This is a genomic window from Dyella acidiphila (genome assembly GCF_014863405.1).
GTDB classification, from domain to species: Bacteria; Pseudomonadota; Gammaproteobacteria; order Xanthomonadales; family Rhodanobacteraceae; genus Dyella_B; species Dyella_B acidiphila.
This window is the reverse complement of sequence record NZ_JACZZA010000002.1, coordinates 286,907-400,548: the sequence shown is the minus strand read 5'-3', so window position 1 is coordinate 400,548 and position 113,642 is coordinate 286,907. Positions and strand designations below refer to the sequence as shown.

Here is a 113,642-nt window from a genome sequence, read left to right as displayed (position 1 = left end):
TTCGCGTGCAGGAAACGGCGGCGGACCTGCCGGTGCTGCTGGCCGTGCTGTCGTCGCTGCGCGATCGCCCGCTGCCGGAGAAAACCATCGCCTTCGGCGAAGTGGGTCTTTCCGGTGAAATCCGCCCGGTGCCCAACGGCGAAGAGCGCCTGAAAGAGGCGGCACATCATGGTTTTCAGCGTGCGATCGTGCCCAAGGCCAACGCGCCGAAGAAGGGACGCGTGGGCGAAATGGAAGTGATTGGCGTGGAGCGCCTGGCGCAGGCGCTGGATGCGTGCCGCTGAAGCGGCGTCAATCCACCACGCGGTGCAGGATCAGCTCCAGCACGAACTTCGAACCGAAGAACGCCAGCGCCAGCACGCCCATGCCGATCAGGGTGAGATTCACCGCGCTGCGCCCGCGCCAGCCGTGCTTCCAGCGGCCATAGAGCAGGGCGCCGAATACCAGCCATGCCACGATCGACAGCACCGTCTTGTGCACCAGGTGCTGGCCGAACAGGTTGTCGACGAACAGGATTCCGGTCAGTAGGGTCAGCGTCAGCAGCACGAAGCCCGCGCCGATCAGGCGGAACAGCAGCGATTCGGTCAGCGTCAGCGGCGGCAGCGCGCTCAGCCATGCGCCCAGCTGGCGATGGCGCAGGGCGCGATCCTGCACCGCCAGCAGAATCGCCATCGCCGCGGCGATTGACAGCACGCTGAAGGCCAGCAGGGCCACGGTAACGTGCAGCTTGATATGCCAATCCATCGCCATCGGGGCGGTGGCCGGCGCCAGGAAGCTGTCCACCCAAAGCAACATGGCGCTGAGCGGGAACACGATCACGCCCAGCGTGGCTACCGGGCGGGTGAGGTTGACCAGCAGGGTGAGCGCCGACACCACGCAGGCGACCAGCGACAGCGCGGCAAAGAAGTGCAGGTCCAGCGCGCCGCGATGCATCGCCAGCAAGTCGCCGGCATGCGAGAGCACCGCAATGGTGGCGATCGCCAGGGCCGGCTTCGCAAAGGCGCTGGGCGTTGCCGTGCCGCCGCCGAACAGCGGCCGCGCCAGCAGCAGGCTGGCCAGCAGGTAGCAGACGATGGCGAAGATCGAGAGGGCGGAGAGCATGGCGTGCAAGTGTGGCATACGCGTTTGACGGGGTGAACGCGACGAATCGCCCGGGTCTCCGGTTGCTGCGGCCGCCGGCCGCCTGCGGCGATGCCCGGCGGCTGCCCGGAGGTCTGGTATATTTATCGGTCACTCTGTAAATGCAGCCGCCGTCATGTTCGAGTCGCTCAGCCAACGCCTCTCCACCACCGTCAACCGCCTGCGCGGCCGCGGTCGCCTGACCGAGGAAAACATCCGCGAAAGCCTGCGCGAAGTGCGCATCGCCCTGCTCGAGGCCGACGTCGCGCTGCCGGTGGTGCAGGCGCTGGTCGAGCGCGTGAAGGTGCGCGCGGTAGGCCAGGAAGTGCTCAAGAGCCTGTCGCCGGGGCAGGCGCTGGTGAAGGTGGTGAGCGACGAGCTGACCGCGGTGATGGGCACTGCCAACAGCGAGCTCAACCTCGCCCAGCAGCCGCCGGCCGTGGTGCTGATGGCTGGCCTGCAAGGCGCCGGCAAGACCACCACCGTAGCCAAGCTGGCTCGTTTCCTGGTCGAGCGCAAGAAGAAGCGCGTGATGGTAGTGAGCTGCGACGTGTATCGTCCGGCCGCTATCGAGCAGCTGCGTACGCTGGCCGAACAGGTCGGCGTGAATTTCTTCCCGTCGGAGGCAGGCCAGAATCCGGTCGATATCGCCAAGGCGGCGATCTCGGCAGCGCGTAAAGAAGTCATGGACGTGCTGCTGATCGATACCGCCGGCCGCCTGCACGTCGACGAAGCGATGATGGCCGAGATCAAGGCGCTGCACGCCGCGGTCACGCCGATCGAAACGCTGTTCGTGGTCGACTCGATGACCGGCCAGGATGCGGCCAATACCGCCAAGGCCTTCAGCGAGGCGCTGCCGCTGACCGGCGTGGTGCTGACCAAGACCGACGGCGATGCGCGCGGCGGCGCTGCACTCTCGGTGCGCTATGTCACCGGCCGCCCGATCAAGTTCCTCGGCGCGGGCGAAAAGACCGATGCGCTGGAGCCGTTCCATCCCGATCGCGTGGCCCAGCGCATACTCGGCATGGGCGACGTGCTGTCGCTGGTCGAGGAAGTGGAGCGCAAGGTCGACCAGGAAAAAGCGCAGAAGCTCGCCACCAAGGTGATGAAGGGCAAGCGCTTCGATCTGAACGACATGCGCGACCAGCTCGAACAGATGACCAACATGGGTGGCCTGGCCGGCCTGATGGACAAGCTGCCGGGCGTCTCGGGCCTGCCCGACAGCGTGAAATCCAAGGTCGACGACGGCGAAATCAAGCGCATGGTGGCCATCATCAGTTCGATGACCAAGAAAGAGCGCCGCCATCCGGATCTGCTCAACGGCTCGCGCCGCGCCCGCGTGGCGCGCGGCTCGGGTACGCAGCCGGCCGACGTGAACCGCCTGCTCAAGCAGTACATGCAGATGGAAAAGATGATGTCCAAGCTCTCCAAGGGCGGCTCCAAGGGCCTGCTGCGGCAGATGCGCGGCGCCATGAAAGGCATGGGCGGCATGGGTGGCGGCTTCCCGCCGATGCGCTGAATGGCGCCGGTGCGGCAGGGAATCGGCTAACCCCTTCCTTTTTCCTCAAATTTCATTAAAATGTCTCGTTTACCGCGTCCGTCCCAGGGCGCGTTTGCCGGGCCTGCCGGCAACTCTGGAGCTTTTACTATGGTTAAGATTCGTCTTTCGCGCGGCGGCGCCAAGGGCCGTCCGTTCTACCACGTCGTCGTGACCGACTCGCGCAGTGCGCGTGACGGCCGCAACATCGAAAACGTGGGTTTCTACAATCCGGTCGCTTCGGGCAAGGACAAGCGCCTTGAACTGAACGTTGCGCGCGTCCAGGAGTGGGTGTCCAAGGGCGCTCAGCTGAGCGACAAGGTCGCCGCTCTGGTGAAGGAAGCCGGCAAGCAGCAGGCTGCCTGAGCATGACCGCAGCCGGTCGGCGCGTCCTGGTTGGGCGCATCGTCGGGTTGTACGGGGTGCAGGGCTGGCTCAAGGTCGAATCCTGGACCGAGCCCCGCACACAGATCTTCAAGTACCAACCCTGGCAGCTGGCAACGGCGCCGGGCCAGGACCGGGAGATCGAAGGTATCAATGGTCGACCCCAGGGCAAAGGCCTCGTGGCCAAGCTGCCGGGAGTGGACGACCGGGATGTCGCGGCACCGCTGGTGGGACAGGACATTTATGTCGCCCGCGAGCTGCTGCCGTCGCCCGGTAAAGACGAGTACTACTGGGTCGATCTCGAGGGTCTCGAGGTCGTCACCACGGAAGGCGTGGCGTTGGGACGGGTAAGTCACCTGTTCGCAACCGGCGCCAACGATGTGGTGGTGGTAAGGGACGGCGAGCGCGAGCGGCTGGTTCCTTTCGTCCAGGGTGTTTACGTGCGTTCGGTGGATGTATCCGGCGGGCGCATGGTGGTGGACTGGGACCCTGAATTCTGAAGTGAGGGGTCCGATGCGCATCGATGTCGTCACGCTGTTTCCCGACTTCATGCGCCAGTGCGCCGCCGTCGGTGTGGTAGGACGCGCGCAGCAGCGCGAGCTGTTGCAGGTGGAAGCCTGGAACCCGCGCGATTACGCCACCGACAACTACCGTACCGTGGACGGCCGCACCTGCGGCGGCGGCCCCGGCATGGTGATGCTGATCGAGCCTTTGCGTGCAGCCCTCAAGGCGGTGCGTGAGGCGGCACCGGATCCGGTGCATGTGATTTACCTCAGTCCGCAGGGAGCGCGGCTGACGCAGGGCCGGGTGGAAGCGTTGGCAAAACTGCCGCGCATCGCCTTGCTTTGTGGACGTTACGAAGGTGTGGACGAGCGTCTGCTGGCGCACGAGGTCGACGAAGAGCTTTCTATCGGCGATTATGTGCTGTCTGGTGGCGAGCTGGGTGCCGCGGTGATCATCGATGCCGTGGGCCGCCTGCAGGACGGTGCGCTGAACGACGCGCAGTCGGCCGAGCAGGATTCGTTTTCGAACGGGCTGCTCGATTGTCCGCACTATGCAAAACCGGTGCACGATGCACTGGGCGACGTACCGGAAGTGCTGCTTTCCGGCGATCACGCGGCCATACGCCGCTGGCGCCTGAAGCAGTCGCTGGGACGGACCTGGTTGCGACGTCCCGATTTATTGGCGCAGCGCGCGCTGGATAAGGAATCCCGAGCGCTGTTGGACGAATTCCGCCGTGAATATGCGCACATGCAGGCACGGCAAAACGATGCGGTCAATGAAGACCGCAATCATTGAGAAAAGACAGGTGTTGCCATGAACAAGATCATCGAACAGTTCGAAGCCGAGCAGATCACCCGCCAGCTGCCGGAGTTCGGCCCTGGCGACACCGTGGTGGTCAACGTCAAGGTGAAAGAAGGTAACCGCGAGCGCGTACAGGCGTTCGAAGGTGTCGTCATCGCCAAGCGCAGCCGCGGCCTGCATTCGGCCTTCACCGTGCGCAAGATCTCGCACGGCACCGGCGTGGAGCGCGTGTTCCAGGCGCACAGCCCGAGCATCGAGTCGGTGACGGTGAAGCGCAAGGGCAAGGTGCGCGGCGCCAAGCTGTATTACCTGCGTGGCCTGGAAGGCAAGGCCGCCCGCATCAAGGAAGACATCGCCGCTTCCTCGTCGCGCGACTGATTCCAGTCCGACCGCACGAACAAACAAAACCCGCGGAGCGATCCGCGGGTTTTTGTTTTGCGCCGTAGCGTAGGTTGGGTTAGCGCAGCGTAACCCAACGAATCTCCATCGAAGCCAGCCATCGTTGGGTTACGCTGCGCGAACCCAACCTACGTGGGTGTTCAGAGGTTGACCATCAGCTGCTGCGGCTCCTGCAGGAAGTTGCCCTGCACGAAGTCCACGCCGCAGGCGAACAGCATCGAGGTGCTGGCTGCGTCTTCCACCCATTCGGCCACGGTCATGCGCTTCATGTCGTGTGCCTGCTGGCAGATCTCGGTGACCTTCTTCTGGTTCTCCGGATGCTGCGGCAGATCGGCCATGAAACTGCGATCGATTTTCAGGTAATCGGCATCGATGTGATTGAGCAACTGGAACGAGTTCAGGCCCGAGCCGAACTGTTCCAGCGCGAAGAAGCCGCCCAGCTTTTTCCACGCATTGATGAACTCCTGCGCTGGGCGCAGCATCGTCACCACCTTGCTTTCGGTCATTTCCAGCACCAGCCGGCCGTTCTTCAGGTTGGCCTGCTTCAGCGTGCGATCGAGCCATGGCAGCAGCTGAGACTGCTGCTGCAGCGAATCGGGCGTGAGCTTGACGAAGAAGGTGGTGGGAAAGCCCAGCCGGTCGCGCGATTTCAGTGCGGTGATTGCCTGGTTCAGCACCCAGCGGTCGATTTCGGCATTGAGGCCGTTCTTCTCGGCGATGGGCATGAAGAAGCCGGGCAGTACCTCACCCTGCGGACCGTTCATGCGCAGCAGGATTTCCGAGTAATCGCCCTCGGCATCCTGCAGGCTGATGGTCTGCTGGTGGTAAAGCACGAATTCGTTCTGGGTGAGCGCCTGGCGCAACAGGCTCAGCCAGTTGCGCTCGCGTTCGGCATCGGCCTTTTCGCGTGCGGCCGGATCGTGCAGTTCGCTGCGGTTGCCGCCCTGACTCTGCGCGCTGCGCAGGGCCTGGTTGGCCTGGTTGAGCAGCATGTCGGTATTGGCGTTCTTCTCGCCGAGCAGGCTGCCGCCGATGCTGGTGGTGAGAGTGATCGACTGAGTGCCCAGATCGAAAATATCGCGCGACATCACCTGCTGCAGCGAGGCGATCCAGGTGTGGATCGCCTCGTCGCTTTCGGTATGCAGGATCACGCCGATGGTGTGCTCGGCCAGCAGGCCGGCGATATCTTCTTCGCCCAGCTGCGCATTGGCGCGCTTGGCGAAGGCGGCCAGCAGTTCGTCGGCCTTGCCCAGGCCGATGCCGTTGACGATGGTGGCCCAGTTGTCCGGTTCGATCAGCAGCAGGCTCTGGCCCTTGCGGCCCTCGCTGGCGGCTGCCACGGCGTTATCGATGCTTTCCAGCGTGCGTGCGCGGTTGTACAGGCCGGTGACCGGGTCGCGCTGCAGCTGCTCGACCAGGACCGGGTCGACCTGCTGGCGGCGGAACACGATCTGCAGACAGCTTTCGCCTTCGAAGGTGGCGTGGGTGAATTCGGCCGTGGCGAGAAAGGTGCTGCCATCGGCGCGGCGCGCCTGCAGTTCCAGGCGGGAGTCGGCCCGCTCGCCGCGCGAGAGTGCGCGCAGCAGGTTCTTGAAGGCCTCGCCGTCGCTGGGGCTGACCAGATCCAGTACCGGCAGGCCGAGCAGGTCATCGTATTCCTCGTAACCGAAGGTATCGAGGTAGGAGCGGTTGGCGCGCACGTGCATGCCTTCATGCACGTAGGCGATGGGATCGTTGGAGGAATCCAGTAGCGCATCGCAGCGGCGTTCCGACTCGCGCAGCGCCGTTTCCAGTCGGCGTACCTGGCGGCGTGTATGCAGCGAGTCGAACTCGCGCCTCACCACCGTGATCAGCTGCTTGGGCTGGCTGCGCGAGGCGACCCCGGAGACGCCGTCCTGGAACATCTCGGCCACACCCTGGTCGTCGATTTTTACGACGCAGGCGATCAGCGCAATATCGCGCGCGCTGGCTTCGAGCTGTTGCGCGACGCTGCGCAGCGGCAGGGTGCTCACCGTGGGATTGAACAGCACCAGGTCCGGGCCGAGCTCTTCCAGCGCCGCATGAATCTGCTCGGTGGTGGTCGCCCGTGCCGGACGCACCGCGATGCCCGCATTGCGCAACAAGGTAATGATCTGTTCCGCGTCCTCGACCGAATTCTCGATGAAGAGGATCTTGATGACGGAGTCTGTCTTCATGGGCGCGACGTGCTTCCTTGGATAGGGGCTGCCCGCGCAAGGCGTTCGCGGGCTGGCCGGCACTGCATCGAAGTTTTAACGGATTCTGTTCAGCCTCGCCAGCGTTAATTCATGCTTTGGCGAGTAGGTCACAGTGGCCGCTTGGACGGGTCGCCCTGAATTTCACGTACCAGCTTGGGTACGAGATAGCCGGGGAGCCGGCTGCGCATCGCTTCCATCAATGCCAGTGCCTGGTCGTCCGTGACTTCGAAATGCGCAGCGCCCTGCACGCGATCGAGCTGGTGCAGGTAGTAGGGCAGCACGCCGGCGGCGAACATGCGTTCCGACAACGCGGTCAGTGCCTGCGCATCGTCATTGACGCCGCGCAGGAGCACAGCTTGATTGAGCAGCGTGACCCCCGCATGGCGCAGGCTGGCGCAGGCGGCATCCACGCTGCCGTCGAACTCGTTGGCGTGATTGGCGTGCAGCACCAGCACTTTCTGCAGCGGCAGCGCGTGCAGCCATTCGAGCAGGGCGGCGTCGATGCGCTCGGGCAACACCACCGGCAGGCGCGTGTGGATCCGCAGGCGGGTAACGTGCGGCAGCTCGGCCAGGCCGCGGCTTAGCTCCTCGAGCTTGCTGGTGGCCAGCGCCAGCGGATCCCCGCCGGAGAGGATCAGCTCGTTGATCGACTTGTCATCAGAGACATGCTTGAGCGCCTGCTGCCATTGGCCGGCAGCAGCCATCTCCTCGCCATACGGGAAGTGCCGGCGGAAGCAATAGCGACAGTTGATGGCGCAGCTGCCGCTGGCGATCAGCAGCGCCCGGCCGTGGTACTTGTGCAATACCCCTTGCGCCTCGCGTGCGGCCAGGTCGCCCACCGCATCCGTGACGAAGCCGGCGGCCTGCACCAGCTCGGCCAGCTGCGGCAGCACCTGCAGCAGCAGCGGATCGCCCGCATCGCCGGGCCGCATGCGCGACGCGAAGCCGCGCGGCACGCGCAGCGCGAAGCCGGCATCGGCGGCGGGCAGGCGGTCGGCGAGGTGGCCCAGCTGGAGCAGGTCCAGCAGTTCGCGGCCGTCGGTAATGGAATCGCGCCATAGCTGCCGCCAGTCGGGGCTGGCGGTAGGTGTAATGCGGGCGCCGGAGCTTGCGGTTATCATAGAGGGCTGCGTATGGGGCCTGAGGGCCCTGAACCATCCATTTTAGCCGCGGTTGGCGGCAGTTTCCCCTATTGGAGCGAAGTAAATGGCCACGTACGACCTTAATGGCGTCAGGAACGGTCTGAAGATCATCGTCGACGGCGATCCCTACATCATCACCGAGGCGGAGTTCGTCAAGCCGGGCAAGGGCCAGGCCTTTACCCGCATCAAGGTGCGCAACCTGCTCAACGGCCGCACCACCGAAAAGACCCTCAAGTCGAGCGACTCCTACGAGGGCGCCGACGTGGTCGACACCGACATGCAGTACCTCTACAGCGACGGCGAGTTCTGGCACTTCATGCACCAGGAATCGTTCGAGCAGCACCAGGCCGACGCCGCCGCCATGTCCGATGCCTCCAAGTGGCTGAAGGGCGAGGAAGAGTGCGTGGTGACCCTGTGGGACGGCCGCCCGATCGCGGTGCAGGCGCCGAACTTCGTGGAACTGAAGATCGTCGAGACCGATCCGGGCCTGCGCGGCGACACCTCCGGCGGCGGCGGCAAGCCGGCCAAGCTGGAAACCGGCGCGGTGGTGCGCGTGCCGCTGTTCGTGAACCAGGAAGAAGTGATCCGCGTCGACACCCGCTCCGGCGAGTACGTCAGCCGCGTGAAGTGACGCACTGGCGCGCGAACACTGTTCGCGCCCTTGCCGGCTGATCATCCCGGCGCAAGCCGGGATCCCGTTCCAGCACGACCCGCGAAGCACACAACACTCCAACCATGTCGCATGTTTCCGAGCACTCATCCGCAGCCGGTTGCAGTGTCGACAGGCAAGACTCACGGGGCGGGCATCGTAAGATGTGCCGCCCCATCTTGTATCCCCTCCCCAGCAAGGCGCCAACCCGATGAGCCAGTCCGCTCCGCAGACCGTCGATCTTCTTATCGAGGCCCGCTGGGTCGTGCCGGTCGTACCGCATGACACTGTGCTGGAACAGCACGCGGTGGCGGTCGACGGCGATCGCATCGTCGGCATCCTGCCGATTGCCGAAGCACGCGTCGCCTATGCGCCGCGCGCGCGGGTCGAGCTGGGCGAGCACGTGCTGATCCCCGGCCTGATCAACACCCATACGCACAACCCGATGAGCCTGCTGCGCGGGCTGGCCGACGATCTGCCGCTGATGGTGTGGTTGCAGCAGCACATCTGGCCGGTCGAGGCAAAGGTGATCGGCCCGGAATTCGTGCGCGATGGCGTGGAGCTGTCGGTGGCGGAGATGATCCGCGGCGGCACCACCTGCGCCAACGAAAACTATTTCTTTCCGGATGCGATCGGCGCCACTTACCACAAGCTCGGCTTCCGCGCGGTGGTCGGCCTGCCGGTGATCCAGTTTCCCACCGCCTGGGCACGCACGCAGGACGAATATTTCGAGCGCGCCGGCGAAGTGCACGACAGCTTCCGCCACGACCCGCTGGTGCGCACGGCCTTTGCGCCGCATGCGCCGTATACGGTGTCGGACGAATCGTTCGAGCGCATTCGCGTGCTCGCCGATCAGCTGGATATCCCGGTGCATCTGCATCTGCACGAGACGGCGCATGAAGTGGAAGAAGAGCGCCAGAAAAGCGGCCTGCGCCCGTTCCAGCGGCTGCAGAAACTGGGCCTGATCAACGATCGCCTGATCGCCGTGCACATGACCCAGCTCACCGAAGGCGAAATCGCCGCCTGCGCCGAAGCCGGCGTGTCGGTGGTGCATTGCCCGGAATCCAATCTCAAGCTCGCCTCGGGCTTCTGCCCGGCGGAACAGCTGCGCAAGGCAGGCGTGAATGTCGCTGTCGGCACCGACGGCTGCGCTTCCAACAACGATCTGGACATGTTCGGCGAAATGCGCACCGCCGCCTTGCTGGCCAAGGCCGTGGCCAGCGATGCTGCCGCCTTCGATGCCGGCTATGCGCTGCGTACCGCCACCATCAACGCGGCCAGGGCGCTGGGCCTGGAAGCAAGCATCGGCTCGATCGAGGCCGGCAAGCAGGCCGATCTGGCCGCGGTGCGTCTCAGCGACCTGGAAACCCAGCCGCTGTACCACGTGATATCGCAGCTGGTCTACGCCACCGGGCGCCACCAGGTCAGCGACGTGTGGATTGCCGGCAAGCGCAAGCTGGCGGCGCGCGAACTGGTGGATCTGGATATGCCGGGCATCCTGGCGCGCACGCATGCCTGGCGCGAGCGCATCGCTGCGCTGGATGCGGTGTAAGGAGCTGCCATGAATCGCTATCTCGTGATGATGTTCCGGCGGCCGCAGTTTGATCCTGCGGTAGTGCCGCAGCATCAGCAGTTCCTCGAGACATTGCGTGCGCAGGGCCGCAACGAGATGTCCGGACCGTTCGGCGACAAATCCGGCGGGGCCTATCTGCTGCGTGCCGCATCGATGGACGAGGCGCTGCAGATCGCGCATACCGATCCGGCGCATACCAGCGGCGGCTGGGATATCACGCTTTACGAATGGAACGCGCATTAAATTGAATCAGCATGCCGGAGCTTTCACCATGACCCAGGCCGCACCCAACGTCAGTCACGACGAAATCGCCCGCTTCGACAAACTGGCTGCGCGCTGGTGGGATCCGGATGGCGAATCGCGTCCGCTGCACGATCTCAATCCGGTGCGCGCGGAGTATGTCGCCAGGCGGGTGGCGCTGCGCGGCGCGAAGGTGGCCGATGTCGGCTGCGGCGGTGGCCTGCTGAGTGAAGCGCTGGCACGCGCCGGCGCCGATGTCGTCGGTATCGACATGGGCCTGAAGGTGATCGAGATCGCGCGGCTGCATCTGCACGAATCCAATCTCAAGGTTGATTACCGCAAGCAATCCTCCGCCGAGCTGGCTGAAAGTGAGCCGGCGAGTTTCGATGCGGTGTGCTGCATGGAACTGATCGAGCATGTGCCCGATCCCGCGGCGCTGGTGAAGGATCTTGCCGCCATGCTCAAGCCTGGCGCGCACCTGTTCATGTCCACGCTCAACCGTACGCCGGCCGCGTTCGGTGCCGCGATTCTAGGCGCCGAATACCTGATGCGCATGTTGCCGCGCGGCACCCATCATTACGCGCAGTTCCTCAAGCCGGCCGAGCTGGCGCGTCTGCTGCGCCATGAAGGTCTGGAACTGGAAGATGTCAGCGGTCTTGGCTACAACCCGCTCAATCGCAAGGCGTGGATCAGCCGCGTCACTGCCGTCAACTATCTGCTCTGCGCACGCAAATCCGCATGAAATCACTACCGAAGGCGCCGCAGGGCGTGTTGTTCGATCTGGACGGAACCTTGCTGGACAGTGCGCCCGACCTGCATGCCGCGCTGGCCGAATACTGTGCCGAAGTCGATGCGCCGGTGCCGCCCTATGCCATGGTGCGGGAAGTGGTATCGCGCGGTTCGCGCGCCATCCTGCGCTGCGCGTTCGAGGAAACCGACGAGCAGTTGCTTGAACGCATGCCGCGTTATCTCGAGCTCTATCACTCGATGATGTGCCGGCATACGCATCCGTTCGAAGGTATCGACGCGTTGCTGGATTCGCTGGAAGCCAACGGCGTGGCCTGGGGCATCGTCACCAACAAGCCCGGCTATCTCACCGACGATCTGGTGCGCCAGATCGGCTGGGGCGAGCGCGTGTGCGCGGTGGTGTCCGGCGATACGCTGCCGGTACGCAAGCCGGACCCGGCGCCCGTGCTGCTGGCCTGCGAACGCGCCGGCCTGGATCCCGCACGCTGCCTGTTCGTGGGCGACGATCGCCGCGATGTGCAGGCCGGCAATGCCGCCGGTCTTTATTCGGTGGCCGTGCACTGGGGCTATCTCGACGGCGGCAATCCGCAGGACTGGGGCGCCGATGCCTTGGTGGAACATCCGCGCGAGCTGGCCGAGCTGCTGCAACTGAAGGTGCCGGTGTGAGCGTTGACGTGGCCCAGCTTGGCGCCCTGCGCAGCTATATCGACAAGTGGCTGTCGGTGCAGCCGCTGCAGCGTACGGCGCTGGTTTTTGTCGATCCGGCCAAGTATCCGGGTCACGTTGCACTGGCGGCGCTGGAGCAGGAACTGCTGTCGGCGGCCTATGGCATCCGCGAGCCGCATGTAGCGGCCGGCAAGCTCAACTGGTGGGCGGAAGAACTCGGCGGCGCCGCCGCCAGCGGCGGCCGTCATCCGTTGACGCGCGTGCTGTTCGACGACGAGCGCGCGCATGCCATGTCGCCCGAACTCTGGTTGGCGCCGGTGCTGGCGGCGATGGCGCAGCTGGAAGAGGGCACCGCCGTGGATTTCGGCGCCCAGCTCAAGGCCGCCTCTGCGCTGCATGGCGCCCTGGCCGCGCTGGAAACGGCCTGGTGGTATGGCGCATCGGTGCCATCGGCACGGGCTGCGCAGGTCGCCACGCTCAGCCATTTGCTGTATGCGCTGCGCCGTTTGCAGGACGATGCCGACCGCGATCGCCTGCCCTTGCCGATGGCGCGGCTGGCACGCTTCAACCTGAGCCGTGGCAACCTGCGCGAACGCAGCGAGGCGCGCGATCGGGCGATCAAGGCGCAATTGGACGATCTGGGCACGGCCTGGACCGAAGCCGGTCGCCTGGAAGGGCCGCTCAGTGTGTTCCGGGCACTGGAATCGGGGCAGGGCGAGCGACTGGCGCGCCAAGCTGCGCGCGCCAGCGAACCGCTGGCCTTGCTGCAGCAGGGCAGCCCCGACCGTGGCTTCCTGCTAACGCTGCGCGCGTGGCAGGCGGCGCGGCGATGGCAGCAGCGGGTGGCCGGCTAAACGTACGGTTTCCGGGTTCGGCTCTGTTGCGTCGCGCCAGGCTGCCCCAAGATAAGAAACTCTTGCGGCGCTTGGCGACAGGATTCCCCCATGCACACCCATGAAAATACCGTCCGCCTGATGCCCGACGTAGCCACCCAGGCACAGCCGCATCTGGCCGGTGCATTGGATTGGGTGGGCATGGATGGCATCGAGGTGCCGGTGCGTTTCGACGCCGGCGACGGCGAGGTGCAGCGTGCCAGTGCGCAGGTCGGCGCCTTTGTGAACCTCACGCGCCCGGATCGCCGCGGCATCCACATGTCGCGCCTGTATCTGCTGGTGGATCAATACCTGAGTTCTCAGACGGTGGATGCAGCCATGCTTGAAGCACTGCTGCGCGCGTTCCTGGAATCGCATCAGGAACTCTCCGATCGCGCGCGTATCAGCATACGCTTCGACCAGTTGGTGCGCCGCGCTGCACTGCGCAGCGACAACAGCGGCTGGCGTGCTTATCCGGTGTCGCTCGAAGCGAACTTATGTGCTGAAGGCTTCTGCCTGGAGCTGGGCACGGAAGTGGTCTACTCGTCGACCTGTCCGGCATCCGCCGCATTGTCGCGCCAATTGATCCAGGAACAATTCGCCAGGGATTTCGACACGGGCGTACCGCTGGATCATGCCGCCGTGCTGGCCTGGCTGGGCAGCGACAAAGGCATCGTTGCCACGCCGCACGCGCAGCGCAGCGTGGCGCGGCTGCTGGTGCGTTTTGTCGAAGGGGCGCCGCTGAATCTGATCGGCCTGCTGGACCGCGTCGAGCAGGCGCTGGGCACGCCGGTGCAGACCGCAGTCAAGCGCGAAGACGAACAGGCGTTTGCGCTCGCCAACGGCGGCAACCTGATGTTTTGCGAAGATGCCGCGCGCCGCATTCAGCGTGCACTTGATTCGGACGCGCGCATTGCCGATTTTCATGTGCGCCTGGAACACCAGGAAAGCCTCCACCCGCACGATGCCGTGGCCTATGCCAGCAAAGGCGTAGCGGGCGGCTACGGCGAGCGCAGCTGAAGCAGCCGCTGGTGCGGTTGCTATTATCCGCGGCTGACCGACAAGGAGTTTCTATGAAGATTCGCCATGGCTTGCTGCTGAGCGCGGCACTATTGCTGGCCGGCTGCAGTTGGATGCCGCACTTCGGCCATAAGGACAAGGCGCCGCAACAGCTGACGCTGATGAAATCGCTGACCGGCGAGGTGGACTACACCCTGACGCATGAGCTTCCGGCAGATGCGTACCTGGATGTCACCCTGGCCGATGTCAGCAAGCAGGATGCGCCGGCGCGGATCATCGCTACCGATCACATTGCGCCGATCGGCGCCTCGCCGGTGACCTTCGTCTTGAGCTACGAGCCGTCTGCGCTGGGCAGCGGCGTGGACTTTGCCGTATCCGCGACCATCAAGCAGGGCGATCGCATCCTGGCCCGCAACGATACCCAGGTGAGCGTGCTGGGGCGCTCAGGCAACGAGGGGCCGGTGCGGGTGGTGATTGCGGAGATTCACTGAGGCGGTTACGGCGATCCGTACACGGGTCCTGCCGTCATTCGTGTTTTTGCAGGAATGACGGCGAGCTTGTGGCTTATCGATCGAACACCAGCCGTTCGCCGCGGACCGCATCGCCCACGCGCGAACCATCCCATACGCGCAGGCCGTTGACGAAGGTCGCCGCAATCGAGCTGCTGAAGGTAACGCCCTCGAACGGCGACCAGCCGCACTTGGACAGCACTTCCTCGCGCCGCATGGTATGCGGCTTGCGCGGATCCACCAGGGTCAGGTCGGCCGCATAGCCTTCGCGCAGAAAACCGCGCTCATACACATTGAACAGCGTGGCCGGTGCGTGGCAGACCGCTTCCACCACGCGTTCCAGCGTCAGCTTGCCTTTGGTCACCCGCTGCAGCGCCGCTTGCAGGGCGCGCTGCACCAGCGGCAGGCCGGAGGGCGCCTTGTCGTAAAGCTGGCCTTTTTCTTCCAGCAGATGCGGCGCATGATCGGTTGCCAGCACGTCGATACGGCTTTCGGCCACGGCCTTGGTGATGGCTTGGCGATCCGCCGTGGTCTTGATCGCCGGATCGCACTTGATCAGGACGCCCAGGCGCTCGTAATCCTCGTCGCTGAAGTGCAGGAAATGCACGCAGGTCTCGGCGGTAATCTTCTTGCCCTGGAGCGACCCCGGCTGGAACAGCGCCAGCTCGTCGGCGGTGGAGATGTGCAGCACGTGCAGGCGCGTGCCGTGCTTCTACGCCAGCGCGATTCGCATTGATACGGCCATGCTTGACCCGCACATCGGCGTGGAAGCGGCGCCCTTCGTTGATCAATTCGGCGTTCTTGATCAGCCAGTTGTCGGACATGGGGCGCCAGTGGTTACACAGACAGGCGCCGGGAGCGGTGCGTGGCCCTGGGCCGGATCAATGTTCGCCGTCCCGAACACGACAGCACGGCAGATGAAAGTGGTCGGGAACCGGATCGTTGCCACCGGCGCACAGCGGCTGGCAGCGTAATATGCGCCAGCCGGCCAGCAGGCTGCCCCGCCAGGGACCGAAGCGGGACACCGCGACCCGTGCATAATCGGAGCAACTGGGGTAAAAGCGACAACGCTGTCCTAACAGAGGGCTGACGTAGCGCTTATAGAGTTTGAGCAGAAAAAGGATTAATCGACTCACGGCATTCACATTGCCGAAACGCCTGCGGCACTTAATACCGCAAGTATTCCAGAAGGACGGTTGCCGGTGCGAGGGTATTGGGCTATAACACCCGGCCGCCACGGCCAAAATGGTGAAGGTAAATGGCGAAAACCACGCGTAGTTCCACCGCCGCCAAGAAAGCTCCAAAAGGCACGGCGGCGGGCAAGGCCAATGAAGCCAAGGCCGGCAAGGCCAAGGTGGTAGCGGGCAAGGTTGCCAAGAGCGCTGCGCCGGTCAAGAAGGCGGCCGCGAAGAAGGCCCCGGTCAAGGCCGCCGCCAAGCAGGCGCCGCCGGCCAAGAAGGCCGTGGCCAAGAGCGCGCCCAAGCCAGTCGCCAAGCCGCAGCCTGCCAAGGCCGCGCCGGTGAAGAAGGCTGCCGCCAAGCCGGAACCCAAGCACGCCCCGGCCAAAGCTGCGCCCGCACCTGCACCTGCCAAGAAAGCCGTGGAACCGAAAGCCGTTGCCAAGCCGGCCGCCAAGCCCGCTCACGCGCCGACGAAATCGGCAGCAGAAGCGAAGCCGTCAGCGGCAGTCACAAAAAATGCAACACAGCCAGCCGTATCATCACAGCCTGCTCGTCCCGCTGTTGCGGGCAAGGTGGCTAGCGCCGTAGGACCGACGGCGCAGCGGGTTGCCAACGCAACCGCCAATCATTCGACTACCAAGAAACAGAAGACCGCGCAGTCCTCAATGAATAACACCGCAACAACTCTCGATAATGGCGTCACCCGTGAAGACGGGCGTTACGCGCTGCCTCTCACCACCCAGATCGATCTGCCGCCTGGCTATCGTCCGGCCTCCGGCGAGGAGTACATGAATCCTCGTCACCTCGCCTACTTCCGCAACAAGCTGCGCGAATGGCGCGAGCAGTTGGTGGAAGAGTCGCGCCAGACCATGGAAAACCTGCGTGACGAAGTGCGTGACGTGGGCGACGAAGCCGAGCGCGCCACCCGCGAGACGGAAAACTCGCTGGAGCTGCGCACGCGCGACCGCTATCGCAAGCTGATTTCCAAGATCGACAAGGCCCTGCGCCGGATCGAGGAAGGTCGTTACGGCTACTGCGAGGAAACCGACGAGGAAATCGGCCTGGAGCGCCTCGACGCGCGCCCGATCGCTACCTTGTCGCTCGATGCGCAGGAACGCCGCGAGCATCTGCAGAAGCAGATGGGCGACTAAGCTTGCCGCGGCTCTTATGCGCAATGACAAAAGCCCCGCCAGCGAGCGGGGCTTTTTGTTGTGTGCAAACCGCGAAGAAAACTCGAATGACCGGTTAAGCCGGCTTTTCCAGTTCCGCCGCCGCATACGCCCTCAGCTTCACCAGCATCGCCGCCAGGCCGTTCGAGCGCGTGGGCGACAGATGCTTGGCCAGGCCGATCTGCTGGATATAGGCGGGCTCGGTGGCAACGATCTCCGCCGCCGGGCGATCCGAGTAGACCCGCAACACCAGCGCAATCAGGCCGGAGACGATGGCCGAATCGCTGGCCGCGTCGAAATGCATCTGCGATGCATCCCCGCTGGGCACCAGCCAGACCATCGACTGGCAACCGTGAACGCGGTGCTCCTCAGTCTTCCATGCTTCGGGAAAGGGCGGCAGCTGTTTGCCGAGGTCGATCAGGTATTGGTAGCGCTCGGTCCAATCGCTGAAGAAGGCAAATTCATCGGCGATCTCCTGCTGGGCCTGGGCAGCGCTGGCACTGGCAATCGTATTCATGCGGTCAATTATCGCGCGATTCGCTGGCTCGCGGCCGAATCAGTGCTTTACCACGCTCCAGCGCGTGCCCTGGGCGCCGTCCTCGATCACCACACCCATCGCGGTCAGCTCGTTGCGAATGGCGTCGGCGCGGGCGAAATCCCGGGCAGCGCGGGCGGCGCGGCGTTCTTCCAGCAGCGCCTCTACGCGTTCGGCGTCCACGCTGGTGCTGCCGGTTTGCTTGAACCAGGCCTCTGGGTCGTCCTGCAGCAGGCCCAGCAGGGCGCCTGCGCCAAGCAGAGCCGCCTTGTTGGCGGCCGAGGGCGTCTGCCGCGCCGCATCGGCCAGCAGGGACAATTCGGCCAGCGCCTCGGGTGTGTTCAGGTCGTCGCTGAGCGCGGCCTCGACGCTTTCAGGCAGCGGCAATGCCCGGCCTGCATCCAGTTCGATATGGCTGAGTTCGCGCAATACGCGGTACCAGCCGTCGAGCGTGCTGATCGATTGCGCGATGGCCGTATCCGACCAGTCCAGCGGCTGGCGGTAATGGCCGCGCAGCAGCAGCAGGCGCAAGGCCTCCGGCGGATGCCGGGTGAGCAGCTGGTGCACATGCAGCACATTGCCCAGCGATTTGGACATCTTGCGGCCGTCGAAGGTGAGCATGCCGTTGTGCAGCCACCAGCGCGCAAACACCTTGCCGCCATGGGCGCAGGTGGATTGGGCGATTTCGTTCTCGTGATGGGGAAACTGCAGGTCCACGCCGCCGGCATGGATGTCGATGGTTTCACCCAGATGCGCCGCGCTCATCGCCGAGCATTCGATATGCCAGCCGGGGCGGCCGCGTCCCCAGGGGCTGTCCCAGCCCGGCAGCTCCGGCGTGGAGGGCTTCCACAGCACGAAGTCGGTGGGGTTCTTCTTGTATGGTGCGACCTCGACCCGGGCGCCGGCGATCAGCTCGTCGGTATCGCGGCCGGACAGCGCGCCGTAGGCGGGGTAGGAGCCCACATCGAACAGCACGTGGCCGTCGGCGGCATAGGCATGGCCGCCGGCGATCAGGGTTTCGATCATGGCGATGATCTGGCCGATATGCGCGGTGGCGAACGGCTCGATATCCGGCGGGGCGATGCCGAGCGTGGCCATGTCCTGGCGATAGGCCTCGGTGAAGCGGTCGGTGATCGCGCCGATCGGCACGCCCTGCTCGAGCGCGGCGGCGTTGATCTTGTCGTCCACGTCGGTAATGTTGCGGGCGTAGACCACCTGCGGGTAATGCCGGCGCAGCAGCCGCACCAGCACGTCGAACACCACCGGGCCACGCGCATTGCCGATATGCACGTAGCTGTAGACCGTCGGCCCGCACAAATACACCGTCACCCGGTTCGGATCGAGCGGCGCGAAGGGCTCGATGCGGCGGCTGAGGCTGTTATAGAGCGAGATCGGCATGGGCTGGAGTCCGCGGTCCGGTGAGTGCTGGCGAAGGGGTCCGGCATCTTAGCAAGGTCTTGCTCGGCGGGACCGCCGCAGGCGCGGTCCCGGATGCGTCAAAACGTTACATTTCTCAACACAAATCAAGGCACTAAGTTGCGCTGTTTCTAAGCGTGGATTCAGCGTGAATTTGCTGCAATTTCGGTATGCGCGACCCGCGCTTCCATCCCGCCTTTGCGGAGGTCATCCATGAATAACAAGATGCTGTTGCTGTCTCTGCTGGTGTTGGCCAGTGTTTCCACCGGCGTAGCGGCACAGACCAGCTACAGCGATTATCCCCCGCCGCCTCCGCCGGGCAGCGCGCCGCAGCAGGCACCGCCGCCGGGTCCGGGCGCCGGTCCCGACAATGCGCACTACGCCTGGGCCGATGTGCTGCGCGTCGATCCGGTCTACGGCGTCACGCGTACGGCCACGCCCACGCAGCAGTGCTACGACCAGCAGGTGGTGCAGCAGACGCCGAGCAACAAGGGCATTGGCACCGTGCTGGGTGCGGTGGTCGGCGGCGTGCTCGGCAGCACCATCGGCCATGGCCGCGGCAACACGGCCGCCACCGTCGGTGGCGCGGTGGTGGGCGGTGCGGTTGGTAACTCGGTGGCCAGCGGCGGCCAGACCTACAGCTCCACCCAGACCGTCTGCCAGCCCGGCACCCAGGTTGCCGAGCAGCGCCAGATCATCGGCTACGACGTCGAGTACCGCTATCACGGCGACGTCTATATGTCGCGCCTGAGCTACGACCCCGGCGAGCGCCTGCGCGTGCGCGTCAACGTATCGCCCGCCGACTGATCCCGGCGTCCGGCCCTACCAAAGCGACCGCTGCCTCCGGGCACGGTCGCTTTTGTTTTGCCTGGCCCCAAAGCCGGCCATTTCCATGGGTTCGCGCGGCCTGTGCGCTTGTGCCGTTTTTTCTGTTGCATGGCAGCGAAAATGCGGTCATGATTGAGGTTCAACCACCCGGAAGCCCCATGTCCTCAGCCGTCTATACCGCTACCGTGCTTACCAGCGCCCGCATGGCCGCTGGCATGACCTCGCGTGCGCGTCGACCGCTGGACCGACATTCGGCCGGGTAGGCTGTCGCCACGTTGCATGTGTAATACGACGACAAAACCCGGCCTTTGCGCCGGGTTTTTTGCTTTTTCGGACTGGAGTCAACGATGTCGCTTCGTCATTTCCTAACCACCCAGGATTACAGCCGCGCCGAGATCGACGCGTTGCTTGAGCAGGCTGCGGCCTTCAAGCGCTCGCCGCACGGCCAGCAGCTTGCCGGCAAGTCGGTGGCGTTGCTGTTCTTCAACCCGTCGATGCGCACGCGCACCAGTTTCGAGCTGGGCGCATTCCATCTCGGCGGCCATGCCATCGTGCTGTCGCCCGGCAAGGATGCGTGGCCGATCGAATTTCGCCCCAACGTGGTGATGGACGGCGAAGCGGAAGAGCACATCGCCGAAGTGGCGCGCGTGCTCAGCCGCTACGTGGACCTGATCGCGGTGCGTGCGTTTCCGAAATTCCAGGACTGGTCGGTCGATCGCGAAGACGCGGTGATCAAGGCGTTCGCGCAATACGCCACGGTGCCGGTGATCAATATGGAAACCATCACCCATCCCTGCCAGGAACTGGCGCACGCGCTGGCCCTGAAAGAGCGTTTCGGCGATCTCACCGGCCGCAAGTACGTGCTTACCTGGACCTACCACCCCAAGCCGCTGAATACCGCGGTGGCCAATTCCGCCTTGCTGATCGCCACCAAGATGGGCATGGACGTGACCTTGCTGTGCCCCACGCCCGACTACGTGCTGGACGAGCGCTACATGGCGTTCGGCGAGCAGAATGCGAAGCAGAACGGCGGCTCGCTCAAGGTCAGCCACAACATCGAGGAAGCCTATCGCGGCGCCGACGTGGTCTATGCCAAGAGCTGGGGTGCGCTGCCGTTCTTCGGCCGCTGGGAGCAGGAAAAGCCGATCCGCGACGCACACAAGCACTTCATCGTCGACGAGGCCAAGATGGCCCTGACCAACCACGGCGTCTTCAGCCATTGCCTGCCGCTGCGCCGGAACATCAAGGCCACCGATGCGGTGATGGATTCGCCGGCCTGCATCGCCATCGACGAAGCGGAAAACCGCCTGCATGTGCAGAAGGCGGTGATGGCTTCGCTGATCGCGCAGCGCTGAGTCACGGCAGCGCCCATGTACCTGCCCAAGTCCTTCCAGGAAACCCGCGCCGAGGTGCTGCACGCACTGATACGCGACTATCCGTTTGCCACGGTGGTGATGCACGGTGCCGATGGACTGGTTGCCAATCACCTGCCGTTCGAGCTGGCCGGCACGGCCTTGCTGCAAGGGCATGTGGCGCGCGGCAATGAACTGGCCAAGGCCGATGGCATGCAGGTGCTGGCGATGTTCCAGGCTGCCAACGGCTACGTCAGTCCCAACTGGTATCCGAGCAAGCATGAAACCGGGCGCGAAGTACCGACCTGGAACTACGCGGTGGTGCATGTGCATGGTCGCCTGCGGGTGATCGAGGACAAGACCTGGCTGCGCGGTCTGCTGGAAAAACTCACCGATCGCCACGAAGCCACGCAAGCGGCGCCCTGGCATGTCGGCGATGCACCGGAAGATCACCTTGAAAAGATGCTCAAGCTTATCGTCGGCGTGGAAATCGCCATCGAGCGCATCGAAGGCAAGTTCAAGCTCAGCCAGAACCATCCCGATGCCAACCGCGCCGGGGTGATCGAGGGGCTGGGCGAGCGTGCCGGCGTGCGCGACGCCGAGCTGATCGAACTGATGCAACAGGCCGAGGAGCGCCGCGATGGCTGACAAGCAGCACCAGTATGCGGTCGAAGTGGTATGGACCGGCAATCACGGCACCGGCACCAAGACCTATCAAGGCTACGGCCGTGAACACGAGGTGCGGATCGCCGGCAAACCGGTGATCGCCTCCTCCTCGGATGCCGCCTACCGTGGCGACGGCAGCAAGCACAATCCGGAAGACATGCTGGTGGCGGCGCTATCCAGCTGCCACATGCTCTGGTACCTGCATCTTGCCGCCACCGCCGGCGTGGTGGTCACGCAGTACGTCGACGCGGCGGTGGGCACGCTGCTCGATCGCGGCGAGGACGGTCGCTTTACCGAAGTGGTGCTGCGTCCGCAGGTGACGATCAGCGCCAGCAGCGATGCCGTCCGCGCCACGGCCGTGCACGACGAAGCCCATCACGCCTGCTTTATAGCCAATTCCGTCAATTTCCCGGTGCGCTGCGAACCGCGCATTGTCATCGAAACCCCGTAAAACCTTCTCTTTTGGATCTCGCATCATGAGCAAAGACATCGTTCTCGCCTTTTCCGGTGGCCTCGACACCAGCTTCTGCATTCCCTACCTGCAAGAACGCGGCTGGGCCGTGCACACCGTGTTTGCCGATACCGGCGGCGTGGACGATGAGGAGCGCGCCTATATCGAAGCGCGCGCCAAGGAATTGAAGGCAGCCAGTCACGTCACCGTCGATGGCGGCCCGGCGATCTGGAACGGCTTCGTCAAGCCGTTCGTGTGGGCGGGCGAGGGCTATCAGTCGCAGTATCCGCTGCTGGTGTCCGACCGCTACCTGATCGTGGATGCCGCGCTCAAGCGCTGCGCCGAACTGGGTACGCGAGCCATCGCGCACGGCTGCACCGGCATGGGCAACGACCAGGTACGTTTCGACCTGGCGGTGAAGGCGCAGGGCGACTATGAAATCGTGGCGCCGATCCGCGAGATCCAGAAAGAGCACACCGAAGTACGCGCCTACGAGCAGAAATACCTGGAGCAGCTCGGCTTCGGCGTGCGCGCCAAGCAGAAGGCCTACACCATCAATGAAAACCTGCTCGGCGTGACCATGTCCGGCGGCGAGATCGATCGCTGGCTGACGCCGGGCGAGGGTGCCGTGGGTTGGTGCAAGCCGCGTGCCGAATGGCCGTCCAAAGCACTGCAGCTGAAGATCGGCTTCGTCAACGGCGAAGCGGTGACACTGGATGGCGAAAAGATCGCCGGCCACAAGATGCTGGCCAAGCTCAACACGTTGCTGGCGCAGTACGGCGTCGGCCGCGGCATCTACACCGGCGACACCACTATCGGCCTCAAGGGCCGCATCATTTTCGAAGCGCCGGGCCTCACCGCGCTGCTGGCCGCGCATCGCGCGCTGGAAGAAACGGTGCTGACCAAGCAGCAGAACCGCTTCAAGCCGGACGTGGCGCGCAAGTGGGTGGAGCTGGTGTACGAAGGCTTCTACCACGATCCGCTGAAAACCGACCTGGAAGCCTTCCTCGCCTCCAGCCAGGCCACCGTCAGCGGCGAAGTCACGCTGGAAACCAGCGGTGGCGTGGTCACCGCCGTGGCGGTCGAATCCAAGCACATCCTCAACGCCAAGGGCGCGACCTATGCGCAGGCGGCAGACTGGGGCGTGGCCGAGGCGGAAGGCTTTATCAAGCTGTTCGGCATGAGCAGCACCCTGTGGGCCGAGGTCAACCGATGAGTGCCCAGCTCGGCCACAGCCAGCTGCTGGACGCCACGCTTGCTCACTTGCGTGCGCTGGTGTCGTTCGATACGCGCAATCCGCCGCGCGAGATCGGCACCGGCGGCATCTTCGATTACCTGCGCGAGCATCTGCCGGGTTTCGAGGTGACGGTGACCGATCACGGCGCCGGTGCGGTGACGCTGTATGCCGTGCGCGGCAAGCCGAAGTACCTGTTCAACGTGCACCTGGACACGGTGCCCGATTCGCCGCACTGGACTCGGGACCCGCATGCGCTCACGGTCACCGAGGATCGCGCAGTCGGCCTCGGCGCCTGCGATATCAAGGGCGCCGCTGCCGCATTGCTGACGGTTGCCAACCGCACGTCGGGCGACATGGCGCTGCTGTTGTCCACCGACGAAGAAGCCAACGATCCGCGCTGCATCGCTGCGTTCCTCAAGCTGGGGCATGCCTACGATGCGGTGATCGTGGCCGAGCCGACCCGCGGCGAAGCGGTGCTGGCGCATCGCGGCATTCATTCAGTGCAGATGCGCTTCACCGGCCAGGCCGGGCACGCGTCCGGTGAACTGCGGCCCAGCGACAGTGCCTTGCACCAGGCGATCCGTTGGGGCAGCGCTGCACTGGATTACGTCGAGCGCCAGTCGCATGAGCGTTTCGGCGGTCTGACCGGCCTGCGTTTCAACATCGGCCGGGTCGAAGGCGGCATCAAGGCCAATATGATCGCGCCGACGGCGGATGTGCGCTTTGGCTTTCGCCCGCTGCCGAGCATGGATCCGGACCAGTTGCTGGAAACCTTCCGTACCCTGGTCGAACCGCAGCCGGAAAGCTACGAGGAATTGTTCCGCGGCGTGTCGTTGCCTGCGGGCGATACCGCCACCGCCGAAACCCGTCGCCTGGCCGCGCGCGATATCGCCGACGAGCTGGGCATTCCGGTCGGCAATGCCGTGAACTTCTGGACCGAGGCCGCGCTGTTTTCCGCCGGGGGCTACATCTCCTTCGTGTATGGCCCTGGCGATATCGCCCAGGCGCATACCGCTGACGAATGGGTTGCCCTGGATCAACTGCAGGCCTACGCCGAGACCATCTACGAGATCGTGAACCGTGGAATCGCATAAGAACACCCGCCAGACCATTGTGCGCCTGCTCTCCGCGATGGGCAGCGCCAAGGAAATCCAGCAATACCTCAAGCGTTTTTCGCAGCTGGATGCGAAGCGCTTCGCCGTGGTGAAAGTCGGCGGCGCCGTGCTGCGCGACGAGCTGGCCGATCTCACTTCCTCGCTGACCTTCCTGCAGCAAGTGGGCCTGACGCCGATCGTGCTGCATGGTGCCGGCCCGCAGCTGGATGAAGAGCTGCAGGCCGCCGGCATCACCAAGCAGACGGTGAACGGCCTGCGCGTGACCTCGCCCAAGGCGCTGGGCATCGTGCGCCGCGTGTTCCAGCAGCAGAACCTGCGACTGGTGGAAGCGCTGCAGGCGATGAACACCCGCGCCACCTCCGTGCCCTCCGGCGTGTTCATGTCCAGCTTCCTGGACAAGGACGTCTACGACATGGTCGGCAAGGTCGACAGCATCAATCTCGCGCCGATCGAGGCCAGCCTGCGCGCCGGTTCCATTCCGGTGATCGCCAGCCTGGGCGAAACCGACGAAGGCCAGTTCCTCAATATCAACGCTGATTTTGCAGCGAACGAACTGGTGCGCGTGCTGGAGCCGTACAAGATTATCTTCCTCACTGGCACCGGCGGTCTGCTCGACGATCAGGGGCGCATCATCGACTCGATCAACCTGAGTACCGAGTTCGACCATTTGATGGCGCAGCCGTGGATCAACGGCGGCATGCGCGTGAAGATCGAGCAGATTGCCGACCTGCTGCAAAGCTTGCCGCTGACCTCGTCGGTGTCGATTACGCGCCCGTCCGAGCTGGCCAAGGAACTGTTCACGCACAAGGGTTCCGGCACGCTGGTCCGCCGCGGCGAAAAAGTGTTCCGCTTCGGAAGCTGGGACGGCGTGGACCGGCAGCGCATGCGCGAGCTGATCGAATCCAGCTTCGGCCGCACGCTGGTCGAGGATTATTTCGAGCGCACCACGCCCTATCGCATCTACGTCAGCGAGAACTATCGCGCCGCGATGATCCTCACCCAGGAAGATGGCCTGATCTACCTGGACAAGTTCGCCGTGCTCGACGACGCCCAGGGCGAAGGCCTGGGCCGGGCCGTGTGGCTGGTGATGCGCGAGGAAAATCCGCGCCTGTTCTGGCGTTCGCGCCATGGCAACCAGATCAATCACTTTTATTACGCCGAGTCGGATGGCTGCTACAAGCAGGAGCGCTGGAAAGTGTTCTGGTACGGCCTGGACGACTTCGACACCATCGCACGCTGCGTCGCCCATTGCGCCGTGCGTCAACCGACCCTGGTGGATTGAACGATCATGGCTGCTTCCCCTAAACGTATCGGCATTGTCGGCGCACGCGGGCACACCGGGGCGGAACTGATCCGGCTGGTGGCGGCGCATCCGTCGCTGGAACTGGCCTACGTGTCTTCGCGCGAACTGGACGGCCAGCGCGTGGATGCGCATGTATCCGACTACCAGGGCGATCTGCGCTACAGCTCGCCGGCACATGAAGACCTGCCGGCGCTGGATGCCGATGTCGTGGTGCTGGCGCTGCCCAACGGCAAGGCTGCCGTATGTGTGCAGGCTTTCGATGCGGCGGGCAGGGATCCGGTGATCGTGGACCTTTCCGCCGACTATCGCTTCGACAACAACTGGTACTACGGCCTGCCGGAACTCACGCGCAACAAGTGGCGCGGCGAGAAGCGCATCAGCAATCCCGGCTGCTACGCCACCGCGATGCAGCTGTCCATCGCGCCGCTGAAAGAAATGCTGGCCGCGCCGCCGGTGTGCTTCGGTGTCTCCGGCTACTCCGGTGCCGGTACCACGCCGTCGGACAAGAACAATCCCGACAAGCTGCGTGACAACCTGATGCCGTATGCGCTTACCGGCCATATGCATGAGAAGGAAGCGAGCCGCCATCTGGGCGTGCCGGTGGAATTCATGCCGCATGTGGCGCCGCATTTCCGCGGGCTGACCGTTACCACCAACCTCTACCTGTCGCGGCCGCACCAGCGCAACGACGTGCTTGCGCTGTTCCAGCAAGCCTATGCCAAGGATCCGCTGGTGCGCGTGCAGGACGAAGCGCCATGGGTGAGCCAGATCGCCGGCAAACACCATGCCGAAATCGGCGGCTTCGCCATGTCGGCCGACGGCAAGCGCGTGGTGATCGTGGCCACCCTGGACAATCTGCTCAAGGGCGCAGCGACGCAGGCGATGCAGAACATCAACCAGGCGATCGGCGTGGATGAGTACACGGCAATTCCGCTTTGACTTAGATCAACTGTGTTTGCAATATCCGACAATGCATGTCCTGGCGCTGTCGGTGTTTTCGTTCTTCGAACTGTTTGTCTTGCCGAGACGTCATTCCCGCGAAAGCGGGAATCCAGGTTGACGTTCGCCTCGGCGCGGCAACGGACTTCCGCTTTCGCGGGAGTGCCGGCAGTGCAGATCGAGTCGTACTGAATCATAGAGACCCCAAGCCATGACCGACCTCCTTTGGCAAAAAGCCGGCGTCGCCACCAACGCGAAGATCATGAAGTTCCTCGCCGGCGACGACGTCCTGCTGGACCGCGAGTTCTTCCTGCACGACATCACCGCCAGCAAGGCGCACGTCGAAGGCCTGGCCAAGATCGGCGTGATCAGCGCGCAGGAAATGCAGGATCTGAAGCGTGAGCTCGATGCCCTGGCCGCAGATTTTCGCGCCGGCAGCTTCGTGCTGGACGAACGCTATGAAGACGGCCACTCCGCCATCGAAGCGCGCCTCACCGAGCGCCTGGGCGACGCCGGCCGCCGCGTACATACCGGCCGCAGCCGCAACGACCAGATCCTGGTCGCTACGCGCTTGTGGCTGAAGGAAAAGCTGGCCGAGCTGGAAAGCCACTGCCGCACGATCGCCGCGGTATGCCTGCAGCGCGCTGCCGAACCGGCGCTGCCGTTGCCCGGCTACACCCATCTGCAGCGCGCGGTGGTGTCGTCCACCGCCATGTGGTTCGCCGGCTTTGCCGAGGGCTTTGTCGACAACGCCTGGCGTGCGCGCCAGACCGCCGCCTGGGTCGATGCCAATCCGCTCGGCACCGCCGCCGGCTACGGCGTGAACCTGCCGCTGGATCGTGCGCACACCACCCAGGCGCTGGGTTTCTCGCGCATGCAGATCTCGCCGATCTATGCACAGCTGTCGCGCGGCAAGTTCGAAATGGCGGTGATGGAAAGCATCGGCAGCGCCATGCTCGATGCGCGCCGCCTGGCCTGGGATCTGTCGCTGTTCACCACCGCGGAATTCAATTTCGTGGCGCTGCCGTCGGAATACACCACCGGCAGCTCGATCATGCCGAACAAGCGCAATCCGGATGTGGTGGAATTGCTGCGTGCCTCTTACGCCACCGTGGCCGCTGCCCGCTGCGAAATCGAGCAGTTGCTGTCGCTGCCGTCGGGCTACCAGCGCGATCTGCAGTTCTCCAAGGGCTCGCTGTTCCACGGTGTCACGCATGGCCTGGCCGCGCTGGAATTGCTGCCGGATCTGCTGGCGCGCATGCAGTGGAACGAGGCGGCGATGCGTGCGGCGATCGAGCCGGCGATGTATGCCACCGACGTGGCGATCGAGCAGGCCGCCGCCGGCGTGCCGTTCCGCGATGCCTATCGCGCCGCGGCGGAAGCGGCCGCCGCAGCCGGGCAGGGACGCACGCCGGAAGCCAGCCTGGCGGCGCGCACCTCGCCGGGCGCGGGCAACGGCCTGCAGCTGGATGTCTTGCAGCAACGCCTCGCGCAACTCAGCGCCTGAGCGATGAACACCGCCGCGCGCCAGCTTCCCGAACGCGCATTGCCAAGCTGGCGGCGCGCGGTGTTGAAAGTAGGCAGCAATCTGCTGGCGGCCGATGGCGGCGGGCTGAGCACGCACTATGCGCAGCACCTGGCGGCGTTCGTGCATGCCAGCCATGCGGTGGGCCGCGAAGTGGTGCTGGTTTCTTCCGGCGCGGTGGCGGCCGGCCGTGCGCTGATGCGCGAGCACGCCGCACTCGGCGCCGGCCTGGCCGCGCGGCAGGCGCTGGCGGCCCTGGGGCAGGCGCCGATGATTGCGCTATGGCAAAGCCTGTCGCAGCGTCCGGTGGCGCAGGTGCTGCTCACGCACGACGACCTGCGCAACCGCCGCCGCTACCTCAACGCACGCGCCACCCTGCGCGAATTGCTCGCCTTCGGCGTGTTGCCGGTGGTGAATGAAAACGACACCGTCGCGGTGGACGAACTCAAGCTGGGCGACAACGACAATCTGGCCGCGATCGTCGCGGCACTGGTCGATGCGGACCTGCTGCTGATCGCCTCCGACGTCGATGCCTTGTACAGCGCCGATCCGCGCCGCGATGCCCTGGCCGAGCCGATCGGCCACGTGCCGCAGCTCACCCCGGAGGTGATCGCCATGGCCGGCGGCAGCGGCAGCGCGGTCGGTACCGGTGGCATGCGTACCAAGCTGGAAGCGGCGGCCAAGGCGGCCGGCGCCGGCATTCCCACGGCGCTGTTCAGTGGCCGCGAGCCGGCCACGGTCGAAGTGCTGGTGCAGGGCCGCTTGCGCGGCACCTTGTTCGACGTGGCCGGCAATCGCCTGCAGGCGCGCAAATACTGGCTGCGTCATGCACCGGCCGGCAGCGGGCGGATCAGCGTGGATGCGGGGGCGGTCCGCGCCCTGCTCGGCGGACGCGCTTCGCTGTTGCCGGGCGGTATGCTGGCCGTGGCCGGCGAATTCCAGCGAGGCGATCTGGTGGAAATCGTCGATGCCGGCGATCGCCCGGTCGCTCGCGGCCTGTGCCAGTACGGCGCGGCCGAAGCGCGGCGGCTGGCCGGCCATCACAGCCGGGACATCGAAAACGTGCTCGGTTACAGCTATGGCGCCGAGATCGTGCATCGCGACGATCTGGCTACCGTGAAGAATCCTGAGGCAGCGGCGGAAGGAAGCGACGCATGAGCGAAGTTCGCACACTGGCATTGGCTTGCCGCGATGCGGCACAGGTGATGTTTACGCTCGACACCGACAGCAAGCGCAAGCTGCTGCACGACATGGCGGCCGCGCTGGAAGCGGCAAGCGAAACCATTCTTGCCGCCAATGCACGCGACCTGCAGCAGGCCAGCGCCAAAGGCGTGCAGGGCGCCATGCTGGATCGCCTGCGCCTGGACCAGGCGCGGGTGGCCGCCATCGCCAACGCCGTGCGCGAGATTGCCGCGCTGCCGGATCCGGTCGGCCTGGTGACCCGCCGCGAGACGCGCCCCAATGGTTTGCAGTTGGAACGCGTGCGTATCCCGCTGGGCGTGATCGCGATGATTTACGAAGCGCGCCCGAACGTCACCGCCGATGCCGCAGCGCTATGCCTGATGGCCGGCAATGCCGTCATCCTGCGTGGCGGCTCGGAGGCGGTGCATTCGAATATTGCCATTGCGCAGGTGCTGCGCGAGGTATTGGAGCGCCACGACCTGCCCGCCGCGGCGCTGACCATGATCGAAGATCTGCGACGCGAAACCATGGTCGAATTGCTGCAGCTCAGCGACATCGTCGACCTGGCCATTCCGCGCGGCGGCGAAGGCCTGATCCGTTTCGTGGCCGAGCATGCGCGCGTGCCGGTGATCAAGCACTACAAAGGCGTATGCCATCTGTTTGTCGACGCCTCTGCCGATGAAGCCCTTGCACTGAACCTGCTGGTGGACGGCAAGACCTCGCGCCCCGGCGTCTGCAACGCGCTGGAGACCTTGCTGGTCCATCGCGATATCGCGGCCTCGTTCTTGCCAAAGGCGGCGCAGGTGCTCGAAGAGCGCGGCGTGGAAGTGCGCGGCTGCGAACGTTCGCGCGCGCTGGTGCCGGGCATGCGCGCGGCGGTCGATGAAGACTACGCTGCGGAGTTTCTCGATCTGATAATCGCTGTGCGCGTGGTCGACGACCTGGGCGCGGCGATCGGGCATATCCAGCGCTTCGGTTCCGACCACACGGAAGTGATCGCCACCCGCGAGGAGGTGTCGGCGCGGCGCTTTATCCAGGCGATCCGTTCCGCCGTGGTGATGATCAATGCTTCTTCGCGTTTTTCCGACGGCGGCGAGCTGGGGCTGGGCGCGGAGATCGGCATTTCCACCACCCGCCTGCATGCCTACGGGCCGATGGGCGCCGAGGCGCTGACCGTGGAGCGCTTCGTGGTGCGTGGCGAAGGGCAGGTCCGGCACGCCGCCAGCCGCCTCGACCCGGCCTGAGCGGCGGCCCCGCTCAAGCCCGCCGCGGCTCCCGCCGATAGCTGTCATGGAACCACCGGGGAGGGGAGCCATGAACATCGACAAATTCAAACGCGAGCATGTGGAATTGCTGGCCGCGGTCACGGCCTTGCGTGAGCTGGTGCAGAGCGGTGTGCAGGAGCATGCCGACGCCATCGTCAGCCAGCTGGTGACGATGAGCTCGGCGATCAAATTGCATCTGGCCGCCGAGGATCGCGTGCTGTATCCGGCGCTGGCCAATGCCGCAGATCAGCAGGTAGCGCAGACTGGCCGGCAGTTTCAGCAGGAAATGGGCGATTTGGCCGGCGCTTACGCCAGCTTCGTGTCGCGCTGGAACCTGGTCGGCAAGATCAGCAAGGACCCGGAAGGTTTTCGCAGCGACGCCAACAATGTATTCAAAGCCTTGCACCTGCGCGTGCAGCGCGAAAACCGCGAGCTGTATCCGCTGGCCGAGCACGTCTAGCCTGACGACGAGCAGCCGAGCCACGGCGCCCATCGTCTGGGCGCCGGGTTCTACCCGCTGCCTGCGCTAAGGCATACTGCCCGCTTCGGGAAAGAGGGCCGTGCTGCGATGCCAAGGCGAATGCGGGATCTGTTGTCGTCACGGCGGCCGGAGCTGCCGGTCGAGACTGCGCCGGTGGCTGCAGCGTCGACGATGGCCGAAAACACACGCGCGATCGATACCCAGGGCTTGTTCGTGCTCGGCGCCGCGCGCAGCGGTACCACCGTGCTGCAAAACGCGCTCAACGATTCGCGCGATATTTTTCTGTTCGGCGAGCCGGCATTTCACGACGATCCGGGCACGCCCAATTTCGCCGCCCGCTATAACGCCATGCATCGTTCCTGGGGCAACCAGGAAACCAAGAGCAGTTTCTGTCCGGCGTTCTTCAGCGGCGATGCCGCATGGTCGGAATACCTGCGCCACCTGGCCACGCTTTATCGCTACGTGGGCAGCAAGATCGTCATCAATCCGGAGCGGGCGCAGCCAACCTGCCAGCAGGTATTCGATTTCCAGTGCCGCTATTTTTATCGCGCGCACTATGTGTTCACCTTCCGCAATCCCATCGATGTGCTGATGTCTACACGCGGCCTGGCCGAGCTCAACGGGAATGCCGCCGCCAGTTGCGAATCGGTACTGGCCAGCTTTGTGCGCGTGATCGGCCTGTATATCCGCATGCTGCGCAACCTGCCGACGGTGCATGCGGTGGTGCATGAAGATATCGATGAAACCGTGTTCCGCGATCTCGGGCTGGCGTTGCGCGTCGATCTGGCGCAGGCCGGCAGCTACTACGACACCAAGCGGGTCAGGCGCTATTCGCTCGATGACATTCCCGCGTCTGCGCGAGACTCGGCCAGCGCGGTGATGGAGCTGTATGAAAACCTGCGCCAGCAGCTGCGATCCGGCTTCGGCCTGGTCCAGCTGGAACAGAATTCAGGGCACTTCGATATCAGCCACTACACGCCGCTGGGCGCGCTGCAGCGGCGTGTGGATCAAGTGCTGGCGCAGCTGGAGCCGGCCGCGTAATCAGGCCTGGTCTTTCCAGCGGCGTACCGCGGTGGCAAAGGCCAGGCAATCGGCAAAGCGGTTGTAGAGCGGCGCGGGCGAGATGCGGATCACGTCCGGTTCGCGCCAGTCGCCGATGATGCCGTCTTCGACCAGATAGTCGAACAGCGCGCGCCCCTGCTCGCGGCCGCCCAGTACCCGGATCGACAACTGCGCGCCGCGGCGTGCGGTTTCCGCGGGCGTGACGATCTGCAGCAGGTCGGGCAGCTGGTTTTGTACCAGCCACTCCAGATAGCCGGTGAGCTGCAGCGATTTTTCGCGCAGACGCGACATGCCGGCGCGATGAAATAGCTCCAGCGAAATACGCAGCGGTACCAGGGCGAGAATCGGCGGATTGGACAGCTGCCAGCCGTCCGCGCCCGGCGTCGGCACAAACTCCGGCCCCATCTGGAAACGCGTGTGCTTGTCGTGGCCCCACCAGCCGGCAAAGCGCGGCAGGGTGGCATGCGCGTGACGTGCATGCACAAAGGCGCCGCCGACCGCACCCGGGCCGCCGTTGAGATATTTGTAGCTGCACCAGATGGCGAAATCGGCGCCGCTGTCGTGCAGTTGCAGCGGCAGATTGCCCACCGCATGGGCCAGGTCGAAACCCACGGTGCAGCCGTACTGATGCGCCAACTCGGTAATCGCCTTCAGATCGAAGGCTTGGCCGGTGCGGTATTGCACGCCCGGCAACATCACCAGCGCGATGCGCGAACCGTGTTCGGCCAGCGCGCGCTCGATCGCCTGCAGCGAGAGGGTGCCGTTCGGTTCGTCGCTTTCCAGTTCGATCAGCGAGAGCTTGGGGCTGAAGCCGTGATAACGGATCTGCGATTCCACCGCATAGCGATCGGTGGGAAACGCACCGGCCTCGATCAGGATCGCGTGGCGGTCCGGCGTGGGGCGATAGAAGCTCACCATCATCAGGTGCAGATTCACGCCCAGCGTGTTCATCGCGACGACTTCGCCGGGCTGCGCGCCCACCACTTCGGCCAGGTGATCGCGCACGAATTCGTGATAGTCCATCCACGGCAGGCGGCCCTTGAAATGGCCTTCCACGCCCAGCTCGCCCCAGTAGTCGAGCTCCGCATTCAGCGCGTCGCGCACTGCGCGTGGCTGCAGGCCCAGCGAGTTGCCGCAGAAGTAATGACTGTCGCCGCCGGCGTGCGGCGGAATCAGAAATTCATCGCGGAACGTGCGCAGCGGGTCGGCGGCGTCGCGTGCCTGGGCCCAGGCGGCGGTGGCTTCATAGGGTGCGGACATCGGTGCATTCCAGCTTGGTAGGCATGCCGCGTGCGCGGCATGCCGGGAAGATAGATCAGGCGCCCAGGGTCGAGGCGATCGAACTGCAACCCTTGTCGAACGTTGCCGCCCAGGACTGCCCGGCCTGGCTGGCCGAGGGGCGGGCGCAACGCAGCTGGATCGCGTGACCGTCGCGGAACCAGTAGCGTTCCACATAGGTGTAGGCCGTACCGCTTTCGCTGGCGGTGTAGACGAAGCTGTTCTGGTCGCTCGAACCGCTCTGGCCCGGCTGATAGTCCTTCAACTGCTTGGCCTTGGCGACCGCGCCGCCGACGTAGCTGTTGAAGTCCTGCATGTTCGTCACCTGCTTCACCGTCACGCTGACGCGCGCGAGAGTGGTGCTGGCGCTGGGCGAGGGATCGGGTACCTGGAATACGCGTACTTCCGGATCGCCGTCGACCTGCATGATGCCCACCCAGTTGGCCGGCGTGCTGAAGTGCACGCTGCCGGATGCCATGCTGACGTCGTCGGCCTGGGCCACTGCAATGCCGCCCAGCAGCAAAGCGCTGGCCGCGATCATGTAACGCCGGAAATTCATGCGTGCTCCTGTGCTTGGGAAAGGAAGCGCTGTTGCGGCAATCCCAGCCACTCCAGCGCCGTACCGTGAAACAGGCGGGCGCGGCTCGGGTCATCCAATTGCAGCGCCTCGATGCCGCTGCCCGGTTCCTGCTCCCCCAGCGGGAAAGGATAGTCGGTGCCGAGCATCACGCGCTCGACGCCGGTCACATCCAGCAGATAGCGCAGCGCCTGCGGATCGTGCACGCAGGAATCGAAATACAGCCGCTTGAGGTATTCGCGCGGATTGCGCGGATTGTCGGTGGCGACCAGGTCCGGCCGCATGCGGAAGCCGTGCTCGATGCGTCCGATCGTCCAGGGGAAGCTGCCGCCGCCATGGGCCAGCATCACACGCAGCCGCGGCAGGCGCTCCAGCACGCCGCCGAAGGCCAGGCAGCAGGCCGCGCGCGATTGCTCGGCCGGCATGCCGACCAGCCATGGCATCCAGTACTTGGGCATGGTGGCGGCGCCCATCATGTCCCAGGGATGCACCATGATCGCCGCGCCCAGGTCGGCTGCCGCTTCGAAGAATGCGAACAGTTCCGGCGCATCCAGATTCCACTCGTTGCAGTGCGAACCGATCTGCACGCCGCACAGACCCAGCTCGTCGATGCAGCGCTCCAGTTCACGGATCGCCAGCTCCGGCGCCTGCAGCGGCACGGTGCCGATGCCGGCGTAATGCCGGGGGAAATCGCGGCATACCGCACCCATGTGGTCGTTGAGGTGGCGGTGCAGTTCCAGCGCCTGATAGCCCGGCGCCCAATACGAGAACAGCACCGGCACGGTGGAGATCACCTGCACGTCCACGCCGAAGCGCGCGTAGTCGTTGATGCGGTGCTGCGGATCGAACGAGGAATCCCATACCTCGCGGAAAAATTTTCCATCCTTGTAGATGCGATGGCGGCCGTCGGTGTGGTTCATCACCGGAAAGGCCTCATTGCCGTACTTGGCCGCCAGGTTGGGCCAGTCACGCGGCAGGATGTGGGCGTGGGTATCGATCTTCAGCATGCGCCAAGTGTAGCGCCTGCGGGGTGTGGGGTCTGTCTAGCGGACTGGCGCCATGCCGAATGCAGGCGGCGGCCGCTCAGGGCGCCCGCTTTTCGACGCCGGCGTGGCCACGCGTGGCGGTCAGCTCCTGCGGGCCACGCCCGACCACGTAGGCCAGTGTGTTGATGTTGTCGACCAGGCGGTCGCTGATGCGCACCAGTTGTTCGGCACGCGGCTTGTCGTCGGCCATCGCCAGCAGGCTGGACAGGGCGCGTTGCAGGTGGCGCAGCTCCGGCGCAGGTTCGACCGAGCGGTATTCGCGCAGCGCCTTGGACAGCTCATGCAGCTGTGCCGCCGAGCGCTCCACGAACTGGGTCACTTCGACCTGTTCGGGCAGGCTGTCGCAGTCGTGCAGCAGCGCTTCCAGCGTCATCGCGGTACGGGCCAGGCGATTGCCGTTGACGAACAGCGCATTGGCCAGTTCCAGCAGGCCCGAGGGGGTGGCCGGCTCCGCCTGCATGCGGTCCAGCGAAGCTTGCGCATTGGTGCGCGCCGTGCGCACGGCGGTGCGCGTTTCGCGGTGCGTATCGCGCCGTTCCGGGTAGGCCAGTGCGCGCAGGTAGGCGGCGTAGGCATCGAGCATGTCCGACAGGGCGGCACGTGCGCGCCCACGCTCCCAGGTCGGCCAGACCACATAGGCCACCAGGGCCATGCCGCTGCCCAGCGCGGTGTTGAGCACGCGATCCAGCACGGCGGTGCCGGAATTCACGCCCTCGAAGGAAAGAAAAATCACCACCGTGCCGGTCAGTGCCGCCACCGCAATGCCGTAATGCGCCGTGGCCAAATAGCGGAAGGCCATGCACAGCAGCGCCATCAGCGCCAGGTGTGTCCAGGCATCGTGCGGCGTGATGTGCAGCAAGGCCGTGGTCAGCACCAGGCCGAGGATGGTGCCCACCACGCGTAAGAGCCCGAAGTTGAAGGTGGCGGCGAAATCGGGACGCAGCACGATCGCCGCAGTCATCGGCAGCCAATAGCCATGTGGCAGTTGCCAGATGCGCGAGGCCAGCAGGGCCAGGCTCAGGCATACCGCGCAGCGCATGGCATGGCGGAATGCAGCCGAATGCACGCTGAGATTGGCGCGCAGAGTGGCCAGCGCGGCATTGCCGCGCAGCACGCGCGGCAGCCGCAGTTCCGCGTCGGCGGCGCGGATTTCGCCGCGCGAACCGGCCCAGTTCGCATTGCGCACGGCGGCCGCGAGCTGGCCGGACAATGCATGAATATGTGCGGCGACGCTGTCTTCGCGCGCATGTTCGTCCAGCAGTGCGCGTTCGCTGGCCTGCAGCGTTTGCAGCAGGCGCCCCGCCTGTTCCGGCGGTTCGGCCGCTTCCAGTGCGTCGGCAATGGCGGCGAGCACGCGCGCGGCATCGGCGCGGAACAGGGTGACGATATTGGCGGCGCTGTGCAGATTGCTCATCGCAACCAGCTCCAGCCGCAGGCGTTCGGCCAGCTCCAGCAATACGCCGAAAGCTTCCATCGCACGGCCACGCGCGTGATGCCGGCCGAGCAGCGTCTGCTGCAGCACTGTCATGGCATCGGTGAGCGCAGGTGCATCGTCGTCGTCTTGCGCATGCTCCACGGCCAGCGATGCCAGCCCGCGATACACCGCCGCCAGCGCAAAGCGTTCCGGGCGATACCGCTGCAGCGGCCACGCCGCTACCGAGAACAAGGCCAGCAGCAGGCCGCCGGCAAAAATCAGCGCCGCGCCGACGAATGCATCATGCACGCTCGAGGGCGTGGCGGCGGTAACCACCAGCAGGATCATGCTGGTCATGCCTACGCGTGCGATGTCGGTGCCGAAGACCACCAGCAACCCGCCGAAGAAGCCGAAGGCGGCCGTGGCCAGCGTGATCGGCAGCAAATCGCCGCCGATCAGGAAACCGCACAGCGAAGCGAGCCCGGCTGCCAGCGAGGCAAGAAACAGCTGCCACAAGCGCTGGCGATAAGGACCGGGCTGGTCGGAGAACATGGTATCCAGCGCACCGGCGGCAACCGCCAGCCCCGCCTCTTGGTGACCGCTGAGCATGCCCACCGCCAACGGCAGCACGACCGCGGCCGTATTGCGCAGCACTACCCACAGCGGCACATCCGGCCGCTTGATGGCGGTCAGGCTTTGCAGCACGTTGGCGCGTAGCGAATAGGTGGATGCGGACATGGCGAAGAACGATGCCGTGGATGCATCGATTCTGCCTTACCGCAGTAATGACTGTCGCCTGTAACCAGAACGAAAGCAAAACGCCCGCTCTTGCGCTGCGCTGCAGCGCGCCTGGAGGCAAGCAAGCGGTAGCCGGGAGGAGGAGGCGTTTAAACAGCCGCGCGTGCGGATGCCCCCTCGTCCCGGCCTGCTCCCCGCCGGGGAGCAGGTTCAGCGCTTACGCGCGGCCGGCGAATTCACCGGTCAGCGTATTCACCCATACCTTTTCATCGTTGGTGATGTACTCGGGTACCTGGATTTCAATACCGGTGTTGAGCTTGGCCGGCTTGGTGCGCTTGGTGGCGCTGGCGCCCTTCAGTTCCGGCGCAGTGTCGACCACGGTCAGCGTCACGCTGGTGGGCACCTGCAGGCCGACCGGCGCATCGTCGATCACCTGCACGTAATAGCCTTCCACGCCTTCCATGATGTAGCCGGCGTTGTCGCCCACCAATTCCGGGCCGAGCGTGTACTGGGTGTAGTCCTCGTTGTCCATGAACACGAAGGCGTCACCGTCCATATACGAGAAGTTGGCCGGGCGACGTGCCAGGTCCACTTCTTTCAGATCGTCATCCGCGCGCTGGCTGAGATCGAACTTGCGTCCGCCGGGAATCGAATAAAGCGTGAAGCGGAAGGTCACGTTGCCGCCGCGCGCCGTCGGCGAACTGCGTTCGATATCGCGGACCTGATAGACCGTGCCTTCGTGTTCGAACACGTTGCCTTTCTTGACGTCGGAAGCTTTCATGGGAGTGGAATGCCGAGGGTTGATGGGAAAGGATGGCGCAACATCGCGCGCGTTTTATTTCGGCTGCAGCCGCACCGCGCCATCCAGGCGGATGGTCTCGCCGTTGATGTAGCGATTGCCCAGGATGAAGGCCACGGTGGACGCGAATTCTTCCGGCTTGCCCAGGCGCGAAGGGAAGGGGATCGAGGCGGACAGCGATTCCTGCACTTGCGGCGGCATGCCGTCGACCATCGGGGTCCAGAAAATGCCCGGCGCGATAGTGGCCACGCGAATGCCGAAGCGCGACAGCTCGCGTGCCATCGGCAGGGTCATGCCCACCACGCCGCCCTTGGAGGCGGAGTAGGCCGCCTGGCCGATCTGGCCTTCGTAGGCCGCCACGCTGGCAGTGTTGATGATTACGCCGCGCTCGCCGTCTTCGCCGGCTTCGTTGCTCTGCATCAGGGCGGCGCCGGCCTTGGCCACATTGAAGCTGCCGACCAGGTTCACCATTACGGTGCCGGCGAAGGTGCCCAGCGGCATCGCGCCTTCCTTGCCGAGCACGCGGCCGGCGCCGAGGATGCCGGCGCAGTTGATCACCACGTTGAGGCCGCCCATCGCCTCGCGCGCCGCCGCGACATTCGCCGCCACGCCGTCTTCGGAGGTGACGTCGGTACGGAAGAACTGTGCTTTTCCGCCCAGGGCCCTGGCTGCTTCCTGGCCCTTTTCGTCATTGACGTCGAACAGGGCGACCTGGCCGCCGTTGGCTACCAGATGCTGGGCCACCGCATGGCCGAGGCCGGAGGCGCCGCCGGTGATTATGGCCTTCACGTGATTGAGCTGCATGGGGATATCCCGAATACGGAAAACCGCAATGGTAGCGCACCGCCCGCGGCGGTCGCCTGCGCGTGCCCCAGGCTGAACGGCCGTGCACAGGATTCACCTCGCATTCGGGAGGCTGACGCAATCTTGAGCCCCCGCATTAGTGCCGCAGCAGCTAACGGCACCGGATCAGGCCAGGGAGCCAAGGCCTTCCTCACAGGGAACGTGCCCCAACCGTGCTCGTGCAGTGCAAACAGGAGGAGTGGATCATGAAGAAAGAACTTGCGGTGTTCGCCCTTTGCGGCGTGATGTTGGTTTCCAGCCAGGTTGCGCTGGCGCAGTACCGCCCGGGTCCGCCGCCGCCCCCGCCGCCCGGCAAATACCACGGCATGTATGACCAGGGGCGCCATGAAGGCTGGTACAAGCGCGGCGGCCACATTCCGCCCGAATACCGCCGCGGCAGCTACGTCGTTTCCGACTGGCAGCGCTATCGCCTGAAGCCGCCGCCGCGCGGTTACCAGTATGTGCGCAGCGACAACGGCGACTTCCTGCTGGCTGCGATCACCACCGGTGCGATTCTCAGCATCGTCGCCGCCAGCCAATAATCGACCCGCACGAACTTGCCCCTCTCCGCCAGGAGAGGGGCTGTTTGTTTTCAGCCTTGCAGCACCGCCTGCAACTGTGGCGACTCGGCCAGCGACGCAAACGGGTGCACCGCGGAAGGCGGATTGGCCGGCGGCTGCAGTTCTTTCTGCCACACCCCGACATCCCACCATTGCCCCAGCTTGTAGCCGGATTTGCGCCACACGCCCGCCGACGTAAAACCCATCGCCTCATGCAGGGCCACGCTCACTTCGCCGGGTAGCGTAATCACACCTACGGCCTGATTGATGCCCTGCAGGCGCATCGTGTCCAGCAGTACCGCATACAGGCGGCGTGCGATACCGCGGCGGCGCGCATCGGCATGCACGTAGATCGAGGTTTCGGCGATCCAGTCGTAGGCGGCGCGTTCGCGAAAGCGGGTGGCGTAGGCGTAGGCAAGCACCTGGCCTTGTTCTTCCCACACCAGCCATGGGTAGTGTTGCAGTCGGGTCAGGATGCGCTGGCGCATCGCCTCGGCACCCGGCAACTCGGTCTCGAAGGTGATCGCCGTGCCGGTGATGGTCGGCGCGTAGATGGCGTGGATGGCGTCGGCGTCGTCGGCGCGTGCGATACGGATCATTGCATGTATTTCCAGTTGCGGTGCTTGCCTTGTGCCAGCCACTCCAGCGCAGTAGCGATGCGTTTGTGGCGGGTGGTGTCGGTTTTCGCTTCGTTGATCCAGTCGATGTATTCGCGCTGTGCGCTGGGACTGAAGCCCTCGTAGTGCTGGCGCGCCGCCGCATGCTGTTGCAGCTGCGCGGCAAAGTCGGCCGGTACGGCCGGGGCCGGTTTGCGCGGTGCTTTGGGACGTTCCGGCTTATGGCCGGTTTCATTGAGTGCCATCGCCTTGTGTACGTAGGCGGCAAGTTCCCGCTTGCCGGGTAGATCTTTCACCGAGGTGAGTTTGCCGAACTGGCCCATGCCTTCCTCGGCCGAACGGCCCACTACTTCCCGGTAATGCCGGAAATGAAAGGCGCAGTGCTGCTTGAACGCGGCCATCGCGCACATCAGGCGGCCGTTATAACTGAAATGCGGGCAGCGCCACTTGATGGCTTCTTCCGCCTCGGGACAGGTCGCATGCACCAGGGCGCGCAAGTGCTCGAGGATCGGCCGGGCGAACGCGGGCGCCTGCGCGATATAGGCATCGACCTTGGGATCGTAGTGCGGCGCCGGCTTCATGCAGGAGGTTACAGCTCGCGCAGGTAAAAACGATCGCAGCTGAAATGCCCGGTGCCGCCCATCTGTTCGGGCAGGGTGGTGAAACCGTGCCGGCGGTACAGCGTCTGCGCCGCATCCATGCCGGTAAGGGTTTCCAGGTAGCAGCGCGCGAAACCGAAGTGGCGCGCGGCGTCCAGGCAGCGCAGCATCATCTCGCCGCCCGCGCCGATCCCGCGCGCTTCGGGCAGGAAATACATTTTGCGCAGCTCGCATACATCCATGTCGCCGCCTTCCAGCGGTGCGATCCCGCCGCCGCCGATCACACGGCCGTCGCGCTCCACTACGAAATAGGCGCTGCGCGCATGCGTATAGGCAGTATGCATATCGTCCACTTCGGCATCGTGGATGGCGAAGCCGGGGCCGTCGGCGCCGAATTCCGGCATGACCGCGCGGATGACCGAAGCGACCGCGGCGTTGTCACGCGGCTCGATGGGGCGGATCAGGAAATGAGGCATGCGCGAAAGCTTAACGCGTAGGTCGGGTTAGCGCAGCGTAACCCAAGACATGCACGGCGAAGGCCGAAAGATTTGTTGGGTTGCGCTGCGCCAACCCAACCTAGGCGCCTATGCGGTGGTGCGTGCCTTGGTCACGCGGCTGGCGGTGGGTTTGTTGAGCTGTGCGGCCAGCCATGCACCGGTGGCCACCAGCAGGTCCAGATTCACGCCGGTTTGCATGCCGATGCCGTGCAGCATGTACACCACATCCTCGCTGGCCACATTGCCGGTGGCGCCCTTGGCGTAAGGGCAGCCGCCGGTGCCGGATACCGCACTGTCGACCACGCGCACGCCTTCGTCGAGGCAGGCCATGATGTTGGCCAGGGCCTGGCCATAGGTGTCGTGGAAGTGCACCGCCAGCGACTGCATCGGGATTTCCTGCGCCACCGCATGCAGCATGTTGCGCGCCTTCACCGGCGTGCCGACCCCGATGGTGTCGCCCAGCGAGATTTCATAGCAGCCCATCTCGTACAGGCTCTTGGCCACGCGCACCACATCGGCCACCGCCACGTCGCCCTGATAAGGGCAACCCAGGGCGGTGGAAACGTAACCGCGCACTTTCACGCCTTCGGCTTTTGCGCGTTCCAGCACTGGCTGGAAGCGCTGCAGCGATTCGGCGATGGTGGCGTTGATATTGGCGCGGTTGAACGCTTCGGAGGCCGCCGTAAATACCGATACTTCGCTGGCGCCAGCGATGCGGGCCAGCTTGTAGCCCTGTTCGTTCGGCACCAGCACCGGGTAGCCCACGCCGGGTACCTTGCGGATCTTGCGGAATACTTCATCTGCATCGGCCAGCTGCGGCACCCAGCGCGCGCTGACGAAGCTGGTCGCTTCGATGGTTTTCAGGCCGGTGGTGGAGAGCCGGTCGATCAAGGCGATCTTCACGTCGGGCGGCAGCAGGGTTTTCTCGTTCTGCAGGCCATCCCGCGGACCGACCTCGACGATGCGGACCTCGTTGTCTGCTTTGATGGAGTCGTTCATGCGAGGCTCCTGCACCTGGGCGGCATTCAAAGCTTGAAACGAACAAGCACGGCGTCGGCTTCGACGAATTCGCCCTGCGTTGCGCTGACACTTTCAATAGTGCCGGCGCGGGGTGCCTTCAAGGCCAGCTCCATTTTCATCGCTTCCATCACCAAGAGTTCCTGACCTTCCTCGACGTTGTCGCCGGCCTGCGCCTTTACCAGCACGATGCGGCCCGGCATCGGCGCGATGATCTGGTTGCCGCCGATACCTTCCTTCGACTCCCATGCAAAGGCAGGTGCACGAACGAACGTATAGCGCTGGCCGTTGACATCGTGCAGGCTGACGCGCTCCGGGTCGGCATGCACCGGCACGCGCAGGCTCTGGCCGTCGAAGCGGGCGCTGAGCACGCCATCGCGATAACGGGCGCCGCGCACGTCGCTGGCGAGTTCGCCGTATTGCAGGCGGTATTCGCCGTCGTGGCCATGCGCTTCCACTTCGTAACGCTGCTCGCGCCATGCCAGCGCCACGATGCGCTTGCCGGCATGGCCGATACGCCAGGCATCGGCGCGCGACCATGGCGAGTAGGGATCGTCGCTGCGCTGCGCAGTGACGACGATTTCACGTTCGTCGCGGAGCAGGGCGGCGGTGGCGGCGGCAAACAGGACATGCTCCGAGGGTGCGGCATCGCCGGTAAGAAATTCGCTAAGGTGGCGATCCAGATAACCGGTGTCGATGCGGCCTTCGGTTACCACCGGATGGCGCACCAGCCGTTCCAGGAAAGCGATATTGGATTTGGGGCCGACCATGTCGCATTCGGCCAGCGCTTCGCGCAGGCGCTGCAATGCCTGCGTGCGATTGCTGTCGTGCACGATCAGCTTGGCGATCATCGGATCATAAAAAATCGTTACCGTGTCGCCCTCGATCACGCCGCCGTCCAGGCGCACATGGGGCGAGGGCGCAGGCAGTTGCAGGCGGCGCAGCTTGCCGGAGCCGGGCAGGAAATTCTGGTCCGGATCTTCAGCGTACAGGCGTACTTCGATCGCATGACCGTGCGCCTGGATCTGTTCCTGGCGCAGCGGCAATGCTTCGCCCGCGGCCACGCGCAGCTGCCATTCCACCAGGTCGAGGCCGAGCGTTTCCTCGGTGACCGGATGTTCCACCTGCAGGCGCGTATTCATTTCCATAAAGAAGAACGTACCGTCCTGCCCGACGATAAATTCCACGGTGCCGGCGCCGACATAGTTCACCGCGCGGGCGGCGGCCACTGCCGCGTCGCCCATCGCCTGGCGGCGTGCGGGCGTCAGGAACGGTGAGGGCGTTTCTTCCAGCACCTTCTGATAGCGCCGCTGCGCCGAGCACTCGCGCTCGTTCAGATGGATCACGTTGCCGTGCGTATCGCCGAACACCTGGAATTCGATATGGCGCGGATGTTCCACGTAGCGTTCCAGGATCACCCGCGTGTCGCCGAACGAACTGGCCGCTTCGCGCTGAGCGGAAGCCAGCGCATCGGCGAATTCGTGTTCCGCGCGCACAATGCGCATACCCTTGCCGCCGCCGCCGGCCGCCGCCTTGATCATCAGCGGAAAGCCGGTCTTGCGCGCCTGTTCGGCCAGCACGGCGCTGTTCTGGTCGGCGCCGTGATAGCCCGGCACCAGCGGTACCTCATGCTGTTCCATCAGCGCCTTGGCGGCGGCCTTGGAACCCATCGCGTCGATGCTCTCCGGACGCGGCCCGATAAAGGCGATGCCGGCCTCGCCGCAGGCGCGGGCGAAGTCGGTGTTTTCCGACAGGAAGCCGTAGCCGGGATGGATCGCCTGCGCACCGGATTTTTTTGCGACGGCAAGAATCGCCTCGGCACGCAGATACGAGTCGGCCGGTCGCGGGCCGCCGATCGGCCACGCTTCGTCGGCCAGGCGCACGTGCTGGGCGTCCTGGTCGGCTTCCGAATACACCGCAATGGTGTGGATGCCCAGCCGGCGGCAGGTGCGGATCACGCGGCAGGCGATTTCGCCGCGGTTGGCAATCAGTACGCGCTCGAACATGCGGATAGGCCCTGCCGATTCTGCAAAGCCCATAAAACTAGCAGATTTATGTTTCCCGTCCGATGCGCGCCGCAGCATGAGGCGGCCGCGGCAGGGTGGCGCTTACTCGCCTTCCCAGTAGTCCACGTTCTCGCCCTGGCGGGTGACAATGCGGATCATCTGCGGCTTGCCTTCCGCGTCGGGGCCGAATTCGCCCAGGATGCCGTACTTGCCGGTGTCGGGGTATTCGCAGATCTCCGGCGACAGCTTGCTGCTTACCGCCAGATAGCGCAGTTCGGCCGTGCCGGTGTTGATGATCTGGTGCGCCTGGTCCGCGCCGCCCGGCGGGCAGGCGATGATGTCGCCCTGGCGGATCGGATGCCGCTCGCTGCCGATGCGCACTTCGCCGGCGCCTTCCAGCACGAAGAACATCTCCTCGTTGACGCGATGGTTATGCAGCGGAAAGGCGCGCTTGCCCGGCGGCACTACGGTGATGTTGTAGCCCAGCTTCTGCGCGCCCAGCTGGATGGAGATGCGGGCGATGCGCGCTTCATAGCGCTGTGCCGTTTCGCCGCTGGGACCGAAGCCGGGCGGGAAGGGCTGCGGGTCGACATCGGCGATATTGACGATGCGTTTCATGGCATACCCCGGCGGCGGTGAAGGATGGGCCTAGCCTAATCCGCCCTGTTGCCAGCATGGTGTCAGCTGGCGTGTGTCCAGGCCGCGGCGCGCTTGTCGAGGAAGGCGCCCAAGCCTTCCTGCCCTTCGGCGGAGACGCGCAGGCGGGCGATCAGCGCCGCATTGTCCTGGTCCACCCGCTCGGCTTGTGCCGCGGTGAAGCCGTGCATGCCGAAGGCGAGCTGCTTGGCTTCGCGCTGTGCCACCGGGCCGGCCTTGGCCAGCTGCTTGAGTACGTTGTGCACGGTGTCGTCCAGGTATTCGGGCGATACCGCCTCGTGCAGCAGGCCGATTTGCGCGGCGGTGGCGGCGTCGAAGATCTCGCCGGTAAGAAACAGGCGGCGCGCCTGGCGCAGGCCGATCGCGGCGATCACGTAGGGCGAGATCACCGCCGGCACCAGGCCCAGCTTGACTTCGGTAAGGCCGAACTTGGCGGTATTCACGCCAATGGCGATATCGCAGCAGGCAATCAGGCCCACGCCGCCGCCGTAGGCCGCGCCGTTGACGCGCGCGATGGTCGGCTTGGGCAGGAACTGCAGGCGGCGCATCAGCGCGGCCAGGCGCAACGAATCCTCGCGGTTTTCCGCCTCGCTGGCCTGGGCCATGCCGCGCATCCAGTTCAGGTCCGCACCGGCGGAGAAGCTGGCGCCCACCCCGGTCAGCACCACCGCGCGCACACCATCGTCGTCTCCCGCGGCCTGCAGGGCGGCGCTGAGATCGGCAATCAGGCGGTCGTCGAAGGCGTTGTGCACCTCGGGACGGTTCAGGCGAAGCTCGCGGATGCCGGCGTGGTCGGCAATCTGGACAGAGGAGGACATGGGTAACCCTGCGTGACGGTTGCGCGAATCTTAGTCGGTCCCCGCATGGCGGCAAACGCAGATCCTTGCGCCGCGGCGGCTGCGGTCATCCGGCTGCAACTAATGTGAAAAATCGGTACAATGCGAACCATTCTTATTTAGAAGCGTAGCAACCGTGCGCCTGTCCGAACTGCCGAAAGGTGCCTCTGCCGTGGTTGAGCGAGTTGAAGATACCCATGACAACGATCCCATTGCGCAACGCCTGCGCGACCTGGGTTTTGTCGAGGGCGAACGCGTGCGGCTGGTAGCGCGCGGACCGATCGGTGCCGATCCCCTGCTGGTGCAGATCGGCTACACGCGGTTTGCGCTGCGCCGCAGCGAGGCCGCGCGCGTGAGCGTGCAGCAGGAACAGGCATGAGCACCGGTACGCTGCGCATTGCCCTGGTCGGCAATCCCAACTGCGGCAAGACCGCGCTGTTCAATCAGCTCACCGGCGGGCGCCAGAAAGTGGCCAACTACGCCGGTGTCACGGTGGAGCGCAAGGAAGGTCGCTTTACCGCGCCCTCCGGCCGCGTGCTGCAGATTCTGGATCTGCCGGGCACCTACAGCTTCGATGCCACCAGCCCGGATGAGCAGATCACCCGCAACGTGCTGGAAGGCAATTACCCCGGCGAAGCCGCGCCGGATCTGATCGTGTGCGTGGCCGACGCCACCAACCTGCGCCTGCACCTGCGTTTCGTGCTGGAAGTGAAGCGCTTGGGCCGCCCGGTGGTGCTGGCGCTGAACATGATGGATACCGCGCGCCGCCGCGGCATCGAAATCGACGTGGATGAATTGCAGCGGCGCCTGGGCATGCCGGTGGTGGAAACCGTGGCGGTGAAGCGCGGCGGTGCGCGTGCGCTGATCGAACGCGTGGACGGCGAAGTGCCGGTGGCCGCCTCGGCGCTGCCCGACGATGCCGTCAGCCGCGCGGGGCTGCACGCCCAGGTACGTACCTTGCTCGATGCCACCGTGCGCATGCCGCGCGCCACCTCGGCGCTGGACGACGCACTCGATCGCTGGGCGCTGCATCCGGTGTTCGGCCTGCTGATCCTGGCGGTGGTGATGTTCCTGGTATTCCAGGCGGTGTATTCGTTCGGCAAGCCGATGAGCGATGCGATCGGCGACGGCTTCGACTGGATCGGCGCGCATCTTTCCATCTGGCTGCCGGCCGGTCCCCTGCAGGGCTTGCTCAAGGACGGCATCTGCACCGGCCTGGGCACCGTGCTCGGCTTCCTGCCGGAAATCCTGGTGCTGTTCTTCTTCATTCTTACGCTGGAGGAATCCGGCTATCTGCCGCGCGCGGCCTTCCTGCTCGATCGCATGATGCTGTCGGTAGGGCTGACCGGGCGCTCCTTCATTCCGCTGCTGTCGAGTTTCGCCTGCGCCATTCCCGGCATCATGGGTACGCGCAGCATCCAGGATCCGCGCGACCGTCTCACCACCATCCTGGTGGCGCCGCTGATGACCTGCTCGGCGCGTCTGCCGGTGTACGCGCTGCTGATCGGCGCGTTCATTCCGATGCATCGCGTCTGGGGCATCTTCAATCTGCAAGGCCTAGTGCTGTTCGCGCTGTACCTTGCCGGCATTCTCGGCGCGATGCTGGTCGGCTGGGTGATCAAGCATATGCGCAAGGATCGCAGCGAGCATGCGCTGCTGATGGAGCTGCCGTCCTATCGCGTACCGCAGCCGCGCGACGTGGTGATCGGCCTGTGGGAACGCGGCGCCATCTTCCTGAAGCGCCTGACCGGCGTGATCCTGGCGCTGACCGTCATCATGTGGTTCATCTCCACCTTCCCGTCGCCGCCTGCCGGCGCTGCCGGTCCGGCGATCGACTACAGCATTGCCGGTTATCTCGGCCGCGGCCTGCAATACGTTTTTGCACCGCTGGGTTTCAACTGGCAGATCAGCCTGTCGCTGATTCCCGCTTTTGCCGCGCGTGAAACCGCAGTGGCGGCGCTGGCCACGGTGTACGCGGTGGGCGGCGATGCCGCGGCCGGCGGCCTGGCGCATGCGTTGACCACCAATTTCTCGCTGGCTTCCGCGCTGTCGCTGCTGGTGTGGTTTGCGTTTGCGCCGCAGTGCATGTCCACGCTGGCAGTGATTCGCCGCGAAACCAATTCCTGGCGTAACGTGGCCATCTCCTTCAGCTATATGTTCGCCGTGGCGTATGCGGCGTCGTTGATCACCTATCAGGTGGCGAGGTTGTTCTTGTGAGCACGGGCCTGCTGGTGCAGTACATCGTGATCGGGCTGATCGTGCTGGTCAGCGTGATTTACGCATTCCGCAAAATGGCGCCGGCGCTGACCAATCGCTGGCTCGCCTCCGCGGCGATCCATTTCAGCCAGCCTGGGCATGCCGCGTGGATGCGCGCCTTTGGCCGACGCCTGCAGCCCAAGCAGGCTACCGGCAGTTGCAGCGACGGTTGCAGCACCTGCGGTGCTTGCGGGCCCAAGCCGCCCGCTGGCGCAAAGACCGAGGTGATGCCGCTGGAATTCCGCCCGCGCAATCGCTGAGCGCGTTCGGATCGGTTTTCCACCGGATATCACGTCTCTTCGCCGAAATGACGGAAGCGAGCGAGTAGGTTGGGTTAGCGCAGCGTAACCCAACGATGCCGCACGATGATGTCGGGTTACGCTGCGCTAACCCAATCTATGCACGAGACCCTCCCCCGCAAGCAGGGGAGGGCGAAGCTGTGAATCAGTTCGACCAGGGCGTGCCGCCCGAGTAGTCGTTGCTCATGGTGCTTTCGAGCTGCGAGATGATGCTCGTATTGGTGGTGGTCAGGCCCAGCTCGCGGTTCTTGGTGAGCGAGGCGCTGGAGAAGTTCTCCGAGCCCACGAAGGCCACCTGGCCGGAGGTGCCATAGTCGGCCACGATCGCCTTGGCATGGATATACAGCGCGGTGTCGTTGTCCGGGTAGGTGCTGATGCTCACGCCGGCATTGGTCAACGCGTTGAATTCGCTTTCGTAGTCGTTATCGTCGTTGGTCATCACCACCGTCACGCTTACGCCGTTCTCGGCCGCGTTCTCCAGTGCATCGACGATCGCGCTGTCGCTCATCTCTTCGTTCTCCACCAGCAGGCTGGTGGTGGCGTTGTTGATGATGTTGAGCAGCGAGGTCTGCGAATTGGTCGGGCTCCACACCAGGTCGTCGCCGTTGGTCGGGGTTACGCTGGAGTGCGCGTAATCCTTGGCGAAGGTGGCCTCGATCGCGGCGATGTCGTTCTTGTCGGTTTCGATCACCGCGAAATCGCGGGTGGTGCTGTAGTAACGGCTGGTGAGATTGGCCGTCATGATCGCCGTCTGCGCGCTGGAGGTGGCGCCGTCGATGGTGATCGTCTTCTGGTGGGTGGCCTCATACTTGGTGTAGGCCCACACCACCTTCACGCCGCAGCCGTTGAGCTGGTTGTAGGCGGCGGTGTTGTTGCTCTTTTCGTCGTTCACGTCGAGGATCACGCGCACCGTCACGCCGCGCGCGGCAGCGTTGCACAGGTCGGTCTGCGCGGTGGTGTCCTGCAGTTCGTACATCGTCATGTCGATGGTGGATTGCGCTGCGTTGATCAGGTTGTAGATCGAGGTAAAGCCCTGATCGGGAAAAATCACCAACGTCTGCGTGCCGGTCGCAGCGGAGGCGGGCAAGGCCGCGCCAAAGGCGCAGGCAACAGCCAGCGCAGCGGACAGGGCGGTCTTTGCGAAAGTGGAACGCTCACTACGGCTTTTCATGATTTGATCCTTATCGTCGAATAGAAGTGGACGCATCTCCATGCGTTATCGACTGCCGCCCTCCCTAAGCGGCTCCGGCTTGACCGGTCCGCCCGGTCTTCCCCAAAAGCGCAGTGCGCCATAGCCGAAGCGACGATCACAACCGCCGCGCATGACATGAATCTTTCTGCAGCATTGCAGACGGCAAGGGTGTTTAAGTGGCGTGCGCCTTCGTCACGTTTTGGTGAACGTGAACTTGATGTGGATGTGATGAAGCGGTGTAGGCGAGCTTGCGCAATGCTGACGAATGCAGCGTCGCAATCAGCTGCGTGCAAACCGCGGATGCACGTGGGCGCGATGGCGCCACATGTCGGCGAGCCAGGTGCAGAGCGTGACTGCGAAGGCGGCGGGCACGACCGGAAAGTCGGAATCCGTTTGCAGATGGATCAGTGCGCTGATGCCGATGCCGCACAGATAGATCCATGGCAGCATTGCGCGCAGCCGCAATGCACGTCGCGGTGCTTGCGGTGCATAACGCCGACGGAACCGGCGCAGTGCCAAGAAGAGACTGACGAACACCATTGGGCCGGCAATGTAATCGGATGCGCCCAGTTCGTGCAGCCCGAAGCCGATGGTGCATAGCGCGGGGATCAACAGGCGCCGCAACCATGGCCGGCGTGATGCGGTGGATTCCGGCAGGCCTTGCCAGTCGTCCAGGTAAATCCAGCCCGCGATCATCAGCCACACACCTACCACGCCACCGACGATGGCGAATGAAAAGGTAGAGGCCAGGCGCAGCGCATCCTTGCCCGGCATGCTGCCGGCACTGAAGCTGATGGCGAAGACGATGCTGGCGAGCAGGGCGCAGACAAACCCGATGACGATCACGCGCAGCGTATTGACCGCAAAGCGCGGGCCGCTCATGGCGCCGGCATGATTGGCCTTGTACCAGAACTGCACGCTGCGCCGATCGAACGAAGCGGGCAGATCGTCGAGATGGCCCTGGCACAGCGCCTGCAGAAAATGCCCGAGCCGATCGAGCGCGCCACCGCGCAGCACCGTCTTGACCACGGCAAGCCAGGTAAGCGGTTGCTGCAACAGCGCAAGATAGTGCTGTAGTGCCCGCTGATCCGGGCGGCCATTGCGGCGCAGCTGGATGCGCTGCATCAATTCGTAATGATGTTCCGGCGTCAGCTCCCACTGCAGCGACTGGCGGCGGCGCAGCTGTTGCAGTGCATACGGGTTGATGCCCGACAGTACATGGTCCAGGTCGAAGAATTTCAGCAGAGCATTCAGGCTCTCGGCCGACATCGCCTGCGGCTGCTGGAACAGGCGCTGCATGACTGCCTGAGCCGTCTGCTGTTTGACCTGGATCGACCAGAACTCCTGACGGGCCTGCAACCAGGCCGTCAGCTTGCGGCTATCGCCGGTTGCAACACGAATGACTTCACCGGCCAAGGCACCGATATTGATTGTCGGTACGGGCCTTGGCTGCGCTACCGCCTGCGGCTCCGGTCGAGTTGCGGTCGACGGCGTGGCCGGCGTGGATGGGGCGTTGCTGCCGAGTGGCGGGGGCGGCGCCACGACTGCCGGCGCAGCGGTGTTCACCTGCGCCAAGGCGGTCTTGTACGCCGCATGCAGACGCTGGAACCCTTCCGGATCTTCATCCGGACGCGTGCTGCGCAACAGCTGCGCATACGCGCGCTTGATGCTTGCCGCGTCCGCATCCGGTCGCAGTCCCAGCAACTCGAACGCCCAGTTCACAGCTGCGTTTCCAGCGAATCCAGCGCCGTGCTGAATTGCTGTCGATGCTCGTGGATCATGCGTTCGTCCTGGCTTTCCAGGCTCTGGCGGAATTGCCCGATCCACTGCTGCAGTAATTGCCGGGCGGTCAGATGTTCCTCGAACAGGCGTTCGGCGCGCGCGAGCAGGGCGATATTTTCCTGCTTGTCGCGCGGATGGATTTTCAGCTCGGACAAGGCGGCCAGACGCGCGCGGATTTCCGCTTCGCTGAGCATGCCCGGGTTTTGCTCCAGCACCAGTTCGTGGCGCAATCCGCTGGACTTTGGCGTGGCTTCGATCTGCAGCACGCCGTTGATGTCATAGGTGAAGCGCACCACCACTTCGTTCTGCGCAATGCTCAGGCCGGGATTGAGCGGAATTTCCAGCTCGCCCAGCTTGATATTGTTTTCCACCAGCGGGTTCTCGCCCTGATACACCTTCAGCGAAAGCCTGCCCTGCTGTTCGACCATCGGAAAGTAACTGCTTTCGCGGCTGACCGGCACCACGCTGTTGCGCTGGATCACCGGCGAGAACAAACCGTTTTGCACATGTCCCTGCGCATCGCGCTGGCCGATCTCCACACCGAGCGTGTACGGACAGACATCGGTCAGGATGATTTCTTCCAGCTTGGCGTTGCGGCTTTTCAGGCCGGAAGCCACGCAGGCGCCGAGCGCAATCGCCTCATCCGGATTGACGTGGCGCAGCGGCAGCCGGCCGAACATGCGCGCGGTGAGGCGCGATACCAGCGGCATGCGGCTTGCGCCGCCGACCAGCACGATTTCGTCGAGCTGCTCGGGACGCAGGCGGGCGTCGCGCAGCGCACGTTCCAGCGGCGCGCGCATGCGCTGCAGCAGTGGATCGGCCAGCTGCAGGAAGCGCTCCTGGTCGATGCGCCACTTGATCTCGTGCTTGCCGATCTGCGCCTCTACCGATACTTCCGCTTGCTGGCTCAGGCTGCGCTTGACGCTTTCCAGGCGACGGCGCAGCAGGCTGCGTTCGGCCGGGGAAAAATCCGCGGAGTGCAGTTTCAGCTCGGCCAGACAGCTGTTCTGCAGCAGGTCGAGGAAATCCTCGCCGCCGAGGTAGTTGTCGCCGGCGCTGGCATGCACTTCCACCACGCCTTCGAACATCTCCAGCACGGATACGTCGAAGGTGCCGCCGCCAAGATCGAAGACCAGGAAGCGGCTGCCTTCCCGCCGTTCCTGCAGGCCATAGGCGAGCGCGGCGGCGGTCGGTTCGTTGATCAGCCGCTCCACTTTGATGCCGGCCAGTTCGCCTGCCGCGCGTGTGGCTTTGCGTTGTGCGTCAGAAAAATAAGCCGGCACGCTGACCACGGCTTCCCGCACTTTCTCGCCCAGCGCGGCTTCGGCGTCTGCGAGCAGGGAGCGCAGCACTAGCGCGGACAGTTCTTCCGGACGGAAGCTGCGCTGGCCTAGCTGCGTTTCGCGCGCCGTACCCATCCAGCGCTTGAAAGCGGCGACGCTGGCAGCGGGATGACTGATCAGGCGGTCGCGTGCGGCTTCGCCGACCAGCATATGGCCGTCTTCGTCGACGCTGACCACCGAGGGCGTAAGGTAATCGCCCAGCGCGTTGCGAAACAGTTGCGGACCCGCATCGCTGTAGTAACCGATAAGCGAATGCGTGGTGCCCAGATCGATGCCGACGATCATTACCAATTTCCCCTGTACATCCTTGCGTCACACGTAGGTTGGGTTAGCGCAGCGTAACCCAACAGATTTCCATCGAAGCTGGGCATTGTTGGGTTACGCTGCGCTAACCCAACCTACGCCCATATGGGCGCGCATTACATGCGGAAGACGCCGTAGCGGCCGGGCTCGATCGGCGCATTCAACGAGGCCGAAATCGCCAGCCCCAGCACGCGCCGCGTATCGGCCGGATCGATGATGCCGTCGTCCCACAGGCGCGCACTGGCGTAATAGGGATGTCCCTGCTGCTCGTACTGCGCGCGGATCGGCGCCTTGAAGTTCTCTTCTTCCTCCGCGCTCCAGCTCTTGCCGCCGGCTTCGATGCCGTCGCGCTTCACCGTGGCCAGCACGCTGGCAGCCTGTTCGCCACCCATCACGCTGATGCGCGCGTTGGGCCACATCCACAGGAAGCGTGCGCCATAGGCGCGGCCGCACATGGCGTAGTTGCCGGCGCCGAAACTGCCGCCGATCACCACGGTGAACTTCGGCACATGCGAGCAGGCCACCGCGGTAACCATCTTGGCGCCGTCTTTGGCAATGCCGGCATTCTCGTATTTCTTGCCGACCATGAAGCCGGTGATGTTCTGCAGGAACACCAGCGGCACATTGCGCTGGTTGCACAGCTCGATGAAGTGCGCGCCCTTCAGCGCCGACTCGGAAAACAGGATGCCGTTGTTGGCCACGATGCCGACCGGATAGCCGTGGATATGCGCGAAGCCGCATACCAGGGTTTTGCCGTAGCGGGCTTTGAATTCATGGAATTCGGAGCCGTCGACGATGCGTGCGATCACTTCGCGGATATCGAACGGGCGGCGCGTATCCTGCGGAATCACGCCGTACAGTTCTTCCGCCGCGTAACGCGGCTCCGCCGGAGCCTGCAAGGCCAGCGGCATCGGCTTCTTGCGGTTGAGGCTGGCGACGATGTCGCGCGCGATCGACAGCGCATGCGCGTCGTTCTCGGCGAAATGGTCGGCCACGCCCGATACGGAGGTGTGCACGTCCGCGCCGCCCAGCGCCTCGGCATCCACCACTTCGCCGGTGGCGGCCTTCACCAGCGGCGGGCCGCCCAGGAAAATGGTGCCTTGCTCGCGCACGATGATGGTTTCATCGCTCATCGCCGGCACATAGGCGCCGCCGGCCGTGCACGAGCCCATCACCACGGCGATCTGCGGAATGCCCAGGCCCGACATGCGCGCCTGGTTGTAGAAGATGCGGCCGAAGTGTTCCTTGTCCGGGAATACCTCGTCCTGCAGCGGCAGGAAGGCGCCGCCGGAGTCGACCAGGTAGATGCACGGCAGGCGGTTTTCCAGCGCCACTTCCTGCGCGCGCAGGTGCTTTTTCACCGTCATCGGGAAATAGGTGCCGCCCTTGACGGTGGCGTCGTTGGCAACGATCACCACTTCGGTGCCGTGCACCTGGCCGATGCCGGTGATGACGCCGGCGGCGGGTGCCGCGTCGTCGTACATGCCGTGTGCGGCCAGCGGCGACAGCTCCAGGAACGGCGAGCCCGGGTCGAGCAGGGCGCGGATGCGTTCGCGCGGCAGCAGCTTGCCGCGCGCGGTGTGCTTCTCGCGCGCCTTGGTGCCGCCGCCCTCGGCGCTGCGCGCCATCTCACGGCGCAGGTCGTCGACAAGGCTGCGCAGGCCGGCGCTGCTGGCCTGGAATTCGGGGGAACGGGGATCGATCTGCGAAGTGAGGACGCTCATGGCTGGTACTGCGACCGTCTGGGCAAACCCCGGATGATAACGGTGCAGGGCGGCCTTCTGCATTTGCGCTTGCAACCAGGGTGATGGTGCACGCACAAAAAAACCGGCCGCCCGAAGGCGGCCGGTTTCATGGAAGCTTCCTGACGAAGGATTAGTTGCCCTTCGAAGCGTCCTTGCCGGCATCAGCCTTCATCGCCTGGCCAGCAGCCGTGGAGGCAGCGGCCGGAGCGGCGGCGGTGGAGGCCGGAGCAGCAGCCGGAGCAGCAGCGGTGGAAGCCGGAGCAGCAGCCGGGGCGGCAGCGGTGGAAGCGGAAGCAGCGGCCTTCTGAGCCTGATCAGCAGCCTGCGAGGCTGCCTGCTGGGCTTGGTCAGCCGACTTCTGTGCGTCCTGCGCGGAATCCTGCGCGCCATTGCTGCAAGCCGCCAGCAGCGCGACGAGCGCGGAGGCGAGAAGGGTACGCGTGAACTTCATGATGGATCTCCTTAGCCGTGGAATGCCAATTGGCACGATTATTAATAGCGCGTTCGTGTTAAGTGCGCTACCAGTTTTATGAACAACTTTCATGCCGCATTAACAGCCGAGGGGGCGACAAGGCCCTCGCGGACAATCGGCGGCCGCTTTTGCCTAGTCCAAACGCTCCACGGCGATGGCGGTGGCTTCGCCGCCGCCGATGCACAGCGCCGCTACGCCACGACGCAAACCGCGGGTTTTCAAGGCATTGAGCAGGGTCACCACCAGGCGCGTACCGCTGGCGCCGATCGGGTGGCCGAGCGCGCAGGCGCCGCCGTTGACGTTGAGCTTGTCGTGCGCGATGCCCAGCTCGCGCATCGGGGCCATGGCCACCACGGCGAAGGCTTCGTTGATTTCGAACAGATCCACGTCGGCCACCTTCCAGCCGGCCTTGTCCAGCACCTTGCTGATAGCTGACACCGGCGCGGTGGTGAACCACTCCGGTTCCTGCGAATGGGTGGCATGGGCCGCGATGCGCGCCAGCGGCGCGATGCCGCGGGCCTTGGCATCGTCGGCGCTGAGCAGCACCACGGCGGCCGCGCCGTCGGAAATGCTGGACGAGCTGGCAGCGGTGATGGTGCCGTTTTCCTTGCGGAACGCGGGCTTGAGCGTGGGGATCTTGCCGATGTCCGAGCGGCCCGGCTGCTCGTCGGTGTCTACCTGCACGTCGCCTTTGCGGCCGGACACGGTCACCGGCACGATTTCGCCGGCGAAGGCGCCAGCCGCCTGGGCGGCCTGCGAGCGCTTCACCGATTCGATGGCGAAGGCGTCCTGTTCCTCGCGGGTGAAGTGGTACTTGTCGGCGCACAGTTCGCCGAACACGCCCATCGCGTTGCCGTCATAGGGATTGGTCAGGCCGTCCCAGGCCATATGGTCGACCAGCTGGCCGTCGCCGTAGCGGATGCCGGTGCGGGCGTTGACCATGTGCGGGGCATTGGTCATCGATTCCATGCCGCCGGCCACCACGATGGCGGCGGAGCCGGCCTTGATCAGGTCGTGGCCGAGCATGATCGACTTCATGCCCGAGCCGCACACCTTGTTGACCGTGGTGCAGCCGGTGCCGACCGGCAGGCCGGCCTGCAGCGCCGCCTGGCGGGCGGGGGCCTGGCCGAGGTTGGCCGGCAGCACGCAGCCCATGATCACCTCGCCCACATCCGCGGCGGCGATGCCGGCCTGCTCAAGGGCGGCGCGGATCGCGGTGGCGCCGAGCTTGGGGCTGGGCACGCCGGTGAACTGGCCGAGGAAAGAGCCGATGGCGGTGCGCTTGGCACCTGCAATAACAACGCTGACGTCCGACATGCTGGTCTCCGAAGGAGCTTTGGTGCGTACCCCGCCAAGGGCCACGCTGGGGAAATAACTTGCGGATTATCGCAGCCCTCGATGCAAAGCAGCAAACTTGAATTTTTCGTGAGAAATCACGGCGCTGTTGCGCTCGCTTTCCTATAAATCATGCGCATAAGCTATGCACGCATGTCGCCTCTGGGATGGCGGCATGCCGATGTGTTGTGGGGACCAACATAGTCAATAGGGGTAAGTGCTATGGCAACCGGAATGCCGGCCTGGCGCCGCCGTGAAGTCGCCGTCTTGATTTGCCTTGCGCTGGGTCTGAGCGCATGCGGGGGAGGTGGCGGCAGCAGCAACGTCAAGTCGTCCTCGTCCACCTCGCCCACGCCTACACCGTCGCCCAGCAGCAATGTGCCGACGCCGCCGATCAATGCGCAGCTCGCCATCACCAACACGTATGCCGCGCACATCCAGGGCTATACCGGCAAGGGTGTAACCATCGGCGTGGTCGACAGCGGCATCATGCCGAACAATCCGGCCGTGGCCGGGCGGGTGATCCAGCAGATCATCGATGTCGATCCAAGCCAGAACAACACCGCCATTCCCGATGTGGTGGGGCATGGCACCTGGGTGGCGCAGGTTGCCGCCGGCGCACCGTTCGCACAGTTTGCCGGCGGCATCGCGCCGGGTGCGAGCCTGGTGTCGGCACGCATCATCGACGACAACGCCCCCGACGATAACGGCTCCTCCGCACCTTCGCAGGTCACCACCTCCGACGCGCAATTCCTGCAGAGCGTCACCGCCCAGATGATCAGCAGCAATGTGCAGATCATGAACAATTCCTGGGGCGGCATTACCTGGGATACCACCAATGCATCTTTGAACCAGGCTTTCGATGCGGCGTATTCGTCCTTCGTCACGCAGCACAACGGCCTGGTGGTATTTGCCGCGGGCAACGATTCGCAGACCAATCCCAGCACCATTGCCATGCTGCCCACCGTGGCGAAAGACGCGGCACTACAGCAGGGCTGGCTGGTAGCGGTGGCCTTGAACAGCAACAACCCCACCCAGCTGGACAGTTATTCCAACCAGTGCGGCCAGGCAAAAAGTTACTGCCTGGCGGCGCCGGGCGATGTGATCGTGCTGGACAAGGACACCCTCGCCACCACCACCAATCCCAGCTACTACATCGTTGAAGGCACCTCGTTTGCGGCCCCTGCGGTATCCGGTGCCGCGGCCTTGGTGTGGCAGGCCTATCCGTACTTCTCCAATTACCTGGTACAGCAGACGCTGCTGGGCACCGCCACGCCCATCGGCGCGCAGCCCAATACCACCTTCGGCTATGGCGTGCTGAATGTCGGCGCAGCGGTGAACGGCCCGGAGCAGTTCAACTGGGGCGATGTCACGGTGGCTTTCAGCGGCAATTCGAGCTGGAACAATCCGATCTCGGGTTTGGGCGGCCTGGTCATGAATGGCCCGGGCACGCTCACGCTCAGCCAGCCTGCCACCTATACCGGTGGCACTACGGTGAACGGCGGTACCTTGAATGCGGTGTCGCTGGCTTCGAACGTCACTATTGCGCCGAACGCGACCCTGGCGATCACCGGCAGTTCACTCAATGCGTCGATTCCGCTGATCAATGGCGCGGTGACCAATAATCAAGGCAGCCTGGTGGTCGGCAGCAGCAACCTGACCATGACCGGCGCCTACACCCAGAGCGGCGGCCGCCTGGCGGTGCCGCTGGGATCGGCATTGGTCATCAATGGCAGCGCCACGCTGGTCAACAATCCCGGCGCGTATGCCTCGTTGTATGTCTACGGCGCCGATACGGGCTACAAGGTCAACAACAAAACCACCGTGTTGTCTGCGACACAGGGTCTGACCGGCACCTTCGTCGGCGGCATCACCACACCATCGTCCGTGTTGCTGACCGCGACCTTGGCTTACGACGCAAACGATGCATACCTCAATGTGACGCAAGTCAACGTGGCAACCATTCAGGGGCTGCCGTATTCCGCCGCTACGTTTGCTGCCGCCGAGCGCGTGCAGGGTGCCTTCAATACCATCAACAGCGCGATCCAGAACGGTGCCAGCGCGCAGGCCCTGCCGGGCAGCTTCGTCAACGGTGCAGCGAATCTGCAGCAGACGTCGTCGGTGGCGGCCATGCAGCAATCCTTGAACAGCCTTTCCGGCCAGATGTACGCGGCCAGCGCGGCGATGACCTTCGAAGCCATCGACGCCGATACGCGTGCCTTGTCCGACCGCTTCGACAATCTGCTCGATCATCCGCAGCAGCTCGCGCTGAATAAATTCCAGAGCTGGTCGCAGAACCTGGGTTACCAGGGCAGCCTCTCGCGCAGCGGTTTCGACAGCCTGGGCTTTCAGCTCAACGGCGCGATGATCGGCGGCGACCGCGGCATCGGCAATGGCGGCATCGTGGGTTATGCGATCAGCCAAAGCCAAGGGCTGGGCAATCTGGAGCAAAGTGCGGACCAGGGCTTCAGCCGCGCGCTGGAAGGCATGATTTATGGCGGCGTGGTCAGCGGCAATTGGTATGCGATGGGCCGCTTCGGCGTTGGCAGCGATTGGCAGAATACGCGGCGCGAGCTGATTCTCGGTGGACAGACCGCCGGCGTCTCGAGCTTCAGCAATGGACGCTATGACGTGGCGTACAGCGAGAGTGGTTATCGCTTCAACTTCGGCAACTGGAAGTTCACACCTTACGCAGACCTTGAATACGCCACGGTGGAGCGTGATGGTTTCAACGAAGCCGGTGGCGATGGCTTCGGGCTGATGTCGAATACGCAGACCATCCAGCGCTGGCAGGGCGGTTTCGGCCTGCGCAGTTCGCGCCAGTGGACCATGGCCAACGGCACCCAGCTGAGCCTGCAGGCGCGCTTGCTATGGCAGGACGCCTTCGCCATGCATGGCGTGCTGCCCAATGCGAGCTTCACCGCCGTGCAGCAGTTCACCCCGATCGAAGGCATTGGCTTGTCGCGCTACGGCAGTGTGGCGGGGTTGTCGCTGGACTGGCGTTTCTCGCTGCGCTCGAACCTGTCGTTCGGCGTGGATGAGTACAGCGCCCAGCATGAGCGGGCGGCGATGGGGACGCTCAATTACAGCTTGCGGTTCTAAAGCGGGAACGGCCCCAGCGCATCCACGTTGCTCAGCGTCATTCCGGCCTGCGCCGGAATGACGCTGAGGTATATCGGTGGCTCACGCCTTGCCGTGAAACAGCTCGCGCCCAATCAGCATGCGCCGGATTTCATTGGTGCCCGCGCCGATCTCATACAGTTTCGCATCGCGCAGCAGGCGTCCGGCCGGGAACTCGTTGATATAGCCATTGCCGCCCAGCGTCTGGATCGCCTCCAGCGCCACCTGCACCGCATGCTCCGACGCATTGAGCAGACACGCCGCCGGATCGATTCGCGACTTGAAGCCCGCATCGAACTCGCGCGCCACCATATAGGCGAAGCCGCGCGAACTCTGCAGCTTGGTATACATGTCGGCGATTTTCGCCTGCATCACGCCGAAGGTGCCGATCGGTGCATTGAACTGCTTGCGTTCGCGCACATAGGGCAACGCCAGGTCCAGCGCCGCCTGCATCAGGCCGATCGGGCCGCCGGACAATACCAGGCGCTCCGTATCCAGCCCGCTCATCAGCACGCGCACGCCTTCGTTCACTTCGCCCACGATGTTTTCGGCGGGAATTTCGCAATCCTCGAACACCAGTTCGCAAGTGTTGGAGCCGCGCATGCCGAGCTTGTCCAGCTTCTGCGCGGTGCTGAAACCCTTCATGCCTTTTTCGACGATAAAGGCCGTCATGCAGCGGCTGCCTGCCACGCGCGGCGCGGTGCGCATGTAGACCAGCAGCACATCGGCATCGGGGCCGTTGGTGATCCACATCTTCGTGCCGTTGGCCACCCACACGTCGCCGCGCTGTTCGGCCTTGCAGCTCATCGAGCCGACCACGTCCGAGCCCGCGCCGGGCTCGCTCATCGCCAGCGCACCCACGTATTCGCCCGACGACAGCTTGGGAATGTATTTGCGGCGCTGCGCTTCGTTGCCGTTATGGAAGATGTTCTGCACGCACAGGTTGGAATGCGCGCCGTACGACAAGCCTACCGAGCCCGAGGCGCGCGAGATCTCTTCCATCGCCACCATATGGGCGAGGAAACCCATGCCGCTACCGCCGTATTCCTCCGGCACCGTGATGCCGAGCAGGCCCAGGTCGCCCATCTTCCGCCACAGGTCGTGCGGGAACAGGTTTTCCTGGTCGATGTGGGCGGCACGTGGAGCGATCTCCTTCTCCGCAAAGGCCGCCACGCTTTCACGCAACAAATCGATCTCTTCACCGAGCGGGAACGGACGCATCACGGACTCCTGGGGCGGGGATTTAGCCGGCAAAGTGTAGCGCAGGGCGGGGTGCGGGGTCTGACGCGGCGCATCAGTATGCGAGGTGTTACCCCCTCTCCCCTGCGGGGAGAGGGCTGGGGTGAGGGGGCAATTTTGCCGGGAAGGTAGTGGTGGCGAGGGAAGAAAAGCTTCGACTGCGCAGCCCATCAGTGCGCAGGGTATTACTCCCTCTCCCCTGCGGGGAGAGGGCTGGGGTGAGGGGGCAATCTTGCTGGGAAGGTAGTTGTGGCGGGGGAAGAAAAGCTTTGACTGCGCAGCGCATCAGTACGCGGGGTATTACCCCCTCTCCCCTGCGGGGAGAGGGCAGGGGTGAGGGGGCAATCTTGCTGGGAAGATAGTTGTGGCGAGGGAAGAAAAGCTTTGACTGCACAGCCCATCAGTACGCGGGGTATTACTCCCTCTCCCCTGTGGGGAGAGGGTTGGGGTGAGGGGGCAACCTTGCCGGGAAGGTAGTTGTGACGATGGATGAAAAGCTTTGACTGCGCGTCAGTCGTGTTGCCTGAGGCAAGCGCGGCCCCTCACCCCGGCCCTCTCCCCGGAGGGGAGCGGGAGTGAATCCGGTGGGATGGGTTTTACTGCACTTTTGCCAGCTTGCCTTTCAGCACTACGCCGGACATCAAAAAGCCCACATGGCATTCGTAGTTCTGGGCATCGCGATACTCGTTGTCGTAATCGCTGACGATATCGACCACGGCATTTGCACCGGCCTTCTTCGCCGAGTCCTGCAGCGCAATCAGCACCGACTGCAGCACCCAGTCGCAGGTCGTGCGGTCCTGTTTGCCGAAGGCGTTGGTCTTGCGGTTGATCGTCATTTCATCCAGCACCGTCACCTGGCCATTCGGCGTATTGCCGGCGAAGTAGAACTTCACCGTGCCATCCAGCTTGCCGGCCTTGGTGGCGGCATCGATCGCATCCTGGTACGGGAAGTGCACAATCTTGTCGGCGGCCATGCTCAGACCGGGTACGGCCAACAGCAGCGCGATCAGCGCCAGGGTGCTTGCTTTCATGCCGGCGATCTCCTTTCGGTGGAAGGTTGAGGTTTCAGCACAGGCCGCCGTTGACCGACAGCACTTGCCGCGTGATGTAGCCCGCTTCTGTGCTGAGCAGAAACTGCACCGCGGCGGCGACTTCCTCCGCGGTGCCGGCGCGCTGCATCGGAATCACTTTCAAAATCTCTTCCAGCGGTACCTCGGCGCTGGTCATGTCGGTATCGATCAGCCCCGGCGCCACGCAGTTGACAGTGATCTTGCGCTTGGCCAGCTCCACTGCCAGCGCCTTGGCCGCGCCGATCACGCCCGCCTTGGAGGCGCTGTAATTCACCTGCCCGCGATTGCCGATCAGGCCCGATACCGACGTAATGCAGACGATGCGCCCGGCGGCACGGCGGCGGATCATCGGCATGATCAGCGGATGCAGCACGTTGTAGAAACCATCGAGGTTGGTGCGCAGTACCTGGTCCCAGTCCTCGTCGCTGAGCGCGGGAAATGCACCGTCTCGGGTGAGTCCGGCATTGCACACCACGCCGTAATAGGCACCATGTTCCGCCACATCTGCTTCGAGCGCAGCCGCGCAGGCCTGGCGCTCGGCAATATCGAACTGCAGCACGCGGGCGTTGCGGCCCAGCGCATGGATCGCCTCGCGCACCTGTTCGGCTTCGTCGCGGCGGCTGCGGCAATGCAGGACCAGGTCGTAGCCGGCGTGAGCCAGACGCAAGGCGATGGCGCGCCCGATGCCACGGCTGGATCCGGTGACCAGGACGGTGTCAGTCATGCTGGGTCGCTCCCGCAAGGTGTTGGAAAAATGCCTCCGCATCCGGCGGACGGTAGACATTCAAGCGCGCTTCGGCGTGCAGCTCGCCGGCATCGATGCGGCAACTGAATACCGCCATGCCGTGCTCGTCGTGAAAATCCCGCTCGGCTTCGATACGCAGGCATGCGCCGAGCGGAAAGACTTCTGCATTGCAACGATACTGCCGCGTGCCGAGCAGAAAGCCCAGTTGCACCGGCTGCTGTTCGGCGCGCGCGCGGCAGCCGGACCAGGCGGCAATCGCCTGCGCCATCAATTCCACCCCGGCCCAGGCCGGCAGGTTGCCGTGTGCATCCTGGAACATGCCGCCGGCACGCAAGGTTCTGCTGCAGACGATGCGTTCGCTATGCAGTGCTTCGATGCGATCGAGCAAAATCATCTCGCCCGCATGCGGCAGCACGTCGGCAACCGGCCAGTTCATGCCGCATCTCCCAGCACCAGCGCGGCATTGTTGCCGCCGAAGGCGAAGGAGTTGCTCAGCAGATAGCGGCGCCCTTGCGCCGGCAGATGGCTGCCGGGCGGAATCAGGTTCAGGGGCGGCAACGCGGTATCCGCTTCGCCATCCCATACATGCGGCGGCAGGCGCCGTTCAGTGCGTTCGTCGACCAGGCTGAGCCAGCAGAAGGCAGCTTCCAGCGCACCGGCCGCAGCCAGCGTATGACCGGTCAGCGACTTGGTGGACGAGCACGGCACTCCCGGCGGAAACATCGCGGCAATCGCCCGGCTTTCCATGCTGTCGTTGTGTTCGGTGGCGGTGCCATGCAGGTTGATGTAGTCGATCTGCGTCGCCTCCAGGCCAGCCTTGCGCAAGGCTTCGCGCATCGCCTGCTGCGCGCCGGCCCCCTGCGGATCGGGCGATGACATGTGGTATGCATCCGAGCTCGCGCCGCCGCCGAACAACTGCACCGCGCCTTGCTCACGCGTCATCAGGAACAGCGCCGCCGCTTCGCCGATATTGATGCCGCGGCGATGCCTGGAAAACGGATCGCAGCGCTGCATATCCACCGCTTCCAGCGCATGGAAACCGTTGATGGCCAGGCGGCACAAAGTATCCACGCCGCCGCACAGCACCGCATCGCACAGCCCCATGCGCAACAGTCGCTGCGCACTCAGCAGCGCGCGCGCGCCGGAAGTACACGCGGTGGAAATGCTGTAGCTGGGGCCCGCCAGTTCCAGCCATTCGGCCAGGAATTCGGCCGGCGCCCCCAGTTCCTGATGGGCGTAGCGGTAATCCGCCGGCCATGCACCGTCGCGACGGTAGCCGCCGATGCCTTGCGTGGCTTCCTCGATACCGGTGGTGCTGGTGCCGAGCACCACGCCGATGCGCGCCTGGCCATAGCGTGCGATGGCCGCGCGGATATCCGTTTCGATTTGCAGCGCGGCAGCCAGCAGCAGGCGGTTATTCCGATTATCGCGGTGCCCGCGCAACGCTTCCGGTATCGCCGGCAGTTGCGCCTGCACGTTGCCGAGCGGCGGGTGATGGCCCGGAATCCAGCCGTCGGTGGGACGGATACCGCGGTCGTCGCCCGCGAACAAGGCTTCGGCCACGGCGGACTTGCCGCTGCCGAGATTGCAGATCACGCCGAGTGCATTGAGGTAAGTGTTCATGGCTGGCACCTATCTCCCGTCGCACCACATTCCGTCAGCCCTGCCGCACATCCCGTCATCCCAGCCACATATCCCATCACCCGGGCCACACATCTCGTCATCCCGACCAAACATCCCGTCACCCCGGCGAAGGCCGGGGCCCAGCGTCTTTGCGCGCGAGAAAGGCGCTGGGTCCCGGCCTTCGCCGGGATGACGGTGGGGGCCGCGGCAGGGCGATATTGAAAGCAGGGTTTCATGCAGGTTTGCGCACCGCTGCATTGACCAGCGTTTCCTCACGCTGTCCCGGCGGCGGCGCTGCGCGCAGCCCCCAGCGTTCGAGCAATCCGAAATCCTTGGAACGGCTCCACCACAAATACGGAAACGACACGTTCTGCGGGCCGAACTCGAAACCCTGCTGGCGCAGCATGTCCAGATATTCCTCCGCGGTCTTCTGCACATGCATCGGATGGCGGAAAAACCAGCGGATCACCCAGGTATCGATATAGGCCTTGGTCGATTCGGCAAACAGCAGCCAGCCGCCAGGCTTGAGCACGCGCCAGAACTGGGCCAGGGCGCGCTCCTGTTCCACCAGGTGATGAAAGGTCTGGTGGCAGAACACGATATCCACGCTATGGTCCGGCAGCGGAATGTCGGCGCAGTCGGCGGTGAGCAATTCCACCTTTAGCTCTTCGCGTTCGGCTTCGGCGCTGGAGAGCAGCAAGCTGTGCGGATCGGCATCCAGTCCCAGCATGCGCGTGGGCTCGAAGGCGTCGTGCAGCAGGCGGAAGGATTTGCCCTGGCCGCAGCCGACATCCAGCAGCGTGCCGCCCAGCGGCAGCGGCCGCCCGACCATGCGTTGCAGATCGTTGATCGCCACGCGCAGCACGTGGTGCTGCCAGGTATGGCTGCGGAGAAAATGGAAACCGATACGGGTTTCTTCGACGTAAGTAGGACTGGCGTAATTCATGTCACGGATGTCCGCGGAAGCTGGCCAAGGCGGCGCTCCACCGCCTGCACGAATACATCGGGCGATACCAGCTGCATGTCGCCGCTGGCCATGTTTACCGCAACCTGCACGCTGCTGGCGCGGGTGATGCGCTGGCCGCTGTCGCGGTCCTGGATCAGGTAGTGGATCAACAGTCGGTTCTGCCATTCCACCAGGTCGGCGCGCACGCGCAGCGTCTGGCCGAAGCGGGCGGCCTGCACGTAGCGCAGCTGCAGGTCGATCACCGGCCACGCATAGCCGGAGTCGCGCATCTGCGTGTAGTTGTGGCCGATCTCGTCGAGCAGGGCGCAGCGCGCCACTTCCAGGTATTTCACGTAATGGCCGTGCCAGACCACGTCCATCGAATCCACATCGAAGAACGGCACCAGGATCTCGACGCTGGTATGCAATACGCCGCTAGTTCGCATCGGTGGCCTCCGCGCTGGCGTTCTGCCAGTAATCGTAGAAATTGAACCACTGTTGCGGCGCCAGCAGGCACTGCGTGGCCAGATGGTCGGCATAGCGCTGCACCCAGCCGGCGATAGCCGCGTCGCGCCGCCCGCGTTCCCAGCCGGCGCTGTCCAGGAACGGATCGAGATGGATGCGATAGCGCCCATCCACCTTCAGGCAGCACAGCAGGTTCACCGGGCAGCGCAGCAGGCCGGCCAGCAGCCACGGGCCTTGCGGAAACGCCGCCGGGTGGCCGAGGAAATTCACCGTCACGCGCCGTCCGTCATGCAGCGGCACGCGGTCGCCGGCAATTGCCAGCCATTCGCCGCGCTCAACGCGTTGCGACAAGTCCATCATCATCGCCGTATCCAGTTCGCTGACCTGGATCAGCCGCATACTGCGATCGCCCGCTTCGCCGAGCAGGCGATTGAACTGCGCCACGTGGCGGTTGTGCACCAGCACGTTCAACGGCACCTGTTCGCCCAGCTCCGCCATCGCGCGGCATACATCCGGATTGCCCAGGTGCGTCACCACCAGAATCTCGCCGCGGCCGCCGTGCTGGCTGCGCAGCAGGCGCGGGCGGATGCCGGATGGATCGACCAGTTGCACTTGCTCGAAGCGCAGGCGCCCGCGCCATACGTCGAGGCGGTCGAGCAGGTTGTCGGCAAAGGCGATGAACTGGCCGAACACGCTGCCCAGCGTCGGCTGTAATGCAGGATTGCCGCTCCAAGCCGCCAGATAGCGCTGGTATTGCCGGATATGCCGCCGCGCACTGCGCGCCGACACAAAGAAATACAGCACGATCAGATACAGCACCGGCGCCAGCAGGCGGCGGCCGAACAGGCGCACGCTGAGCGCAGTCAGACGCATCAGGAACAGGCTGCCGCGTTCCTTCTGGGTGGACCAATGGCGTTGGCTGGCGATCTGTTCGTTCATGCGTTGGCACTCCATGCCAGTCGACCCGACGAAAAAGCTTTCTCACCGTAACGATAGGCGAAATGCAGCTTGTTCCGCGCGGCATCGTGCTGCAAGCGCAGATCCACCCGATCGCCCGGCCGCAGCAGCTGCTGGAATTTCAGCGCTTCCATCGTATGGCAGCGCAAGGGCGTGCCCAGTCGTGGCGCCGCCAGGGCCAGCGCCCATTCGATCTGCGCCACACCCGGCAGCACCGGCGCGTTTGGGAAATGCCCGGGGAAATACGCCAGGTCCACCGGCACGCGTAGTGCCAGCGTCCATGCGTCGGCGTGCATGGTTTCTTCCAGCAGCAGGGCCTCGCGCGGCAACGGCGATTGCAGCCAGGCATTGATCTGCAATGCGGTGGCCGAGGGCGGCAGGGCATCGAACAAACGCCAGGTAATCACGTTGCCCGCACAGCCGGTAGCCTGCTGCAAGCTATCCAGCAATTGCGCGCGGCCGTGCTGGCACAGCGCCTGGATGCCGGCGCTGCTGAGCGCCAGCACGATGCCCACGGCATCCGCACCGGCATGCCCGCAGCGGGCATCGTTCACCCAGGCATGGGCGCGCAACTGCTCGGCAATGCGGACCAGGTCCAGGCTCATGCCGCACGGCCTCGCAGACGCCGGCGCAACAGCCATTCGCCGACAAACAGCGTGCCCATGATGAAGTACACCAGCAGACCGTTGTACAGCGTCCACCAGGCCAGCGGCGCCCATAAGGTGAGCGCGGCGGAGACCAGGCCGTTGAAGACGAAGAAACCTACCCACACCCAGGTGACCTTGCGCGTATAGGGAATGGCTTCGTCCGGCAGATCCGGTTCGCGCACCCGCGCAATGCGTTCCACCAGCGGCGGCCCATAGATCAGGCTCAGGCCGAAGGCGCACAGCAGCAAGGCGCTGATCAGGGTGGGATACCAGCGTTCCAGCAGTTCGTTGCCGCTGAAGGCGAGCAGGGCGCAATACGTCAGCGCCGCACCCAGCATCAGCTTGCCGCCGGGCTGCTTGAGCAGCGACGGTGCGCGGATCAGCCAGATTGCACCCAGCACCAATGCAAACATCGGCGGCGGCACGCGATCCATGCCGAAATACACCACGAACGGGTACAGCACGCCCGCCAGCGGCAGCAGGATGGAAGCGAGTTTCTTCATGCTTCCTGCTGTGCCTGCACGAACGCAGCCAGGCTGGCGACCGTGGTGAAATGCTGGCGCGCATCCTTGGAATCGGATGCGATGCGGATGTCGTAGCGCTTCTGCAGCGCCAGCGCCAGTTCCAGTGCATCCACCGAATCCAGGCCCAATCCTTCGCCGAACAGCGGCAGATCGGGCGGAATATCGGCGACGGTGACATCCTCCAGGTTGAGGGTGTTGATAATCAGTTGGGCGATGTCTTGCTGCAGGGCATTCACGATGACGCAAGCTCCCTCAGGAAAAGTTGATGCAGATGCTGGTTGAGCCGTCGCGAGGCGATCGGCATGGCGGCTTGGGCGTTGAAGCTTTCGGTGTCGATATCCGCGCCCACGCGCAGGCTTACCTGCACGCGGCGCGGAGGGATGCGGTACCAGGGCTCGGCCTTGGTCAGCGTGGTCGGCGTGACGGTGATGAACACCGGCGTGATCACCTGTGCACCGCGCAGCGCAATCGCCGCCGCCCCGCGATGGAATACCGGCGGGCACTGCGGCTTGGTGCGCGTGCCTTCGGGAAACACGATCAGCGTTTCGCCCGCGCGCAACGCATCGGCGGCCTGCTCGAGCATCTCGGGGCTGCCGTTGTTGCTGATGTAGTGCGCCCGGCACACCGGCCCGCGCGTAAACGGATTGCGCCACAGACTTTGCTTGACGATGCAGTTGGCATCGCGGATATGCGCGATCAAAAACACCACGTCGATCAGCGAGGGATGATTGGCGATGATCATCTGGCCCGGCCGCCCCAGCTTTTCCACGCCATCGAAGCGGTAGCTCAGCACGCCGCTGCGATACATGAACTGCACGTGCAGGTAGAACGCCTTGCTGATGGCGGCACGTGCACGGCGGCGGCGCTCGTTGGCGTCGCCGGGCAACAAGCCCAGCAGCGGCAATACCAGCAAGCGCAGCACCAGGCCGCCGAGGCCGAACAGCACGAAGCTGGCGCCGGTGGCGAACAGGCGCCACAGGTAATTGCCGGCGCCCGAGCGCCTTACGGAATCCGTTGCCAGATCCATCGACGTGTTTTCCAGGCGTGTACCAGGGTATCGCTGCGCAGTTGCAGCGCGCGGATGACATTCAGCGCGTGCGGCCATGCTTCCACGGCGGCGTCTTCGCGGTTCGGCTCCAGTTGCAGTTGCCACGCTTCGCCGCTGCCGGCGCGCTTGAGCCGCAGCGCCAGCGCATACGAAAACGGCACATCGTCGATCCAGTCGCGGTAGGGCTCCGGCGGATATTCCTCGGCCAGCACCACCAGCACCGCAGGTGCGCCGTCGTCGAGCAGCGCGGATGCTTCCACCAGCGCGTGCTCGAAGGTATCGGCTTCGCCGGCGATCGCCACCGACTCGCCGCGCTGTCCGCGCAGGATCGACCATTGCCCGGCGATCGCGTTGTGCACCGACAGGCCGAACTGAGTTGGCGAGAGCGGCTGCTGCTCGGCCACCTCGCTCAGCAAGGCATAGGTGCGCGGCGTTTCGCCGTGGCGGGAAGCAAACACGAACGGCAGCTGTTCGTCTTCGGCGCACAACGGCCACGCCACATGCAGCGTCATGCGCGCCAGGCGGCTGAGCCGGCGGCGCTGCATCGGCGGCAGGAAATCGCAGCTGGGTTGCGCATCGCCGTCGGGCACGCGTACCGGCTGGCGCGACCAGGCCAGCCAGTCCGCGTCGCTGTCCAGGCCTGGTGCCCAGGCGCGCCATTGGTCGATGATGAAGTTCATCGCTTCACGGTTACCTCAAGCTGCTCCCTCTCCCCTGCGGGGAGAGGGCTGGGGTGAGGGGGCAGCCTCGCGAGCAACTTCCTTTTTCGCATGAGCATGCTTCGATGATGTTTCGCATGCGTGGAGCCTATGGCCAGCGCGTCCCCCTCACCCCGACCCTCTCCCCGCAGGGGAGAGGGAGTGGCAACGCGGCAAATCGGCATCCACATGGCCATCAGCTGCATGCCTTGAAGATCAACGACGTATTGATCCCGCCAAACGCAAAATTGTTGTTCATCACATACGCCGTCTCGATCGCACGCCCGGCACCCATGATGTAGTCCAGCTCCGCACACGCCGGATCCGGCTCGTGCAGATTGATGGTCGGCGCAAACCAGCCGCGCCGCATCATCTCCACCGCCCACCATGATTCCAGCGCACCGCAGGCGCCCAGGGTGTGGCCGACATAGCTTTTCATCGAACTGATCGGCACGCGTGCGCCGAGCACGTTGGCGGTGGCGTGGCTTTCGGCGATGTCGCCGCGGTCGGTGGCGGTGCCGTGTGCGCTCACATAGCCGATCGCCTCGGGTGCCAGCTGCGCATCCTGCAGCGCGAGCTGCATGGCGGTGGCCATGGTTTCGCTGGTCGGCTGGGTGATGTGATTGCCGTCGGAATTGCAGCCGAAGCCGACCACCTCCGCATAGATGCGCGCGCCACGCGCCAGCGCGTGTTCGTATTCTTCCAGCACCAGAGTCGCTGCGCCTTCGCCCACCACCAGGCCGTCGCGGCTGCGATCGAACGGACGCGGCGTCAGGGTGGGTTCGTCATTGCGCGTGCTGGTGGCGAACAAGGTGTCGAACACCGCCACGCTCGGGCCGGACAGCTCTTCGGCGCCGCCGCACAGCATCAGTTTCTGCTTGCCCTGCTGGATGGTCTCGTAGCCGAAGCCGATCGCCTGGCTGCCAGAGGTGCAGGCGCTCGAAGTGGGCAGGATGCGTCCCTTCAAGCCGAAGAACACGCCGACGTTCACCGCCGTGGTATGCGCCATCATCTGCACATAACTGGTCGCGGTCACGCCCTGCATGGAGCCGGTCTCGAGCATGCGGCCCATGATGCGGATCGGATCGATGCTGCCGCCGGACGAACCATAGGCCACGCCCATGCGGCCGTCGCTGATGCTCGCTTCGCCATGCAGGCCGGCATCGCGCAAGGCCAGTTCACTGGCGGCTACCGCCAGCTGCGCTACGCGGCCCATCGAACGCAGATGCTTGCGCGGCCAGTCGGGCAGGGTGAAACCATCAGCGGGGCAGCCCAGGCGGCTGTTGAGCGAGTCGAAGAAATCCCACTCCGGCATGCGGCGCACGGCATTGCGGCCTTCGCGCAGGCGCGCTTCGATCTGCGCCCAATCCTGGCCCAGCGGTGTGATGCCGCCCATGCCGGTGATAACCACGCGCTTCATCGACGACTGCTCCATGCGAAATGGCGAACGTTCATCACTTAAGTGTTCCGTGCATGCGTGCTGGCCGGTACCAGCAGCGCGGTAAAACCGATGCCCCACAGCAAGGTGAAGCCGAAATCGCGCAGCGCCGGCATGCTGCTCCAGGCCAGCAGGCCGAACGACAACACCGCCGTAATCGCCGACAGCAGCACGCTGGCATACATCGCGCCCGGCCGATGCGTTACATGCGGCTCGCCTTCGCGCAGAAACACCGCGTAATTCGCGCCTACGCCGAGCACCAGCATCAACGCCATCCAATGAAACAGCGTAAGCGGCTGATGCACATACCCCAGAACGGCCAGGGTGAAGGCGATGCCCAGCACCGGCGGCGCCAGCACGCGCGGCACATCGCGCAAGCCATAGCGCCAGGCGAATACCGGCACGATCAGCAAAATCGCGGCCAGCAACCAGCCGCTGGCATAGCTGCGATAGCGCCCAAACAGCGCGGAAATGCCGGCGGGCTTGTCCACCAGCGTCACCCCGGGCAAACCGGCTGCTGCCTGTTGCAGCGAGGCACTGCTTGCATCGCCTTGCGGCAATACCAGCGAAGCGGCGCCGTCGTGCACCTCGTCGCCCAGCCATAAATAACGGAATGGCGTAGCCGGCGCGCTGTTCAGCCAGCTTTGCAGCTGCAGCGGCGTGCCCGGCCACGCCTGGATAAAGGCATCGATATCGGCATCGCGGAATCCCGCCGCCTGCAGCCATTGGCGCATACGTTGCGGTTGCGCGAACAACGGTGCCAGCAAGGCGTGGTTCGCCCGCTGACGCTGTTGCGAAGGCATCATGCCGGCCAGGCCGAGCCAACCCTGCAGTTGATCGCCATCGACCATCTGTTGCAGGCGCAGCTCCAATGCTTCTTCGCGTTGCAGCACCTGTTCGGCATCGGCACCTTGCACCAGATAGAACTGGGTGCCGTTGCCCAGGCCGGTGATCTCGCGGATCTGCGCTTCCTGCTGCAGCAAGGCAGTGGGCGGCGCGATCAGCAGATGCACATCGTCATCGTGGCGCAGTTGCCACCAGCCCGGCACGGCGAGCAGCAAGGCCATCACGGCGAGCACCATGCTGCGCCGCCCCGACGCGAGGCGCGCAACGACCTGCTGAATCGCCAGCGCGATGCGCACCGAGGCATTGGACAGCGGTTTGGCCGGACGCAGCAGGCAGGCCGGCAGCAAGGCGAACACGCTCAGGCAGGCCACCGCCATGCCGGTCATCGCAAAACAGGCCATCTGGCGCAACGCAGGGAAGGGCACCAGGCCGAGCAAGGCGTAGCCCAGCAGCGATGTGCCCAAGGCCAGCAACAAGGCGGCGCGCACTTGGCGCAAACCCTGGCGCGGTTCCCAGGCGCTGCCGGCATTGGCGCGCGCAGCCAGATACTGGATGGAGTAATCCACTGCCTCGCCCAGCAAGGCCGCGCCGAATACCACCGTCAGCAGATAGATCTGGCCGAAGATCAGCACGCTGACCGTGGTGGCGGCGATCACACCGATAGCCGTGGACAAGAACGCCAGCAGCAGCGGCCCCGGCGAGCGGAATACGCCCAGCAACAGCAAGGCGATGCCGAGGGTGGAGATAAACCCGACCCGATGCACATCGCGCTCCGCACCGGCGCGTGCCGCCGCGGCGTAGAACAAGGCGCCGGTGCGCAAGATCTGCGTGCCCGGCTGCGCCTGTTCGACCGTATGTTCGGTCTGATCCAGCGCATGCAGTGCGCGCTGCTGGATCACATCGTCATACGAGGATCCGGCGAGCGTGGCCGTCACCAGCACATAGCTGGTGTCGTCGCGATGCGCGGTGAGCAGATTGTCTTCCGGCAGCAGCGGCGAACGGCTCCATGGCTGCTGCTCCAGCCAATGCTGCAGCCAGCCGAACGGGTCGTCCTGCAGCCGCGTGCCGACGCCGGTGACAAACGGTTCGTTGACCCGCTGCGCCAGCGCTTTGGCCGCGTCATAGCCGGGCTGTGCCAGCGCCGTGCGATCGGCATCGCCGAGCAGGCTGAAGCGATGCGCGAGATAAGGCGTCACCAGTTGCTGCAGATCGAACGGCGGCAGCTCGGCGGTGACCGATGCAAAGATCGGATCCTTGCCCAGCGCCTGGCCCAGCGCGCGCGCAGCAGCCTGGGCGCGATCGTCATCTTTGTTGGCCACCAGCAGAATCACGCGGTCGCCATTGGCGTGCGCCAGCCGCTGCGCCGCCACTTCCGCCAACGGATTGCGCTCGGTCGCCGGCAGCATCGCCAGCAGGTCGGTCTGAATCGGCGAACGTCCGCGCCCGAACAGCAGCCACGCGCCCAGCACGGTAAGCAGCACCATCGCCACCGCGAACCATCCCGCGCGCAGCCACAGACTTCGTTGCGTCATGGCGTACCGAGTGCGTGCTGTTCCTCCGCACTCAGCGGGCCGGCGTCGCGGGTGTCGCTCATGCGGATATCGGTCTGCGTACCATCCTGCATATCGATGCGGATACCTTGCAGAAACGCGCCGCCATCGAGCTGGATGCCGTGCAGCACCTGCGCCACGCGCGCCTGCTTGGGCGTGAAATGCAGCGTCCACTGCGTAGCGCTGCCCTCCGCGCTCACCGTGAACTGGCGCAGCACCGTATCGAACTGGCCTGCCAGCATCGATTGCAGCATCTGCGAAATCTGGCTGACGCCGCGTTCATTGCGCACGGTCTGCGCGTGGCCGCTGGCGTCGATACGCGCAGTACGGCTACCGGTCAGCGCCAGCGTTTCCTGGTAGGGCTGCTGCACTTGCCACAACATGCCATGGCCGGCGACGAACAGCAGCTGGCCGCTGCTGGTTTGCGGCTGTGCCAGCGCGGGGTTCTGGCGCTGCTGAGTGAATGCGGCGCGCACCGTAGGGTGCTGGCTGAGCTGGGTGAGCACGCTGTGCAGCAAATCGCCGCTTTGCGCGTGCACATTCAAACAGCACAGCAACATCCCCAGCGCCAACAGCCAACGCGTTCTCCCTGGCGGAGAGCGGGGTGGGGTGAACGGGAGCAGGGCTGAAATCAAGCTACGCATGCAGTCCTCCGTCGCTTGCGCCACAACAGCATCGGCGCGCGCGGCAGCATGCCGAGCAACAGCCGCGTATGCATGGCGGAGATACGCAGGTTGTCGTGCAGCATGTGGAAATGGGATAGGCCATTGTCCGGATAGGTCACCCGGGTGGGCAGGTTGCGTACCGGCACGCCGCGCCAGATCAGGCGCACCGCCACCTCCGTGTCGAAATCCATGCGCGCCGGCAACGGCGCGCGGTCGATCTCGGCACAGGTCGCATCCAGCGGATACAGACGGTAACCGCACATCGAATCACGCAAGGTGAACGAGAGCGTTTCCAGCCACACGCACACATGCGTAACGTAGCGTCCGTACAGGCGTGCGCGCGGCACGCTTTCGTCGTAGATCGGCTGGCCGCAGATCAGGGCGCGCGGCGCGCTGCGGCCGGCGGCAAGAAATCGCGGCGCGTCGCCGGCATTGTGCTGGCCGTCCGCGTCGATCTGCAGCGCATGCGTATAGCCGGCATCGCGCGCAGCGATCATGCCGGTGGTAAGGGCGCGGCCTTTGCCGGCGTTGCGCGGCAGGCGGATCAGCAATACGCCGTTTTCTCTCGCGGCCAGTGCATCGAGCACTTCGCGGGTGGCCACGTTGCTGCCGTCATCCACAATCACCACCGGCAACTGGTGCGCCTGCATGGCGCGCACCGTTTCCACGATGGTGTCTTTGTGGTTGTAGATGGGAATGAGCGCGCAGGGCCGGAAGCTCGCTGCGTCGGGTGCAGGCGCCAGCGGCATGAACGCGCTCAGCGCGTCAGCAGGTGGCGTACCGTGGCGACCACGTCGCCTACCGTGCGCACATTCTTGAAATCCTCGGGCTTGATGCGCATGCCGGTCATGTCCTGCACCTGGATCGCCAGGTCGACGGCATCGATGCTGTCCAGCTCGAGGTCGCTGAACAGGTGCGTGTCGGGGGTGACCCGGGCCGGATCGATCTCGAAAGTATCGCGCAGCACATCCTTGAGCCTGAGCAGGATGTCGTCATCGCTGATCCCGGTTTCCATGATTGCGCTCATACACACCAGCCTGCTCTTGCCACCCCACGTCCCATGCCTGCGGCCCCCCGTGCCCGGTTGCCGTGGCCGGCCGTGCGGGCAGCACAGCAGTACGGAGCGAGGGCCGAGTGACGCACGGAACGTGAAAGATATTCGACTTGTACTACGCCCGCGCTGCGGGTCCCCTGTAGCTCGAAAAGCGCCGGTCTTTGCCAAGCTGCGCAAAGCCTTACGGCACATTTTCTTACGGGGTGTGAGTCTATCAGAACTGTTTGGGCGGGAAGCTGCCGATCGAATTTCTATACGCGGTCGATCAGATTTTCCCGGTAATACGGGCTTTTTCAGGAGGTCAGCGCAGTGCCCGCCGCGCTCGCGCGCTTTCATGGCAACTCACCGTCACCATCTCCCCGCCACCACCTCACCGTCATCCCAGCGGAAGCTGGGATCCAGCGCCTTTCCCGCACCGGAGTTACTGGATCCCAGCTTCCGCTGGGATGACGAGCAAAAAGAACAACGCAGGCTAGGCAGGAACATAAAAAAACCGCCGGCTGCCCGGCGGTTTTTTCAGTCCAGCTGCTGGCGTCTTACTGACCGCGCATGCGGCCGGCAAAGCGCGGCGCGCCGTTGCCCATGTGCGGCAGCTTGATCTTGCCGATAGCGTCGATGCGCTCCTCGGCCAGACGGTCGGCGGCCCGGTAGGTGGGCACGCTCTGCGTCTTGCTGATTTCGAAGATGCGGCCCAGGTTGTAGTAGATGGTGCGCATCATGCGCATGGCGCGCTCGCGGTTGTAGCCGTCGATTTCCAGCGACACGTTCATCACGCCGCCGGCATTCACGGCGTAGTCGGGCGCGTACAGCACGCCGCGGCGCTGCAGTTCGTCGCCGATGGCGTCGTTGGCCAGCTGGTTGTTGGCGGCGCCGCAGATGATCTTCGCCTTGATGCGGTCGATGGTCTGCTCGTTCACCGTGCCGCCCAGGGCGCAGGGCGAGTACACATCGGCGTCCACGTCGTAGATTTCGTCCAGGCCCACGGCTTCGCAGCCCAGCTCGTCCACGCAGCGCTGCACCGCTTCCTTGTTGATGTCGGTGACGAACACCTTGGCACCCTGTTCGCGCAGCAGCTTGATGAATTCGCTGCCCACGTGGCCGGCGCCCTGCACGGCGTAGCTGTATTTGCCCACGTCTTCGTTGCCGTGCTTGAAGTTCAGCGCCGCCATCAGGCCCTGCAGCGTGCCGTAGGCGGTGAACGGCGAGGGGTCGCCCGAGCCGCCATGCACCTGGTGCACGCCGGTCACGTATTCGGTTTCGCGGAACACATATTCCATGTCGTTCACGTCGATGCCCACGTCTTCGGCCGTGATGTAGCGGCCGTTGAGCGAGTTGACGAAACGGCCGAAGGCGCGGAACAGCGCTTCAGACTTGTCTTTGGACGGATCGCCGATGATCACCGCCTTGCCGCCGCCCAGGTTCAGACCGGCCACGGCGTTTTTGTAGGTCATGCCGCGCGACAGGCGCAGCACGTCGTTCACCGCATCCTGCTCGGTCTTGTACGGCCACATGCGCAGGCCGCCCAGGGCCGGCCCCAGCACCGTGTTATGGATCGCAATGATGGCCTTCAGGCCGGCGTCCTTGTTGTGGCAGAAGACGACTTCTTCGTGGCCTGTTTTGGCGATGGTTTCGAAAATCATTGGAACTTGGACTCCACGTATGACGGTGCCGGGTACGGCAACCTGCTGTTGGAAGCGTTTGGCCCCGCCAAGGACCTGACGCCTGAAACTCAAAGCCCCAGCAAGAGGCTGGGGCGACGAGTTAGCCGACAAAGTTTAGTACGACTCCAAATCCCCAACCTGACGCGCCGCAGCAAAGCGCCGCCGCCGCGCCTAAAAAAACGCCCCGCCGAAGCGGGGCGTTTTAAGCCTCTTTACGGTGCCGCAGCTCAGCCGGTCACCCATACGCCGGCGCTGAAGTGCCAGCCGCCCGGACCCTGCACCCAGTGCGGATGCACGTAGTGGTAACCCGGTCGCACCGGCTCCCAATGGCCGCGCATGGCCACATAGCGGTAACCGTCCCAGCGCCAGTAGCCGCGGGCCCAGACATAGCCCATGCGCGGCGGCGGAACCTCTTCCACCACGGTCACCGGCGGCGGCTGCGGTGCCACTACTTCCACCACCGGCGGCGGTGCGGGCTGCGCCACATAGACCACGCGGCGCGGATGCGGTGCCGGCTGCTCGACCACACAGCCGGCGGTGATAGCGGTAACGCCGGCCACGGCCAGCAGCGCTGCAATACGTAATGACATGGATGATTTCCCCACCAGTTTGGGATCGAGGCCTCTGCCGATCCGAACAGAACGACGCGCAAGCTTCTGCGTGCTCACGGCGCCAAAACCTGCGCCCCATCGGTGGATGGGGCGCAATTTATTGCGCTATCAGCGACCCCAGTAGCCGTCGTGCCAGCGCCAGCCGCCGCGGCCCTGCACCCAGCCACCCGGATACCAATGACGGCCCGGACGTGCGACCACCCACGCGCCCGGCACCCACACATGGCGGTGCCAGCCCGGATTCCAGCGCCAGTAGCCAGCCGTCCACACATAGCCCGGACGCGGCGCCGGCACCACTTCATAGCGCGGCGCGGGCGGCGCAACGGTGACATACACCTGCGCGGAGGCGGGCTGGGTATAGCTCACACTGGCCAGCGCAAGGCCGATGCCTGCAACAAAGGCCAACTTGCGGGTCATATTGATCATGGTGTCCTCTCCATATTTATAGGCAGCCGCGACCGGGCGGCTGGCAGTAGCGGGAACGCAGTCGTATTCAGCGGTGTTGACGTTATTGCTTTCGCTTGTTCAGGAATCAGCCAAATTACTTGCGATCCCGAGCGGCCCCTCGCGCCCTCTACTTCCCGTGACGAGGCGCAGTTGATAGCCGGTTTCGCTGACCTTTGGCTTACCTGGGCGGATCATCTTCGAGGTGCGTGACAGCCGCTGGCGCGGCGCGCGACCGGGCGCACGTTTGGCGGGCCGTCGCGGCGGGTGAGGGGCTTGGAATAAAACGAACGGTCGTGCTATTTTCCGCGCATGATCGCACCCACCACCCCCAGCAAAGGCGCCGCCACCCGCGAGCTGATCCTCGACCACGCCTACGAGCTGGCCCGCCAGGACGGCCTCGAAGGCCTTTCCATCGGCGCCCTGGCGCTCGGCGTAGGCATGTCCAAGAGCGGCGTCTTCGCGCACTTCGGTTCGCGCGAAGAACTGCAGATCGCACTGCTCGACGCCACCAGCCGGCGCTTCGTCGAATTCGTGATCCGCGCGGCCGTGCTTCAGCCGCGCGGGGTCAGGCGCCTGCGCGCGATCCTGGAGCGCTGGACCGAATGGACCCGCATTCACCAGAGCGGCTGCGTGCTGATCAGCGCCGTAGTGGAGTACGACGGCCGCGAAGACAGCCCCATGCGCCAGCGCGTAAAAGCGCAGCAATCCGGCTGGCGCGCCGAGCTCACGCGCGCCGTCGCACTCAGCGTCGAAACCGGCGAACTGCGCGTCGACACCGATGCCGACCAACTCGCCTTCGAGTTGTATTCGATGATGCTTGGCCTGCATCACGACGCCAGCCTGTTCGACTTCGACCAGGCGCGCCAGCGCACCTGGGCAGCCATCGACCGCCTGCTAACCAGCTACCAGTCCTGAACCCCCAGGAGCGTGCTATGAAGCAACCCCGTGCCCACTCGCGTCATCACCCCGCCAATGCCGTGCTGAAGCTCAACGCGGTGCGCATCGGTTTTGCCATCGGCGGGCGCATCGCGCCGCAGCGCACGGTGGAGCGTGCCGCGCGTCTGTTCGCCACCCCGTTCGCCAGCAGCCGCAAGCGTGCAAGCGCCGCCACGCCCGATGCGCAGATGCAGCGCGGCGAACTGCACGTCAACGGCGAAACCATCGCCACCTATGTATGGGGCAACCCCGCCACCCGGCCGTATGTGTTGATGGTGCATGGCTGGTCCAGCTTCGGCCTGCGCTTTCTCGCATGGGTAGAACAACTGCGCGCGCTGGGTTACGCCGTGGTGAGCTTCGATCAACCCGGCCACGGCGCCAGCAGCGGCGCGCTGTGCACCTTGCCCGACTTCATCGACACCGTGCGCGCCGTTGGCCAGCACTTCGGCAATGCCGCATTGGCCATTGGCCATTCCATGGGCGGCGCCGCACTCACCCTGGCGCAGGGCGAAGCGTGGCATGCGCAGCGCCTGGTGCTGATTGCGCCCGCCGCCGACATGGAAGCCGCCGCCAATCGCTTTATCCGCTTTGTGCGCCTGGGCGAGCATCTGCGCGACCCCTTCTTCAGCTGGTTCGAACGCCGCACCGGTTTCGCCCCGCGCGATCTGGCTGCGCATCACCATGTGCCGATGCTGGGGCAGCCGGGCTTGATCGTGCACGACCTGAGCGATCGCGAGGTGCCGTGGGACGAAGGCGAACGCTATGCGCGCTATTGGCCCGGTGCGCGTTTGCTTACCACGCAAGGGTTGGGGCATCACAAGGTGGTGGATGCGCCGGAAGTGATCAGCGCCACGCTGGCCTTTGTGCGTGGGGAGTGTGTGGGGGAGCGTATTGTGGCGTCGCCGAATTTGCCGTTTGGGTTGGCGTAAAAGCCTCCGCTGCAGCGCTGAAAACCTGCACTAGCAGTCCGCGTCAACCTTCACTGCCGTCATTCCTCTCAGCCGTCATTCCCGCGAAAGCGGGAATCCATCTGGCTCTGATGCGTAAAGTCAAAATGGATTCCCGCTTTCGCGGGAATGACGGCAGTGGGGTCGATCGGTAAGTAAGTGGCATCGCTACTCGTTGTTCTGGCATCGCCCCCAAAGCACTGTCGCAAGCCGAAACCAGCCCCTCCGCGTCATCCCCCTAAGCCGTCATTCCCGCGAAAGCGGGAATCCACCTTGCCCTGATGCGCAAAGCCCAAATGGACCCCCGCTTTCGCGGGAATGACGGCAGTGGGGCCGATCGGTAAGTAAGTGGCATCGCTACTCGTTGTTCTGGCATCACCGCCAAAGCACTGTCGCAAGCCGACACCCGCGCCTCCGCGTCATCCCCCTAAGCCGTCATTCCCGCGAAAGCGGGAATCCATCTGGCCCTGGTGCGTAAAGTCAAAATGGATTCCCGCTTTCGCGGGAATGACGGCAGTGGGGCCGATCGGTAAGTAAGTGGCATCGCTACTCGTTGTTCTGGCATCACCGCCAAAGCACTGTCGCAAGCCGACACCCGCGCGTTCGCGTTATCCCCCTAAGCCGTCATTCCCGCGAAAGCGGGAATCCACCTTGCCCTGATGCGCAAAGCCCAAATGGACCACCGCTTCCACAGGAATGACGGCAATGGGGCAGCTCAGCAAGTAAGCGACATGGCGGCAATGGAAAAGTGCACGGTTACTCTTTGCTGCAGCTCAACCCATCGCCGCCCAAAAAAAACCACCTACACCCGGTTGTAACACTCCTCATCCAACACCCCTTCAGACTTCGCCACCAGCACCGCCGCCGCCGCATTGCCGGTGACATTGGCCGAGGTCGAGCACATATCCAGCAAGCGATCCACCGCCGCAATCAGCGCAATCACCTTCAGCGGCAAGCCCACCGACGACAGCACCAGGCTCATCAACACCAGCGCCGTACCGGGCACGCCGCCGGTCGCCATCGAGGCCAGCGTGGACGTGAGCACCAGCGTCACCATCTGCATCAGCGACAACCCAATGCCATACGCGTTGCTGGCGAAAACCGCCGCCGTGCCCAGGTAAACCGGCATGCCGGCCATATTGATGGTGGAACCCAGCGGCAACACAAACCGCGCCACCTGCGGATCAACCCCAAGCCGCTCCTGCGTATTCTCCAGATTCATCGGCAACGTAGCCGCCGTGCTGGACGACGAATACGCAAACAGCTGCACCGGAATCGCCTTGCGCAAAAAGGGCAGGGGATTGAGGCGAAACAACAGCAAACTCACCGTACACAGCCCCAGCATGAAAAAGATCATCACCGCGTAATTCACCGCCGCCAGCGCACTCAGGCGACCGATCACCGCAAAACCGCGATCCGCCGTCACATAAGCCATCAAGCCAAACACCCCGGCCGGCGCAAACTTCAGCGCCATATTCACCAGCTGAAACACCACCGCCGACATGCTGTCGAAAAAGCCGCGCACCGCCGCACCCCGTTCGCCGGTGAGGTTGATGGCCACGCCGAACAACGCCGCAAACACAATCGTCGGCAGCAACGCGCCCTCCGCAAAAGATTTAAACGGATTCGACGGCACCGCACTCAGCAATTGGTCCTTAAGGCTCACCGGTGCGCCGATATCAGCCTTGGCCGCTGTCAGCCCGAAACCATCGCCCACCTGAAAATAACTGGCCGTGGCGATGGCCAGCGCCGCCATCACCATCATCGACAGCATGTAGATCGCCATCGACTTCCACGCAATACGCCGCATCGCCGCCAGATCCGTAAGCGAAGTCAGCCCGCATACCAGCGATACGAACACCACCGGCACCACGCACATGCGGATCAGCGACATAAACACGTCGCCCAGCGGCTGCAGCAGTTTCGCCGTCGCGCCGAAAAAGTGGCCCACGGCAATGCCAAGCAGCATCGCCAGCAGAATCTTCTGCCACATCTGCAGGTGCGGCAGACGGAGTCGTTTGCTTGGGGTCATACATATTGTCCTGTAGGGGAAAAGTGCGCGGAGCATGCGCGCATCCCTTACAGGGCGCCGGAGAATCTCAACGAGCGTTGCATCTCTGTTGAAAACTTTGTGACGACGCCATCGCCGTACGCCGCAGTGTGGAAAAGTCGTTCAGCAGCTATCGCACGAAGCTGCCCCTGCCGCCCGCCACAAGCGTTCCCACCGCAACCCCACTAGAATGGGCGGATTCCACACCGCAGTTGTCGGAGTCCCCATGAGTTCCCCCGCCAAGCACGTGCCCGCCAGCGCCGTGCAGACCGAAACCACCCCGTTGCGCTTCGTTACCGCCGCCAGCCTGTTCGACGGCCACGATGCCGCCATCAATATCATGCGCCGCATCATTCAATCGCAGGGCGCGGAAGTGATTCACCTGGGCCACAACCGCTCGGTGGAAGACGTGGTTCGTGCTGCACTGCAAGAAGATGCCGACGCGATCGCGCTGTCCTCCTACCAGGGCGGCCACGTGGAGTACTTCAAGTACATGGTGGACATGCTCAAGGAGAAGGGCGCCCCCCATATCCGCGTGTTCGGCGGCGGCGGTGGCACCATCACGCCGGAGGAAATCCGCGAGCTGCAGGCCTACGGCGTGGAGCGCATCTACCACCCCAACGACGGCATGAAGCTCGGCCTCACCGAGATGATCGAAGACGTGATGCTGCGCGCCGGCAACGCCGCCACCAAGCGCGAGCAGAGCGACGCCGTGCCGGCCACCGTCGATATCAACGACGAAATCAGCATCGGCCACATGCTGTCCGCCATCGAGGAAGGCAAGCTCGGCGACGTGGAAATCGCCCGCCTGCGCAAGGAATGGGCGCTGGCCGGCAAGCAGACCCCCGTGCTCGGCATGACCGGCACCGGCGGCGCCGGTAAATCCTCCGTGGTGGACGAACTGCTGCTGCGCTTCCTGCATGCCTTCCCGCATATGCGCGTCGCCGTGCTGGCGGTGGATCCCACCCGTCGCCGCAGCGGCGGCGCCTTGCTGGGCGACCGCATCCGCATGAATGCGCTGCGCAGCCATCGCGTCTACATGCGCTCCATGGCTACCCGCCGCCAGCATGCCGCCACCAACGAAGTGCTGCACGACTGCATCAACTTCCTCAAGGCGCAGCCCTACGACCTGGTGATCGTGGAAACCGCCGGTATCGGCCAGAGCGATTCGGAGATCGTCGACCTGGTCGACTTCCCCGTGTACGTGATGACCAGCGACTACGGCGCCGCCAGCCAGCTCGAAAAAATCGACATGCTCGATTTCGCCGAACTCGTGGTGCTCAACAAATTCGACAAGCGCGGCGCCGAAGACGCCCTGCGCGACGTACGCAAACAGTGGAAGCGCAACCGCACCGCCTTCACCCTGAAAGACGAAGACGTGCCGGTGTATCCCACCATCGCCAGCCAGTTCAACGATCCGGGCGTCACCTGGATGTTCACCAACCTGTGCCGCCTGCTGCTCAGCAAGCTCGGCATCAAGAGCGAACACTGCGACTGGCAGCCCAAGCTCGACACCACCCTGAAAGAACCGCGCGCCACCGTGCTGATTCCCGGTGCACGCGTACGCTACCTGGCCGAAATCGCCGAACAAGGCCGCGGCATTAACAGCGGCATCGAGAGCGAAGCCGAATTCGCCAGCAAGGCCCAGCATTACTACGAATCCTTGAAAGAGCTGGGCGACCCCAAGCTCCCGCGCCCGCTTGAACGCTATGACCACGGCGATCTTCATGCCGTCACCCCGGCGCAGGCCGGGACCCAGTCAAGCACGCTGCGCGACGCGCACAACCCAACGACAACGTCGCTGGATCCCGGCCTGCGCCGGGACGACGAAGTGGTGGATCGCTCGCTATTGCTGCTGCGCCAGCGCTACAACGCCGCCCTGCGCGAACTCAGCCACGAAGCCGTGCACCTGCTGCGCGACTGGCCCGCACGCTACAAATCCGTCACCGACGAGGTGAACGAATACAAGGTGCGCGACAAAGTGATCCGTGTGGAGAACTACCGCGAATCGCTTAGCCACCAGAAGATTCCCAAGGTGGCCCCGCCCAAGACCAAGAACTGGGGCGACCTGCTGCGCTTCCTGATGCGCGAAAACCTACCCGGCTACTACCCGTACACCGGTGGCGTGTATCCCTATCGCCGCAGCGGCGAAGATCCCACCCGCATGTTCGCCGGCGAAGGCACGCCCGAGCGCACCAACCGCCGCTTCCATTACCTGAGCCAAGGCGGCGCCGCCACGCGTCTTTCCACCGCCTTCGATTCGGTCACCCTGTACGGCGAAGATCCCGCGCCGCGTCCGGACATCTACGGCAAGATCGGCAACTCCGGCGTCAACGTCGCCACCCTCGACGACATGAAGAAGCTGTACTCCGGCTTCGACCTCAGCGCGCCGAGCAGCTCCGTTTCCATGACCATCAACGGCCCCGCGCCGATCATCCTGGCGATGTTCATGAACACCGCCATCGACCAGAACGTAGAGAAACACCTCAAGGCCGATCCCGCCCGCTGGGCCGCCGCACAAAAGCGCATCGGCGAACTCTTCGCCGACAAGCCGCGCCCGCACTACTCCGGCGAGCTACCCAAGGGCAACGAAGGTTTGGGCCTGAGCCTGCTCGGCGTTACCGGTGATCAGCTGGTCGACGCCGAAACCTATCTGGCCATCAAAGAGGAAACCCTGCAGACCGTGCGCGGCACCGTGCAGGCCGACATCCTCAAGGAAGACCAGGCGCAGAACACCTGCATCTTCAGTACCGAATTCGCGCTGCGCATGATGGGCGACATCCAGCAGTACTTCGTCGACCACAAGGTGCGCAACTTCTATTCGGTGTCCATCTCCGGCTATCACATCGCCGAAGCCGGCGCCAACCCGATCAGCCAGCTCGCCTTTACGCTGTCCAACGGTTTTACCATCGTCGAGTACTACCTCGCGCGCGGGATGAACATTGACGATTTCGCGCCCAACCTCAGCTTCTTCTTCTCCAACGGCATGGATCCGGAATACACCGTGATCGGCCGCGTGGCCCGCCGCATCTGGGCCCGCGCCATGCGCGAACGCTACGGCGCCAGCGCCCGCAGCCAGATGATGAAGTACCACATCCAAACCTCCGGCCGCTCCCTGCACGCGCAGGAAATCCAGTTCAACGACATCCGCACCACCTTGCAGGCCCTGTACGCCCTGTTCGACAACTGCAACAGCCTGCACACCAACGCCTACGACGAAGCCATCACCACGCCCACCGAAGAAAGCGTGCGCCGCGCCGTAGCCATTCAGATGATCATCAACAAAGAACTGGGCCTCAACTTCAACGAAAACCCCTGGCAGGGCAGTCACATCGTCGATGCCCTTACCGACATCGTCGAAGAAGCGGTTTACAAAGAATTCGAAGCCATCAGCGAACGCGGCGGCGTACTCGGCGCCATGGACACCATGTACCAGCGCGGCAAGATTCAGGAGGAATCGATGTACTACGAGCAAAAGAAACACGACGGCAGCCTGCCGCTGATCGGCGTCAACACCTTCCTGCCTAAAGACCACGGCGGTGAAATCGCCACCGAGATCGAACTGATTCGCTCCACCGAAGAAGAGAAGGGTCAGCAGATCGACAACGTGCAGGCGTTTGGCAAAGCCCGTAACGGATTGGCGCCGGCAAGCCTCAAGACGCTACAGAACACTGCGCGCGAGCGGAAGAATGTGTTCGAGCAGTTGATGGAGGCGGTGAAGTACAACTCGTTGGGGCAGATTAGTCATGCCCTTTATGACGTGGGTGGGGAATACCGCCGCAATATGTAATAGCGAAAAGGCCCACTTCGGTGGGCCTTTTTACAGGGGGAGGGGATGGTGCAGGGCGATGGAAGCAAGCTCATCTTTCAGTACAGGCGTGATCAGCTCACGCCATTTTTCTATATGCCGTTTATAGGTGTGCTTTCGATAGCGCTGCTGCATCTGACTGCGCCCGATCGCTACAACTTCGCCAAGCATCCCTATTTCTACGGCTTCTGGCTGGTGGCGGTGACGCTCTTTGCCTTGGTCAACTATCTCTATATGCGGTCATACAGGATCGCGATGGGGGAGCAGGGCTTGGTAGTGAGTAGTCTTTGGGGATCGAAGACGATGTTTTACATGCGATTGAGGCATGTGGAGCTAGAGCCAAGAAATCGAGGCGGTAAAAATTACCGGCTGGCAATCCTTGGTGCAGATGGCTCGCCAGTGGTCAAGATATTTGGCGATAAAATTGATATGGAGCGAATCACAGAAGTGTTGAAGACGCGGATCAAGCCATTTGGTCTTTGATTGCTGGGTTGGCGAATTTCTTTATTTAGTGAAAACTGCTGGCCTGAAGCGGTGATGTGGTTGGGATAAAAAGTCAGGCAGCTTTTTTAAAAGGCTGAAAACCCCATTTAAAAGTCTTTCTCAAGGATGGAATTGTGATCAGTCTTCTCGCACTAGCTGGGCTAATCGTCTTCACGGCGATGCACTACGACAAATTGGGTTGGATGTTGGTTGCCAAGTATTGGCTCGGGTGCATAGTCGGCACAGCCATAATCTTTTACATATTTCACGCACCGATGGTGGCAGGAATCTATTGTTGGTTGTTTGTGCTCTATGCGTTCAAGACAGTTTGATGAGAGTAGAGATGTTAGTCAGATCGCCGCGAAACATGGCGCAAGAATGCACGATCGTACTCGTGCAGTTGCTGAAAGAGACGGGACGCAGATTGTGATAGTGGATTAGCCATGCTTGGTGTGGTGTACATGCCAAACGTCGCAGCAATGAAACTCTAATCAAACGGCTCACCCCTTTTCAGGCTGAGGATAGCCCCGTAACACACTTCAATGTCAGTCGAATAAGCCGAGCCGGGAGAGGTGGACGATATGTCATTCGTATGGACCCTTATAGGCACAATCACCCAGCTAATGCTGGCCCTATTCCTCTTCATGCTAGTCGTCTTCTCAGCCAGCGGCATCGCCAACGGCCCACAGCTCAGCAAGATCCAACTAGCCATCCTGACCGCATCCATGTACGTGCTCCCCGCACTCTGCGTACTGAGCGCCATCATCGTGGTGTACCTGCACCGCCATGGCGGCAGCGCGATGTCGTACTGGTGGTACGCCATGCCCCCGGCAGCCACGGTGTTGTACCTGGCCTACGCCCTCACACTTAACCGCGCCGCGTAAAACAGATCGCCGCACAACCTAAGGCGGGCCATTGGCTACGCCGACGCAATAAATTGCGCGCCCATCCGGCCACGTCATCTCCCCCAAGCCACCCCGTACACTGAAACACCCCCACCCGCGTTGATACCCCAACAACCCAGTTTGGTATCCTCAGCCGCCATCTAACGATGGCGATCCAAGGTCCGGAGAGAGTCGGTGATGACCCTGCGTAAACACGCACTGTTGGCCACGTTAATACTGTTGGCCGGATGTTCCACTGACCCAACCATCTCGGTGATCCACCGCATCCCGCATGGCGGCACCCTCGCGGTGGTGGCCTTCGCCGATTGCCAGATCGCCAATCAGCCCGATTGCACCGGCTCGGGCGCCAAGGCCACCACTATCTTCGCGCACGTGCTGGCGCAACGGCCGGGTCTGAAAACGGAGCCGCTGCCGCGCCCGGTTGGCGCCACCGCGCCGCTGTCTGACGATGCGGCGGTGGCGTATGCCAAGGCGAAGGGTTATCGCTATGTAGTGAATGGCGAGGTGCAGGATTACCGGCACGCCGGGCATCTGGCGTTGCATTCGGATCGTGCGGCGGTTTCGGTGCGTGTGATCAATACGTCGAACGGACAAGCGCTGGTGACGTATAGCTATCAGGAAGATTCGAAAACGCATTTGGCGTCGCCCGATGACATGCTGGCAGACATGGCCAAGCAGTTTGCCAGGGCCATCATCGCCGAGCCGAAGAGCCGGCACGAGGGCGATTTCCTGATCTACAAGGGAAATAACTGAGGCTGAGTCAGCCTCCCTCACACCATGTGCAGCCATAGTCCTACATACACGCGTGGCTGCGCTGGTTAATGTGGTGGTGTCATCGGCGCGTTCACCCGGCGAGGTATCGCCGATGACTCTTGCAGCAATGTAAGGAAGCGCGGACCGTGAGAGTTACAGCTCCCACGACCCGCTAAACCACAACCAATAGATAGGTTATTGATCATGGCCTCCCCAGATCATACGGCACTCGCGTGCCCCCTCGATCCCAGCGATCGAATTTTCGACGTCACTCCACCGCCTGCCGAGGCGCTTCCGTGGCAACAGCCACGCCGCGGTGTGCGGCGCGATGAGCCGCCGCAGGAGGATCCTTACGCGCTGGCCGTACAGGCCATTCAAAGCGTATTGATCGCCAACCGCGACTACCGCGTGCCTCCAAGTTCGAGCGACCAGCCCCTTACAGGTCCGCTACCGCTCGACGCAGCGCAGTGCTACGGCCTATACACCGCTATGCACCTGCTGAGTTCGTACGTAGGCAAGCCCCAAGTGTTGAGTGACTAGGCCGCGCATGCGCGTATGACCAAGGCCATGGATGCGCCGGTTGCACACGGCGCGTCTTTTTGCGGCACGTTGGGGTGCCCACAACGTGCCGCCTTTTGGGGCCTTGGCGATGGCGATTGAGCACCCTCGATTGGGGCGGTGCCTCGCCCATCATCGTTTCTAAGCTAGGCTAGCTCAGCTACGTAGCAGCTCGTTTAGAAGCTGTGGGACAGGGGGAGGGGAGATGGCGCTGCAATATGCAGGTCACGAGATGGTCGCCGCGGGGTTTTGGCGCCGTAGCTTGGCGTTTGTGGTGGATACGCTGGTGCTTGGGGCTGTCGGCGCCTTTATAGGCTGGGTGCTTTATAACTGGCTGATCAGCGTGGGGCCATCGGCGTTGCTGATCGGGTTTGCGGTATCCCTGGTCTACTTTGGCGTGATGGATAGCCACCTTGGGCAGGGGCGCACCCTTGGCAAGCGGCTGCTGCGCGTGTGCGTGGTAGATGGCGGTGGCCATTTTCTGTCGGTGTCGCGCGCCATGCTGCGTTTCACCGTGCTTGGCGTGCCGTATTTTCTGGCCCGCTGGGTAATGCCGCCGCACACTCCCGGTTGGGTGCTCGCTTTGCATTCCCTTGGCACCGTGGGCATTGGTCTATCCCTGGCCTATTTGTATATTTTCAACTACCGCACGCGGCAGTCGCTGCATGATGTGATCACGCGTGCCTATGTCATAAGCACGGATCCCGACGAAGACGCCGTACCTGCCGTGCCGCTGTGGCGCGGACACCTCGTAATAATCGCCCTGATTTGCATGTATACGTTCGGCGCCCCGTATCTCGTGCAAGGGAATATTCGGCCGCTCGTATCCGCCATGAGGCCGTTCTTTCAGCAAGTCCAGGCCGCTCCGCATGTGATGTCGGCGTCGATCAACGTGAACAAGGTATCCAACAGCGATCAATCCACCGTGCGCTACGTTACCGCGCAGGTGCGGTTGGATAATTCGTCCATTGAAGATCCGGAGCTGGCTTACCGCGTAGCTCAGCTTCTGACCTATCGCAATACCTATATCGTTGAGGGAGACCGCGTGGCGGTGAAGCTCACCTGCGGTTTCGATATCGGCATTGCTTCTTGGTGGGTTAGTGATACGTACCGTTATACGGCTGACGAAGGGCCGAAGTCTTAGCCGTTGTGGTCGACGGTTGGGTAGATAGCGGACGTTTCTGAAAGCGCGCTACGTTGCTTCTTATGACTATAAATGTGGCTTCTAAAAGTTTTGCTGGTAAGGGCATTGACCTTCCATGGCAGGCCAGTCAGCTCTAATAATTGTGTGAAAAATTTGTGTATGTGATGGCAGGGGTTTGGTCGCCTTTCTTAACACCTGTTCTTCAGGACAAGCGCGCCTTAAGAGGACAGGTGCGCAACAGGCCTTTTACAAATGTCGAGCTATAGGCTTGATAGCATTCGGCGCGGGGCGCCGGGCTTATCTTTGCAGCCAGGAATTCAACGTAGCTATCTGTGTCATGGGGGGAAACATGGCGCTTTATCCTTGGCGAAATTCGTGGTTTGTGCGATCCATGTTTCTTATGTGCGTGATGCTTGCTATAGCAGGTTGCCCCACCTCCACGCCCGGGCAGCAACATGGTTCGGCCGCTCAGAGCGGCGAGCCTGATCCGCATTGGGTCTATCAGGGCGCACAGCATGCACCCGTTGCAGTGGTCTTTATCCACGGGATTTTTGGCGATACGGATGGCACGTGGACCAACGCGGAAGGCAAGACGCTCTTTCAGTTTCTGAAGGAAACGCCGAATGTGGGCGATAAGGTCGACATTTATGCGTTCGGCTATGCCTCGCATATGTTCAAGGATGGATCTTTAAACATTGATAGTGCTGCTAACGTGCTAGACAAAACGCTGGAGTATGACGGCGTCTGGAAATACAAAAGCGTGGTTTTTGTCGTGCACAGTATGGGTGGGCTGGTCGCCTTGCGAGAAATTATCGGTAACCAAAATCGCATGGCTCAAGTTCCGTTGATGTTTTTCTACGCCGTGCCGCAAGAAGGGGCGCAGATAGCCAATATTGCCCATCTGGTTATGAATAATCCGGCGTTGCGCCAAATGCTTCCGGCGGACGGCAATGCTTTCCTTCAGCAGCTGAGCGGTGACTGGAACAGTATTCCTTTTGATAAAAGGCCGACGATCATTTGCGCATTCGAGGATGTGCCTGTCGCGAAGATCCTGATCGTTCCTTGGTCGTCCGCTACACGTTTCTGCAGTGAGAGGCCCGCGGAAATTGCAGGCGCCAACCACATTACTATTACCAAGCCAGATTCAGCCAGGAGCTTTGCCGTGATGGCCCTGGTGGATGCGCTGAATAAATACGTTCTAACGCCTGACGACAACTTGGCGATGCCGGATTTCACGCGTGAAGGCGACCACTGGGTTTACGTGCTATCGGATCCTAACGGAAAGAAAGCAGCCAGGCTCACCAATAATGGCTACCGAGGCTTGCCGTATAGCGTGAATGTGTCCAGTGATTCTGATTTGATCGTGTGGCCGGGAGAAGGGGATATACCCGCGCAGCACACCGACCAGTTAGGACTGGCTATTACTCAAGGTAACCTTCAAAAAGAATATTCCTTTGTCTTGAGCGTGCCGGCCATGGGAGACCAGAAGGTCGTGGTTCGTTTGAGCAGCATCGAGGCTGTCAAAGCGCAACAAGATGCTTTGGCCAAGACAGTCGCTTCCAGCCTTTCCACCTATTTGTCATCCAGCGCAAATGTCGACGCTCTGAGTCAAAATGACAAGGCTCAAGCACTGGCCTCCATTGCAGCGGTGGCGGAGAAGGCCGTCTCTGAGCAATCCCCTGATCTCCCCGAAGGGGTGAAATGGGTGCTCGCCGCAGACACATTGGCTTCTATGGGGATATCCGGTTCCGCAGCGCAGGCTCTTAGTCAAGCCGCACTTGTGTCTCCCAGTCTAAACAAGACGCCAGTAGTGCTACGACTTGCTGGCCAGATTAGTGCGCAGGCCGGCAAGCAATATGTTCTTTCCAATGGTGAGCCGATAAATACGGGTCTAGATGTGCAGCACTTGGACGTAAACCATCCCAGCCCGGTTGCCGGCAGCAATTTGGCTGCTTGGTCCAGCCTTTCAAAAAATATGCAGAACGTGCCTGTCCTGAAAGCTTATGGCTTGAGTATGCAGGGCGATGTGCTGCAAGCGAAAGGCCATAATGGAGCTGCGATCGAGGCTTACAAAGCCTCCGTCAAGCTTGAATATTCTCCCTTGACCACAAAGAAGCTGGACGCGTTGCAAATCCATGGTGCTACAGGTGGTCTCTAGAGCAGGCGTTGCAATGATGCAAAGGGAGGCCTTACGGCCAGCGCCATATCCAATGGATCACGCCGGTGGCGAGCAGTAACCAATAGATCACGCCTGTCACGATGAGCAGGCTGCCCATCACGCGGTTGCCATTCACTTCAAACCAGAATCCCTCGGGCGCATTGCGCGCAGTGACCTTTTGGCCGCCGCGGTTCCGAAAGAGCCCGTCTCTGCGCATGCGTGCGCTATCCCACATGAAGAAGATCCCAAGCGGGATGCCCAGCGGGCCAATGAGGAGTTCGAGGAAGGCCAGCTTGTGGCGATCAGTCTCGGTCAACGTGCAGCCTGTGAGCAGGCTCGTTGCGAGGAGGATGAGGAAAGGCATGGTGCGCCGCATATCAATTCCCTGGATGGCAGCTGCGTGGCAGCCCCGTGGTCCGCACGGTTGGTGCGCAGGATAGCTGGTGTGGTGTTGCGGATGAACTGGGTGTTTGGGGTGTGGTGGGTGCGGAGTGAATCGAACCTCGCGGTACGGTAGCAGCGCTTCAATACTTGGTTCCCGCGGAATTTCCACGCTCTTCTGCTCGTCATCCCAGCGAAAGCCGGGATCCAGTGCCTGTGGTGCCGCAAGACGCTGGATCCCAGCTTTCGCTGGGATGACGGTGAGGTGCTTTTGAAGTTTTTGGTAGGTCGGTGGTGCCGCGCTGACTTGGCGGGGTTTCCACGCTCTTCTGCTCGTCATCCCAGCGAAAGCTGGGATCCAGTGCCTGTGGTGCCGCAAGACGCTGGATCTCAGCTTCCGCTGGGATGACGGTGAGGTGCTTTTAAAGTTCTTGGTGGGTCGGTGGCGTCGCGCTGACTTGGCGGGATTTCCACGCTCTTTTGCCCGTCATCCCAGCGAAAGCTGGGATCCAGTGCCTGTGGTGCCGAAAGACGCTGGATCCCAGCTTCCGCTGGGATGACGGTGAGGTGCTTTTAAAGTTCTTGGTAGGCCGGTGGCGCCGCGCTGACTTAGCGGGATTTCCACGCTCTTCTGCCCGTCATCCCAGCGAAAGCTGGGATCCAGTGCCTGTGGTGCCGAAAGACGCTGGATCCCAGCTTTCGCTGGGACAACGGTGAGGTGCTTTTGAAGTTCTTGATGGGGCGGTGGCGCCGCGCTGACTTGGCGGGATTTCCGTGCTCTTCTGCCCGTCATCCCAGCGAAAGCTGGGATCCAGTGCCTGTGGTGTCGGAAGTCGCTGGATCCCAGCTTCCGCTGGGATGACGGTGAGGCGCTTTTAAAGTTCTTGGTGGGTCGGTAGTGCCGCGCTGATTTGGTGGAGGTGCCTAGGAAAAACTTTGGAAGCTAAATCGCAGGGATAACCGCCTCACGTGCACCTACTCCCCGCGCAACGCCCGCATCGGCGCCGTGCGCCCGGCACGCACCGCCGGCACCAGGCAGGCCAACATGCCCGCACTGGCAAGCACCGCGCAGGCGGCGAGAATGGCCCAGGGATCGAACACGTTGCGCCCAAGCTGCACCACCACGGCACGCAGCACGCCAGCTCCCGCCGCACCCAGCACCACACCGGCCGACAGCCCCAGCACAATCTGCAACAGGCCCGCACACAACACCTGCAGCAACAAGCGGCGCGGCGAAGCACCCAGCGCCGCACGTACGCCAAACTCGCGTTCGCGCGCAGCCACCGCCACGGCCATCACCGCATACATGCCCACGCCCGCAAGCAGCAGCGCCAGGCCGCCGAGCAGGCCGATCAGCATCAGGTTGAATTCGGTGTCGGTGGTGGTGTCGTGCACGATGTAGGCCATGCTGTACACATGGTTGATCGGCTGGTCGGGCGCCACTTCGCGCACGGCTTGCTTGACGGCATCGCGATAACTATCCGGTTGCCCTTGCACCTTCAGCGCAAAGCGCATCGGCTCGTACACGCGGAACATGCTCAGATCGTCCTCGTGCATCTGCGTCAGCGGCAGGTACAGAATGGGCTGGACGGAGTCGGGATCTTCGGGCCCGAATTGATAGGTATCGGCCACCACGCCCACGATATGCGCCGAGAGCATGTCTGCGCCCGAACCGCGCTGAATGGTCTGGCCCAGCGCGTGGCCCGCATAATATTTATCGGCAAACCGCTGATTGACGATCGCCACCACTTCGCCACCGCGCACATCGGTCGTTGCGAACGGGCGCCCCTGGCGAAGCTTGATGCCGAAGACCTGGAAGTAGCCGGGCACCACGGTATGAACCTGCGCGCTGAAATCCTCCCCGCCAAGCACATGCAGGCCGCCCAGGTTCCACTGTCCGCTGTTGTCGCCGGCGGGCAGATTGGTGCCGGCGGTGGCTTGGCGTACACCGGGAATGTGTTCTAGCCGATCAACCAGGCGTTGCGACAACAGCTGCACCGCAGGTACATCCGGATAGGTGGCTTTCACCGGCGCCAGTTCAAAGGTGAGTACGCCACGCGCGTCGAAACCCAGGTCGACTTTGGCCGCCATCAACAAGCTGTGCAGGAACACCCCCGCCGTGCATAGCAGTAGCGAAGCCAGCGCTACCTGCGCGATCACCAGCAACCTGCCCAAAAAACCGCTGCGGCGACTGAGACCGCTACGACCGCCCTCGCGCAAACTATCCATCGACAAGGCCGCATGGCCGCGCCACAGGCCCAGCGCAGTCGCCACCAGCGCACCGAACAGGCCCACCGCCGCTGCCAGGCTCCACGCGGGCCAGCCAAGGCTGAGGCCGCCGGGGCGCGTCCATTCCACCGCCATCCAGTCGGCCGGCATCCAGGTGCGCAGCGCCCATAAACCCAGCGCCGCCAGCGCCTGCCCGAACAACACGCCAAGCACACCGATCAGCACACCCTCCGCCATGGAGGGCAGCGCCACGCGCCAGACCGACGCGCCGAGTGCGCCGCGCACGGCAGCATCGTGATTTCGCCCCATCGCGCGCAGCATCATCAGGTTGGTGAGGTTGACTACCGCAATCAGCAACAGCAGCGAGGCGCATGCCAGCCACATCAGCGACGTGGCGTGCTGGTTTGTGTGTTCTTCCGCGCTGAAATCCTGCGTGCCGAAATGCATGCGCTGCCAGAACGCGGGGCTGTAGGCGCGGTCGCCGCGTGCAACGTAGAAGGCACGCAGGCGCGTGTCCACCTGCGCACCCAGCATCTGCGGCGTGAAGCCGGACGCAAGCCTGGCGACCGCTGTGTAATTGGTGCCATCGTCGTCGGAATGCGCGACAAAGGCGGTAGGCAGTGCAATGTCGGCCTGGTCCAGATCGAACCCCGCCGGCAACACGCCCACGATGGTGTGCGCCACCCCTTCCACTTGCAGGGTCTGGCCGATCACTGCCGGGTTGCCGCCGAAGCGGCGCAGCCAGAAGCCGTGGTACAGCATCACCGCCGGTGGTCCGTGCGGCTGATCTTCCTGCGCCGTAAAGTTGCGCCCCAGCGCAGGCTGTATGCGCAAGGTGGCAAGCAGGCCACGATCCATTTCCAGCGCCGGCACCTGCACCGGTTCGCCATAGCCGGCGATGTTGGTGGCGCTCGGATCGCCCTTGAACACGCCGAGCGAGCCCACGCCGGGCAGGTCAGCCAATTGCTGGTACTGCTGCGGTGAGATACCGCCAACATTGCGCTGATACAGCTGCCCCATCGCCACCAGCTGATGCGGCTCGGCATAGGGCAGGGGACGCAGCAGCAGGCCATCGATCATGGTGAACACCGCGCTGGCCGAACCCACCCCCAGCGCCAGCACGCCGGCAGCCAGCAGCAGAAAACCGGGCCGGCGCAGGAAGGCGCGCCAGGCGTGCCAGATATCCCTAAGCCAGATCGTCATGCGCTACCCCGTCCGTGCATCGATTTATTCCCCATGCAACGCGCGCATCGGCGTAATGCAGCTGGCGCGTTGCGGTCGATCATAAACGGCGAGGGGCGTTGTCGCCCGGTGCGGTATAGCGGATTTGCCATAGTCATGTAGCGGGTATGGCAAGCGGCATGCCAGGTGGCAGCCAAAAGAAAAAGCCTTGTGGATCAAGGCTTGATGGCGGTGATGGGGCATCGCCATTGCGCTGCATTGTCCGGATCCGGATCGGGGTGTCCGCAAATGGACAGCAGAGTTCGTCGCCGGACGCTCGCAGCGAATGCACGCAATCAGCGGTGCTTACGCCTGTCGCGCTGCCAGTTCTTTTTGATACGGAATGGCAGCACGATAAATGCAGCCCCGATAAAAGCGGTAAAAACCGGGATCCCAAACAAAGGTACGAACGAATCTATCTGCGCGCTTGCGGGCTCATCCGGCAAGTACAGCACGTCTACTTTTTGCCCGATTGCATAGTGAAGAAAATCCCATGTTTCTTTGGGCTTGAAGGTCACGGTGTTACCGGCCGCATTGGGAAACGAAATAATCGGCCAATCCGTAATTCTGACCCCACCTTTGTGCATGGACTGGGTCTGCTCGACCTTCGTCACGGTTCCATGCGCGGTGCGTGACTCCACCGCAAACGCCAATTGGCGATAGCCGAGGCTTGCCGCCAAGAAAAGAATCAGAGCGCCCAAGCCGACAGATAGTGCTATCGCCAGTGTCCCCGACGCTGACTCCAGCTGATTCGGCGGCTTGTGGGCGTGCTCGCTCATGGCCGGCTTCTTGGAAATGGCCGGTGATCCAGCAAGATTGGCGCTAAACGATGGCGCGTCTTCCTCATCAGGAGGCGCGTCGATCCAGCTTCCAGAAAAACACGACAAAGAACAGCACCGTCAAAACGATCCATACCGTCCGGACCCCGTTCTGACCCAGTTGCGGCCCCAAAAACGTCGGCAAGGTCATCATCAGCAGCGCGTAGATGGCCACGGTAAGCCAGCCTTGCCAGCTACGTGGGCCATAACCCCAGCCGATCCGCTTGGGGCCAAACCATGCGCGATTGTCGCTATTCATGTGCTACCTCCGGTGTAGCCTGCATTTTACGCGTAAAGCAATTAATACCAGCAACGGTGTCCGGTGTGTCGATGACGGCGCTCATACACAGATCGCACCCTGACTCACTCGTTCGAAACCGGAAAGAGAAGCTCGTTGTCATCGGGATCCAGAATGCGTATGACGTCATTGCCCCACCATGATTTCTGGGTGGGAATGGACCGCTCTGCGGCCTCCCTGAGCAACCCTTCGAATCCCTCGCGCGTCAACTCGATAAAGAGTCGGCCACGGTCACGGCGGCCGGCATCTTCGCAAAGGATGATTTCGCATCCCGACCGGTGCACCTGGCATACGCCGCCCTTGCCATCCGCCTCGTGCCATTGCTTCTCAAACCCGAGCTTGCCGACATAGAAATCGAGAGAATGCTGGATGTTGGATACAAACCATACCGGCCGTGCGTACCACCGATGAGAGGCGTATTCCCGTACCGTTTGCTCTGCCATGGTGGCCTCCCCAGGCTCCGTCCGGCTGAATATGGCTATGTTTGCTTTGAGTCGCTAACGGACGCGTGGTCCTGGGTTCCGCGAAACCAGCAGGTGTCCACTATGAATTTACGCGCATCCTCTGGCGAGGCGAAAGGGCCGACCAAGCTACCGGAATGCCTATTCTTGAAGGTGGTGCCATCGAGCCATTCCCGCTCGTCGAGATATGTTTCACCATGGCGAAACTCCAGCACCTCCGCAGCGCGCTTTCCATCCGAGCTGTAGAGCGTGAATGCGCTGCGGTATTCTTTTCCTTCTAATGAAGGCTTATTCATTCGCTTGCTCGCATTCATCATCAGTAGCTGACTAGATACACAGGTTGACCATTTCTATAAAGCCTGCCTCGGGTGCAGAACGAACTCTGCGGGAATATTCCCTTCTATTCGAAGCGTGCATCGGCATCCTCCGGTAAGGGCGGGAGCCCAAGCAAGCTTCTTGTGCGTTTAACGGTGCCCATGACCTCTGCCTCAAATCCATTTCCAAGCTCCAGGCAGCGCATGAACTCAGCGGCTCGCCGCCTGATTTCAGTGGCCCAAGGTCTCTCATCTGGATCAGATATCACGTCAGCGAAGGACTGCTTGCTCTGTGCTGTTTCCCCGGACAGTCCGGTCGACACGGCTAAATGGTAGTGATCCCATATCGAGGTGCATGGCTTTGCAGCGAGCCACGTCTGCACATGCGAAGGCGATGGGAAGCGACCACGCAGGGCGATTACTTCTTGGCTCGCCCGTTCCGCCAGTTTTTTGGCCACTGGCGCAAACTGCTCATCAACCATGAACGGCTGGAAGCTCCCAACTCTATTTCCAGCATCAAATGATAAGTGATCCTTCTCATACCAAAGCCAGCACGCGCCAACGTTCAGATAGCTTCCTTTAGCCCAGGAAGAAGGCTGGAACTCGATAACTCCGATCCACCAGGAACGGTCATCAAGCCAGGTTCTAGAACGACCCTTCTGTACACAACCAAGAGGGCGAAGTGCTGCTTTGGCAGCCGCGTTGATCAAGCGTGAATGCTGAGGTGTCGACATTTAAGGCTTCCTTGCTCTTGTAGTGCTTATCGCCGATCGTCCGCTTCGGATCGAAGAGAGACCCTAGAGGCAGGAACTGTTCGTCTTGCGGTATCTCGCTGGCGTCCGCGTATGACCTGGTGAAACGCTGAACGAAAAACGGGCTGGAGTTAGTTAGTCCACTTTGACTACCTCCGGCCCATTACCGCATTACCGCCAATTGGGTCGAAAGCGGACCTCTTGAGCAAGGGCAAAGGTCACCTAACCCCAAATTCTCGGCCGCATCCGAATAGCGCCCACAAATCCGGAAATCACGCCAAACAAGAGAAACGGATAGAAAATGAGCAAGCTTTCGCCGGGAAACTCTTTATGCCCAGTGAAGACATTAATCAGATGATTTAGCGGAATCAACAGTAGGCCTATCACTGCCCCGATAGAGGTGCATGTTAGCCAAGCCAACAGCTTCCACTTGAGCGCATTACGGTTCATAGCCACTGGAAATTTGACCTTATATTGTCTAAAAACGGGCCTGTCTCTAAAAACGGGCCGGAGGTAGTTAAGCCACTTTAACCACCTCTGGCCTCATTGCCGGGCCCCATTACCTGCGCATGTTCGTGTTCACACTATTGGCATCGCCGAAGAAACGCGCTGTTTCAGAATTTCTCGCCCACCGGCAGATAGCGCCACATTCCCGCTGGCATGGCGCCGTTCGGGCCCTTGCCCAGCGCGACCTTGCCGATGCGCAGTCGACGGATCGACACTAAAGTCAGCCCGACCTGTGTGCACATGTCGCGCAGCTGTCCGTCTTGCACCCCTTTGATGGCGAAGCGCAGCCGGGTTTCGTTCTGCCAACTGACCTTGCACGGTGGCAGTGTACGACCGTTAAAACTCAGGCCATGGTTGAGCCGGTCCAGACCGTCGGGCGCGATCTCACCACTGATTTCCACGACGTACTCGTGCTCGATAAGGCCGGCATCTTCGGTCAGGCGGCGCCATACCCGGCCATCCTGGGTAAGCACCAACAAGCCACTGGCTTCGACGTCCATCGGCACGGGCGACGTCAAACGATGGAAATGGCGGCGCAGCAGACGTTCGCCACTAGGGTCATCGGCCCAGCGTGTTGCTGGAGTTACCAGCGTGATGGCTGACTTGTCACCGTAGATGGCGTTGATGCCTGCTGGCTTGTGCAGCAAGATCGTCGCCGGCTCCACCGCTTCCCGACGAGCGTTGGGATCGAGTTCGACACGCTCGACGGTCACCTTATGGTGCGGCATCTCGATCACCTGGCCATCGACCGACACCCAGCCGTTCTCGATGAATTGCTCCGCTTCGGCACGTGACAGGCCGAACAGCTCGGAGACGCGATGGGAAAGTCGAACCGGATCGGGCATGGGAATGGCCAGGGAAACGAGATGGGCAGTGTAACGACTGCGAAAAACGGGCCGGAGGTAGTTAGTCCACTTTAACCATTCCGGCCCCATTACCGGAAGTAGAAAGACAGCTGCTATCCCCAAAAATCTAGGCTGGAAATTTGATCCAAGAAACCGGAACGTGGTCGGTAAGCCAGACCCCATTATCGGACTGATAGAACATCTGCCCGCTGCGCCACATATCCTCAGCCAAAATGGTGAGGATCACAGGCTGCCCATGGCGGCGTCCGACCGCATTTGCCGTGTCCGCATCTCGCGAAAGATGGACATGATGCCTTGCACCCTTTAGCAAGCCCGATTGATGGATGGAAGGCAGGAAGCGCGTGGCGGTTCCGTGATAGAGGATTTCCGGAGGTTGGAGAGGCGAAAGCTCAAGATCCACCTTGACGGAGTGCCCCTGATTTGCCCGGATTCTTAGGCCGGAAGGATCGAGCGCGAAACGCTGCTTCTCGCTGAGGCTGACGATAATCCGAATATCGTCGAACGTTATGCGATTGCCATGTGCATTGGCGAGACGAACAAGCTCTTGCACGTCTGCCCATCCGTTGGGGTCGAGCATGAGTCCAATCGATTCCGGCTGGTGCCTGAGCACCAGGCTAAGAAATTTGCTTTTGGAGACGAGAGTCTTGTCCACGACGCTTCTGATCCTTTGGGGTCACGTCCGGTATTTTGAATTGAGTTAATGGGGTTTGCCACCCGCATACCTCAAGCCGGAACGCAGCACCCTCCAGAAAGCAAGACGGAGGTAGTGAATGCTTTCAACTACCTCCGGCCTGCTTTTTGCGAGCGTTATATCACTCTGCGACTATCTGTTGTGCTTGGACTTTTCAAGCCGACGGGCGAGCAGGGGACGTCGGATTGAGGGTGACACGTAGGGTCAAGGGAGAGCCAAAAGGAACATTAACGGTTGGCGAGCACAAATAAACCGCGTCAATCGGAGTGAGCAACACCGTCTCCAGGTCCTAGCTATACGCTGACCTGAGTCTGCCGGGAAAATAACTGGCAGTGTTTGCGTCCGATCGGCACCGCCCGCTTGCAATACACATCGACGATGGCAACCGTACTTTGGGCGGAGTCGCTCAGAAGGATCCGCTTCGCTACGCCCGGTCCGCTTGAATTGTCGATGGCCATGGCGACGAGTGGCTGCGGGGACATGCCCAGTTTCCGCAGCGCTTCGGATCTTTCGGCTGCCCGCGCTGCTTGCATGTACTGGCTGTGCGTGTTGCCGACAAAAGCTTCCAGGCCGTAGCCAGTGTGCAAGTCGACGACGTAGGTTTCGTATTGGTCTGCGGGTGCGGTAACCGTGAAGTTTGGCAAGTTGGTGGTGTGAATCTGGTCCTGGGCAGCACTGATACTGCCGATGCATGCAAAACCCAGGGCGATGGTCGGGGCTATGATCAGGCGTTTCATAGTTGCCTCCAAACGGACGCCTATGTCCGTTGCATCATTTTCGGCTTGCAAAAGGAAATAAAACGAACAGAGTTCATTAAAAAAAATGACACTTGGTATCGTTTTTTTTGAGGCAATTGGCGTCGTGACTAAAGTAACGCGCGATGTCATGACCAAAGTCACGCGCGATGTCGTGACCAAAGTCACGGGGCGATTGAAAAGCACGAACACCTGTCATGGAACAGGCTTTTTCGGCTCTGAAATCACACCAGGTACCGCCGTCTTCTGAATCGACATGCGCCTGTTGTGCATAGGCAGAATGGGGTGATGGCCCTGCGCCGGATTGTTCCTTATCGCCGGCGATCCTGCGGCTCCTTGATGCCACGAAGAAGCAGCCACAAGCCGGCAGTGATTTCGTAAAGTCCGGCTGGCGTATCGAAATTCACGCCCACGCGATTATCAGGCCATACGATGTTGGCAACCGTTCCAATCAACATCAGCGTATAGGCCAGCAAGCCGAATCCCGCGAGTAGGCGGGGTATATAGCGGGATTTGAGCAGCAGCCAGCTAAAAACCATAGAGCCAAGCGATAGAAAGACCACGCCGATGTTGTAGCCGGCATCATGCGTGTCATTGAATAGCCAAACGAGGTTTTGTATCTGCTGGCTTGAAAACACCGAGGCATAGCGCGCATCGGTAAGCAGTAGCAACATGGTCACGCTATTGAGCGTAATCACCCCGAGTACCGCAGCTTCCGCCACCCGCCAAAACGCGCCAAGCAGGGCCAGATACCTCCCGACCGGACGAAGCAGCACATATAGCGCCACTGCCATGGCGATGTCACCGGAAAAAGCCGCCAGGTCACTGACGATGCCGATGCGGAATAATTGCAAATGCCCGGTGATAAGGGCTGCCGTCTTGGCAGGATCGTTGTCCGCAATAAGACGGCCTCGCGCATTGAATTCGCCAAATACGCCGCAAGCCATCAGTAGCAGATATAGAGCGCCCGCCGTCCTCGCGGCGATACGCTGTGAGCGATCGATCACGGTACTTGCCATGGCACTCCCCGTAGCGCCGGCGGTCGGCGCCATATCAATGGGTAAAGCGTTCCATACAGGACTTTCGTCCACCTGACGCTATACAGAGGCCAATTCAACGACGAGTGCCAGACGTCACCGTGACATAGGTAGGATCAAGTCTTACGGTGCGGCTCTTCCCTAAGGGAGAGTCTGCTCTGGGGGCGGATTAAGCCGTTCTAAAACGCATGGCGGCTTTTGAATTGTCGGCCTGGATCAGTAGTTCGGAATCTTCTTTCAGATCATTGCCGTTCGATAGGAGGCTTTTTCGGTGCTTTCACGCCAGTGATTCGCACAGAGTCGACGGTCGAGCTGACGATCGAGGGACTGGTGTAGTAGATGGAAATCTGTTCATTCCAGTCATCGACAAAAACTTCCTGGCGTTGCATCCCCTTGCTTAATACGCCTGCCGAATGCAGGCCCATGGCCTTTATGTCTCTTGCAGCTTCTGCAGGCGTAAGCGCGGCACCGGGTCCACCGAGGCATTCGAGATATACCGTTGAAGACGAGCCCGATTGCCACTGTGATCCCCGCCAGGTAAAGGGTGCTTCGTTGATGGGCAGAGTTTCCTCGTGAGTTTCCACCCGAAGCGACAGGGCAGGCGGAAGGGGGTGATGTGTGGGCGGCAAAGTAAATTGTTCGTAGATTCCCACGGTATCGGTCGGACCTACCTTCGATTCATGCTGCATCTTTACGCCGGTCAATCGCTCGACGTCATCGATGCTCATGTAGCTATTGTTTTTCTTCATGAAAGGAAGCATTCGCTTCCATAGCGTATACAGGCAATCATCGGATGGAGAGGGATGCAGCTGTACCGGCTCCTGGTTGTCGCTGGCAACCCTTGCATCGTGGGCGCAGGCTGCAGGGAGAAGCAGTGCGGCCAGAAGCACTACCCGTGATCTGTTCATACCGGCCCCTTCAGACCTGGTTTGCGCAGGTCTGAATATGCCGAGCCAAATAACAGGCCATTCATTGCGAATCGAATTGCGTATCTGACGCTGCTGCTTGCCACTGATCCATGTCCTGCCTGAGCCTGGCGATCTTCGCATCGATACGTGCAAAGGCATCGGGCCCCAGCGGCAGGCGAAGCGGCGGCGCATGGGATTCGACGGCATCGATGATCACCGCCACCGCTTTGGCGGGATCGCCGGGCTGGCTGCCGCTTCGGGCGGATACGGCGTTTCGCGTTGCCCCTGCGGTTTCTGCGTAGGCGTCGATCACTTTCGCTGCCTGCTGGATCGACGATGACGAAAGAAAATCCGTGCGGAAATAACCGGGTTCGACGATGGTGACGGTGATGCCAAAGGGCTTGAGCTCGACCTCCAGTGCTTCCGACAAGCCTTCGACGGCGAACTTGGAGGCGTTGTAGAGGCCGTTCCCCATGGAGCCGGTAATGCCGCCAATGGAGGAGAAATTCACGATATGCCCGCTTCGATTGGCGCGAAGGTGGGGCAGCACCGCGCGTATGACGTTCCATGTACCGAAGAAGTTGGTTTCGAATACGTGTCTGGCTTCGGCAGTGGATACTTCCTCGACCGCACCCACCAGGCCAAAGCCGGCATTGTTGACGACAACGTCGATGCGCCCCGCCTTGGCGATGGCCTGGGCAATCGCCTCATGCGTTTGCTTTTCGTCGGAGACGTCAAGCGGCAGCTCGATAAGGTTTTGATGGGCCGGCCCGGAAGTGCCATTTCGAGTGGTGCCGACCACCTTGTGGCCGCGCCGGAGGAGTTCCTCGCAAAGCGTCCGGCCGAATCCGCGGGAGATGCCGGTAACAAACCAGGTTTTTGTCGCCATGATGTAACTCCGCGTATTGAGGTAGTCAGCCCAGTGGGGTTTCTATGGTAGCCGGGTGAATCTCGAAAAGAGGTGGATTGAATCTCGGGTAAGGCGGTAGACGCTTTTAAACGTTATGCCTGGCGCTTGACCCTGGTGTTTTTCATCCACTTGTAGTCGGCTAGCAGGTTCGGTGTGGGTGCAATGCTGTGGGCTGCAAGCTGCTCAGATATAAAGCGCACTCCTTCGAGTCGGCAATCGCGCGGCCACCAGGAGGGTGGGGCGATTAGAAAGCGCTTATGTCCACCCAATAACACCAATGAGCCCATCTGGCTGCATTGCGCAGAGGACACTTCCCTCCATGCCATTTGCCAATGACCTATTGCGGCATTGTGCGCAATTTTGTCTTCGTCGATGACATACGTTCCTGAGCTGAAGGCAATATACAGTCCCAATAGGGCAAATATTGCGAAGCCGAGCGATGGAGCGAACTGGCCCGATGTTGCCGCGAGGGCCGCGCATGGCAGCCAGATAGCTGCAGAGCCAAACCCAACCCATCGGTACGAGCGCATGTCGATCCGGATTTCAGTCATGACTGCCCCTTAGGTGTCGTAATGATGGTCAATCCATAGGGCGGCCAACATGCCTAGCAGTGATAGCGGTATCCAGTACTTAGGTCGCCAATCTCTGATGTTTTGAGGTTCGCCGAAATGACGTACGGCGCGCATTCCAAAAGCGATGTAGGGAAAACTTAGCGCAAAAAAAGGAAGGGAAAAGGCAGCGATAGGAAAGCAAAGCAGGGTGGGCGGCTTGTGCTGTAAGAGCGGCACTCCAATGGATATAAACAAGCCGAAGGCGCCAATGGCCAGCATGGCGGCTCCCGCTATCCTTCGTGGCATTGGCGATTGTTCGTACCATCGCTCTGACATTCCTGTCGCCCTCAGTCATCTATGGCCGAATTTGTTTTGTATAGATGACCAGTATTTGCCATTTCCTGGAAGGGAGCCAGCCCTTGATGGTCCCTTTTTTTGTCTGAGTGCGAGGACGCTACTATTGCCGTCATTCCCGCGAAAGCGGGAATCCATCTTCGCCTTTGCATCAGAGCAAATGGATTCCCGCTTTCGCGGGAATGACGTCCACGCAGATGGAAGCACTGCGTGTCGCGTGCTCTGGTGCCGCAGCCATCTTCAGCGACTTCTGCTTTCCACCAAGCCCCACCCCAACGCCAGCAGCGACAAGGCCACCATCGCCAGCCACATGCCGATCACCGGCGCCGACAGGTCGGCAGCGAGCCAGTCCCGCCAGCCGAGGCGCAGCAGCGGCACATTGACCAGGCAGATCCAGCATGCCGCGGCTCCGGTCAGCGCACCCAGCCACAGCGGCCATGCGGCGCGGCGACGGCGGGTGGGCAGATGCTGCATTACCCGATCGCTGAAACCATCGTCCGCAACGGGGCCGTCGAATTGGCGGCGCAGCAGGGTTTCGATGCTGTCGTCGTGAGATTCGTTCATGATGCTTCCTCCGTCGCGGCATCGCGCCAGTCCGCCAGCCACGTTTTCAATTTTGCCTTGCCGCGCAGGGCGTGGGTCTTTACGGTGCCGAGCGGCATGGCCAATACATAGGATGCCTCTTCGTGGCTGAGGCCCATCTGCGCGCAGTGCAGCAGTACCGCCTGTTCGGCTGTGGATAGCCGCTGCATGGCGCGTTCCAGGTCGAGCTGCAGGTCGACTGCATGCTTTGGCGCGGGCAGCTGCGCCAGCGTTTCGTCATCGATGCCATCGTGCCGCATGGGTGCGCGGCGTGCCTGCAGAAAGCAGGTATAGGCAATGCGATACAGCCAGCTGGAAAAGCGTGCTTCGCCGCGGAACTGGTCGAGGTTGCGCCAGGCCAGCATAAAGGTTTCCTGCGCCAGGTCGTCTGCTGCCGCCTCGTCGCCGTGCAGCAGCCGGCGCAATTGCGCGCGCACCATGCCCTGGTTGCGGCGTACCAATTGCTCGAAGGCCCGGCGGTCGCCGCCCAGCCGTATGCGTGTCACCAGCGCCTGATCGATGCGCGCCTCGGCGGCGCTATCAGCCACGCAAGTCCCCTCGCCGGTTCAACCACCAACTGGCGAGGTAGCCCAGGCCGGTCATCAGCGGCAACAGGCCGATGCCCCACAGGCGGTTGATGCCAAGGCCGCTGTCGAGCTGGCCCGGCAGGCTCAGAAACATCGCGATCAAACCCAGACCGCCACCGATCAGTACCAGGGCCCGGCGTCGCTCGCAATAGGTGACCCCAGGTTCCAGCAGCAATTGTGGCGGCAATTCCACGCCTTTGTCGGCCAGCTGCAGCAGGGTGTTGTAACGCGCCTGGGTGCGCCGGTGGCTGTAGCGCAGCACGATAAAGGTGATCATCACGGGCGCGCCCATGACGATCAGGGGAATGAAAACGTATTCCATGGTTTTGCTCCAGTTGGCGTATCGAGAGTAAAGGTTCTAACGGCAGATAATGCGGTAATGCGCCGATCGAAATTCAGTGGTGTGCGCCTTCGGCAGTCAGCAGGTCGGCAATTTTTTCGGCCAGCAGCCAGTGTTGCGACATTCCTTCATTGCTGGTCAGGGCGACCGCCGCACCGGTTTCCGACACCATCTCCAGGTTTGACGTTGTGCCCTCGATACCGCCTTGGTGACCACGGATGTGGAGGCCGTGGGAGAGGCGTTCGTCGATGCCGGCGCCAATGGCACCGGGACCGGCCGGCACTTCGTCGTCGAACATCTTCGCCAGGGTGGTGGGCTTGATCAGCTTGCCGCCATGCAGGGCCGCGGCGAAGCGCAGCAGGTCGGCGTTGGTGGAATAGCCGCCACCGGCGGGGCTCCCCTTGTAGATGCCCTGTACCCAGTTGGCCTTCCATGTATGGGAGAACACCCCGTCGTCGTGGAAATAGCCCACTGCAAGCCCCGGCACGATCTGGTCTTCGCTGTCGAAGCCGCTGGCTGTCATCTGCGCGGGTTCGAAAATATGCTGCTGGATATAGTCGAAGTAGCTTTCGCCGGATACGTTCTCGATGATGCGTCCAAGCAGCACGTAGCCGGCGTTGCTGTAGTTCAATGCCTTGCCCGGCTCGCTCATTTTGGGCTGGCGGGCGATCAGTGCCAGGTAGTCCGCCGGTTTGACGAAGTGTTCGGGGTGCTCGAAATATTCCGGCACCATGAAATCGCCCAGGCCCGAGGTGTGGTGCAGGAGTTCCCACACCGTGATTTTTTTCGCCACGGCCTGGTCCGGATATTCCGGTACCCGTTCTGCTAGCGTGTCATTCCACGACAGCTTGCCGGCCTCGACCAGTTGCGCAATGGCCACTGCGGTGAACATCTTGCCGACCGAGGCGATGTGGAATTTCGTCTGCCGATCGACCGGCACGTTGAAGTTGCGTTCGGCCAAACCACGGCATTCGTCGAATACCGTCTCGCCGCCGTCGGCAACCGTTACGCAGCCGGAGAAGTCGCTGGTGCTCACCAGTCGGTCGAGCATGGCGTGGATGCGGGTCCGCAGTTCTGCGTGCGATACCGGTCCTTTGGGCCAGTCGGCGTAAAGCGGATCGTCCATCGCCACCAGGTGTGCATCCCCAAGCTGATCGGGATGCGTCGCGTCGGCAACCAGCCAGAACAAGCCGGCTTGTGCGCTGCGACGGCCTTTCACCGCGACTTCGAGCAAGCCCGGCTGATGCGGATCGGTGCGCACATCGAATACGTCCAGGCCGCCGCTGTCGCGCGCCGCAGAGACCAGGTCGGTGACAAAGGCCTGCCTGTCGTCATCGGCTACAGATGTCGACAGCAGTGTGGGTGCCCATTGCCGGATTTGCGCGGGAGTGTCGGTATTGGCATGGCGCATCAGCTCTGCGGCGATGCGGCCCACCGGCGTGTCGGGCAGCTGCGGATGCATGGCCGTGGCGGCCGGTGAGGGCATCGCGATGCAGGATAGCGACAAGGCGGCCCACAAGGGGGCTCGCCGAAGCGCACGGGTGATGGCGGGGCGGTCGATCATGAAGGGGCTCTCTGGGGCACCGGCCGACATGGCGGTATTGATCCCTTAGATGCAGCGACCTCGCCGATTGGATTCAGCCGGGTTCGGTTTCAGGCCGAAGGTAGGTAGCTGCTTTGGAGCTGCCGGCTGTTTTCTGCGCTTACCGGGCTTTGGGCTTCGAGTCGGTGTGAATCGTCCTTGCTTTCGCGGGGATGACGACAACGCAAGATTCAACGTTGTGGTGTCACCAGCGACCTCCTGCCGGACGCCAAAGACAGGTATGTAACGGCCTGCGCGCCGGGTAATTGTTCGATCCGTGTTAGTCCGGTCACACTACGCTGCAGTGCAGATTGCGGGGTACCAGGGGCCGTGATAACACATGCAGGGCTGGGGTTTTTATCGATTGAAATGTCACCTGTGAACGGGAGGTAGTGCTGTGTCGACTCACTTGCATGCTGTCCGAAATCCCAAGTTTCCCCTCTTGCAATGCGCCTTGGCTGTCATGATCTGCGCGAGCTTTTCGAATGTCTCGGCGCAATCCCTGACGGTCGGCTCGCACAATGTGGCCGTGGCCGATCCGACGGTGCCGCGGCCGCCGACCACGCCGTGTGTGGTCACGCTCTACACCAACCAGTCTTTCGATAATCCTAGCGGCCCGACGCCGATCAATTACACGCCGCCGGCTGCATGCCCCGGTCCGTGGGAAAAGGTCGTGCTCAGCATCGATATGAGCATGCTCGGCACCAACCAGTTCGATCGCACCGGCTCGATCTGGATGGGCGGGGCGATTCTGTATTTCGGCACCACGCAGGAACCCAGCGTTGCGCCGCCCAATGCCACCACCTGGCATATCGAAAAGGATGTGACCGACTACAGCGCCGTGCTCAAGACGGCGCAGTCCGGCCATTCCGACTTCGTCAATTACGTGGAAGGTCCTTACGACGGCAAGCTCAGCGGCTCGGCCACCCTGTATTTCTATCCGGTGCCGCGCGGCGAGGATAAGTCCAGCTTGCAGCCGCGTCCGGACGTGGTGCTGTCGATGAATTCGAATCAGGCCAATGGCACTTACGCCTTGAACACGACGTCGGATCAATACACCGCCACCTATACCGCCTTGCCGCGAAACATCGAGCGCGCTTATCTGGACGTGTACGCGCAGAGCCAGAGCAACGATGAAATCTGGTACTCCTGCAATCCGAACGACCAGGGGCAGCTGAGCTTCTTCGGCTGCAACAACACGGCGTTCCGCGAAACCGAGGTGAGCATCGATGGCCAGCCGGCCGGCGTTGCGCCGGTGTATCCGTGGATCTATACCGGCGGCACCGGCAATCCCTGGCTGTGGGAGCCGACGCCCGGCGTGCAGACGCTGTCGTTCGTTCCGTATCGCGTCGACCTCACGCCCTTCGCCGGCCTGCTCGACGACGGCAAGACGCATAGCGTCTCGCTGAGCGTCTTCAATGCCAACCAGTACTTCAGTGTGGCCGGCAATTTGCTGCTGTATCTCGATCACGGTTCGAAGCAGGTAACCGGTTCGCTTATTTCCAATACGCTCACTGCCGCGCCCACGCCCAAGGTAGTGGAGAATCTCACCACGGATTCGAGCAACAACATCACCGGCGGAAACATCACGGTTACCTCGAAGCGCAAATTCACCATTACCGGCCAGGTGGCTACCTCGCATGGCGTGGTGAAAACCGAAGTGGCGCAGACCGTCGATTTTTCCAATTCGCAGGACTACACGCTGCCGACCAATAGCGAAGGCGAAAACATCGTGCAGAACACGACGGTGGATTCGACCACCACGCGTTCGGATGGTCGCTGGAATGCGGTGGTGCTGCGTGAGCACCTGAGCTATCCGCTCAAGCTCAACCTGGGCTTTTTCCAGCAGACCGATGGAACCTACCAGCAATACAGCGACGTAAAGGAGCAGGGTTACCGCCAGACGGTATCGCTGCTGCCAGCGTTTGCCTTGCCGGCCTCGGCCTCGCTCGACAACACGTTCAAGGGCAATAACACCATTCTCTTTAACGCCGCCGAGCAAGTGACTGGTGTAACGGATACGTATAGCACGCAGGATTATCGGTACAAAGACAGCTTCGCCGAGTGCTACAGCCGCAAGATCTCTTCCAAGGACAACGCACTCACCGGCTGGGTGGATGGCCACGGCTGCTGGCTGGGCTTCAACAACCTCTCCTGGCGCGACAGCTTCTCGCAGTATGCGTCCAGCCTGTATGGGGCCACGGTGCAGCTGTTGCCCTGAGTTGATTCAAGCATGATGCAGGCAAAAAGGACCGGTCACCCGGTCCTTTTTGTTTGCGCGCACGGATAGCCATGGCATGGCCGCACGCGCGCAGTCTAGGGCGATAGTCACTGTCTCTTCCCGCACATGTATTCGGTCGACGGCTACGCTCTTATGGCGAAACCAGGTGGACTTCTATTTGACTGACCTTGAAGGACCAAAGCCATGTCCCGATTCGCCGTTGCCGTTGTTCTGACTTGTTCGTTGGCAGCCCTGCATGCGACTGCAAGTTTCGCTGCCGAGCAGCCTGCCGGTGACGAGGTGGATCGGGCGGTCAAGCACTATATGCAGGACCGCCAGATTCCAGGCGCTTCGGTGGCCATCATCCAGGATGGAAAACTGGTCAAGGAAACGAGCTATGGTCTGGCCAGTGTCGAATTGAACGTGCCGGTCAGCGACCGCACGCTGTTTACGCTCGCCTCCACCACCAAGGAATTTACCGCCGTTGCGATCATGACCCTGGTGGAAGCGGGCAAGGTATCGCTGGATACACCGGTGCGCACCTATCTGCCGGAACTGCCGCCGAGTTGGGGCGCGGTTACCGTGCGGCATTGCCTGGCGCACACATCCGGCTTGCCGGATGGCGATGCGCCGGATGACGTAAATGTGTTGCCGCTGGCGGGCACGCAAGCCGATTTGATGAAACTGCTGGTGACGCGTCCGGTCGGCGAGCCGGGCGTGAAAACGGTGTACAACCAGACTGAGTACATGCTGCTGGGCGACATCATCGAGCGAGTTACCGGCAAGCCGTATAAGACTTACATCGAAGATCGCCTGCTCAAACCCCTGGGTATTACCGATATGCAGTGGGGTGACGGCTGGGCGGTGGTGCCGGGCCGCGCTTCACTGTATACCGCGGTGGCGCCGACGCCCGATCATTTGAAGCTGCAAATCGATGCGAAAGGCCAGCCTGTGATGTCCAAAGAAGGCATTCATGCCTTCGGTTCCAAAGCAGCTCCCGCATGGCTGACGCCCGCGGCGGGGCTCAACGGCAATATCCAGGATATGGTGCGGTGGGAGTCCGCATTATGGAGCGGCAAGATCATTACGCCGCAAAGCCTGGCCACGATGAGCGCCCCTTACAAACTGCGCGACGGCTCGGCGGGCGATTTCGGACTGGAGTTCATTCCGTATCCGCTGCCGGGTACCGCCGAGCCGAGCGTATCTTCGGGCGGCGGTGCAGCGGTATGGATTACCACGCTGCCCAAGAGCCATCTCACCGCCATTGTGCTTACCAATCTCCAGGGCTGTAAGCCGCCTGAGTTTGTGATTGATGTTTTGCAGGCTTATCGGACGCAGAAGGGCGCTGCCCGGCGCTAGCGTTAGCGGGCGACGGGTGTCGCTTATGCGTTTTCCTGAAGTCTCGCTTAGACTCCGCGAGGACACAGCAGGGAGCGATTCGATGCGGCGTTCGGGGCTTCTGGTTTTTCTTTGCGTGGTTACGGCTTTCATGTTCGGCAGCCGGGTGGCTTGGGCTGAAACGGCTCCGGTCGCAAACGTCACGCTGGGTCATTCGACTGTTGCGTTGAACGGGCCGTGGCGATTCCATGTGGGCGACGATCCGCGCTGGTCTTCGCCGGATTTCGACGACAGTTCGTGGGAGACCGTCGATCTCACTCCCGCGCCGGGTGCCCATGATGGCGATGTCGGATTGCCTGGCTATGTATCGGGCTGGAGCAAGCGCGGCCATGCGCAATACACCGGCTATGCCTGGTATCGGCTGAAAATCACTGTGGCCGGCGATCATGCTGTTCCGCTTGCCTTGGCGGGACCGACCTTGGTCGATTCGACGTATCAGGTGTACGTCAACGGCAAACTACAGGGTGGCTCGGGTGTGTTTTCGGGCGCCGTGCCAAAAGTGCTCGGCGTACGGCCGAGTGTATTTCCGCTGGCTTCGTGGTCGCCGGCTGGCACGAATACCTATCTGATTGCGTTCCGCGTATGGATGGATCCGCTCGATGCGGGAGACGACAACGGCGGCATTCATGTGGCACCGGCGATCGGCGATGCGCAAAGCATCGACGCGCTGCATCAGCTGCAATGGCTGCAGACTTTCAAAGGGTATGTGGCGGATGCGATCGAGCCGTGCGCCTTTGTGGTGCTGGCGCTGATGGTCTTCGCACTGATCGCATGCCGGACTCCGGATACCTATCGCTGGCTGGCCATGGCGCTGCTGCTGCTGGCATTGCTGCGGGTCAACCAGGTGCTGTTCTACTGGACGCCCTGGCTGAGCCTGCGCAGCTATGACCTCGCCACGGTCGTAATCCTCAAGCCGCTCAACCTGGCGGCATGGACGCTGGCATGGCGGGACTGGTTTCGCGTGAACCGCTATCCGTGGCTGGGCCATGTGGTGGGTGGCCTTGCAGTGGCTTATGCGGTCGGCGCGCTGATGGGGCGCCCGTGGTTTATGCCGGAAGCCAGTCATGCGCTCAAGCTGGGCGCCGATCTGTTGGTGGAAGCCGCTCGCCTGGGCTATGCCGCGCTCTATGTAGGGATCATCGGACTGGGTGTGATCCGCGCAGCCAGGTTGTCGGATTATCTGGCCGCGCTTTGCGCCATCCTGGTCGGCGTTGGCCTGTTTGCGACGGAACTCAATGCCCTGGGTATTCCGGGCATCTGGTTTCCTTACGGAACGGGCGTGGCGCGCGGGCAGTATGCGTATGCGGTGTTTATCCCGCTGCTGTTCTGGTTGATCTTGCTGCGCGCGGCTGGCTACGCGCGGAAAACGTAAGCGGATATGCCGTAGTTCAAGCGACGGTATCGACAAACATTCCGCGTAAGCCTGCAATGCCGCTTTCGCCGACATTTTGCGTTAGCGTCTGCATAAACGATTGCAGGCTGGGCAGGGCATTGCTGGCCGCGTCTGTTTGCGTCGCAGAGGTGGCGCCGAGGGATGACCACAGATTCTGGAACACCGTGGTCAGACTGCCGTTGCCGTTGGGCGTGGATGAGGTATAGCGCGAGCTGGCATCCAGGGCCTGGGCCAGGCTGGAAAAGGTCGACGCGACATTGCGGTATTGCTGGACCTGTTGCTGCGCCTTTTGCTGGCCCGGTTCGGTGGCGAGGGCGGTGCGGCTTTGCGTGGCGACGGCACTCGGTGCACGCGTTACCGAGGTAGCGATGGCCGTGCTGGCGGTGGAACCCGGCGCCGCAGTAAGACCCAGTTGCGCCAGTGCCGTTGCAATCGCCGATGCGAGTTGGCCGGCGTTGTCGGTGGAGGCGCCGGTGGCGGCGGGAGAGGCGACCGGCTTTGATTCGCCGAACGCTTTTTTATGATGCGCGTAGCGGGATGCCGCCAGGCCACTTACGGCCGGCAACTGAGTACTGCTTACGCTGGAAATACTCATGGGCAGCCCGGTAGGGACCTTGGACCCTCGCATCCTACCGCGCGATCTGCTGGCGTGCGATCACGCCATGCACGCGCTTTAGCTGTTTACGAGGGGAGGCTCATATTACTGTACCGGATATGACATCTGGCACTGTATTTGGATAGGCGGCCTGACTACCGTAGCCCATAACGCCCCACTCCCCACGACAATCGCATGTACCTGTTGCGCCCGTTCCCCACGCTGGTGCGAGAGTTCGTTTTGTCGCTGAAATCTCGCCATGTCAGCTCAATATGGACTGCAGGCCTGCTGCTGGCCTTATCGGCCGTTAGCGGTAACGCGCACGCCAAGCTGGTGCCCTTGGCGGACTCGGATGGTATCGGCGCCAATACCGATATGGCACCGTGCCATCGCTATGACGATCTGCTGCCGCAGGGCACGACCAATCCGGCGATCAGCACCTGCGAAACCATGTCGCCGGAGATGGGGCAATTCCGCCGCAAGCTGGCGGACAAGGGCT

112 protein-coding genes and 1 pseudogene (2 of these 113 running past the window's edge) are annotated in these 113,642 nt (G+C 63.0%); 45 read left to right on the top strand and 68 right to left on the bottom strand.

Going from position 1 to position 113,642, the window contains the following annotated elements; translation table 11 throughout:
• Positions 1–284, top strand: the 3' portion of a protein-coding gene (gene radA / locus IGX34_RS06370; RefSeq protein ID WP_192554849.1) for a DNA repair protein RadA. 1,096 nt of this gene lie to the left of the window's left edge; 284 of the gene's 1,380 nt are visible here — the last part of the coding sequence; the start codon falls outside the window, past its left edge; it ends in the stop codon at positions 282–284.
• A gap of 7 nt (positions 285–291) precedes the next feature.
• Here radA and IGX34_RS06365 read toward each other — a convergent pair whose 3' ends face one another.
• The gene (locus tag IGX34_RS06365) at positions 292–1,119 is read right to left on the bottom strand and encodes a cytochrome C assembly family protein (RefSeq protein ID WP_225737260.1); all 828 of its coding nucleotides are present in this window, start codon (positions 1,117–1,119) and stop codon (positions 292–294) included.
• Positions 1,120–1,255: 136 nt separating this feature from the next.
• Between IGX34_RS06365 and ffh the strand changes: the two genes are divergently transcribed.
• From ffh to rplS, 5 genes are all read left to right on the top strand, one after another.
• A complete protein-coding gene (gene ffh / locus IGX34_RS06360) occupies positions 1,256–2,638 on the top strand; it encodes a signal recognition particle protein (RefSeq protein ID WP_192554848.1) in 1,383 nt (460 codons plus the stop codon).
• 129 nt (positions 2,639–2,767) lie between these two features.
• A complete protein-coding gene (gene rpsP / locus IGX34_RS06355) occupies positions 2,768–3,022 on the top strand; it encodes a 30S ribosomal protein S16 (protein ID WP_188797885.1) in 255 nt (84 codons plus the stop codon).
• A gap of 2 nt (positions 3,023–3,024) precedes the next feature.
• A complete protein-coding gene (rimM, locus tag IGX34_RS06350) occupies positions 3,025–3,540 on the top strand; it encodes a ribosome maturation factor RimM (RefSeq protein ID WP_192554847.1) in 516 nt (171 codons plus the stop codon).
• Between the two features lie 13 nt (positions 3,541–3,553).
• Positions 3,554–4,339 carry a tRNA (guanosine(37)-N1)-methyltransferase TrmD gene (gene trmD, locus IGX34_RS06345; protein ID WP_192554846.1) on the top strand — a complete coding sequence of 262 codons (786 nt, stop codon included), beginning with the start codon at positions 3,554–3,556 and terminating at the stop codon, positions 4,337–4,339.
• An 18-nt stretch (positions 4,340–4,357) separates the two neighbouring features.
• Positions 4,358–4,723, top strand: coding sequence for a 50S ribosomal protein L19 (gene rplS, locus IGX34_RS06340; RefSeq protein ID WP_192554845.1), 366 nt, complete (start codon positions 4,358–4,360; stop codon positions 4,721–4,723).
• Positions 4,724–4,884: 161 nt separating this feature from the next.
• Here the strand turns inward: rplS and IGX34_RS06335 are convergent, their stop codons facing one another.
• Together IGX34_RS06335 and epmB are read right to left on the bottom strand one after the other, a co-directional pair.
• Positions 4,885–6,939 carry an EAL domain-containing response regulator gene (locus tag IGX34_RS06335; protein ID WP_192554844.1) on the bottom strand — a complete coding sequence of 685 codons (2,055 nt, stop codon included), beginning with the start codon at positions 6,937–6,939 and terminating at the stop codon, positions 4,885–4,887.
• Between the two features lie 128 nt (positions 6,940–7,067).
• On the bottom strand, positions 7,068–8,081 hold the full coding sequence (epmB, locus tag IGX34_RS06330) for an EF-P beta-lysylation protein EpmB (RefSeq protein WP_192554843.1): 1,014 nt from the start codon (positions 8,079–8,081) through the stop codon (positions 7,068–7,070).
• 85 nt (positions 8,082–8,166) lie between these two features.
• On the opposite strand from epmB, the gene efp reads away from it, so the two are divergent.
• The 8 genes from efp to IGX34_RS06290 all read left to right on the top strand — a co-directional run bounded on the left by efp (position 8,167) and on the right by IGX34_RS06290 (position 14,360).
• Positions 8,167–8,733: an elongation factor P gene (gene efp, locus IGX34_RS06325; protein WP_192554842.1), complete on the top strand. Its 567-nt coding sequence runs from the start codon at positions 8,167–8,169 to the stop codon at positions 8,731–8,733.
• Between the two features lie 229 nt (positions 8,734–8,962).
• A complete protein-coding gene (locus tag IGX34_RS06320) occupies positions 8,963–10,303 on the top strand; it encodes a TRZ/ATZ family hydrolase (protein WP_192554841.1) in 1,341 nt (446 codons plus the stop codon).
• A gap of 9 nt (positions 10,304–10,312) precedes the next feature.
• Positions 10,313–10,567 (top strand): YciI family protein, encoded by a 255-nt coding sequence (locus tag IGX34_RS06315; RefSeq protein WP_192554840.1) that lies wholly within the window; start codon positions 10,313–10,315, stop codon positions 10,565–10,567.
• A gap of 28 nt (positions 10,568–10,595) precedes the next feature.
• A complete protein-coding gene (ubiG, locus tag IGX34_RS06310; RefSeq protein WP_192554839.1) occupies positions 10,596–11,306 on the top strand; it encodes a bifunctional 2-polyprenyl-6-hydroxyphenol methylase/3-demethylubiquinol 3-O-methyltransferase UbiG in 711 nt (236 codons plus the stop codon).
• Positions 11,303–11,977, top strand: a complete 675-nt coding sequence (gene gph / locus IGX34_RS06305; protein WP_192554838.1) for a phosphoglycolate phosphatase — start codon at positions 11,303–11,305, stop codon at positions 11,975–11,977. The genes ubiG and gph overlap by 4 nt, the downstream gene beginning before the upstream one ends.
• A complete protein-coding gene (locus tag IGX34_RS06300) occupies positions 11,974–12,831 on the top strand; it encodes a squalene/phytoene synthase family protein (RefSeq protein ID WP_192554837.1) in 858 nt (285 codons plus the stop codon). The genes gph and IGX34_RS06300 overlap by 4 nt, the downstream gene beginning before the upstream one ends.
• A 90-nt stretch (positions 12,832–12,921) precedes the next feature.
• The gene (gene folE2, locus IGX34_RS06295) at positions 12,922–13,869 is read left to right on the top strand and encodes a GTP cyclohydrolase FolE2 (RefSeq protein ID WP_192554836.1); all 948 of its coding nucleotides are present in this window, start codon (positions 12,922–12,924) and stop codon (positions 13,867–13,869) included.
• A 53-nt stretch (positions 13,870–13,922) separates the two neighbouring features.
• Positions 13,923–14,360 (top strand): YbaY family lipoprotein, encoded by a 438-nt coding sequence (locus IGX34_RS06290; RefSeq protein ID WP_192554835.1) that lies wholly within the window; start codon positions 13,923–13,925, stop codon positions 14,358–14,360.
• Between the two features lie 73 nt (positions 14,361–14,433).
• Here the strand turns inward: IGX34_RS06290 and IGX34_RS06285 are convergent.
• Both IGX34_RS06285 and yidD read right to left on the bottom strand, forming a co-directional pair.
• Positions 14,434–15,090, bottom strand: a pseudogene (locus IGX34_RS06285) (amidohydrolase family protein); the annotation flags it as partial.
• A gap of 169 nt (positions 15,091–15,259) precedes the next feature.
• Entirely contained in the window at positions 15,260–15,514 is a 255-nt protein-coding gene (gene yidD / locus IGX34_RS06280; protein WP_192554834.1) for a membrane protein insertion efficiency factor YidD, read from the bottom strand.
• A 122-nt stretch (positions 15,515–15,636) separates the two neighbouring features.
• Between yidD and dksA the strand changes: the two genes are divergently transcribed.
• Positions 15,637–16,710 carry an RNA polymerase-binding protein DksA gene (dksA, locus tag IGX34_RS06275; protein WP_192554833.1) on the top strand — a complete coding sequence of 358 codons (1,074 nt, stop codon included), beginning with the start codon at positions 15,637–15,639 and terminating at the stop codon, positions 16,708–16,710.
• A 94-nt stretch (positions 16,711–16,804) separates the two neighbouring features.
• On the opposite strand, the gene IGX34_RS06270 is transcribed toward dksA, so the two are convergent.
• On the bottom strand, positions 16,805–17,245 hold the full coding sequence (locus IGX34_RS06270) for a SufE family protein (RefSeq protein WP_192554832.1): 441 nt from the start codon (positions 17,243–17,245) through the stop codon (positions 16,805–16,807).
• 39 nt (positions 17,246–17,284) lie between these two features.
• A complete protein-coding gene (cysS, locus tag IGX34_RS06265; protein ID WP_192554831.1) occupies positions 17,285–18,661 on the bottom strand; it encodes a cysteine--tRNA ligase in 1,377 nt (458 codons plus the stop codon).
• Between the two features lie 231 nt (positions 18,662–18,892).
• Here cysS and IGX34_RS22320 point away from each other — a divergent pair, with 231 nt between their 5' ends.
• The 13 genes from IGX34_RS22320 (at position 18,893) to IGX34_RS06200 (ending at position 32,064) form a co-directional block, all read left to right on the top strand.
• Positions 18,893–19,486: a glycine zipper 2TM domain-containing protein gene (locus IGX34_RS22320; RefSeq protein WP_274380815.1), complete on the top strand. Its 594-nt coding sequence runs from the start codon at positions 18,893–18,895 to the stop codon at positions 19,484–19,486.
• A gap of 368 nt (positions 19,487–19,854) precedes the next feature.
• The gene (locus tag IGX34_RS06255) at positions 19,855–20,862 is read left to right on the top strand and encodes an N-acetylornithine carbamoyltransferase (RefSeq protein WP_192554830.1); all 1,008 of its coding nucleotides are present in this window, start codon (positions 19,855–19,857) and stop codon (positions 20,860–20,862) included.
• 15 nt (positions 20,863–20,877) lie between these two features.
• The gene (locus IGX34_RS06250; RefSeq protein WP_192554829.1) at positions 20,878–21,507 is read left to right on the top strand and encodes an FMN-binding negative transcriptional regulator; all 630 of its coding nucleotides are present in this window, start codon (positions 20,878–20,880) and stop codon (positions 21,505–21,507) included.
• Positions 21,500–21,976 (top strand): OsmC family protein, encoded by a 477-nt coding sequence (locus IGX34_RS06245; RefSeq protein WP_192554828.1) that lies wholly within the window; start codon positions 21,500–21,502, stop codon positions 21,974–21,976. Before IGX34_RS06250 ends, IGX34_RS06245 begins: the two co-directional genes overlap by 8 nt.
• Positions 21,977–21,998: 22 nt before the next feature.
• Positions 21,999–23,192 (top strand): argininosuccinate synthase, encoded by a 1,194-nt coding sequence (locus IGX34_RS06240; protein ID WP_338015426.1) that lies wholly within the window; start codon positions 21,999–22,001, stop codon positions 23,190–23,192.
• On the top strand, positions 23,189–24,307 hold the full coding sequence (locus tag IGX34_RS06235) for an acetylornithine deacetylase (RefSeq protein ID WP_192554826.1): 1,119 nt from the start codon (positions 23,189–23,191) through the stop codon (positions 24,305–24,307). The genes IGX34_RS06240 and IGX34_RS06235 overlap by 4 nt, the downstream gene beginning before the upstream one ends.
• Positions 24,308–24,344: 37 nt before the next feature.
• Positions 24,345–25,610, top strand: a complete 1,266-nt coding sequence (locus IGX34_RS06230; RefSeq protein WP_238482154.1) for an acetylglutamate kinase — start codon at positions 24,345–24,347, stop codon at positions 25,608–25,610.
• 6 nt (positions 25,611–25,616) lie between these two features.
• A complete protein-coding gene (argC, locus tag IGX34_RS06225; RefSeq protein WP_192554824.1) occupies positions 25,617–26,570 on the top strand; it encodes an N-acetyl-gamma-glutamyl-phosphate reductase in 954 nt (317 codons plus the stop codon).
• 211 nt (positions 26,571–26,781) lie between these two features.
• Positions 26,782–28,077, top strand: a complete 1,296-nt coding sequence (argH, locus tag IGX34_RS06220; protein ID WP_192554823.1) for an argininosuccinate lyase — start codon at positions 26,782–26,784, stop codon at positions 28,075–28,077.
• A 3-nt stretch (positions 28,078–28,080) separates the two neighbouring features.
• The gene (proB, locus tag IGX34_RS06215) at positions 28,081–29,253 is read left to right on the top strand and encodes a glutamate 5-kinase (protein ID WP_192554822.1); all 1,173 of its coding nucleotides are present in this window, start codon (positions 28,081–28,083) and stop codon (positions 29,251–29,253) included.
• Complete coding sequence (locus tag IGX34_RS06210) at positions 29,250–30,521, top strand: glutamate-5-semialdehyde dehydrogenase (RefSeq protein ID WP_192554821.1); 1,272 nt, start codon at positions 29,250–29,252, stop codon at positions 30,519–30,521. Before proB ends, IGX34_RS06210 begins: the two co-directional genes overlap by 4 nt.
• A 70-nt stretch (positions 30,522–30,591) precedes the next feature.
• Positions 30,592–31,002 (top strand): hemerythrin domain-containing protein, encoded by a 411-nt coding sequence (locus IGX34_RS06205; RefSeq protein ID WP_192554820.1) that lies wholly within the window; start codon positions 30,592–30,594, stop codon positions 31,000–31,002.
• Positions 31,003–31,194: 192 nt separating this feature from the next.
• Positions 31,195–32,064, top strand: coding sequence for a sulfotransferase (locus IGX34_RS06200; RefSeq protein ID WP_192554819.1), 870 nt, complete (start codon positions 31,195–31,197; stop codon positions 32,062–32,064).
• On the opposite strand, the gene kynU is transcribed toward IGX34_RS06200, so the two are convergent.
• The 6 genes from kynU to IGX34_RS06170 all read right to left on the bottom strand — a co-directional run bounded on the left by kynU (position 32,065) and on the right by IGX34_RS06170 (position 38,741).
• Complete coding sequence (gene kynU, locus IGX34_RS06195; protein WP_192554818.1) at positions 32,065–33,345, bottom strand: kynureninase; 1,281 nt, start codon at positions 33,343–33,345, stop codon at positions 32,065–32,067.
• Positions 33,346–33,400: 55 nt separating this feature from the next.
• Positions 33,401–33,922: a hypothetical protein gene (locus IGX34_RS06190; RefSeq protein ID WP_192554817.1), complete on the bottom strand. Its 522-nt coding sequence runs from the start codon at positions 33,920–33,922 to the stop codon at positions 33,401–33,403.
• Positions 33,919–34,947: an amidohydrolase family protein gene (locus tag IGX34_RS06185; RefSeq protein WP_192554816.1), complete on the bottom strand. Its 1,029-nt coding sequence runs from the start codon at positions 34,945–34,947 to the stop codon at positions 33,919–33,921. Before IGX34_RS06185 ends, IGX34_RS06190 begins: the two co-directional genes overlap by 4 nt.
• A gap of 76 nt (positions 34,948–35,023) precedes the next feature.
• The gene (locus tag IGX34_RS06180; protein ID WP_192554815.1) at positions 35,024–37,138 is read right to left on the bottom strand and encodes an FUSC family protein; all 2,115 of its coding nucleotides are present in this window, start codon (positions 37,136–37,138) and stop codon (positions 35,024–35,026) included.
• Between the two features lie 217 nt (positions 37,139–37,355).
• Entirely contained in the window at positions 37,356–37,919 is a 564-nt protein-coding gene (efpL, locus tag IGX34_RS06175; protein WP_192554814.1) for an elongation factor P-like protein EfpL, read from the bottom strand.
• A 54-nt stretch (positions 37,920–37,973) separates the two neighbouring features.
• A complete protein-coding gene (locus IGX34_RS06170; protein ID WP_192554813.1) occupies positions 37,974–38,741 on the bottom strand; it encodes an SDR family NAD(P)-dependent oxidoreductase in 768 nt (255 codons plus the stop codon).
• Between the two features lie 245 nt (positions 38,742–38,986).
• On the opposite strand from IGX34_RS06170, the gene IGX34_RS06165 reads away from it, so the two are divergent.
• On the top strand, positions 38,987–39,322 hold the full coding sequence (locus IGX34_RS06165; protein ID WP_192554812.1) for an RcnB family protein: 336 nt from the start codon (positions 38,987–38,989) through the stop codon (positions 39,320–39,322).
• Between the two features lie 50 nt (positions 39,323–39,372).
• Here the strand turns inward: IGX34_RS06165 and IGX34_RS06160 are convergent, their stop codons facing one another.
• The 7 genes from IGX34_RS06160 to IGX34_RS06130 form a co-directional block, all read right to left on the bottom strand.
• Positions 39,373–39,939: a GNAT family N-acetyltransferase gene (locus IGX34_RS06160; protein ID WP_192554811.1), complete on the bottom strand. Its 567-nt coding sequence runs from the start codon at positions 39,937–39,939 to the stop codon at positions 39,373–39,375.
• The gene (locus IGX34_RS06155; protein ID WP_192554810.1) at positions 39,936–40,538 is read right to left on the bottom strand and encodes a YdeI/OmpD-associated family protein; all 603 of its coding nucleotides are present in this window, start codon (positions 40,536–40,538) and stop codon (positions 39,936–39,938) included. The genes IGX34_RS06160 and IGX34_RS06155 overlap by 4 nt, the downstream gene beginning before the upstream one ends.
• 8 nt (positions 40,539–40,546) lie before the next feature.
• Positions 40,547–41,032: a GNAT family N-acetyltransferase gene (locus IGX34_RS06150; RefSeq protein WP_192554809.1), complete on the bottom strand. Its 486-nt coding sequence runs from the start codon at positions 41,030–41,032 to the stop codon at positions 40,547–40,549.
• Between the two features lie 108 nt (positions 41,033–41,140).
• A complete protein-coding gene (locus IGX34_RS06145) occupies positions 41,141–42,052 on the bottom strand; it encodes a hydroxymethylglutaryl-CoA lyase (RefSeq protein ID WP_192554808.1) in 912 nt (303 codons plus the stop codon).
• Between the two features lie 26 nt (positions 42,053–42,078).
• Positions 42,079–44,076: an acetyl/propionyl/methylcrotonyl-CoA carboxylase subunit alpha gene (locus tag IGX34_RS06140; protein ID WP_192554807.1), complete on the bottom strand. Its 1,998-nt coding sequence runs from the start codon at positions 44,074–44,076 to the stop codon at positions 42,079–42,081.
• A gap of 102 nt (positions 44,077–44,178) precedes the next feature.
• Entirely contained in the window at positions 44,179–44,694 is a 516-nt protein-coding gene (locus tag IGX34_RS06135; RefSeq protein ID WP_192554806.1) for a cupin domain-containing protein, read from the bottom strand.
• A 62-nt stretch (positions 44,695–44,756) separates the two neighbouring features.
• On the bottom strand, positions 44,757–45,551 hold the full coding sequence (locus tag IGX34_RS06130) for an enoyl-CoA hydratase-related protein (protein ID WP_192554805.1): 795 nt from the start codon (positions 45,549–45,551) through the stop codon (positions 44,757–44,759).
• 154 nt (positions 45,552–45,705) lie between these two features.
• Here IGX34_RS06130 and IGX34_RS06125 point away from each other — a divergent pair, with 154 nt between their 5' ends.
• Genes IGX34_RS06125 through IGX34_RS06115 form a run of 3 tightly spaced genes read left to right on the top strand, consistent with a single transcriptional unit; the run spans position 45,706 to position 48,085 of the window.
• On the top strand, positions 45,706–45,948 hold the full coding sequence (locus IGX34_RS06125) for a FeoA domain-containing protein (RefSeq protein ID WP_192554804.1): 243 nt from the start codon (positions 45,706–45,708) through the stop codon (positions 45,946–45,948).
• Entirely contained in the window at positions 45,945–47,786 is a 1,842-nt protein-coding gene (feoB, locus tag IGX34_RS06120; protein WP_192554803.1) for a ferrous iron transporter B, read from the top strand. The genes IGX34_RS06125 and feoB overlap by 4 nt, the downstream gene beginning before the upstream one ends.
• A complete protein-coding gene (locus IGX34_RS06115) occupies positions 47,783–48,085 on the top strand; it encodes a DUF6587 family protein (RefSeq protein ID WP_192554802.1) in 303 nt (100 codons plus the stop codon). The genes feoB and IGX34_RS06115 overlap by 4 nt, the downstream gene beginning before the upstream one ends.
• 184 nt (positions 48,086–48,269) lie before the next feature.
• Here the strand turns inward: IGX34_RS06115 and IGX34_RS06110 are convergent, their stop codons facing one another.
• The 6 genes from IGX34_RS06110 to IGX34_RS06085 form a co-directional block, all read right to left on the bottom strand.
• On the bottom strand, positions 48,270–49,295 hold the full coding sequence (locus IGX34_RS06110) for a phospholipase D-like domain-containing protein (protein WP_192554801.1): 1,026 nt from the start codon (positions 49,293–49,295) through the stop codon (positions 48,270–48,272).
• Between the two features lie 300 nt (positions 49,296–49,595).
• The gene (locus IGX34_RS06105) at positions 49,596–51,038 is read right to left on the bottom strand and encodes a J domain-containing protein (protein ID WP_192554800.1); all 1,443 of its coding nucleotides are present in this window, start codon (positions 51,036–51,038) and stop codon (positions 49,596–49,598) included.
• Positions 51,035–52,726, bottom strand: a complete 1,692-nt coding sequence (locus IGX34_RS06100) for a molecular chaperone HscC (RefSeq protein WP_192554799.1) — start codon at positions 52,724–52,726, stop codon at positions 51,035–51,037. Before IGX34_RS06100 ends, IGX34_RS06105 begins: the two co-directional genes overlap by 4 nt.
• A gap of 134 nt (positions 52,727–52,860) precedes the next feature.
• A complete protein-coding gene (locus IGX34_RS06095) occupies positions 52,861–54,468 on the bottom strand; it encodes a carboxyl transferase domain-containing protein (RefSeq protein WP_192554798.1) in 1,608 nt (535 codons plus the stop codon).
• A 151-nt stretch (positions 54,469–54,619) separates the two neighbouring features.
• Positions 54,620–54,940: a hypothetical protein gene (locus tag IGX34_RS06090; protein WP_192554797.1), complete on the bottom strand. Its 321-nt coding sequence runs from the start codon at positions 54,938–54,940 to the stop codon at positions 54,620–54,622.
• 153 nt (positions 54,941–55,093) lie between these two features.
• Entirely contained in the window at positions 55,094–56,278 is a 1,185-nt protein-coding gene (locus IGX34_RS06085) for an acetyl-CoA C-acyltransferase (RefSeq protein ID WP_192554796.1), read from the bottom strand.
• A gap of 240 nt (positions 56,279–56,518) precedes the next feature.
• On the opposite strand from IGX34_RS06085, the gene IGX34_RS06080 reads away from it, so the two are divergent.
• Positions 56,519–59,398 (top strand): autotransporter serine protease, encoded by a 2,880-nt coding sequence (locus IGX34_RS06080; RefSeq protein WP_192554795.1) that lies wholly within the window; start codon positions 56,519–56,521, stop codon positions 59,396–59,398.
• Positions 59,399–59,479: 81 nt separating this feature from the next.
• Here the strand turns inward: IGX34_RS06080 and IGX34_RS06075 are convergent, their stop codons facing one another.
• From IGX34_RS06075 to IGX34_RS05975, 21 genes are all read right to left on the bottom strand, one after another.
• Positions 59,480–60,637, bottom strand: a complete 1,158-nt coding sequence (locus IGX34_RS06075; protein ID WP_192554794.1) for an isovaleryl-CoA dehydrogenase — start codon at positions 60,635–60,637, stop codon at positions 59,480–59,482.
• A gap of 614 nt (positions 60,638–61,251) precedes the next feature.
• Complete coding sequence (locus tag IGX34_RS06070) at positions 61,252–61,686, bottom strand: excinuclease (RefSeq protein ID WP_192554793.1); 435 nt, start codon at positions 61,684–61,686, stop codon at positions 61,252–61,254.
• A gap of 34 nt (positions 61,687–61,720) precedes the next feature.
• On the bottom strand, positions 61,721–62,449 hold the full coding sequence (gene fabG, locus IGX34_RS06065) for a 3-oxoacyl-ACP reductase FabG (protein WP_192554792.1): 729 nt from the start codon (positions 62,447–62,449) through the stop codon (positions 61,721–61,723).
• Positions 62,442–62,906, bottom strand: coding sequence for a hotdog family protein (locus tag IGX34_RS06060; protein WP_192554791.1), 465 nt, complete (start codon positions 62,904–62,906; stop codon positions 62,442–62,444). The genes fabG and IGX34_RS06060 overlap by 8 nt, the downstream gene beginning before the upstream one ends.
• Positions 62,903–64,093, bottom strand: coding sequence for a beta-ketoacyl-[acyl-carrier-protein] synthase family protein (locus tag IGX34_RS06055; protein ID WP_192554790.1), 1,191 nt, complete (start codon positions 64,091–64,093; stop codon positions 62,903–62,905). Before IGX34_RS06055 ends, IGX34_RS06060 begins: the two co-directional genes overlap by 4 nt.
• A 232-nt stretch (positions 64,094–64,325) precedes the next feature.
• Complete coding sequence (locus tag IGX34_RS06050; protein ID WP_192554789.1) at positions 64,326–65,039, bottom strand: class I SAM-dependent methyltransferase; 714 nt, start codon at positions 65,037–65,039, stop codon at positions 64,326–64,328.
• Positions 65,036–65,485 (bottom strand): acyl-CoA thioesterase, encoded by a 450-nt coding sequence (locus IGX34_RS06045; protein WP_192554788.1) that lies wholly within the window; start codon positions 65,483–65,485, stop codon positions 65,036–65,038. Before IGX34_RS06045 ends, IGX34_RS06050 begins: the two co-directional genes overlap by 4 nt.
• Positions 65,475–66,443 (bottom strand): lysophospholipid acyltransferase family protein, encoded by a 969-nt coding sequence (locus IGX34_RS06040; RefSeq protein ID WP_192554787.1) that lies wholly within the window; start codon positions 66,441–66,443, stop codon positions 65,475–65,477. Before IGX34_RS06040 ends, IGX34_RS06045 begins: the two co-directional genes overlap by 11 nt.
• The gene (locus tag IGX34_RS06035; protein WP_192554786.1) at positions 66,440–67,066 is read right to left on the bottom strand and encodes an ApeI family dehydratase; all 627 of its coding nucleotides are present in this window, start codon (positions 67,064–67,066) and stop codon (positions 66,440–66,442) included. The genes IGX34_RS06040 and IGX34_RS06035 overlap by 4 nt, the downstream gene beginning before the upstream one ends.
• Positions 67,063–67,611 (bottom strand): COG4648 family protein, encoded by a 549-nt coding sequence (locus tag IGX34_RS06030; RefSeq protein ID WP_192554785.1) that lies wholly within the window; start codon positions 67,609–67,611, stop codon positions 67,063–67,065. The genes IGX34_RS06035 and IGX34_RS06030 overlap by 4 nt, the downstream gene beginning before the upstream one ends.
• Positions 67,608–67,868, bottom strand: coding sequence for a phosphopantetheine-binding protein (locus IGX34_RS06025; RefSeq protein ID WP_192554784.1), 261 nt, complete (start codon positions 67,866–67,868; stop codon positions 67,608–67,610). The genes IGX34_RS06030 and IGX34_RS06025 overlap by 4 nt, the downstream gene beginning before the upstream one ends.
• Positions 67,865–68,659, bottom strand: coding sequence for a lysophospholipid acyltransferase family protein (locus IGX34_RS06020; protein ID WP_192554783.1), 795 nt, complete (start codon positions 68,657–68,659; stop codon positions 67,865–67,867). The genes IGX34_RS06025 and IGX34_RS06020 overlap by 4 nt, the downstream gene beginning before the upstream one ends.
• Positions 68,635–69,360: a beta-ketoacyl synthase chain length factor gene (locus IGX34_RS06015; protein WP_192554782.1), complete on the bottom strand. Its 726-nt coding sequence runs from the start codon at positions 69,358–69,360 to the stop codon at positions 68,635–68,637. The genes IGX34_RS06020 and IGX34_RS06015 overlap by 25 nt, the downstream gene beginning before the upstream one ends.
• A gap of 214 nt (positions 69,361–69,574) precedes the next feature.
• On the bottom strand, positions 69,575–70,798 hold the full coding sequence (locus IGX34_RS06010) for a beta-ketoacyl-ACP synthase (protein WP_192554781.1): 1,224 nt from the start codon (positions 70,796–70,798) through the stop codon (positions 69,575–69,577).
• Between the two features lie 38 nt (positions 70,799–70,836).
• A complete protein-coding gene (locus tag IGX34_RS06005) occupies positions 70,837–73,194 on the bottom strand; it encodes an MMPL family transporter (protein WP_192554780.1) in 2,358 nt (785 codons plus the stop codon).
• Complete coding sequence (locus tag IGX34_RS06000; RefSeq protein WP_192554779.1) at positions 73,191–73,772, bottom strand: LolA family protein; 582 nt, start codon at positions 73,770–73,772, stop codon at positions 73,191–73,193. The genes IGX34_RS06005 and IGX34_RS06000 overlap by 4 nt, the downstream gene beginning before the upstream one ends.
• A 71-nt stretch (positions 73,773–73,843) precedes the next feature.
• Positions 73,844–74,626 (bottom strand): glycosyltransferase family 2 protein, encoded by a 783-nt coding sequence (locus tag IGX34_RS05995; protein WP_192554778.1) that lies wholly within the window; start codon positions 74,624–74,626, stop codon positions 73,844–73,846.
• Positions 74,627–74,634: 8 nt separating this feature from the next.
• A complete protein-coding gene (locus IGX34_RS05990; RefSeq protein ID WP_225737259.1) occupies positions 74,635–74,904 on the bottom strand; it encodes an acyl carrier protein in 270 nt (89 codons plus the stop codon).
• 563 nt (positions 74,905–75,467) lie between these two features.
• On the bottom strand, positions 75,468–76,571 hold the full coding sequence (locus IGX34_RS05985) for a Glu/Leu/Phe/Val dehydrogenase (protein ID WP_192554777.1): 1,104 nt from the start codon (positions 76,569–76,571) through the stop codon (positions 75,468–75,470).
• A 248-nt stretch (positions 76,572–76,819) separates the two neighbouring features.
• Complete coding sequence (locus tag IGX34_RS05980) at positions 76,820–77,182, bottom strand: YXWGXW repeat-containing protein (protein ID WP_192554776.1); 363 nt, start codon at positions 77,180–77,182, stop codon at positions 76,820–76,822.
• 129 nt (positions 77,183–77,311) lie between these two features.
• Positions 77,312–77,629, bottom strand: a complete 318-nt coding sequence (locus tag IGX34_RS05975) for a YXWGXW repeat-containing protein (RefSeq protein WP_192554775.1) — start codon at positions 77,627–77,629, stop codon at positions 77,312–77,314.
• Between the two features lie 330 nt (positions 77,630–77,959).
• Between IGX34_RS05975 and IGX34_RS05970 the strand changes: the two genes are divergently transcribed.
• On the top strand, positions 77,960–78,565 hold the full coding sequence (locus IGX34_RS05970; RefSeq protein WP_192554774.1) for a TetR/AcrR family transcriptional regulator: 606 nt from the start codon (positions 77,960–77,962) through the stop codon (positions 78,563–78,565).
• A gap of 17 nt (positions 78,566–78,582) precedes the next feature.
• Positions 78,583–79,515, top strand: coding sequence for an alpha/beta fold hydrolase (locus IGX34_RS05965; protein WP_192554773.1), 933 nt, complete (start codon positions 78,583–78,585; stop codon positions 79,513–79,515).
• A gap of 820 nt (positions 79,516–80,335) precedes the next feature.
• Here the strand turns inward: IGX34_RS05965 and IGX34_RS05960 are convergent.
• On the bottom strand, positions 80,336–81,565 hold the full coding sequence (locus IGX34_RS05960; RefSeq protein ID WP_192554772.1) for a dicarboxylate/amino acid:cation symporter: 1,230 nt from the start codon (positions 81,563–81,565) through the stop codon (positions 80,336–80,338).
• Positions 81,566–81,809: 244 nt separating this feature from the next.
• Between IGX34_RS05960 and IGX34_RS05955 the strand changes: the two genes are divergently transcribed.
• The 6 genes from IGX34_RS05955 (at position 81,810) to IGX34_RS05930 (ending at position 91,392) form a co-directional block, all read left to right on the top strand.
• Complete coding sequence (locus tag IGX34_RS05955) at positions 81,810–85,373, top strand: methylmalonyl-CoA mutase family protein (RefSeq protein WP_192554771.1); 3,564 nt, start codon at positions 81,810–81,812, stop codon at positions 85,371–85,373.
• Between the two features lie 45 nt (positions 85,374–85,418).
• Positions 85,419–85,874 carry a hypothetical protein gene (locus IGX34_RS05950; RefSeq protein ID WP_192554770.1) on the top strand — a complete coding sequence of 152 codons (456 nt, stop codon included), beginning with the start codon at positions 85,419–85,421 and terminating at the stop codon, positions 85,872–85,874.
• Positions 85,875–86,518: 644 nt separating this feature from the next.
• A complete protein-coding gene (locus IGX34_RS05945) occupies positions 86,519–86,758 on the top strand; it encodes a hypothetical protein (RefSeq protein WP_192554769.1) in 240 nt (79 codons plus the stop codon).
• A 198-nt stretch (positions 86,759–86,956) separates the two neighbouring features.
• Positions 86,957–87,532, top strand: a complete 576-nt coding sequence (locus IGX34_RS05940) for a hypothetical protein (RefSeq protein WP_192554768.1) — start codon at positions 86,957–86,959, stop codon at positions 87,530–87,532.
• 763 nt (positions 87,533–88,295) lie between these two features.
• Positions 88,296–89,234, top strand: a complete 939-nt coding sequence (locus tag IGX34_RS05935; protein WP_192554767.1) for an RDD family protein — start codon at positions 88,296–88,298, stop codon at positions 89,232–89,234.
• A gap of 349 nt (positions 89,235–89,583) precedes the next feature.
• Entirely contained in the window at positions 89,584–91,392 is a 1,809-nt protein-coding gene (locus tag IGX34_RS05930; protein WP_192554766.1) for an esterase/lipase family protein, read from the top strand.
• Positions 91,393–91,423: 31 nt separating this feature from the next.
• Here IGX34_RS05930 and IGX34_RS05925 read toward each other — a convergent pair whose 3' ends face one another.
• From IGX34_RS05925 to IGX34_RS05835, 19 genes are all read right to left on the bottom strand, one after another.
• Positions 91,424–91,768, bottom strand: coding sequence for a hypothetical protein (locus tag IGX34_RS05925; protein WP_192554765.1), 345 nt, complete (start codon positions 91,766–91,768; stop codon positions 91,424–91,426).
• A gap of 980 nt (positions 91,769–92,748) precedes the next feature.
• Entirely contained in the window at positions 92,749–95,205 is a 2,457-nt protein-coding gene (locus tag IGX34_RS05920) for an ABC transporter permease (protein ID WP_192554764.1), read from the bottom strand.
• Positions 95,206–95,519: 314 nt separating this feature from the next.
• A complete protein-coding gene (locus IGX34_RS05915; protein ID WP_192554763.1) occupies positions 95,520–96,002 on the bottom strand; it encodes a DUF3592 domain-containing protein in 483 nt (160 codons plus the stop codon).
• Positions 96,003–96,069: 67 nt separating this feature from the next.
• Entirely contained in the window at positions 96,070–96,300 is a 231-nt protein-coding gene (locus IGX34_RS05910) for a hypothetical protein (RefSeq protein WP_192554762.1), read from the bottom strand.
• A gap of 104 nt (positions 96,301–96,404) precedes the next feature.
• Positions 96,405–96,782, bottom strand: coding sequence for a VOC family protein (locus IGX34_RS05905; RefSeq protein ID WP_192554761.1), 378 nt, complete (start codon positions 96,780–96,782; stop codon positions 96,405–96,407).
• A gap of 35 nt (positions 96,783–96,817) precedes the next feature.
• Positions 96,818–97,096: a hypothetical protein gene (locus tag IGX34_RS05900; protein ID WP_192554760.1), complete on the bottom strand. Its 279-nt coding sequence runs from the start codon at positions 97,094–97,096 to the stop codon at positions 96,818–96,820.
• A gap of 104 nt (positions 97,097–97,200) precedes the next feature.
• Positions 97,201–97,848, bottom strand: a complete 648-nt coding sequence (locus IGX34_RS05895; protein WP_192554759.1) for a hypothetical protein — start codon at positions 97,846–97,848, stop codon at positions 97,201–97,203.
• A gap of 632 nt (positions 97,849–98,480) precedes the next feature.
• Positions 98,481–99,218, bottom strand: coding sequence for an rRNA pseudouridine synthase (locus tag IGX34_RS05890; protein WP_192554758.1), 738 nt, complete (start codon positions 99,216–99,218; stop codon positions 98,481–98,483).
• A 127-nt stretch (positions 99,219–99,345) separates the two neighbouring features.
• Positions 99,346–99,891 carry an RNA 2'-phosphotransferase gene (locus tag IGX34_RS05885; protein ID WP_192554757.1) on the bottom strand — a complete coding sequence of 182 codons (546 nt, stop codon included), beginning with the start codon at positions 99,889–99,891 and terminating at the stop codon, positions 99,346–99,348.
• A gap of 332 nt (positions 99,892–100,223) precedes the next feature.
• On the bottom strand, positions 100,224–100,667 hold the full coding sequence (locus IGX34_RS05880; protein ID WP_192554756.1) for a hypothetical protein: 444 nt from the start codon (positions 100,665–100,667) through the stop codon (positions 100,224–100,226).
• A gap of 329 nt (positions 100,668–100,996) precedes the next feature.
• Positions 100,997–101,704 carry a DUF4386 domain-containing protein gene (locus IGX34_RS05875; protein ID WP_192554755.1) on the bottom strand — a complete coding sequence of 236 codons (708 nt, stop codon included), beginning with the start codon at positions 101,702–101,704 and terminating at the stop codon, positions 100,997–100,999.
• A gap of 260 nt (positions 101,705–101,964) precedes the next feature.
• The gene (locus IGX34_RS05870; RefSeq protein WP_192554754.1) at positions 101,965–102,630 is read right to left on the bottom strand and encodes a hypothetical protein; all 666 of its coding nucleotides are present in this window, start codon (positions 102,628–102,630) and stop codon (positions 101,965–101,967) included.
• Between the two features lie 61 nt (positions 102,631–102,691).
• Positions 102,692–103,519, bottom strand: a complete 828-nt coding sequence (locus tag IGX34_RS05865) for an oxidoreductase (protein ID WP_192554753.1) — start codon at positions 103,517–103,519, stop codon at positions 102,692–102,694.
• Positions 103,520–103,632: 113 nt separating this feature from the next.
• Positions 103,633–104,091, bottom strand: coding sequence for a hypothetical protein (locus IGX34_RS05860; protein ID WP_192554752.1), 459 nt, complete (start codon positions 104,089–104,091; stop codon positions 103,633–103,635).
• 9 nt (positions 104,092–104,100) lie between these two features.
• A complete protein-coding gene (locus IGX34_RS05855) occupies positions 104,101–104,370 on the bottom strand; it encodes a hypothetical protein (RefSeq protein ID WP_192554751.1) in 270 nt (89 codons plus the stop codon).
• Between the two features lie 315 nt (positions 104,371–104,685).
• Entirely contained in the window at positions 104,686–105,009 is a 324-nt protein-coding gene (locus IGX34_RS05850; RefSeq protein ID WP_192554750.1) for a DUF5056 domain-containing protein, read from the bottom strand.
• The gene (locus IGX34_RS05845) at positions 105,006–105,575 is read right to left on the bottom strand and encodes a sigma-70 family RNA polymerase sigma factor (RefSeq protein ID WP_192554749.1); all 570 of its coding nucleotides are present in this window, start codon (positions 105,573–105,575) and stop codon (positions 105,006–105,008) included. Before IGX34_RS05845 ends, IGX34_RS05850 begins: the two co-directional genes overlap by 4 nt.
• Positions 105,568–105,936, bottom strand: a complete 369-nt coding sequence (locus IGX34_RS05840; protein ID WP_192554748.1) for a DUF6249 domain-containing protein — start codon at positions 105,934–105,936, stop codon at positions 105,568–105,570. The genes IGX34_RS05845 and IGX34_RS05840 overlap by 8 nt, the downstream gene beginning before the upstream one ends.
• Before the next feature lie 73 nt (positions 105,937–106,009).
• A complete protein-coding gene (locus IGX34_RS05835; RefSeq protein WP_225737258.1) occupies positions 106,010–107,518 on the bottom strand; it encodes a serine hydrolase domain-containing protein in 1,509 nt (502 codons plus the stop codon).
• A gap of 481 nt (positions 107,519–107,999) precedes the next feature.
• Between IGX34_RS05835 and IGX34_RS05830 the strand changes: the two genes are divergently transcribed.
• The 3 genes from IGX34_RS05830 to IGX34_RS05820 all read left to right on the top strand — a co-directional run bounded on the left by IGX34_RS05830 (position 108,000) and on the right by IGX34_RS05820 (position 112,527).
• Positions 108,000–109,757 (top strand): peptide-N4-asparagine amidase, encoded by a 1,758-nt coding sequence (locus tag IGX34_RS05830; RefSeq protein WP_225737277.1) that lies wholly within the window; start codon positions 108,000–108,002, stop codon positions 109,755–109,757.
• 204 nt (positions 109,758–109,961) lie between these two features.
• Positions 109,962–111,116, top strand: coding sequence for a serine hydrolase domain-containing protein (locus tag IGX34_RS05825; RefSeq protein ID WP_192554746.1), 1,155 nt, complete (start codon positions 109,962–109,964; stop codon positions 111,114–111,116).
• Between the two features lie 115 nt (positions 111,117–111,231).
• The gene (locus tag IGX34_RS05820) at positions 111,232–112,527 is read left to right on the top strand and encodes a glycoside hydrolase (RefSeq protein WP_192554745.1); all 1,296 of its coding nucleotides are present in this window, start codon (positions 111,232–111,234) and stop codon (positions 112,525–112,527) included.
• Positions 112,528–112,543: 16 nt separating this feature from the next.
• Here the strand turns inward: IGX34_RS05820 and IGX34_RS05815 are convergent, their stop codons facing one another.
• Positions 112,544–113,143 carry a hypothetical protein gene (locus IGX34_RS05815; protein ID WP_192554744.1) on the bottom strand — a complete coding sequence of 200 codons (600 nt, stop codon included), beginning with the start codon at positions 113,141–113,143 and terminating at the stop codon, positions 112,544–112,546.
• A gap of 195 nt (positions 113,144–113,338) precedes the next feature.
• On the opposite strand from IGX34_RS05815, the gene IGX34_RS05810 reads away from it, so the two are divergent.
• On the top strand, positions 113,339–113,642 hold the 5' end (the start) of the coding sequence (locus tag IGX34_RS05810) for a carbohydrate porin (RefSeq protein WP_192554743.1). 1,091 nt of this gene lie beyond the right edge of the window; the window shows 304 of its 1,395 coding nt (coding positions 1–304); it begins with the start codon at positions 113,339–113,341; the stop codon falls past the right edge of the window.

Coding starts and splice junctions, on each gene's coding strand:
- IGX34_RS06365 (WP_225737260.1), bottom strand. CDS start 1,119: ATGCCACACTTGCACGCCATGCTCTCCGCCCTCTCGATCTTCGCCATC.
- ffh (WP_192554848.1), top strand. CDS start 1,256: ATGTTCGAGTCGCTCAGCCAACGCCTCTCCACCACCGTCAACCGCCTG.
- rpsP (WP_188797885.1), top strand. CDS start 2,768: ATGGTTAAGATTCGTCTTTCGCGCGGCGGCGCCAAGGGCCGTCCGTTC.
- rimM (WP_192554847.1), top strand. CDS start 3,025: ATGACCGCAGCCGGTCGGCGCGTCCTGGTTGGGCGCATCGTCGGGTTG.
- trmD (WP_192554846.1), top strand. CDS start 3,554: ATGCGCATCGATGTCGTCACGCTGTTTCCCGACTTCATGCGCCAGTGC.
- rplS (WP_192554845.1), top strand. CDS start 4,358: ATGAACAAGATCATCGAACAGTTCGAAGCCGAGCAGATCACCCGCCAG.
- IGX34_RS06335 (WP_192554844.1), bottom strand. CDS start 6,939: ATGAAGACAGACTCCGTCATCAAGATCCTCTTCATCGAGAATTCGGTC.
- epmB (WP_192554843.1), bottom strand. CDS start 8,081: ATGATAACCGCAAGCTCCGGCGCCCGCATTACACCTACCGCCAGCCCC.
- efp (WP_192554842.1), top strand. CDS start 8,167: ATGGCCACGTACGACCTTAATGGCGTCAGGAACGGTCTGAAGATCATC.
- IGX34_RS06320 (WP_192554841.1), top strand. CDS start 8,963: ATGAGCCAGTCCGCTCCGCAGACCGTCGATCTTCTTATCGAGGCCCGC.
- IGX34_RS06315 (WP_192554840.1), top strand. CDS start 10,313: ATGAATCGCTATCTCGTGATGATGTTCCGGCGGCCGCAGTTTGATCCT.
- ubiG (WP_192554839.1), top strand. CDS start 10,596: ATGACCCAGGCCGCACCCAACGTCAGTCACGACGAAATCGCCCGCTTC.
- gph (WP_192554838.1), top strand. CDS start 11,303: ATGAAATCACTACCGAAGGCGCCGCAGGGCGTGTTGTTCGATCTGGAC.
- folE2 (WP_192554836.1), top strand. CDS start 12,922: ATGCACACCCATGAAAATACCGTCCGCCTGATGCCCGACGTAGCCACC.
- IGX34_RS06290 (WP_192554835.1), top strand. CDS start 13,923: ATGAAGATTCGCCATGGCTTGCTGCTGAGCGCGGCACTATTGCTGGCC.
- dksA (WP_192554833.1), top strand. CDS start 15,637: ATGGCGAAAACCACGCGTAGTTCCACCGCCGCCAAGAAAGCTCCAAAA.
- IGX34_RS06270 (WP_192554832.1), bottom strand. CDS start 17,245: ATGAATACGATTGCCAGTGCCAGCGCTGCCCAGGCCCAGCAGGAGATC.
- cysS (WP_192554831.1), bottom strand. CDS start 18,661: ATGCCGATCTCGCTCTATAACAGCCTCAGCCGCCGCATCGAGCCCTTC.
- IGX34_RS22320 (WP_274380815.1), top strand. CDS start 18,893: ATGAATAACAAGATGCTGTTGCTGTCTCTGCTGGTGTTGGCCAGTGTT.
- IGX34_RS06255 (WP_192554830.1), top strand. CDS start 19,855: ATGTCGCTTCGTCATTTCCTAACCACCCAGGATTACAGCCGCGCCGAG.
- IGX34_RS06250 (WP_192554829.1), top strand. CDS start 20,878: ATGTACCTGCCCAAGTCCTTCCAGGAAACCCGCGCCGAGGTGCTGCAC.
- IGX34_RS06245 (WP_192554828.1), top strand. CDS start 21,500: ATGGCTGACAAGCAGCACCAGTATGCGGTCGAAGTGGTATGGACCGGC.
- IGX34_RS06235 (WP_192554826.1), top strand. CDS start 23,189: ATGAGTGCCCAGCTCGGCCACAGCCAGCTGCTGGACGCCACGCTTGCT.
- IGX34_RS06230 (WP_238482154.1), top strand. CDS start 24,345: ATGGGCAGCGCCAAGGAAATCCAGCAATACCTCAAGCGTTTTTCGCAG.
- argC (WP_192554824.1), top strand. CDS start 25,617: ATGGCTGCTTCCCCTAAACGTATCGGCATTGTCGGCGCACGCGGGCAC.
- argH (WP_192554823.1), top strand. CDS start 26,782: ATGACCGACCTCCTTTGGCAAAAAGCCGGCGTCGCCACCAACGCGAAG.
- proB (WP_192554822.1), top strand. CDS start 28,081: ATGAACACCGCCGCGCGCCAGCTTCCCGAACGCGCATTGCCAAGCTGG.
- IGX34_RS06210 (WP_192554821.1), top strand. CDS start 29,250: ATGAGCGAAGTTCGCACACTGGCATTGGCTTGCCGCGATGCGGCACAG.
- IGX34_RS06205 (WP_192554820.1), top strand. CDS start 30,592: ATGAACATCGACAAATTCAAACGCGAGCATGTGGAATTGCTGGCCGCG.
- IGX34_RS06200 (WP_192554819.1), top strand. CDS start 31,195: ATGGCCGAAAACACACGCGCGATCGATACCCAGGGCTTGTTCGTGCTC.
- kynU (WP_192554818.1), bottom strand. CDS start 33,345: ATGTCCGCACCCTATGAAGCCACCGCCGCCTGGGCCCAGGCACGCGAC.
- IGX34_RS06190 (WP_192554817.1), bottom strand. CDS start 33,922: ATGAATTTCCGGCGTTACATGATCGCGGCCAGCGCTTTGCTGCTGGGC.
- IGX34_RS06185 (WP_192554816.1), bottom strand. CDS start 34,947: ATGCTGAAGATCGATACCCACGCCCACATCCTGCCGCGTGACTGGCCC.
- IGX34_RS06180 (WP_192554815.1), bottom strand. CDS start 37,138: ATGTCCGCATCCACCTATTCGCTACGCGCCAACGTGCTGCAAAGCCTG.
- efpL (WP_192554814.1), bottom strand. CDS start 37,919: ATGAAAGCTTCCGACGTCAAGAAAGGCAACGTGTTCGAACACGAAGGC.
- IGX34_RS06170 (WP_192554813.1), bottom strand. CDS start 38,741: ATGCAGCTCAATCACGTGAAGGCCATAATCACCGGCGGCGCCTCCGGC.
- IGX34_RS06165 (WP_192554812.1), top strand. CDS start 38,987: ATGAAGAAAGAACTTGCGGTGTTCGCCCTTTGCGGCGTGATGTTGGTT.
- IGX34_RS06160 (WP_192554811.1), bottom strand. CDS start 39,939: ATGATCCGTATCGCACGCGCCGACGACGCCGACGCCATCCACGCCATC.
- IGX34_RS06155 (WP_192554810.1), bottom strand. CDS start 40,538: ATGAAGCCGGCGCCGCACTACGATCCCAAGGTCGATGCCTATATCGCG.
- IGX34_RS06150 (WP_192554809.1), bottom strand. CDS start 41,032: ATGCCTCATTTCCTGATCCGCCCCATCGAGCCGCGTGACAACGCCGCG.
- IGX34_RS06145 (WP_192554808.1), bottom strand. CDS start 42,052: ATGAACGACTCCATCAAAGCAGACAACGAGGTCCGCATCGTCGAGGTC.
- IGX34_RS06140 (WP_192554807.1), bottom strand. CDS start 44,076: ATGTTCGAGCGCGTACTGATTGCCAACCGCGGCGAAATCGCCTGCCGC.
- IGX34_RS06135 (WP_192554806.1), bottom strand. CDS start 44,694: ATGAAACGCATCGTCAATATCGCCGATGTCGACCCGCAGCCCTTCCCG.
- IGX34_RS06130 (WP_192554805.1), bottom strand. CDS start 45,551: ATGTCCTCCTCTGTCCAGATTGCCGACCACGCCGGCATCCGCGAGCTT.
- feoB (WP_192554803.1), top strand. CDS start 45,945: ATGAGCACCGGTACGCTGCGCATTGCCCTGGTCGGCAATCCCAACTGC.
- IGX34_RS06110 (WP_192554801.1), bottom strand. CDS start 49,295: ATGAAAAGCCGTAGTGAGCGTTCCACTTTCGCAAAGACCGCCCTGTCC.
- IGX34_RS06100 (WP_192554799.1), bottom strand. CDS start 52,726: ATGATCGTCGGCATCGATCTGGGCACCACGCATTCGCTTATCGGTTAC.
- IGX34_RS06095 (WP_192554798.1), bottom strand. CDS start 54,468: ATGAGCGTCCTCACTTCGCAGATCGATCCCCGTTCCCCCGAATTCCAG.
- IGX34_RS06090 (WP_192554797.1), bottom strand. CDS start 54,940: ATGAAGTTCACGCGTACCCTTCTCGCCTCCGCGCTCGTCGCGCTGCTG.
- IGX34_RS06085 (WP_192554796.1), bottom strand. CDS start 56,278: ATGTCGGACGTCAGCGTTGTTATTGCAGGTGCCAAGCGCACCGCCATC.
- IGX34_RS06080 (WP_192554795.1), top strand. CDS start 56,519: ATGGCAACCGGAATGCCGGCCTGGCGCCGCCGTGAAGTCGCCGTCTTG.
- IGX34_RS06075 (WP_192554794.1), bottom strand. CDS start 60,637: ATGCGTCCGTTCCCGCTCGGTGAAGAGATCGATTTGTTGCGTGAAAGC.
- IGX34_RS06070 (WP_192554793.1), bottom strand. CDS start 61,686: ATGAAAGCAAGCACCCTGGCGCTGATCGCGCTGCTGTTGGCCGTACCC.
- fabG (WP_192554792.1), bottom strand. CDS start 62,449: ATGACTGACACCGTCCTGGTCACCGGATCCAGCCGTGGCATCGGGCGC.
- IGX34_RS06060 (WP_192554791.1), bottom strand. CDS start 62,906: ATGAACTGGCCGGTTGCCGACGTGCTGCCGCATGCGGGCGAGATGATT.
- IGX34_RS06055 (WP_192554790.1), bottom strand. CDS start 64,093: ATGAACACTTACCTCAATGCACTCGGCGTGATCTGCAATCTCGGCAGC.
- IGX34_RS06050 (WP_192554789.1), bottom strand. CDS start 65,039: ATGAATTACGCCAGTCCTACTTACGTCGAAGAAACCCGTATCGGTTTC.
- IGX34_RS06045 (WP_192554788.1), bottom strand. CDS start 65,485: ATGCGAACTAGCGGCGTATTGCATACCAGCGTCGAGATCCTGGTGCCG.
- IGX34_RS06040 (WP_192554787.1), bottom strand. CDS start 66,443: ATGAACGAACAGATCGCCAGCCAACGCCATTGGTCCACCCAGAAGGAA.
- IGX34_RS06035 (WP_192554786.1), bottom strand. CDS start 67,066: ATGAGCCTGGACCTGGTCCGCATTGCCGAGCAGTTGCGCGCCCATGCC.
- IGX34_RS06030 (WP_192554785.1), bottom strand. CDS start 67,611: ATGAAGAAACTCGCTTCCATCCTGCTGCCGCTGGCGGGCGTGCTGTAC.
- IGX34_RS06020 (WP_192554783.1), bottom strand. CDS start 68,659: ATGGATCTGGCAACGGATTCCGTAAGGCGCTCGGGCGCCGGCAATTAC.
- IGX34_RS06015 (WP_192554782.1), bottom strand. CDS start 69,360: ATGAACTTCATCATCGACCAATGGCGCGCCTGGGCACCAGGCCTGGAC.
- IGX34_RS06010 (WP_192554781.1), bottom strand. CDS start 70,798: ATGAAGCGCGTGGTTATCACCGGCATGGGCGGCATCACACCGCTGGGC.
- IGX34_RS06005 (WP_192554780.1), bottom strand. CDS start 73,194: ATGACGCAACGAAGTCTGTGGCTGCGCGCGGGATGGTTCGCGGTGGCG.
- IGX34_RS06000 (WP_192554779.1), bottom strand. CDS start 73,772: ATGTTGCTGTGCTGTTTGAATGTGCACGCGCAAAGCGGCGATTTGCTG.
- IGX34_RS05995 (WP_192554778.1), bottom strand. CDS start 74,626: ATGCCGCTGGCGCCTGCACCCGACGCAGCGAGCTTCCGGCCCTGCGCG.
- IGX34_RS05990 (WP_225737259.1), bottom strand. CDS start 74,904: ATGAGCGCAATCATGGAAACCGGGATCAGCGATGACGACATCCTGCTC.
- IGX34_RS05985 (WP_192554777.1), bottom strand. CDS start 76,571: ATGATTTTCGAAACCATCGCCAAAACAGGCCACGAAGAAGTCGTCTTC.
- IGX34_RS05980 (WP_192554776.1), bottom strand. CDS start 77,182: ATGTCATTACGTATTGCAGCGCTGCTGGCCGTGGCCGGCGTTACCGCT.
- IGX34_RS05975 (WP_192554775.1), bottom strand. CDS start 77,629: ATGATCAATATGACCCGCAAGTTGGCCTTTGTTGCAGGCATCGGCCTT.
- IGX34_RS05970 (WP_192554774.1), top strand. CDS start 77,960: ATGATCGCACCCACCACCCCCAGCAAAGGCGCCGCCACCCGCGAGCTG.
- IGX34_RS05965 (WP_192554773.1), top strand. CDS start 78,583: ATGAAGCAACCCCGTGCCCACTCGCGTCATCACCCCGCCAATGCCGTG.
- IGX34_RS05960 (WP_192554772.1), bottom strand. CDS start 81,565: ATGACCCCAAGCAAACGACTCCGTCTGCCGCACCTGCAGATGTGGCAG.
- IGX34_RS05955 (WP_192554771.1), top strand. CDS start 81,810: ATGAGTTCCCCCGCCAAGCACGTGCCCGCCAGCGCCGTGCAGACCGAA.
- IGX34_RS05950 (WP_192554770.1), top strand. CDS start 85,419: ATGGTGCAGGGCGATGGAAGCAAGCTCATCTTTCAGTACAGGCGTGAT.
- IGX34_RS05945 (WP_192554769.1), top strand. CDS start 86,519: ATGCTAGTCGTCTTCTCAGCCAGCGGCATCGCCAACGGCCCACAGCTC.
- IGX34_RS05940 (WP_192554768.1), top strand. CDS start 86,957: ATGACCCTGCGTAAACACGCACTGTTGGCCACGTTAATACTGTTGGCC.
- IGX34_RS05935 (WP_192554767.1), top strand. CDS start 88,296: ATGGCGCTGCAATATGCAGGTCACGAGATGGTCGCCGCGGGGTTTTGG.
- IGX34_RS05930 (WP_192554766.1), top strand. CDS start 89,584: ATGGCGCTTTATCCTTGGCGAAATTCGTGGTTTGTGCGATCCATGTTT.
- IGX34_RS05925 (WP_192554765.1), bottom strand. CDS start 91,768: ATGCGGCGCACCATGCCTTTCCTCATCCTCCTCGCAACGAGCCTGCTC.
- IGX34_RS05920 (WP_192554764.1), bottom strand. CDS start 95,205: ATGACGATCTGGCTTAGGGATATCTGGCACGCCTGGCGCGCCTTCCTG.
- IGX34_RS05915 (WP_192554763.1), bottom strand. CDS start 96,002: ATGAGCGAGCACGCCCACAAGCCGCCGAATCAGCTGGAGTCAGCGTCG.
- IGX34_RS05910 (WP_192554762.1), bottom strand. CDS start 96,300: ATGAATAGCGACAATCGCGCATGGTTTGGCCCCAAGCGGATCGGCTGG.
- IGX34_RS05905 (WP_192554761.1), bottom strand. CDS start 96,782: ATGGCAGAGCAAACGGTACGGGAATACGCCTCTCATCGGTGGTACGCA.
- IGX34_RS05900 (WP_192554760.1), bottom strand. CDS start 97,096: ATGAATAAGCCTTCATTAGAAGGAAAAGAATACCGCAGCGCATTCACG.
- IGX34_RS05895 (WP_192554759.1), bottom strand. CDS start 97,848: ATGTCGACACCTCAGCATTCACGCTTGATCAACGCGGCTGCCAAAGCA.
- IGX34_RS05890 (WP_192554758.1), bottom strand. CDS start 99,218: ATGCCCGATCCGGTTCGACTTTCCCATCGCGTCTCCGAGCTGTTCGGC.
- IGX34_RS05880 (WP_192554756.1), bottom strand. CDS start 100,667: ATGAAACGCCTGATCATAGCCCCGACCATCGCCCTGGGTTTTGCATGC.
- IGX34_RS05875 (WP_192554755.1), bottom strand. CDS start 101,704: ATGGCAAGTACCGTGATCGATCGCTCACAGCGTATCGCCGCGAGGACG.
- IGX34_RS05870 (WP_192554754.1), bottom strand. CDS start 102,630: ATGAACAGATCACGGGTAGTGCTTCTGGCCGCACTGCTTCTCCCTGCA.
- IGX34_RS05865 (WP_192554753.1), bottom strand. CDS start 103,519: ATGGCGACAAAAACCTGGTTTGTTACCGGCATCTCCCGCGGATTCGGC.
- IGX34_RS05860 (WP_192554752.1), bottom strand. CDS start 104,091: ATGACTGAAATCCGGATCGACATGCGCTCGTACCGATGGGTTGGGTTT.
- IGX34_RS05855 (WP_192554751.1), bottom strand. CDS start 104,370: ATGCTGGCCATTGGCGCCTTCGGCTTGTTTATATCCATTGGAGTGCCG.
- IGX34_RS05850 (WP_192554750.1), bottom strand. CDS start 105,009: ATGAACGAATCTCACGACGACAGCATCGAAACCCTGCTGCGCCGCCAA.
- IGX34_RS05840 (WP_192554748.1), bottom strand. CDS start 105,936: ATGGAATACGTTTTCATTCCCCTGATCGTCATGGGCGCGCCCGTGATG.
- IGX34_RS05835 (WP_225737258.1), bottom strand. CDS start 107,518: ATGATCGACCGCCCCGCCATCACCCGTGCGCTTCGGCGAGCCCCCTTG.
- IGX34_RS05830 (WP_225737277.1), top strand. CDS start 108,000: ATGATCTGCGCGAGCTTTTCGAATGTCTCGGCGCAATCCCTGACGGTC.
- IGX34_RS05825 (WP_192554746.1), top strand. CDS start 109,962: ATGTCCCGATTCGCCGTTGCCGTTGTTCTGACTTGTTCGTTGGCAGCC.
- IGX34_RS05815 (WP_192554744.1), bottom strand. CDS start 113,143: ATGAGTATTTCCAGCGTAAGCAGTACTCAGTTGCCGGCCGTAAGTGGC.